The organism is Kitasatospora sp. NPDC002965 (genome assembly GCF_040611255.1).
Taxonomy (GTDB): Bacteria; Actinomycetota; Actinomycetes; order Streptomycetales; family Streptomycetaceae; genus Kitasatospora.
Window position 1 is genome coordinate 1 of record NZ_JBEXNT010000009.1, and the last position, 115,343, is coordinate 115,343.

Annotated in this window: 82 protein-coding genes, 2 rRNA genes and 2 pseudogenes (1 of these 86 running past the window's edge); 66 read left to right on the forward strand and 20 right to left on the reverse strand. The window is 73.8% G+C overall.

All coding sequences use genetic code 11. From position 1 onward, the window contains the following. The 3 genes from ABZY91_RS06145 to ABZY91_RS06155 all read left to right on the forward strand — a co-directional run. Positions 1-93, forward strand: a 23S ribosomal RNA gene (locus ABZY91_RS06145); the annotation flags it as partial. A gap of 87 nt (positions 94-180) precedes the next feature. Beyond that, positions 181-297, forward strand: a 5S ribosomal RNA gene (rrf, locus tag ABZY91_RS06150). A 95-nt stretch (positions 298-392) separates the two neighbouring features. Next, positions 393-1,229, forward strand: coding sequence for a phosphatase PAP2 family protein (locus ABZY91_RS06155; RefSeq protein ID WP_329882543.1), 837 nt, complete (start codon positions 393-395; stop codon positions 1,227-1,229). A 130-nt stretch (positions 1,230-1,359) separates the two neighbouring features. Here the strand turns inward: ABZY91_RS06155 and ABZY91_RS06160 are convergent, their stop codons facing one another. Both ABZY91_RS06160 and ABZY91_RS06165 read right to left on the reverse strand, forming a co-directional pair. Further along, positions 1,360-1,923 (reverse strand): acetate uptake transporter, encoded by a 564-nt coding sequence (locus ABZY91_RS06160; RefSeq protein ID WP_329882544.1) that lies wholly within the window; start codon positions 1,921-1,923, stop codon positions 1,360-1,362. Between the two features lie 305 nt (positions 1,924-2,228). Beyond that, positions 2,229-4,781 (reverse strand): SpoIIE family protein phosphatase, encoded by a 2,553-nt coding sequence (locus ABZY91_RS06165; RefSeq protein WP_355400161.1) that lies wholly within the window; start codon positions 4,779-4,781, stop codon positions 2,229-2,231. Positions 4,782-5,323: 542 nt separating this feature from the next. On the opposite strand from ABZY91_RS06165, the gene ABZY91_RS06170 reads away from it, so the two are divergent. The 9 genes from ABZY91_RS06170 to ABZY91_RS06210 all read left to right on the forward strand — a co-directional run bounded on the left by ABZY91_RS06170 (position 5,324) and on the right by ABZY91_RS06210 (position 19,071). Further along, positions 5,324-9,868 carry a HAMP domain-containing protein gene (locus ABZY91_RS06170; protein WP_355400274.1) on the forward strand — a complete coding sequence of 1,515 codons (4,545 nt, stop codon included), beginning with the start codon at positions 5,324-5,326 and terminating at the stop codon, positions 9,866-9,868. A 293-nt stretch (positions 9,869-10,161) separates the two neighbouring features. Then, positions 10,162-10,800, forward strand: a complete 639-nt coding sequence (locus ABZY91_RS06175) for a response regulator (protein ID WP_329882546.1) — start codon at positions 10,162-10,164, stop codon at positions 10,798-10,800. 147 nt (positions 10,801-10,947) lie between these two features. After that, positions 10,948-13,632 (forward strand): DNA translocase FtsK, encoded by a 2,685-nt coding sequence (locus tag ABZY91_RS06180; protein WP_355400163.1) that lies wholly within the window; start codon positions 10,948-10,950, stop codon positions 13,630-13,632. A 374-nt stretch (positions 13,633-14,006) separates the two neighbouring features. Next, positions 14,007-14,882, forward strand: a complete 876-nt coding sequence (locus ABZY91_RS06185) for a helix-turn-helix domain-containing protein (RefSeq protein WP_329882548.1) — start codon at positions 14,007-14,009, stop codon at positions 14,880-14,882. 96 nt (positions 14,883-14,978) lie between these two features. After that, positions 14,979-16,451 carry a 30S ribosomal protein S12 methylthiotransferase RimO gene (gene rimO / locus ABZY91_RS06190; protein ID WP_329882549.1) on the forward strand — a complete coding sequence of 491 codons (1,473 nt, stop codon included), beginning with the start codon at positions 14,979-14,981 and terminating at the stop codon, positions 16,449-16,451. Then, a complete protein-coding gene (gene pgsA, locus ABZY91_RS06195) occupies positions 16,448-17,086 on the forward strand; it encodes a CDP-diacylglycerol--glycerol-3-phosphate 3-phosphatidyltransferase (protein ID WP_329882550.1) in 639 nt (212 codons plus the stop codon). The genes rimO and pgsA overlap by 4 nt, the downstream gene beginning before the upstream one ends. Positions 17,087-17,483: 397 nt before the next feature. Further along, entirely contained in the window at positions 17,484-17,960 is a 477-nt protein-coding gene (locus tag ABZY91_RS06200) for a CinA family protein (protein ID WP_329882677.1), read from the forward strand. Positions 17,961-18,357: 397 nt separating this feature from the next. After that, on the forward strand, positions 18,358-18,726 hold the full coding sequence (locus ABZY91_RS06205) for a helix-turn-helix transcriptional regulator (RefSeq protein WP_327681118.1): 369 nt from the start codon (positions 18,358-18,360) through the stop codon (positions 18,724-18,726). Positions 18,727-18,780: 54 nt separating this feature from the next. Next, positions 18,781-19,071 carry a hypothetical protein gene (locus ABZY91_RS06210; protein ID WP_329949975.1) on the forward strand — a complete coding sequence of 97 codons (291 nt, stop codon included), beginning with the start codon at positions 18,781-18,783 and terminating at the stop codon, positions 19,069-19,071. Between the two features lie 104 nt (positions 19,072-19,175). Here ABZY91_RS06210 and ABZY91_RS06215 read toward each other — a convergent pair whose 3' ends face one another. Then, entirely contained in the window at positions 19,176-23,873 is a 4,698-nt protein-coding gene (locus ABZY91_RS06215; RefSeq protein WP_355400167.1) for an ATP-dependent helicase, read from the reverse strand. A gap of 207 nt (positions 23,874-24,080) precedes the next feature. Here ABZY91_RS06215 and ABZY91_RS06220 point away from each other — a divergent pair, with 207 nt between their 5' ends. The 7 genes from ABZY91_RS06220 (at position 24,081) to rny (ending at position 31,954) form a co-directional block, all read left to right on the forward strand. Then, positions 24,081-25,631, forward strand: a complete 1,551-nt coding sequence (locus tag ABZY91_RS06220; RefSeq protein ID WP_355400169.1) for a S8 family serine peptidase — start codon at positions 24,081-24,083, stop codon at positions 25,629-25,631. Between the two features lie 127 nt (positions 25,632-25,758). Further along, complete coding sequence (locus ABZY91_RS06225) at positions 25,759-26,310, forward strand: GNAT family N-acetyltransferase (RefSeq protein WP_329882554.1); 552 nt, start codon at positions 25,759-25,761, stop codon at positions 26,308-26,310. Between the two features lie 29 nt (positions 26,311-26,339). Beyond that, positions 26,340-26,534, forward strand: a complete 195-nt coding sequence (locus ABZY91_RS06230) for a DUF3046 domain-containing protein (protein ID WP_329949979.1) — start codon at positions 26,340-26,342, stop codon at positions 26,532-26,534. 169 nt (positions 26,535-26,703) lie between these two features. Continuing rightward, the gene (locus ABZY91_RS06235; protein WP_355400276.1) at positions 26,704-27,984 is read left to right on the forward strand and encodes an AI-2E family transporter; all 1,281 of its coding nucleotides are present in this window, start codon (positions 26,704-26,706) and stop codon (positions 27,982-27,984) included. Between the two features lie 154 nt (positions 27,985-28,138). Beyond that, positions 28,139-29,254, forward strand: a complete 1,116-nt coding sequence (gene recA, locus ABZY91_RS06240; RefSeq protein WP_329949980.1) for a recombinase RecA — start codon at positions 28,139-28,141, stop codon at positions 29,252-29,254. Between the two features lie 7 nt (positions 29,255-29,261). Continuing rightward, a complete protein-coding gene (locus ABZY91_RS06245) occupies positions 29,262-30,248 on the forward strand; it encodes a regulatory protein RecX (RefSeq protein ID WP_355400172.1) in 987 nt (328 codons plus the stop codon). Positions 30,249-30,484: 236 nt separating this feature from the next. Then, positions 30,485-31,954: a ribonuclease Y gene (rny, locus tag ABZY91_RS06250; RefSeq protein WP_355400174.1), complete on the forward strand. Its 1,470-nt coding sequence runs from the start codon at positions 30,485-30,487 to the stop codon at positions 31,952-31,954. Here rny and ABZY91_RS06255 read toward each other — a convergent pair. The 5 genes from ABZY91_RS06255 to ABZY91_RS06275 form a co-directional block, all read right to left on the reverse strand. Further along, positions 31,935-33,725 carry an FAD-dependent monooxygenase gene (locus ABZY91_RS06255; RefSeq protein ID WP_355400176.1) on the reverse strand — a complete coding sequence of 597 codons (1,791 nt, stop codon included), beginning with the start codon at positions 33,723-33,725 and terminating at the stop codon, positions 31,935-31,937. The two genes, rny and ABZY91_RS06255, sit on opposite strands and share 20 nt — an antisense overlap. A gap of 146 nt (positions 33,726-33,871) precedes the next feature. Next, complete coding sequence (locus ABZY91_RS06260) at positions 33,872-34,723, reverse strand: amino acid ABC transporter permease (protein ID WP_329882561.1); 852 nt, start codon at positions 34,721-34,723, stop codon at positions 33,872-33,874. Further along, the gene (locus ABZY91_RS06265; protein ID WP_329882562.1) at positions 34,720-35,370 is read right to left on the reverse strand and encodes an amino acid ABC transporter permease; all 651 of its coding nucleotides are present in this window, start codon (positions 35,368-35,370) and stop codon (positions 34,720-34,722) included. Before ABZY91_RS06265 ends, ABZY91_RS06260 begins: the two co-directional genes overlap by 4 nt. A gap of 87 nt (positions 35,371-35,457) precedes the next feature. After that, positions 35,458-36,366, reverse strand: a complete 909-nt coding sequence (locus tag ABZY91_RS06270; RefSeq protein ID WP_329882563.1) for a glutamate ABC transporter substrate-binding protein — start codon at positions 36,364-36,366, stop codon at positions 35,458-35,460. 122 nt (positions 36,367-36,488) lie between these two features. After that, positions 36,489-37,262, reverse strand: coding sequence for an amino acid ABC transporter ATP-binding protein (locus tag ABZY91_RS06275; RefSeq protein WP_329882564.1), 774 nt, complete (start codon positions 37,260-37,262; stop codon positions 36,489-36,491). A 441-nt stretch (positions 37,263-37,703) separates the two neighbouring features. On the opposite strand from ABZY91_RS06275, the gene ABZY91_RS06280 reads away from it, so the two are divergent. Both ABZY91_RS06280 and ABZY91_RS06285 read left to right on the forward strand, forming a co-directional pair. Continuing rightward, the gene (locus ABZY91_RS06280) at positions 37,704-38,459 is read left to right on the forward strand and encodes a response regulator transcription factor (RefSeq protein ID WP_329882565.1); all 756 of its coding nucleotides are present in this window, start codon (positions 37,704-37,706) and stop codon (positions 38,457-38,459) included. Between the two features lie 6 nt (positions 38,460-38,465). Then, entirely contained in the window at positions 38,466-39,905 is a 1,440-nt protein-coding gene (locus ABZY91_RS06285; protein ID WP_329882566.1) for a HAMP domain-containing sensor histidine kinase, read from the forward strand. A gap of 39 nt (positions 39,906-39,944) precedes the next feature. Here the strand turns inward: ABZY91_RS06285 and ABZY91_RS06290 are convergent, their stop codons facing one another. After that, the gene (locus ABZY91_RS06290; protein WP_355400179.1) at positions 39,945-40,964 is read right to left on the reverse strand and encodes a TAXI family TRAP transporter solute-binding subunit; all 1,020 of its coding nucleotides are present in this window, start codon (positions 40,962-40,964) and stop codon (positions 39,945-39,947) included. A gap of 72 nt (positions 40,965-41,036) precedes the next feature. Between ABZY91_RS06290 and miaB the strand changes: the two genes are divergently transcribed. Together miaB and ABZY91_RS06300 are read left to right on the forward strand one after the other, a co-directional pair. Beyond that, positions 41,037-42,536 carry a tRNA (N6-isopentenyl adenosine(37)-C2)-methylthiotransferase MiaB gene (gene miaB, locus ABZY91_RS06295; RefSeq protein ID WP_355400181.1) on the forward strand — a complete coding sequence of 500 codons (1,500 nt, stop codon included), beginning with the start codon at positions 41,037-41,039 and terminating at the stop codon, positions 42,534-42,536. A gap of 77 nt (positions 42,537-42,613) precedes the next feature. Continuing rightward, positions 42,614-43,312 carry a class III extradiol dioxygenase subunit B-like domain-containing protein gene (locus ABZY91_RS06300; RefSeq protein ID WP_329882569.1) on the forward strand — a complete coding sequence of 233 codons (699 nt, stop codon included), beginning with the start codon at positions 42,614-42,616 and terminating at the stop codon, positions 43,310-43,312. Positions 43,313-43,333: 21 nt separating this feature from the next. Here ABZY91_RS06300 and ABZY91_RS06305 read toward each other — a convergent pair whose 3' ends face one another. Beyond that, positions 43,334-43,597, reverse strand: a complete 264-nt coding sequence (locus tag ABZY91_RS06305; RefSeq protein WP_329882570.1) for an antitoxin — start codon at positions 43,595-43,597, stop codon at positions 43,334-43,336. Between the two features lie 170 nt (positions 43,598-43,767). On the opposite strand from ABZY91_RS06305, the gene miaA reads away from it, so the two are divergent. From miaA to hflX, 5 genes are all read left to right on the forward strand, one after another. Further along, positions 43,768-44,745, forward strand: coding sequence for a tRNA (adenosine(37)-N6)-dimethylallyltransferase MiaA (gene miaA, locus ABZY91_RS06310; protein ID WP_355400184.1), 978 nt, complete (start codon positions 43,768-43,770; stop codon positions 44,743-44,745). A gap of 227 nt (positions 44,746-44,972) precedes the next feature. Beyond that, positions 44,973-45,503, forward strand: coding sequence for a hypothetical protein (locus ABZY91_RS06315; RefSeq protein WP_329882572.1), 531 nt, complete (start codon positions 44,973-44,975; stop codon positions 45,501-45,503). A gap of 138 nt (positions 45,504-45,641) precedes the next feature. After that, on the forward strand, positions 45,642-46,550 hold the full coding sequence (gene dapF / locus ABZY91_RS06320; RefSeq protein ID WP_355400186.1) for a diaminopimelate epimerase: 909 nt from the start codon (positions 45,642-45,644) through the stop codon (positions 46,548-46,550). A gap of 197 nt (positions 46,551-46,747) precedes the next feature. Further along, a complete protein-coding gene (locus tag ABZY91_RS06325; protein ID WP_355400188.1) occupies positions 46,748-49,216 on the forward strand; it encodes an HD domain-containing protein in 2,469 nt (822 codons plus the stop codon). 107 nt (positions 49,217-49,323) lie between these two features. Beyond that, positions 49,324-50,832, forward strand: a complete 1,509-nt coding sequence (hflX, locus tag ABZY91_RS06330) for a GTPase HflX (RefSeq protein ID WP_355400190.1) — start codon at positions 49,324-49,326, stop codon at positions 50,830-50,832. Positions 50,833-50,904: 72 nt separating this feature from the next. Here hflX and ABZY91_RS06335 read toward each other — a convergent pair whose 3' ends face one another. Then, positions 50,905-52,083, reverse strand: a complete 1,179-nt coding sequence (locus ABZY91_RS06335; RefSeq protein ID WP_355400194.1) for a hypothetical protein — start codon at positions 52,081-52,083, stop codon at positions 50,905-50,907. 470 nt (positions 52,084-52,553) lie between these two features. On the opposite strand from ABZY91_RS06335, the gene ABZY91_RS06340 reads away from it, so the two are divergent. From ABZY91_RS06340 to ABZY91_RS06360, 5 genes and pseudogenes are all read left to right on the forward strand, one after another. Beyond that, positions 52,554-54,410, forward strand: coding sequence for an IucA/IucC family protein (locus tag ABZY91_RS06340; RefSeq protein ID WP_355400278.1), 1,857 nt, complete (start codon positions 52,554-52,556; stop codon positions 54,408-54,410). Further along, positions 54,407-54,958 (forward strand): annotated as a pseudogene (locus ABZY91_RS06345) (GNAT family N-acetyltransferase); the annotation flags it as partial. The gene ABZY91_RS06340 and the pseudogene ABZY91_RS06345, both read left to right, overlap by 4 nt. Before the next feature lie 177 nt (positions 54,959-55,135). Further along, positions 55,136-56,590, forward strand: coding sequence for a SidA/IucD/PvdA family monooxygenase (locus ABZY91_RS06350; protein ID WP_355400196.1), 1,455 nt, complete (start codon positions 55,136-55,138; stop codon positions 56,588-56,590). After that, positions 56,568-58,448, forward strand: coding sequence for an IucA/IucC family siderophore biosynthesis protein (locus tag ABZY91_RS06355; protein WP_355400198.1), 1,881 nt, complete (start codon positions 56,568-56,570; stop codon positions 58,446-58,448). Before ABZY91_RS06350 ends, ABZY91_RS06355 begins: the two co-directional genes overlap by 23 nt. A gap of 12 nt (positions 58,449-58,460) precedes the next feature. Beyond that, on the forward strand, positions 58,461-60,620 hold the full coding sequence (locus ABZY91_RS06360; RefSeq protein ID WP_355400200.1) for an ATP-dependent DNA helicase: 2,160 nt from the start codon (positions 58,461-58,463) through the stop codon (positions 60,618-60,620). Positions 60,621-60,805: 185 nt separating this feature from the next. On the opposite strand, the gene lexA is transcribed toward ABZY91_RS06360, so the two are convergent. After that, positions 60,806-61,468 (reverse strand): transcriptional repressor LexA, encoded by a 663-nt coding sequence (lexA, locus tag ABZY91_RS06365; protein ID WP_224281048.1) that lies wholly within the window; start codon positions 61,466-61,468, stop codon positions 60,806-60,808. Positions 61,469-62,033: 565 nt separating this feature from the next. On the opposite strand from lexA, the gene nrdR reads away from it, so the two are divergent. Further along, entirely contained in the window at positions 62,034-62,531 is a 498-nt protein-coding gene (gene nrdR, locus ABZY91_RS06370; RefSeq protein WP_355400202.1) for a transcriptional regulator NrdR, read from the forward strand. A gap of 214 nt (positions 62,532-62,745) precedes the next feature. Then, on the forward strand, positions 62,746-65,643 hold the full coding sequence (locus ABZY91_RS06375) for a vitamin B12-dependent ribonucleotide reductase (RefSeq protein WP_355400204.1): 2,898 nt from the start codon (positions 62,746-62,748) through the stop codon (positions 65,641-65,643). 221 nt (positions 65,644-65,864) lie between these two features. On the opposite strand, the gene ABZY91_RS06380 is transcribed toward ABZY91_RS06375, so the two are convergent. Next, positions 65,865-66,260 carry a helix-turn-helix domain-containing protein gene (locus ABZY91_RS06380; protein ID WP_329949997.1) on the reverse strand — a complete coding sequence of 132 codons (396 nt, stop codon included), beginning with the start codon at positions 66,258-66,260 and terminating at the stop codon, positions 65,865-65,867. A gap of 68 nt (positions 66,261-66,328) precedes the next feature. On the opposite strand from ABZY91_RS06380, the gene ABZY91_RS06385 reads away from it, so the two are divergent. From ABZY91_RS06385 to ABZY91_RS06450, 14 genes are all read left to right on the forward strand, one after another. Then, positions 66,329-67,006, forward strand: a complete 678-nt coding sequence (locus ABZY91_RS06385; RefSeq protein ID WP_355400206.1) for a nitroreductase family protein — start codon at positions 66,329-66,331, stop codon at positions 67,004-67,006. Between the two features lie 197 nt (positions 67,007-67,203). After that, positions 67,204-67,440 carry an RNA polymerase subunit sigma-70 gene (locus ABZY91_RS06390; protein WP_329882585.1) on the forward strand — a complete coding sequence of 79 codons (237 nt, stop codon included), beginning with the start codon at positions 67,204-67,206 and terminating at the stop codon, positions 67,438-67,440. Positions 67,441-67,443: 3 nt separating this feature from the next. Further along, positions 67,444-68,007: a Clp protease N-terminal domain-containing protein gene (locus tag ABZY91_RS06395; protein ID WP_355400209.1), complete on the forward strand. Its 564-nt coding sequence runs from the start codon at positions 67,444-67,446 to the stop codon at positions 68,005-68,007. Positions 68,008-68,230: 223 nt separating this feature from the next. After that, entirely contained in the window at positions 68,231-69,958 is a 1,728-nt protein-coding gene (locus tag ABZY91_RS06400) for an ATP-binding protein (RefSeq protein ID WP_355400211.1), read from the forward strand. Then, complete coding sequence (locus ABZY91_RS06405; protein ID WP_329882588.1) at positions 69,958-70,413, forward strand: roadblock/LC7 domain-containing protein; 456 nt, start codon at positions 69,958-69,960, stop codon at positions 70,411-70,413. Before ABZY91_RS06400 ends, ABZY91_RS06405 begins: the two co-directional genes overlap by 1 nt. After that, a complete protein-coding gene (locus ABZY91_RS06410; protein ID WP_355400213.1) occupies positions 70,410-70,799 on the forward strand; it encodes a DUF742 domain-containing protein in 390 nt (129 codons plus the stop codon). Before ABZY91_RS06405 ends, ABZY91_RS06410 begins: the two co-directional genes overlap by 4 nt. Beyond that, positions 70,780-71,511 (forward strand): ATP/GTP-binding protein, encoded by a 732-nt coding sequence (locus ABZY91_RS06415; RefSeq protein WP_355400215.1) that lies wholly within the window; start codon positions 70,780-70,782, stop codon positions 71,509-71,511. Before ABZY91_RS06410 ends, ABZY91_RS06415 begins: the two co-directional genes overlap by 20 nt. Next, on the forward strand, positions 71,508-72,755 hold the full coding sequence (locus ABZY91_RS06420; protein WP_355400217.1) for a cytochrome P450: 1,248 nt from the start codon (positions 71,508-71,510) through the stop codon (positions 72,753-72,755). The genes ABZY91_RS06415 and ABZY91_RS06420 overlap by 4 nt, the downstream gene beginning before the upstream one ends. A 47-nt stretch (positions 72,756-72,802) precedes the next feature. Further along, positions 72,803-74,032 carry a cytochrome P450 gene (locus ABZY91_RS06425; RefSeq protein ID WP_355400219.1) on the forward strand — a complete coding sequence of 410 codons (1,230 nt, stop codon included), beginning with the start codon at positions 72,803-72,805 and terminating at the stop codon, positions 74,030-74,032. Between the two features lie 226 nt (positions 74,033-74,258). Then, positions 74,259-75,647: an ABC transporter substrate-binding protein gene (locus tag ABZY91_RS06430; RefSeq protein WP_355400221.1), complete on the forward strand. Its 1,389-nt coding sequence runs from the start codon at positions 74,259-74,261 to the stop codon at positions 75,645-75,647. Between the two features lie 310 nt (positions 75,648-75,957). Then, the gene (locus ABZY91_RS06435) at positions 75,958-76,965 is read left to right on the forward strand and encodes a sugar ABC transporter permease (protein WP_329882594.1); all 1,008 of its coding nucleotides are present in this window, start codon (positions 75,958-75,960) and stop codon (positions 76,963-76,965) included. Further along, positions 76,962-77,879, forward strand: a complete 918-nt coding sequence (locus ABZY91_RS06440) for a carbohydrate ABC transporter permease (RefSeq protein WP_355400223.1) — start codon at positions 76,962-76,964, stop codon at positions 77,877-77,879. Before ABZY91_RS06435 ends, ABZY91_RS06440 begins: the two co-directional genes overlap by 4 nt. Before the next feature lie 118 nt (positions 77,880-77,997). Then, positions 77,998-81,171, forward strand: coding sequence for an Ig-like domain-containing protein (locus tag ABZY91_RS06445; RefSeq protein ID WP_355400225.1), 3,174 nt, complete (start codon positions 77,998-78,000; stop codon positions 81,169-81,171). Positions 81,172-81,508: 337 nt separating this feature from the next. Continuing rightward, entirely contained in the window at positions 81,509-83,248 is a 1,740-nt protein-coding gene (locus tag ABZY91_RS06450; RefSeq protein ID WP_355400227.1) for a DUF4173 domain-containing protein, read from the forward strand. A gap of 241 nt (positions 83,249-83,489) precedes the next feature. Here ABZY91_RS06450 and ABZY91_RS06455 read toward each other — a convergent pair whose 3' ends face one another. Continuing rightward, positions 83,490-85,031: an MFS transporter gene (locus ABZY91_RS06455; protein WP_329882679.1), complete on the reverse strand. Its 1,542-nt coding sequence runs from the start codon at positions 85,029-85,031 to the stop codon at positions 83,490-83,492. Positions 85,032-85,365: 334 nt separating this feature from the next. On the opposite strand from ABZY91_RS06455, the gene ABZY91_RS06460 reads away from it, so the two are divergent. The 3 genes from ABZY91_RS06460 (at position 85,366) to ABZY91_RS06470 (ending at position 87,524) form a co-directional block, all read left to right on the forward strand. Continuing rightward, a complete protein-coding gene (locus tag ABZY91_RS06460) occupies positions 85,366-85,914 on the forward strand; it encodes a TetR/AcrR family transcriptional regulator (protein ID WP_355400229.1) in 549 nt (182 codons plus the stop codon). Positions 85,915-86,022: 108 nt separating this feature from the next. Further along, positions 86,023-86,733, forward strand: a complete 711-nt coding sequence (locus ABZY91_RS06465) for a ribonuclease HII (RefSeq protein WP_355400231.1) — start codon at positions 86,023-86,025, stop codon at positions 86,731-86,733. Positions 86,734-87,128: 395 nt separating this feature from the next. After that, a complete protein-coding gene (locus ABZY91_RS06470; protein WP_329950007.1) occupies positions 87,129-87,524 on the forward strand; it encodes a hypothetical protein in 396 nt (131 codons plus the stop codon). A 158-nt stretch (positions 87,525-87,682) separates the two neighbouring features. On the opposite strand, the gene ABZY91_RS06475 is transcribed toward ABZY91_RS06470, so the two are convergent. Together ABZY91_RS06475 and ABZY91_RS06480 are read right to left on the reverse strand one after the other, a co-directional pair. After that, on the reverse strand, positions 87,683-88,402 hold the full coding sequence (locus ABZY91_RS06475) for a hypothetical protein (protein WP_355400233.1): 720 nt from the start codon (positions 88,400-88,402) through the stop codon (positions 87,683-87,685). A 368-nt stretch (positions 88,403-88,770) separates the two neighbouring features. Then, positions 88,771-90,969, reverse strand: a complete 2,199-nt coding sequence (locus ABZY91_RS06480) for a RecQ family ATP-dependent DNA helicase (protein WP_355400235.1) — start codon at positions 90,967-90,969, stop codon at positions 88,771-88,773. A gap of 230 nt (positions 90,970-91,199) precedes the next feature. Here ABZY91_RS06480 and ABZY91_RS06485 point away from each other — a divergent pair, with 230 nt between their 5' ends. Continuing rightward, positions 91,200-93,002 (forward strand): DUF4192 domain-containing protein, encoded by a 1,803-nt coding sequence (locus ABZY91_RS06485; protein WP_355400237.1) that lies wholly within the window; start codon positions 91,200-91,202, stop codon positions 93,000-93,002. Positions 93,003-93,088: 86 nt separating this feature from the next. On the opposite strand, the gene ABZY91_RS06490 is transcribed toward ABZY91_RS06485, so the two are convergent. Further along, positions 93,089-94,405 carry an alpha/beta fold hydrolase gene (locus tag ABZY91_RS06490; RefSeq protein ID WP_355400239.1) on the reverse strand — a complete coding sequence of 439 codons (1,317 nt, stop codon included), beginning with the start codon at positions 94,403-94,405 and terminating at the stop codon, positions 93,089-93,091. A 785-nt stretch (positions 94,406-95,190) separates the two neighbouring features. Between ABZY91_RS06490 and ABZY91_RS06495 the strand changes: the two genes are divergently transcribed. The 7 genes and pseudogenes from ABZY91_RS06495 to ABZY91_RS06525 all read left to right on the forward strand — a co-directional run bounded on the left by ABZY91_RS06495 (position 95,191) and on the right by ABZY91_RS06525 (position 105,928). Continuing rightward, the gene (locus tag ABZY91_RS06495; protein ID WP_355400280.1) at positions 95,191-97,311 is read left to right on the forward strand and encodes a glycogen debranching N-terminal domain-containing protein; all 2,121 of its coding nucleotides are present in this window, start codon (positions 95,191-95,193) and stop codon (positions 97,309-97,311) included. A 51-nt stretch (positions 97,312-97,362) separates the two neighbouring features. After that, positions 97,363-98,182: pseudogene (locus ABZY91_RS06500) on the forward strand (NUDIX domain-containing protein). Positions 98,183-98,524: 342 nt separating this feature from the next. Further along, a complete protein-coding gene (locus tag ABZY91_RS06505; RefSeq protein ID WP_355400241.1) occupies positions 98,525-100,657 on the forward strand; it encodes an ATP-binding cassette domain-containing protein in 2,133 nt (710 codons plus the stop codon). 3 nt (positions 100,658-100,660) lie between these two features. Next, positions 100,661-101,566 (forward strand): hypothetical protein, encoded by a 906-nt coding sequence (locus tag ABZY91_RS06510; RefSeq protein WP_355400243.1) that lies wholly within the window; start codon positions 100,661-100,663, stop codon positions 101,564-101,566. Between the two features lie 198 nt (positions 101,567-101,764). Then, positions 101,765-102,697 (forward strand): FadR/GntR family transcriptional regulator, encoded by a 933-nt coding sequence (locus ABZY91_RS06515; RefSeq protein ID WP_355400245.1) that lies wholly within the window; start codon positions 101,765-101,767, stop codon positions 102,695-102,697. 467 nt (positions 102,698-103,164) lie between these two features. Further along, complete coding sequence (locus ABZY91_RS06520) at positions 103,165-104,799, forward strand: RNA polymerase sigma factor (protein ID WP_329882608.1); 1,635 nt, start codon at positions 103,165-103,167, stop codon at positions 104,797-104,799. 205 nt (positions 104,800-105,004) lie between these two features. After that, a complete protein-coding gene (locus ABZY91_RS06525) occupies positions 105,005-105,928 on the forward strand; it encodes a serine protease (RefSeq protein ID WP_355400247.1) in 924 nt (307 codons plus the stop codon). Between the two features lie 154 nt (positions 105,929-106,082). On the opposite strand, the gene ABZY91_RS06530 is transcribed toward ABZY91_RS06525, so the two are convergent. After that, positions 106,083-106,313 carry a hypothetical protein gene (locus ABZY91_RS06530; RefSeq protein ID WP_329882610.1) on the reverse strand — a complete coding sequence of 77 codons (231 nt, stop codon included), beginning with the start codon at positions 106,311-106,313 and terminating at the stop codon, positions 106,083-106,085. 539 nt (positions 106,314-106,852) lie between these two features. On the opposite strand from ABZY91_RS06530, the gene ABZY91_RS06535 reads away from it, so the two are divergent. The 6 genes from ABZY91_RS06535 to ABZY91_RS06560 all read left to right on the forward strand — a co-directional run bounded on the left by ABZY91_RS06535 (position 106,853) and on the right by ABZY91_RS06560 (position 113,973). Further along, complete coding sequence (locus ABZY91_RS06535) at positions 106,853-108,964, forward strand: DNA topoisomerase IV subunit B (protein ID WP_329950017.1); 2,112 nt, start codon at positions 106,853-106,855, stop codon at positions 108,962-108,964. Between the two features lie 156 nt (positions 108,965-109,120). After that, positions 109,121-109,606: a DUF1453 domain-containing protein gene (locus ABZY91_RS06540; protein WP_355400250.1), complete on the forward strand. Its 486-nt coding sequence runs from the start codon at positions 109,121-109,123 to the stop codon at positions 109,604-109,606. A 96-nt stretch (positions 109,607-109,702) separates the two neighbouring features. Beyond that, on the forward strand, positions 109,703-110,863 hold the full coding sequence (locus tag ABZY91_RS06545; protein ID WP_355400252.1) for a histidine kinase: 1,161 nt from the start codon (positions 109,703-109,705) through the stop codon (positions 110,861-110,863). Continuing rightward, entirely contained in the window at positions 110,860-111,606 is a 747-nt protein-coding gene (locus ABZY91_RS06550) for a response regulator transcription factor (RefSeq protein ID WP_355400254.1), read from the forward strand. Before ABZY91_RS06545 ends, ABZY91_RS06550 begins: the two co-directional genes overlap by 4 nt. Positions 111,607-111,733: 127 nt before the next feature. Then, positions 111,734-112,240: a DUF485 domain-containing protein gene (locus ABZY91_RS06555; protein ID WP_355400256.1), complete on the forward strand. Its 507-nt coding sequence runs from the start codon at positions 111,734-111,736 to the stop codon at positions 112,238-112,240. Further along, positions 112,237-113,973 carry a cation acetate symporter gene (locus ABZY91_RS06560; protein WP_329950022.1) on the forward strand — a complete coding sequence of 579 codons (1,737 nt, stop codon included), beginning with the start codon at positions 112,237-112,239 and terminating at the stop codon, positions 113,971-113,973. The genes ABZY91_RS06555 and ABZY91_RS06560 overlap by 4 nt, the downstream gene beginning before the upstream one ends. 130 nt (positions 113,974-114,103) lie before the next feature. On the opposite strand, the gene ABZY91_RS06565 is transcribed toward ABZY91_RS06560, so the two are convergent. Further along, entirely contained in the window at positions 114,104-115,009 is a 906-nt protein-coding gene (locus ABZY91_RS06565) for a sucrase ferredoxin (RefSeq protein ID WP_355400258.1), read from the reverse strand. Positions 115,010-115,214: 205 nt separating this feature from the next. Beyond that, positions 115,215-115,343 carry the 3' portion of a DNA topoisomerase IV subunit A gene (locus ABZY91_RS06570; protein ID WP_355400260.1) on the reverse strand. The gene runs 2,322 nt beyond the window's last position, so only the last 129 of its 2,451 coding nucleotides appear in the window; the start codon falls outside the window, past its right edge — the gene reads right to left on this strand; it ends in the stop codon at positions 115,215-115,217.

Here is a 115,343-nt window from a genome sequence, read left to right on the forward strand (position 1 = left end):
GGCTCCCAGTAGACGACTGGGTTGATAGGCCGGATATGGAAGCCCTGTGAGGGGTGGAGTTGACCGGTACTAATAGGCCGAGGGCTTGTCCTCAGTTGCTCGCGTCCACTGTGTTGTTCTGAAACAACGACCCCCACACGTCTGGTCACGGTGTGGGTGCGGTTGACAGTTTCATAGTGTTTCGGTGGTCATAGCGTGAGGGAAACGCCCGGTTACATTCCGAACCCGGAAGCTAAGCCTCACAGCGCCGATGGTACTGCAGGGGGGACCCTGTGGGAGAGTAGGACGCCGCCGAACAATCATTCCAAAAAGACCCCCTCCCGTTCGGGAGGGGGTCTTTTTGCGTTAACGTCTCTCCACCACGTCCAAGCCCGGTGGAGAGGCACGAACCGTTGCAGAACCTGACCCTTACCTGGGAGTCCGCCGGGGGCGCCGCGGTCGCACTCTACGGTGGCTCGTACGCGGCCGCCCGGGTCCGTCGGGGGGCGGTCTCGGCGGTCCTGCGGGAGGCCGGCACCCTGCTCGCACTGTTCGCGCTCTGGCAGCTGGTCGGGAGCCTCTCGCTGATGAGCACCGAACACGCGCTGGACCGGGCGAGCTGGATCCACCGGACGGAGCTGGCCCTCGGGCTGCCGGACGAAGCGGCCTGGCAGGAGGCGGTGACGCCGTACCCGGTGCTGGTGAGGCTGGCCAACTACTACTACGCGGCGATGCACTTCACGGTGATGATCGCGGTGCTGGTCTGGGTGTTCCTGCGGCACCGCGAGCGGTACGCGTGGGTGCGGACCACCGTGGTCGTCACGACGGCGGTCTGCCTGGCCGTGCAGTTCATTCCGGTGGCCCCGCCCCGGATGCTGCCGCAGGAGGGCTTCGTGGACGTCGCGGCGGAGTACGGGCAGTCGGTGTACGGGGGAGCGGTCGCCGGGGTGGTCAAGGCGGCGCAGCTGTCGGCGATGCCGTCGGTGCACGTGGCCTGGTGCGTGCTGGTGGCGGTCGCCGTGATCAAGGTGTCGCCCAGCCCGCTGCGCTGGCTGATGCTGCTGCACCCGGTCCTGACGGTGACGGTCGTGGTCGTCACGGCCAACCACTTCTGGGCGGACGGCCTGGTGGCGGTGGCGATCCTGCTGCTGGCGTACGCGGCCCAGGCCGGTGTCGCCCGTCGGCGGGCCCGGCGCGAGGCTGCGGTGCGGTCCGCGGCCGAGCCGGAGCGGGTGTCCGCGGGCGGTTGAGCCGTCACCGGGCAGCAGCGTCGCCCCGGCGGCGGTGGCGGCCGGGGCGACGGCGGGCGGGGGTGAAGCGTGATGTGCCGGTGGGCCGGGCCCCGTGGGGGGTGGGTCCGGACCACCGGCACCCCTGCCGTTACTTGACGGGCAGGGCGTCCCGGCCCCACGCGCTGTTGGTCAGCGACGCGGTGGCCCAGTACCAGGCCGTCAGCCCGGAGGCTGCTGCGACCCAGCCGGCGGCCTTGGCGAGGCCTCCGGAGGTGTTGAAGACGGCGAGTGCGGAGAGCAGCAGCGAGACCGTCAGCAGGCCGTAGACGGCCCGGCTGAACAGTCCTGCGTTCCAACTGGCCGCGGTGAGGGTGAGCGCGAGCAGGGCCCACAGGAGCAGGAACAGGCCGGCCGCGTTCTTGTGGGCGCCGGAGGCCGTGGACCAGGTGGCCCAGAAGGCACCGAGGCTGGTGAAGGCGGTGCCGGTGAAGCCCTCGCCGCCGCGGAACTGCCAGAGACCGGCGATGAAGAGGGTGAGACCGCCGACGACGTGGGCGAGACGGGCCGAGTCCCCTACGGCGGTGCCACTGAAGATGCCGGTGGAGAGGAGGCCGTAGGCGAGGAGAGTCAGGCCGAGTGCGAGGTAACCGAGGTTACCCGCGTCGGCGCCGGTTGAGCGGGCGTTCAGTGCCCCGGTAGCTTCGTTGCTCACCGGAGGCTCCTTTCACTCTGGGCGCGCGCAGGGCGCAGTGAACTCGGGTGAGTTTCGATGAGGTGGATGCGCGCGATCGCGCCGAGGGCGCACGGCTGGAGCGTGCGACGGCTGCGATCAGAATGCTGGGCCAGCGGAGAACCGCTGGTCACGTCCCCGCCGGGGGATTCCCCGGTGAGATCGGTGTACCCAGGGTGAGCGGGCTTGTACCCTTGTGAATCGCACAATTTGTGACGCCGTCAGCCAGGGATCGTTCACGGTCCGACAGGACCCGAACCCGGCCCGGACCCGAGCGCGGGTGGGGCTCAGGCGGTGCGCTGGGTGGGGACCCGCAGGGTGAGGATCGCCATGTCGTCGGACGGCGGCTCGGGGGCGAACCGCTCGACCGCCCGCTGCACCCGCATCGCGACCGCGCCCGCGGTCAGCCCGGTGCAGCCGGTGAGCACCTCGGCGAGGCCGTCATCGCCCAGCATCCGCCGGCCCTCACGGCGTTCGGTGACGCCGTCGGTGACACACAGCAGGACCTCGCCGGGCAGGAGCACCAGGCGCTCGGCGGTGAGTTCGAGGTCCTCCATGACGCCGAGCAGCGGCTGCGGGGTCGCGGCGCGGTCGACCTGGCCGTCGGTGCGCAGGCGGAGCGGCAGCGGGTGGCCGGCGCAGACCAGGGAGAGCTCGGTGCTGCCGTCCGGAAGGGGCGTCAGCTCGCCGTACAGCAGGGTGAGGAAGCGGCTGCGCGAACCCTCGTCCAGGATGGCGGTGTTGAGCCGGCTGAGGACCTGCGGGGCGTCCAGGCCCTCGCGGGCGAGCAGGCGCAGCGAGTGCCGGGCGAGGCCGGTGACGGAGGCTGCCTCCGGGCCGGTGCCGCAGACGTCGCCGATGGCGAAGCCGTAGGTGCCCTCGCGGATCGGGAAGAGGTCGTAGAAGTCGCCGCCGACCTCGTTGCCCTCGCCGGCCGCCTGGTAGTAGACGTCCACCTCGACGCCCGGGATCTCCGGCAGGTCCGGTGGCAGCAGGCTGCGCTGGAGGGCCTGGCTGGTGGCGGTGCGCTCGGAGTAGAGGCGGGAGTTGTCGAGGGCGAGGGCGGCCCGGCGGGAGAGGTCCTCGGCGAGTTCGAGGACCTCCTGGCGGAACCGGACACCGGTCGGGGTGCCGAGGACGAACAGGCCGATCACGCGGTTGCGGGCGGTCAGCGGCAGGACGACCGTCTCGCCCAGGAGCCCGGACAGGTCGGGGCTGTCGGCGAGTCCGTTGCCGCGCGCGGTGTCGGTCGGCGCGGTCCAGAAGCGGGCTCCGTGGGTGGGGCCGGCGTCGGGCGCGGGGGTCTTGTCGAGCAGGGCGCGCAGCGGGTCGATGCGGTCCTCGTCCTCGTGCAGGACGAAGGCGAGCGAGGCCGCGGCGCCGTGGTCGCCGTTGGTGTAGACGGCGCACCAGGAGGAGAGGGTGGGGACGGCCATCTGCGCCATCAGGGCGAGGGTCTGCTCGTGTTCCAGGGTGCCGGCCAGCAGGTCGGAGGCCTCGACGAGGAAGGAGAGCGAGCCGCGGCGCAGCCGTTCGAGTTCGGTGAGCCGGGTGGACTCGACGGCCAGGGCGAGCCGGTCGGCGGCGAACTGCAGGCGGAGCGCGTCCTCGTTGTCGTACCGGCCGGGTGCGGCGGTGGCGATGCCGAGCGAGCCGATGAGCCGGCCCTCGACCTTGAGCGGGACGGTGAGCAGGGAGCGCATGCCGCTGCCGCCGAGGACGGGCAGGCCGGTGGGCCGGGAGGCGAGGTCCTCGTGGACGGAGGGGAGGCGGGGCGAGTCGTAGCGGTTGCCGGTGTCGACCGGGAACCGGCTGTGCCGGCGGTGGCCGGAGGTGAGTCCGGTGGCGGCGCGGACCTCGAACTCGGTCTCGTCGTCGGTGGTGAGCAGCAGGTAGGCCGCGTCGGCGTCGAGCAGGTCGCGGGCGCGTTCGACGGTGTGCTGGAGCATGGTGTCGAGGTCCTCGCCGGAGCCGAGGCCGGCCAGCAGGTCGAGGCGGGCGGCGGTCTCGGGCTTCTCGCCGGGCAGGGCCCGGGCGGGGGAGCGCAGGACGGCGCGGTCGTCGTCGAGGACGAGCAGGCAGAGCGCGGAGGGTGTGCCGTCGGTGTCGCGGAGGCGGACCTGGACGCCGTAGACGTCGACGGTGGAGCCGTCGGCGCGGCGCAGGGCGTAGCCGCCCTCCCACCGGGCGAGGCGGAGGGTGGCGGCGAGGCCGAGCCCGGGGGTCTGGGGCCAGACGGCGAGGTCGGCCCAGGGACGGCCGAGCACGGTGTCGGCGGGGTGCTGGAAGAGCGCCTCGGCGTCGGGGTTCCAGGCGAGGACGCGGCCGTCGTCGTCGAGCTGGACCACGGCGACGTGGACCGGGCCGCTGCTGCTGGGCAGTTCGCTGCCGGGGGTGGCGGGGACGGCGTAGCGGGTGCCGGCGACGTGGGCGGGAAGGGCGAGGCGGAACCAGACGGTCTTGCGGCCGGCGCCGTACTCGACGCCCCAGCGTTCGGCGAGGGCGGCGCACATCAGCAGGCCGCGGCCGCCCTCGCCGTCGGGGTCGGCGTAGTGGTCGGAGGCGGTGGCCGGGACGTCGGCGAACGTGGGCAGGCCGCGTTCGGGGTGGTGGTCGGTGACCTCGATCCGGACGGTGTCCGCCTCACGCAGGCAACAGACCTCGGCGGCGGTGCCGGCGTGGACGACGGCGTTGGTGACGAGTTCGCTGACCAGCACCACGGCGTCGTCGACGACCTCGGGCAGGCCCCAGCCCAACAGGGCGTCGCGGACGAACGAGCGGGCGGCGGAGGCCGACCGACCCACCGGTTCGAAGGTGGCGGCTGCGCGCGCGGTGACCACGTTGCCACGTCTCCTCTGCTCTGGCCCTGGCTGTCCGGTGTGCGGCGCCGGCTCGCGGTGTGCGCCGACGGGGTGGGCGGCGGCTCGGGGCGGGGCGCGGCCCGGTGCAGCGCTCCACCCTACTTTCCGCTTGGTTCCCCGTGGGGGCGGGGCGTCGAAACAGGCACCGGAGGGTGATTCTGACCACCTGTTTCGGCCGGGGCGGTACCAACCGAGCGCAACCGGCCTTATACCCGGCGCGAGTACTGCCAGACTGGGGGGTCCGCGGTGTCCGGTCCGAGCAGTACGGTCGTTGCGGGTGCCGGTGGTCCGCGTGCGGGTCACCGGGACGTCACCGGGACGGTACCCGGTGCCGGGCCCGTCCGGGGCGCGGTCGCGCGGTGCCGGACAGTTCACCATTTGGGAGGGGCCCGTTGAGTTCGGCCACCAAGGACGCAACCGGTACGACGCCGCCCGCCCAGCGTGGCGGACGCTCCGGGGCCGCGCCGCGGAGCGCGGCCGGCCGGCGTGCCAATCACAGCCGCGGTGCCGAGCCGGCCGAGCTGCGCAAGCTCCTGTCGGCGCTGACGGCGATGCGCGACGGCAACTTCCGGCGCCGGCTGACGGTGCCGGGGGACGGTCCGCTGGCGGAGATCGCCGCGGTGTTCAACGAGGTCGCCGAGCGGAACCAGCACCTGACGGGTGAACTCGCGCGGGTGCGGCGTGCGGTGGGCCGGGAGGGCCGGCTGAACGAGCGGCTGGAGACCGGTGCGGGCGAGGGCGCCTGGATGGCGGCGGTCGACAACTGCAACGCGCTGATCGACGACCTGGCGCGGCCGATGGCCGAGGTGGGCCGGGTGCTGGCGTCGATCGCCGAGGGCGACCTGGACCAGAAGATGGAGCTGCGCTCGCTGCACAGCAACGGGGTGAGTCACCCGCTGCGCGGCGAGTACCTGAAGATCGGGCGGACGGTCAACGGGCTGGTGGACCAGCTGTCGGAGTTCACCGACGAGGTGACCCGGGTGGCCCGGGAGGTCGGTACCGAGGGCAAGCTCGGCGGTCAGGCCAAGGTGCGCAGCGTGTCCGGCAGCTGGAAGGACCTCGCGGACTCGGTCAACACCATGGCCGGCCGGCTGACCGCGCAGGTGCGGAACATCGCGCAGGTGACCACGGCGGTGGCCAAGGGCGACCTCTCCCGCAAGGTGACGGTCGAGGTGGCCGGCGAGATGCTGGAGCTGAAGAACACCGTCAACACGATGGTGGACCAGCTGAACGGCTTCGCGGCGCAGGTGACCGGGGTGGCCCGGGACGTGGGGACGGAGGGCCGGCTCGGGGGCCAGGCGCAGGTGCCGGGCGTCGCCGGGGTCTGGCGCGACCTCACCGACTCGGTGAACTTCATGGCCGACAACCTGACCGGCCAGGTCCGCAGCATCGCGCAGGTGACGACGGCGGTGGCGCGCGGCGACCTCTCGCAGAAGATCGAGGTGGACGCGCGCGGCGAGATGCTGGAGCTCAAGAGCACCATCAACACGATGGTGGACCAGCTCTCCGGCTTCGCCGAGCAGGTGACCCGGGTGGCCCGTCAGGTGGGCACCGAGGGTCGGCTCGGGGGTCAGGCGCAGGTACCCGGCGCGGCCGGGGTCTGGCGGGACCTGACCGACAACGTCAACTTCATGGCGAACAACCTCACCGATCAGGTGCGGAACATCGCGCAGGTGACCACCGCGGTCGCCCGGGGCGACCTGTCGCAGAAGATCCAGGTGGACGCGCAGGGCGAGATCCTGGAGCTGAAGAACACCATCAACACGATGGTGGACCAGCTGAGCGCCTTCGCCGACGAGGTGACGCGGGTCGCCCGGGACGTCGGCACCGAGGGCATCCTCGGTGGCCAGGCGAGCGTGCCCGGGGTGTCCGGCACCTGGAAGGACCTGACCAACAGCGTCAACCTGATGGCCAACAACCTGACCAGCCAGGTCCGCAACATCGCCGAGGTGACCACGGCGGTGGCGCTCGGGGACGTCTCGAAGAAGATCACCGTCGATGCGCGCGGGGAGATCCTGGAGCTGGTCACCACCGTGAACACCATGGTGGACCAGCTGTCGGCGTTCGCCGACGAGGTCACCCGGGTGGCGCGCGAGGTGGGTACGGAGGGGATCCTGGGCGGCCAGGCCCGGGTGCGCGGGGTGTCGGGCATCTGGAAGGACCTGACCGACAACGTGAACTTCATGGCGTCGAACCTGACGGGCCAGGTGCGGAACATCGCCGAGGTGGCGTCCGCCGTGGCCCGCGGTGACCTCTCCAAGAAGATCACCATCGAGGCCCAGGGCGAGGTCGCGGCGCTGGCCGGGACGCTCAACACGATGGTCGACCAGCTGTCCGCGTTCGCGGTCGAGGTGACCAGGGTGGCGCGCGAGGTGGGCACCGACGGCACCCTGGGCGGTCAGGCGAGCGTGCCGGGGGTGGCCGGGATCTGGAAGGACCTGACCGACAACGTCAACCTGATGGCCAACAACCTGACGGGCCAGGTGCGGAACATCGCGCTGGTGATCACGGCGGTGGCCCGCGGCGACCTGTCGCAGAAGATCGACGTCGACGCGCGGGGCGAGTTCCTGGAGCTGAAGACCAGCATCAACACCATGGTCGACCAGCTGGGCTCGTTCGCCGACGAGGTCACCCGGGTCGCCCGCGAGGTGGGCACCGACGGGCGGCTCGGCGGCCAGGCCCGCGTGCCGGGCGTGGACGGCACCTGGCAGGACCTGACCGAGTCGGTCAACGAGCTGGCCAACAACCTGACCCGGCAGGTGCGCGCGATCGCGCAGGTCGCCACCGCCGTGACCAGGGGCGACCTGTCGCTGCGGATCGACGTGGACGCCGCCGGGGAGCTCGACGAGCTCAAGGACAACATCAACCAGATGATCGCCAACCTGCGCGAGACCACCCGCACCAACCAGGAGCAGGACTGGCTCAAGACCAACCTGGCCCGGATCTCCGGCCTGTTGCAGGGCCGCCGGGACCTGGAGGCGGTCGCCTCGCTGATCATGACCGAGCTCACCCCGGTGGTCTCGGCCCAGCACGGCGCCTTCTTCCTCGCCCAGCCGGCCGGGCGCACGGCGGAGCTGATCACCGAGGACGACGACGAGAACGACACCGTGCTGCGGCTGATCGGCAGCTACGGCTACCAGCGGCGGGCGATGCCGACCACCTTCCGCCCCGGCGAGTCGCTGATCGGCCAGGCGGCGGTGGAGAAGCGGGCGATCATCCTCAAGGAGGCCCCGCCCGGGTACCTGAAGATCGCCTCGGGCCTCGGCGAGGCCTCGCCGGCCCACATCGTGGTGCTGCCGGTGCTGTTCGAGGGCAGGCTGCTGGGCGTGATCGAACTGGCCACCTTCAGCTCGTTCACCACCGTCGCACTGGACTTCCTCAACCAGATCGCCGACCTGATCGGCGTCACCGTCAACACCATCAGCGTCAACACCAAGACCGAGGGCCTGCTGTTGGAGTCCCAGCGGCTGACCGCCGAACTCTCGATGCGGTCTGCCGAGTTGGAGGCGCGTCAGGAGGAGCTGGAGCGCACCAACGAGGAGTTGCAGGAGAAGGCCGAGCAACTCGCCCAGCAGAACCGGGACATCGAGATCAAGAACAGCGAGATCGAGGAGGCCCGGCAGGTGCTGGAGGAGCGGGCCGAACAGCTCGCGCTGGCCTCCCGGTACAAGAGCGAGTTCCTCGCCAACATGTCGCACGAGCTGCGCACCCCGCTCAACTCGCTGCTGATCCTCGCCAAGCTGCTCTCCGACAACAACGAGGGCAACCTCTCGCCGAAGCAGGTCGAGTTCGCCGACACCATCCACGGCGCCGGATCGGACCTGCTCCAGCTGATCAACGACATCCTCGACCTCTCCAAGGTCGAGGCCGGGAAGATGGACGTCCGGCCGGCCCGGATCGCGCTGGTCCAGCTGGTCGACTACGTGGAGGCCACCTTCCAGCCGGTCGCGCTGGACAAGAACCTGGAGTTCGGGGTCCGGGTCTCGCCGGCCCTCCCGGTCACCCTGCACACCGACGAGCAGCGGCTCCAGCAGGTGCTGCGCAACTTGATCTCCAACGCGGTGAAGTTCACCGACGCGGGCGCCGTCGACTTCTCGATCACCCCGGCCGGCCCGGACGTCCCGCAGCACGTGCGGGAGCGGCTGCTGGAGGCCGGGGCGATCCAGGGGCCGGACGACCCGCTGATCGCCTTCGCGGTCTCCGACACCGGCATCGGCATCCCGGACAACAAGCTGCGGGAGATCTTCGAGGCGTTCAAGCAGGCCGACGGCACCACCAGTCGCAAGTACGGCGGCACCGGTCTCGGACTGTCGATCAGCCGGGAGATCGCCCGGCTGCTCGGCGGCGAGATCCACGCCGAGAGCGAGCTCGGCAAGGGATCCACCTTCACGCTGTACCTGCCGCTGCGCAGCGAGGCTCCGGAGGCCGTTCCCGGGGCCGGCCAGATGCCGCGAGCCGCGGTGGGGGTGACCCCCGCCGGGACGCCGGTGCCGGTCGGCGAGAACCCGGCCGACCACTGGGCCCAGGAGGTGCGCGAGCTGGCCGAGGTCCGCCGCCGGGGCGCGGTCGAACGCCGCCGCGCCGCGGCCCTGGAGTCGCTGCCCGCCGAGGGCAGGTCCGCCGGCGGCCGTCCGGTCGAGCCCGTTCCGACGATCCGCCACTCGGCCCGGGTGGACACCCGGTTCGACGGCGAGCAGGTGCTGATCGTGGACGACGACGTCCGCAACGTCTTCGCGCTCACCAGCGTGCTGGAGCAGCACGGCCTGACGGTGCTGTACGCGGAGAACGGCCGCGAGGGCATCGAGATGCTGGAGCAGCACGAGAACGTGGCGCTGGTCCTGATGGACATCATGATGCCGGAGATGGACGGCTACGCGACCACCGAGGCGATCCGCCGGATGCCGCAGTTCGCCGGCCTGCCGATCATCGCGCTGACCGCCAAGGCCATGAAGGGCGACAAGGAGAAGTCCCTGGAGGCCGGTGCCACCGATCACATCACCAAGCCGGTGGAGACCGACCACCTGCTCGCGGTGATGCACGAGTGGCTGACCGCCCGGAGGCGGTAGGCGGCATGTCGGGGGCGTGAACTCCGTGATTCGCTCCGGGGTTCACGCCGTGGCGGCGGGCGGTTTGCTGGCGGGGAGGGGCGGGAACCGGGTAGGGTCACCGATCGTTGCGAACAGTGACCGGACGGCGACTCGCTGGTGAGCGTGCGCCGGTGCACTGTGTGCGTGCCGTTCCGGAACCAGACGCGACGGAGCGATGTGCCGGGCGAGGGGGTGCGGCTAGCATGACCGGGGTAGTGGTGGGCAGTACGCGGGTGCCTTCCCCAGGTAGGCAAGCGACAGGAGGGCGCGTCGTGATGCAGAAGGCGAAGATCCTCCTGGTCGACGACCGACCGGAGAACCTTCTCGCGCTGGAGGCGATCCTCTCGGCGCTGGACCAGACCCTGGTCCGGGCGGCCTCGGGTGAGGAGGCGCTCAAGGCGCTGCTCACCGACGACTTCGCGGTGATCCTGCTGGACGTGCAGATGCCCGGGATGGACGGCTTCGAGACGGCCGCCCACATCAAGCGGCGCGAGCGCACCCGGGACATCCCGATCATCTTCCTGACCGCGATCAACCACGGGCCGCACCACACCTTCCGCGGCTACGCGGCCGGTGCGGTCGACTACATCTCCAAGCCCTTCGACCCGTGGGTGCTGCGCGCCAAGGTCTCGGTCTTCGTCGATCTGTACATGAAGAACTGCCAGCTCAAGGAGCAGGCGGCACTGCTCCGGCTCCAGCTGGAGGCGAGCGGCGCCGAGCCGGCCCTCGGCGGTGCGCTGCTGGGCGAGCTGTCGGCGCGGTTGGCGTCCGTGGAGGAGCAGGCCGAGGCGCTGACCAAGCAGCTGGACGGCACCGAGGACAGCGGGGTGGCGGCCACGGCGGCGCACCTGGAGCGCAAGCTGGCCGGCCTGCGGCGCGCGCTGGACGCCCTGCGCCCCGGTGCCGACTAGGAAGCCCCGGGCGCGGCGTCGAGAGTGCCGCGCCGTTCCTTCTTCCGGGTGAACCGCGACCGGGGTGACGGTGTGTCTGCGACACGTTCCGCCGCCCCGGTACGACGGCATGGGCACAGGTCGCGGACCCCGGTAGGCTGCTGACCCATGGCCACACGCACGCCCGGAAGCGCGGCACGCAACCCGAGCCCGGGACCGTCCAAGAAGGCCGCGGCGAAGGCTCCGGCCAAGGCGCCGGTGAAGAAGGCGGCCGCCAAGAAGGCCGCCCCGGCGAAGAAGACGGCGGCCAAGCCGGCCGCCGCGCCGCCCCCCGCGCCCAGGCCGATACTCTTCCGCGCCGTGCGCGCCGTCTGGCTCGGCGCGGCCCACGGCATCGGCGCGGTCTTCCGCGGGTTCGGCGACGGGGCCAAGAACCTGGACCCGGCCCACCGCAAGGACGGCGTCGGCCTGCTGCTGCTCGCGCTCGCCCTGGTCACGGCGGCCGGGACCTGGTTCAGCCCGCAGGGCTGGCTGGGCGAGGCCGCCACCAACGTGGTCTCCGGCCTGTTCGGCCGGCTCGACGTGCTGGTGCCGTTCCTGCTGGCCGTGGTCGGGGTCAGGCTGATGCGCCACCCGGAGCTGCCGGAGGCCAACGGGCGGATCATGATCGGTCTGACCACCCTGCTGATCGGCGTGCTGGGACTGGTCCACATCGGCTGCGGCGCCCCCATGATGGGCAGCGGGGCGACCAGGATAAGGACGGCCGGCGGGATCGTCGGCTGGGCCGCCTCCACCCCGATGATGGCCGCCGCCGGGCCCGCGCTCGCGGTGCCGCTGCTCCTGCTGCTCGCCTTCTTCGGCCTGCTGGTCACGACCGCCACCCCGGTCAACCGGATCGGTGAGCGGGTGCGCGGCGTCGGCGTCCGGCTGGGCGTGGTCGAGCCCGGTCCGCAGGACGAAGTCTCCGGGGGGCGTACGCCGGAGCGCGAGCACTCCACCGAGCCGCCGGAGGACGCCGACCCGTCGGCGCTGCCCTTCACGGTGGACACCGAGGGTGACGGCTCCGTCGACGAGGTGGGCGCCCGCCGGCGCCGCCGACGGCGCAAGCCGGCCGAGGAACAGGCCGCGGAGCCGGACCCCTTCGCGAAGGAGGCCGTCGACCCGTACGCGACCCGGGACCTCGCCGCCGGGGCCGCCGCCGACCTGGACGGCGCACTGGTCTACGGCGTGCCCGCCTCCTCGGCGGTGGCGGACATGATGCACCAGGTGCAGGACCGTACCGCCCTGCCGGAGGAGCCCGCGGTCCCGGCAGCCCGCACCGGTGGCCTCGCCGCCGCCGAGGAGCACGGCGCCGCGCCGGTCCGGATGGAGCAGCTCCAGCTCTCCGCCGGCCTCACCTACTCGCTCCCCCCGCTCGACCTGTTGGAGCGTGGCGGCCCGGCCAAGGCCCGCAGCGCCCTCAACGACGAAGTGGTCGCCCAGCTCACCGTGGTCTTCGCCGAGTTCAAGGTGGACGCCCGGGTCACCGGCTTCACCCGGGGCCCGACGGTCACCCGCTACGAGGTCGAGCTCGGCCCGGCGGTCAAGGTCGAGCGGATCACCGCGCTCGGCAAGAACATCGCGTACGCGGTGGCCAGCCCGGACGTGCGGATCATCAGCCCGATCCCGGGCAAGTCGGCCGTCGGCATCGAGATCCCGAACCGGGACCGCGAGATGGTCAACCTCGGCGACCTGCTGCGCTCGCGCACCGCCGCCGAGGACACCCACCCGCTGGTCGTCGGCATGGGCAAGGACGTCGAGGGCCACACCGTGACGGCCAACCTCGCCAAGATGCCGCACATCCTGGTGGCCGGTGCGACCGGCGCCGGCAAGTCGTCCTGCATCAACTGCCTGATCACCTCGGTGCTGGCCCGCGCCACCCCGGACGAGGTGCGGATGGTGCTGGTCGACCCCAAGCGGGTCGAGCTCACGGCGTACGAGGGCATCCCGCACCTGATCACGCCCATCATCACCAACCCGAAGAAGGCCGCCGAGGCCCTCCAGTGGGTGGTGCGCGAGATGGACATGCGGTACGACGACCTCGCCGCGTACGGCTTCCGGCACGTGGACGACTTCAACGCGGCGGTCCGGGCCGGCACGGTCACCCCACCGCTCGGCAGCGAGCGCGAGCTGACCCCGTACCCGTACCTCCTGGTGATCGTCGACGAGCTGGCCGACCTGATGATGGTCGCCCCGCGGGACGTCGAGGACTCGGTGGTCCGGATCACCCAGCTCGCCCGAGCGGCCGGCATCCACCTGGTGCTGGCCACCCAGCGGCCGTCGGTGGACGTCGTCACCGGGCTGATCAAGGCCAACGTGCCGTCCCGGCTGGCGTTCGCCACCTCGGCGATGGCGGACTCCCGGGTCATCCTGGACCAGCCCGGCGCGGAGAAGCTGATCGGCAAGGGTGACGCGCTGTTCCTTCCGATGGGTGCGAGCAAGCCCATCCGGATGCAGGGCGCGTTCGTCACCGAGGCGGAGATCGCCGCGGTGGTGAACCACTGCAAGGACCAGCTGACCGCCGTCTACCGGGACGACGTGACGGTCGGCGGCGGGCCGAAGAAGGAGATCGACGAGGAGATCGGCGACGACCTGGACCTGCTGATCCAGGCCGCCGAGCTGGTGGTCTCCACGCAGTTCGGGTCCACCTCGATGCTCCAGCGCAAGCTGCGGGTCGGCTTCGCCAAGGCCGGGCGGCTGATGGACCTGATGGAGTCGCGGGGGATCGTCGGCCCGAGCGAGGGCTCCAAGGCCCGCGACGTGCTGGTGAAGCCGGACGAGCTGGACGGGGTCATCGTCACCATCCGGGGGTGACGGACCGCCCGGGCGGAGCAGCGGGCACCCACCGGTTCCGCGCCGCTCCGCACCCCGGGAACCCGGCCGCCGCGGGGGCCGTCGCCCCTCGCCGGTCCGGCCCGTCCCAGGGGTGTTCACCCGTTCGGAGAGGGGTAGGCGAGCGGTGCGGAACCGATCGGGTGCGTACCGCGTCCCATGAGCCACACCGGATGCGCGGCCGGGCGCGGGAGCTCCGGCGGCGATGACCCCCCGTACTGACGGGCGGTCAGTGCACGCCCGGCCCCGCGTCGGGCCGGCCGCGCGCATTCGGGCCTGTTCCGCTTGAGAAACGATCCGCCCCCGCCCCTAGACTGTTCCCCAGCAGGTGGCCCACCGCTCGAAAGGCGTGCACCGTGACCATCGGCAAGTCCCCCGACCGCGAGAACGCCCCGTCGTCCGCGCTGCCCCCCGGCGCGGCGGAACAGACGGCCGATGCGCCGAGCATCGGCCGGGTGCTGTCCGCCGCCCGGATCGAGGCCGGACTCACGGTGGATCAGGTGAGTACCGCCACCCGGGTCCGGGTGCCACTCGTGCATGCCATCGAAGAGGACGACTTCGACCGGTGCGGCGGCGACTTCTACGCCCGCGGCCACATCCGCTCGATCGCCCAGGTCGTCGGTGTGGACGGCGAGGCGCTGGTCGCCCGGTACGACGCCGACCACGGCGGCTCCCCGGCCTCCCGGCGGCCCACCCAGCTGATCGAGAGCGGCCCGATCAAGGTCCCGGGTCGCGGCCGGCCGAACTGGACGGCGGCGATGGTCGCGGCGATCGTCGCGGTCGTCGGGCTGATCGGCTTCAACCTGGTCAGCGGCAAGACCGGCGGCAGCACGACCACCGGCTCGGCCAGCGCCCCGCTGCCCGCCGGTTCCGGCACCGGTTCGGTCGCCCCGGCGGCCCCCGTGCCGACCCCGGCCGTGCAGCCGCCCGCGCCGGTGCCCAGCGCCGCCGCGATCGCCGCCGCCCCGGCCGACAAGGTCACCGTGAAGCTGGTCGCCGAGAAGGACACCAGCTGGGTCTCGGCGGTCGACGGCAACGGGAAGTCGCTGTACCAGAACAACATCGAGGAAGGTCAGGACCAGACCTTCACCGACCCCAAGCAGATCAAGTTGGTGATCGGCAACGCCGGCGCCGTGCACGTGTACGTCAACGGCAAGGACCTCGGCCCGGCGGGCAAGAACGGCCAGGTGGTGCACGTCACGTACACCCCGGGCGACCCGCAGGCGGGCTGATCGCAGGGGGCGTCCGGCCCGGTCCGGATCCCGTGAACCGAGGCGCGCGGCCTCCGGGGCGAACGGCTCCGGCGGCCGCGCGTTAATCTTGGCCCTATGCCTGAACGCCGTACTGTCGCCCTTGTCACGCTCGGATGCGCCCGCAACGAGGTGGACTCCGAGGAACTCGCCGGGCGACTGGAGGCCGACGGCTGGTTGCTCGTGGACGACGCCGCCGAAGCCGACGTCGCCGTCGTCAACACCTGTGGCTTCGTCGAGGCCGCCAAGAAGGACTCCGTCGACGCCCTGCTGGAGGCCAACGACCTCAAGGGCCACGGCCGCACCCAGGCGGTCGTCGCGGTCGGCTGCATGGCCGAGCGGTACGGCAAGGAGCTGGCCGACGCCCTGCCCGAGGCGGACGGCGTGCTCGGCTTCGACGACTACTCGGACATCTCCGACCGCCTGCAGACCATCCTCTCCGGCGGCCACCACGCCCCGCACATCCCCCGCGACCGCCGCAAGCTGCTGCCGCTGAGCCCGGTCGAGCGGCAGTCCGCCGCCGCCGAGGTCGCCCTGCCCGGCCACGGGGCCCCCGAGGACCTCCCCGAGGGCCTCGCCCCGGCCTCCGGGCCGCGCACCCTGCGCAAGCGGCTGGACGACAGCCCGGTGGCCTCCGTCAAGCTCGCCTCCGGCTGCGACCGGCGGTGCTCGTTCTGCGCGATCCCGGCCTTCCGCGGCTCGTTCATCTCGCGCCGTCCCTCCGACGTGCTGCACGAGGCCCAGTGGCTGGCCGAGCAGGGCGTCCGCGAGGTGGTCCTGGTCAGCGAGAACAACACCTCGTACGGCAAGGACCTCGGGGACATCCGGCTGCTGGAGACGCTGCTCACCGAGATCTCGGAGACCGACGGCGTCGAGCGGGTCCGGGTCTCCTACCTGCAGCCCGCCGAGATGCGCCCCGGGCTGATCGACGCGATGACCGGCACCGAGGGCGTGGTGCCCTACTTCGACCTCTCGTTCCAGCACTCGGCCCCGGCGGTGCTCCGCCGGATGCGCCGTTTCGGCTCCACCGACCAGTTCCTGGAGCTGCTCGGGACGATCCGCTCCAAGGCCCCGCAGGCCGGCGCCCGGTCGAACTTCATCGTCGGCTTCCCCGGCGAGAGCGAGGCGGACTTCGCCGAGCTGGAACGGTTCGTCACGCACGCCGGGCTGGACGCGATCGGCGTCTTCGGTTACTCCGACGAGGACGGCACCGAGGCCGCCGGCTTCGAGGACAAGCTGTCCGAGGACGTGGTCGCGGACCGGCTGGCCCGGCTCAGCAGGCTCGCCGAGGAGATGACCGCCCAGCGTGCCGAGCAGCGGATCGGCACCGAGATCGAGGTGCTGGTCGAGTCGGTCGACGGCGACCTGGTCGAGGGCCGCGCGGCCCACCAGGCGCCCGAGACGGACGGTCTCACCACGCTCACCGGCGTCGAGCACCCCGAGGTGGGCGGGTTCTACCGCGCCCGGGTGGTCGCCAGCGAGGGCGTCGACCTGGTCGCCGAGGCGCTGGAGCAGGTGCGCGTCCGCCGGGCACCCGGAGCAGGGGAATGACCCACGGGCCCGGCGCCCCGGCCGCGGCCCACCCGGGCAGACCGGAGGCCGCGGTGCCCCCGGAGCCGGGGATCTGGAACATCGCCAACATGCTCACGATGCTCCGGCTGCTGCTGGTGCCGGTCTTCGTGACGCTGCTCTTCGCCGACGGCGGCCACGACCCCAAGTGGCGCTCGGTCGCCTGGGCGTCCTTCGCCGTCGCGATGATCACCGACCTGTTCGACGGGGAGCTGGCCCGCCGCAAGGGCCTGGTCACCGACTTCGGCAAGATCGCCGACCCGATCGCCGACAAGACGATCATGGGCGCGGCGCTGATCGGCCTCTCGGTGCTGGGCGACCTGCCGTGGTGGATCACCGTGGTGATCCTGGCCCGCGAACTCGGCATCACGCTGATGCGGTTCTGGGTGATCCGCTTCGGCGTGATCCCGGCCAGCCGGGGCGGCAAGCTGAAGACGCTCACCCAGGGCATCGCGGTCGGCATGTACGTCCTGGAACTCACCGGCTGGCTGGCCACCGCCCGGGCCCTGCTGATGGGGCTCGCGGTGCTGCTGACCGTCGGTACCGCGCTGGACTACGTCGGCCAGGCGCTGCGGCTGCGCCGTGAGGGCCTCGCGGCGGCCCGTACGGAGCGCTGAGACCCCGGACGGAGTGCCGCGGCCCCGCCGGCGACGGTTCCCGTCCCGGCGGGGCCGTTCCGACTTTTGCCGGTCGAGGCGGGGGGCTGCGGGGGCTGCCGGGCGCACAATGGCGGGTACTCCGGGGCGGGCCCGGGGGGTGCGAGGGAGGGACGTCGGGATGAGTGGCAGAGCTGCGACGGACGGCAGAACCGACTCAGTGACGGCCGCCGGGGGCGGGCAGGCGGTGCCCGGGCAGTCCGGGGACGCGGGGCGGTCCGGGCAGTCGGGGCCCGGACCGGTGCCCGGTGGGCGGGCCGCGGACGGGCCGGCGGACCGGGGGCCGGCGGTCGGCGGGCCGGCGGTCGGCGGGTCTGCGGTCGGCGGGTCGGCGGACCAGGGACCGGCGGACTACGGGTTGGCGGAGCGGGCGCACGCCGCACTGCGGGCCGAGGGCGGGACGGTGGCCGTCGCCGAGTCGCTGACCGGCGGGCTGCTGGCGGCCGCGCTGGTGGACGTCCCGGGGGCGTCCACCACCTTCCGGGGCTCGGTGACCGCGTACGCGACCGAGCTGAAGGCCTCGGTGCTCGGGGTCGACGAGGGCCTGCTGGAGGTCAACGGGCCGGTCCACCCGGTGGTCGCCCGGCAGATGGCCGAGGGCGTACGGAAGTTGCTGGGTGCCACCTACGGGGTCGCGACGACCGGGGTGGCCGGTCCGGACCCGCAGGACGGACAGGCGGTGGGCACGGTGTACCTCGCGGTCGCCGGCCCCGGGGGAAGTCTGGTCACTTCGCCACGGTTGTCGGGAGAGCGTGCCACAATCCGTCACGGGGCGGTGACCGCCGCTCTGGAGCTGCTCGTCGGGCGGCTTCCGTCCGGTACGCCCACGCACTGAGTCCTCGTCCGCCGCCGCTCCCGCCGCTCGCCCGACGTCCCGCAGCGGCGGTGCCGTCGAGGTGCCGCCGCAGCGCCGCCGGTCCCGTCCGCCGAGATCTCCACCGAACCGAGATCTGCCGAACTGGCGTACGGGCATCGTGCGGCTGGAGGATCGTGTTACATCAGTGGGCCCGGATGGGCAGAAACCAGGTGGCGAACGAGTGGCGCGGCGGTAGCCGGGTGCCGCCCGGAGGGTACGACGAGGTGCCCGCAGACCCGGGTGCGACACCGAAATTGGGGAGGGGACAGCCTTGCAGCCCAGAGTGAACACGACCATGGTCCCCGCACGCGAAGCGGGCAAGGCGGTACGGTGGGGGCGTGACATCTCGATCCGCAGTCCGAGGAGGGAGGCACCGATGATCCTGCTTCGTCGCCTACTGGGCGATGTACTGCGTCGGCAGCGCCAGCGCCAGGGCCGCACACTCCGCGAGGTGTCGGCAGCCGCCAGGGTTTCGCTCGGTTACCTCTCCGAGGTCGAGCGGGGACAGAAGGAGGCCTCCTCGGAGCTGCTCTCCGCCATCTGCGACGCACTCGACGTCCGGATGTCCGAGGTCATGCGCGAGGTCAGCGACGAACTGTCGCTCGCCGAACTTGCGGCGATGGCCACCCTCTCCGAAGGTGAACTGCTGAGGCCGGTGCTCGAACCGGTACAGCTGCCCGCCCCCGGCGCCGACCGGGCGAACATGTCGCCCAAGGCCGCCGCGATGGACGTGGTCGCCGCCTGATCCGGCCTCGACACCCGGGCGCCTGGTGCCCGGGGCGAGCGAAGGAGGGCGGTCGTGCGGAGAACGGTGGTGGCGCGTACGCGTACCGGGGCCCGAATACGGCTCCGGCGGCGGTGGCCGCAGCCGGTCCGCCGTGGTCTGCCGGTCCTGGCCGGCGGACTCGGTTGGTGGCTGCTGGCCGCCCCCGGACAGCTGCCCGACGGTGCGGTGCCGGTCCTGCTGGCGGCCGGCGGCTGGGGGCTCGGGTTGATCCCGGTCCACGCCGACCGGAACGCCACGGGCCCGGCGAGGCGCCGGACGGGTGAGCCGACGGCCCGGGCGGAGGCGGAGTCTCCGGTCGGGTGAGGACGAACGCGGACGAGGGCCGCGGCACCGGGAAACCGGCGCCGCGGCCCCCGTCGTGTGTCCGGCGGGCCGTGGCCGTGGCCGGGCGGTGACGGGGACGGCGCCTAGGGCCGCAGGCGCAGGCCGCGCGGGGTGGCGTGGAAGCCGGCCTCCTCCAGGGCGGCACCGAGGTCCGAGCCGAGGGCGGGCGTGCCGTTCGCCCGTTCGACGGTGACGCTGCCGAGCGCCCCCGAGCGGACCGCGGTGGCCAGCGCGGCGGTCGCCGTGGCGAGCGTCGACGAGTCCTCCGGCCAGGCCAGCAACGACTTGCCGCCGCGTTCGACGTAGAGGCTCAGCTCGCCGTCGACCAGGACCACCAGGGCGCCCGCCTTCCGGCCCGGCCGGTGTGCCCGGGTCGCGGCGCCGTCCCCCGTGCCGCCCGCACCGGCCGGCGGCTCGGGCCAGGGCAGTGCGGCGCCGTAGGCGTTGGCCGGGTCCGCGGCGGCCAGCACCAGGGCCTGCGGCGGCTCCGCGGAGGGCGCGGCCGGCCACTCGGTGGCCCGGGTGCGCTCCAGCCGGCCGTTGACCGACCGCAGCCGGTCGGCCGCGCCCTCCATGGCGAACTGGGCACCGCCCAGCCCCTCCACGAAGTAGCCCCGGCGGGTCCGCCCGCGCTCCTCCATCGCGGCGAGCACCCGGTACACCCCGGCGAAGCCGCCCGGGACCCGTTCGGCCGCCACCGCGCCGCGGGTGAGCAGGCCGTGCCGGTCCAGCAGGCTCTGCGCCTGGGCGGTGGCCCGGACGGTCTGTTCGGTGGTGAAGGCGGGCAGCAGCGACCAGCGCCCGCCGACCGTCGGCGGACCGCTGCGCAGCGCGCCGCCGGCCCGGCCGAACGGGCGCCCCGCGCCGCCGTAGCGTCCGCGCGGGACGGCCCGGGGCGCCCGGTGCGCGGTGGACCCGGCCGTCCGGCCCGAACCGAGCAGGGCGCGCAGCGGCGCCAGGGTGTCGTTGCTGACGTAGCCCGCCCAGACGAGGTCCCAGAGCGACTCGACGAGCTCCTGCTCGGGGGTGTCCGGGAGGTGTGCGACCAACTGGCGGAAGAAGAGGCCGTAGCCGCCGGCCAGTGCCTCCATGAGCGCGGTGTGCACCGGGGTGACGGTGGGCGGGATCGGTTCTGGGCGCAGCAGCTGGGCGTTCTCGGCCAGGTGCAGGCTGATCCAGCCGTCCTTGCCCGGCAGGGCGCCGGCGCCGGTCCAGCCGATCTCGCCGGCCGCCATCAGCTCGTCCAGCAGGCCGGGGGAGTAGTCGGTGAGCCGGGCCGGGAGGACCAGCTTCTCCAGGGCCGACGCGGGCAGCGCGGCGCCCTGGAGCTGCTCGACCACCCGGAGCAGGCCGTCCGGGCCGCGCAGCCGGTGGCCGGCCAGGTGCTGCCACTGCGGCAGGAAGGCCGCCAGGGCGCGGGGCGGGACGGGTTCGACCTCCTGGCGCAGGGCGGCCAGCGAGCGACGGCGCAGCCGGCGCAGCACGTCGGTGTCGCACCACTCGACGGCGGCGGTGTGGCCCTCGACCGGTCGGAACTCGCCCTGGACCAGGCGGCCGGCGGCGGTGAGCCGGTGCAGGGTGCCGGTGACCACGGCGGTGCCGAGACCGAAGCGGTCGGCGGCCTCGGCGGCGGTGAACGGCCCGTGGGTGCGCGCGTGCCGGGCGAGCAGGTCGCCCAGCGGGTCCTTGACCGGTTCGGTGAAGGCTTCGGGGACGCCGACCGGGAGGGGGGTGCCGAGGGCGTCGCGCAGCCGCCCGGCGTCCTCGATGGCGGCCCAGCGCCGTTCGCCGGCGATCCGGACCTGGATCACCCGGCGGGCGGACTCCAGTTCCAGGGCCCAGAGCGGTTGGGCGCCGCGGGCGGTCAGCTCCGCCTCGGTGAGCGGGCCGAGCAGGCGCAGCGCGTCGGCGACGCCCTCGGCGTCCTTGATCCGGCGCTCGGGGGTGAGCCGCTGGAGCTCGGCCTCCAGCTCGGCCAGGACCTCCGGGTCGAGGAGCTCGCGCAGCTCGGCCTGGCCGAGGAGTTCGGAGAGCAGCCGGGAGTCGAGCGAGAGCGCGGCGGCCCGGCGTTCGGCGAGCGGGGAGTCCCCCTCGTACAGGAACTGGGCGACGTAGCCGAAGAGGAGCGAGCGGGCGAACGGGGAGGGCTCGGTGGTGGTGACCTCGATCAGGCGCACGGCGCGGGATTCGAGGTCCCCCATCAGCTCGACCAGGCCGGGGACGTCGAAGACGTCCTGGAGGCACTCGCGGACGGCCTCCAGGACGATCGGGAAGGAGCCGTACTCGGAGGCGACCTCCAGGAGCTGGGCGGAGCGCTGCCGCTGCTGCCACAGCGGGGTGCGGCGGCCGGGGCTGCGACGGGGGAGCAGCAGGGCGCGGCCGGCGCACTCGCGGAAGCGGGAGGCGAACAGGGCGGAGCTGCCGACCTGGTCGGTGACGAGCTGTTCGATCTCGCCGGGCTCGAACAGGGCGGCGTCCGCGCCGACCGGGGCGTCGTCGGCGGGAGGCCGCCCGGCGGGGTTGCCGAAGTCGAAGTCGACGGACAGCAGGTCGGCGTCCGGGAGGCGGAGCACGATGCCGTCGTCGGCGTGCATCACCTGCGGGTCGAGGCCGTGCTTCTCCCGCAGCCGGGCGCCGAGGGCGAGCGCCCAGGGGGCGTGCACCTGGGCGCCGAAGGGGGAGTGGATGACGATCCGCCAGTCGCCGAGTTCGTCGCGGAACCGCTCGACCACGATGGTGCGGTCGTCGGGGAGGTGGCCGCAGGCGGTGCGCTGCTCGGCGAGGTAGGCCAGCAGGTTGCCGGCGGCCCAGTCGTCCAGGCCGGCCTCGCGGAGCCGGGCGGTGGCGGCCTCGGTGTCGAGGGCGCCGAGTTCGCGGGTGAAGGCGCCGAGGGCGCGGCCGAGTTCGAGCGGGCGGCCGAGGGAGTCGCCCTTCCAGAACGGGAGGCGGCCCGGGACACCGGGGGCGGGTGTGACCAGCACCTTGTCGTGGGTGATCTCCTGGATCCGCCAGGAGGTGGTGCCGAGGGTGAAGACGTCGCCGACGCGGGACTCGTAGACCATCTCCTCGTCCAGCTCCCCCACCCGTCCGCCCCCCTTCTTGGGGTCGGCCCCGGCGATGAAGACGCCGAACAGGCCGCGGTCCGGGATGGTGCCGCCGGAGGTGACGGCGAGCCGCTGCGCGCCGGGCCGGCCGGTCACGGTGCCGGCCACCCGGTCCCAGACCAGGCGGGGCCGCAGCTCGGCGAAGGCGTCCGAGGGGTAGCGGCCGGCCAGCATGTCGAGCACGGCGTCGAAGGCGGACTGGGGCAGGGAGGCGAACGGCGCGGCGCGGCGGACCACGGCGAGCAGCTCGTCGACCTGCCAGGTCTCCATCGCCGTCATGGCGACCAGTTGCTGGGCCAGTACGTCCAGCGGGTTGCGGGGGATGCGCAGCGCCTCGATCCGGCCGGTGCGCATCCGTTCGGTGACCACGGCGGACTGGACGAGGTCCCCGCGGTACTTGGGGAAGACGACGCCGGTGGAGACGGCGCCGACCTGGTGGCCGGCCCGGCCGACGCGCTGCAGGCCGGAGGCGACCGAGGGCGGGGACTCGACCTGGACGACCAGTTCGACGGCGCCCATGTCGATCCCGAGCTCCAGGCTGGAGGTGGCGACCACGGCGGGCAGCCGGCCGGCCTTGAGCTCCTCCTCGACCAGGGCGCGCTGTTCCTTGGAGACCGAGCCGTGGTGGGCGCGGGCGATCACCGGCGGGGCGCCCTTGGCGGCGCCGGAGCCGCCCATCAGGAGGGCGGGGGCGTGGTCCTCGGGGAGGGCGGCGCCGGTGGCGCGCTCCAGGGCGATCTCGTTCAGCCGGTTGCAGAGCCGCTCGGCGAGGCGGCGGGAGTTGGCGAAGACGATGGTCGAGCGGTGCGCCTGGACGAGGTCGACGATCCGCTCCTCGACGTGCGGCCAGATCGAGTTCTGCCGGGCCGGGTCGTCGTCGGAGGCGCTGCCGGCGGTGGGGGAGGCGGGCAGGTCGTCGAGGTGGGGTACGGGCACCACCACGGAGAGGTCGAACTCCTTGGTGGACGGCGGCTGGACGACGACGGCGCCGCGCCCGGGGCTGAGGAAGCGGGCCACCTCCTCGACCGGGCGGACGGTGGCGGAGAGGCCGATCCGGCGGGCCGGGCGGTCCAGCAGCGCGTCCAGCCGCTCCAGGGAGAGCGCCAGGTGGGCGCCGCGCTTGGTGCCCGCGACGGCGTGCACCTCGTCCAGGATCACCGTGTCGACGCCCCGCAGCGCCTCGCGGGAGGCCGAGGTGAGCAGCAGGAAGAGTGATTCGGGGGTGGTGATCAGGATGTCCGGCGGGTGCGTGGCGAAGCGGCGGCGGTCGGCGGCGGGGGTGTCGCCGGAGCGGATGCCGACCTGGACGTCGGGCTCGGGCAGGCCGAGCCGGACGGCGGCCTGCCGCAGGCCGGCCAGCGGGGCGCGGAGGTTCCGTTCGACGTCGACCGCGAGGGCCTTGAGCGGCGAGATGTAGAGGACCCGGCAGCGGCGCCCGGCCTCGTCGGGCGGCGGGACGGAGCTGAGCCGGTCCAGCGCGGACAGGAAGGCGGCGAGCGTCTTGCCGGAGCCGGTGGGGGCCACGACCAGGACGTCGGTCTCCCGGCCGATGGCGCGCCAGGCCTCGGCCTGGGCGGCGGTCGGGGCGGAGAAGGCGGCGCCGAACCAGGCCCGGGTGGCCGGGGCGAAGCCGGCCAGCGGGTCGGACGGGGACGGTGTCTGGGTCTGCGGCGCCATGCCCCCATGGTGCCGGGTGCCACTGACAGAGGGGGGACCCGGAGACGGCACGGCGGGTGTGTGGCCGTTCGGTGGAGCTGATCGGGCAAAACAGACAATCCGACCATATGGTGATGGTTCAGACCTGCGATGCCCCTGTGAAGACCAGCCCTCCGGTGGCCGCCCGACCGCGTCCGGCCACCGGGACCGACGAGCGGAGACCGTGCCATGGCGCAGGTGGACCCGTCCGGCCGCGGTCCCGTCCACGTCCCCGTCCGGACCGCCCGTACCGGCCCGGCCGCCCGGCGCCGGGTGCGGGGCCCCTTCCGGGTCCTGCTCGCCATGCTGCTCACCGCGCTCGTGGTGGGCGGCGCCGTGCCGTACGTCTCCGGGCCCGGCCGGTCGTACCTCAGCTACCTGGTCCTCGCCGAGCAGGCGGACGCCGCCGGGGCCGCCCTGGCCGCGGGAGAGGCCCGGGCGGCCGGCGGAGAGGTGGTTCAGGAGTACCCGCAGATCGGCGCCGTCCTCGCGTACGCCGCCGGGGGCTTCGCCGGCAAGGTCAGGGACCGGCCCGGGGTGGCCGCGGTCGGCGCGACCAGGACCGCGCCGGTGCCGGGGCCGCCCCGGTCGCTCGACGGGGCCGGCGACTTCGGCGCGGGAACGGTGCGGGCGGGGAGCGCGGACGGCCGGGACGACACCACCGCCACGGTGGCCGACCCGGGCGAGCGCGACGCCTGGAACCTCGCCCTGCTCGGCGCCGCCGCCGGCCCGGGCGGCGACGCCACCCCCAACCTGCTGGGCGGCCCGGACGCCCCCGCCGCCGGGGCCCTCGGCAAGGTGCTCGTCGCGGTGCTGGACTCCGGCGTCGACGACACCCACCCCGACCTGCGCGCCGCCGTCGACCCGAAGGCCTCCGCCTCCTGCGCCGACGGCCGCCCGGACGCCCGCACCGGGGCCTGGCGGCCCGACGACGGGGTCGGCGAGAGCGGCCACGGCACGCACGTCGCCGGGATCGTCGGCGCCGCCCGGGACGGCCGCGGCGTGAGCGGGGTCGCGCCGGGCGTCCGGATCGCCGCGGTCCGGCTGCTCGGTCCGCTCGGCCAGTACTACGCGGAGAACATCGTCTGCGGGATGCTCTGGGCCGCCGACCACGGCGCCAGGGCGATCAACAACAGCTACTTCGCGGACCCGTGGAAGTACAACTGCCCCGACGACCGCGACCAGGCCGCGCTGACCGCCGCCGTCGGCCGGGCGGCCGACTACGCCCGCCGCCGGGGTGCGGTGGTGGTCGCCTCGGCGGGCAACGACGGCCAGGACCTCGGTGCCCCCCGCCCCGACGAGCGCAGCCCGAACGACCGCACCGCCGGCCCGGCGGAGTCACGGTTCGTCGGCCCCGAGTGCGTGCGGCTGCCCGGAGAGCTGCCCGGCGTGGTCACGGTGACCGCCGTCAACCGGGACGGGCGTCCGTCCGCGTACACCAACCACGGGCGCGGCAGGGTCTCGCTGGCCGCGCCAGGCGGCGACCCGGACGGCGGCGCCCAGGGGGCGGTCGTCTCCGACTGGCCCGGCGACCGCTACGCCGCGCTGGCCGGCACCTCGATGGCCGCCGCGCACGTCACGGGCGCCGTCGCGGTGGCCGCCGCGCTCCACCCGGACTGGGACGCCGACCGGCTCGCCGACCTGCTGGCCGCCACCGCGGCGGCCGCCTGCCCGCCCGGCCCGCACGCCTGCGGCGACCGGCAGTACTACGGGGCGGGGACGCTGACGCTGCCGCGCTGACGCGGCGGGCGGGCCGCGCGGGGGCGAGGTCGCGGGCGGGTCCCCGGCGGGTGCCGGGGGCGCGGCCGGGGGCGTGAGGTGCGGAAAACCGGGTGACGGGCGGGGCGGGGTGGGTGAGGATCGGAGCATGGAGGTCTTCCTCACCACCGAGCGGCTGGTGCTGCGCCGCTTCACCGCCGCCGACGCCGACCACTTGGAGGAGCTGGACGGCGACCCCGAGGTGATGCGCTACCTCACCGGTGGCCGGGCCACACCGCGCGAGGTCGTCGAGAGCACCCTGCTGCCGCTGTACTTCGACCACTACCGCCGGTACGGCGACCTCGGCTGGTGGGCCGCCGAGGAGCGGACGGGCGGGGCCTTCCTGGGCTGGTTCGAGTTCCGGCCGCCGGACGGCGACCGCACCGAGGTCGAGCTCGGATACCGCCTGCGGCGCGCGGCCTGGGGGCACGGCTACGCCACCGAGGGCGCCCGGGCGCTGATCCACCGGGGATTCACCGAGCTCGGGGTGGAGCGCGTGGTGGCCTACACGATGGCGGTCAACCACGGATCGCGGCGGGTGATGGAGAAGTCCGGGCTCTCCTACGTCCGGACCTTCCACGAGGATTACCCCGAGGCGATCCCGGGCAGTGAGTACGGCGAGGTCGAGTACGCACTGGTGGCGGCGGACCGGCGGGCCTGACGGCGGGCCGGTCCGGGATACTGGTGGGCATGAGGCTGACGGAGTTCTGGCGGCGGATGCACGCACACTTCGGCGAGGTGTACGCCGAGTCCTTCGCGACCGACCACGTGATGAGCGAGCTGGGCGGTCGGACGGTCCGGCAGGCGCTGGAGGCGGGCTGGGAGGCCAAGGACGTCTGGCGGGTGGTCTGCGAGACCCAGGGAGTCTCCGCGGTCCTCCGCTGATTCCGGCCCGATGCTCGAACGGGCGTCGGGCATGGGTCAGACTGTGCGGGTGAAAAGCAGTGCAGAACCGCAGAATTCGGACAGGTCGGCGCAGGTCGCCGACGAGGCCGCGGGCTCCCCGCCCGCCTCGCCGCCCCGGACCGCCGCCGACGGTCTCTGGGGTTCCGGGATGCCGCGCTGGCTGCCCCGGGCCATGGTGCTGGCACTGCTCATGGTCGGGCTGTTCCAGCTCGCCGACTGGGCGTTCCACCAGCTGATCGACCTCTTCGTGATGCTGCTGGTCTCCTTCTTCCTGTCCTTGGCCCTGGAGCCGGCGGTCGACCGGATGGCGGCCCGCGGGGTGCGCCGGGGGGTCGGCACCTTCCTGGTCTTCGTCGCGGTGGCGATCGCGGTGGGCGGTTTCCTGGCCGCGCTCGGCACCCTGCTGGTCGACCAGGTGGCGAAGATCGCGGGGGACCTGCCGCACCTGCTCGACAGCCTGATCGACTGGATCAACCGGACCTTCAACCAGGACCTCTCGCTGGACGAGCTGCAGAAGAAGCTGCTCAAGGACTCCGGCGCCATCGAGACCTACGCCCAGCAGGCCGCCGACAACGTCTGGGGCGTCTCCTCGACCCTGATCGGCGGGCTGTTCCAGGCCTTCACCGTCGGCCTCTTCACCTTCTACTTCACCGCCGACGGCCCCCGGGTGCGACGGACCGTCTGTTCGCTGCTGCCGCCCGCCAAGCAGGGCGAGGTGCTGCGGGCCTGGGAGATCGCGCTGGCCAAGACCGGCGGCTACCTCTACTCCAGGGCGCTGCTCGCCGTGGCGTCGACGTTCGCGCACTGGGTGATGTTCGCCGTGGTGGACCTGCCGTACGCGGCCGCGCTGGCGATCTGGGTCGGCGTCATGTCGCAGTTCGTGCCGACCATCGGCACCTACCTGGCGGGGGCCCTGCCGGTGCTGGTGGCGCTCACCGTGGAGCCGGTGGACGCACTCTGGGTGCTGGCGTTCGTGGTGGTCTACCAGCAGATCGAGAACTACCTCCTGCACCCGCGGATCACGGCGAAGACGGTGGACGTCCACCCGGCGGTGGCGTTCGGTTCGGTGATCGCCGGGGCCGCGCTGCTCGGCGCGGTCGGCGCGCTCATCGCCATCCCGGCGGCGGCCACCCTGCAGGGCTTCGTGGGGACGTACGTGCGCCGCTACGAGGTGGCGACCGACCCGCGGATCGACCGGGGCGAGCAGCGCCGGATGCGGCGGGCGCTGCGCCGGGAGGCGGCCCGCCGGCTGCGGCGGATGGTCGGCGGGGGGTCGGACGGCGCCGCGGGCAAGGGCGCCGGCTCGAACAAGGACACCGGGTCGAACAAGGGCGCCGGGTCGGACCGGGGCACCGGCGCGGGGCCCGGTGCCGGTCAGGGACCGAAGGGAGGGGACGGCAAGGAGGGCGGGGGGAAGCGGGGCGAGTAGGCCGAACGGCTTCGGCTTGAATCGAACACTTGTTCTTTGTACTCTCCGGCGAAGAGTTTTCCCCAGGCCGAGCCCGGTCAGGGTCGATTGTCAGTGGGACGCGCTAGCGTCGATGACGATGAAGCGCACAGCACAGAACCCGAGGGTGGAAGCCATGGCAGGCACGGACCGCGAGAAGGCTCTTGAGACCGCACTCGCCCAGATCGAGCGGCAGTTCGGCAAGGGCTCGGTGATGCGCCTGGGCGAGAAGGCCAACGAGCCGATCGACGTGATCCCCACCGGGTCCACCGCCCTGGACGTCGCCCTCGGCGTCGGCGGCATCCCGCGCGGCCGGGTGGTGGAGATCTACGGCCCCGAGTCCTCCGGCAAGACCACGCTGACCCTGCACCTGGCGGCCAACGCCCAGCGGGCCGGCGGCACGGTCGCCTTCGTCGACGCGGAGCACGCGCTCGACCCGGACTACGCCAAGAAGCTCGGCGTGGACACCGACGCCCTGCTGGTCAGCCAGCCGGACACCGGCGAGCAGGCGCTGGAGATCACCGACATGCTGATCCGCTCCGGCGCGATCGACCTGGTGATCATCGACTCGGTCGCCGCGCTGGTCCCGCGCGCGGAGATCGAGGGCGAGATGGGCGACTCGCACGTCGGCCTGCAGGCCCGGCTGATGAGCCAGGCACTGCGGAAGATCGCCGGTGCGCTGAACCAGTCGAACACCACCGCGGTGTTCATCAACCAGCTGCGCGAGAAGATCGGCGTCATGTTCGGCTCGCCGGAGACCACGACCGGTGGCCGCGCGCTGAAGTTCTACGCCTCGGTCCGTCTCGACATCCGCCGGATCGAGACCCTGAAGGACGGCACCGAGGCGGTCGGTAACCGCACCCGGGTCAAGGTCGTCAAGAACAAGGTCGCCGCGCCGTTCAAGCAGGCCGAGTTCGACATCCTCTACGGCGTGGGCATCAGCCGCGAGGGCGGTCTGATCGACATGGGCGTCGAGCACGGCTTCATCCGCAAGTCGGGTGCCTGGTACACCTACGAGGGCGACCAGCTCGGCCAGGGCAAGGAGAACGCCCGCAACTTCCTGAAGGACAACCCGCAGCTGGCCGACGAGATCGAGCGGAAGATCAAGAGCAAGCTCGGCATCGGCCCGAAGACGGCGGAGCCGGTCGAGGCCGAGGCTGCGGACACCGCCGAGGGCGGGGCCAAGCCGATCACCGCGACCGCCGCCAAGACGGCCGCGGCGAAGAAGACGGCGGCGGCCGCCAAGGCCTGATCCGTTGATGCAGCACAGTGGGCCGGCGGGCAGCGCGCCGGTGGACGGCCCGGACGACGATGACGACGGCCCGCCGGACTGGTTCGCGGCCGTGGCCGACCCCGCGCCGGCAGCACCGCCGCCGGCCCGGGCGGCGGACCGGCGGCCGTCCGGTCGAGCAGCGGCGGACGGCCCGGCGGACGCGGGCGACCTCGGGTTGGTCACGGCCTCCGAGCTGCCCGCAGGGCGGCGCCGTCGCCGTTCGGCGCTGGAGGAGGAGAGCTCCGGCCCCGGTGCCGGGGAGAGCCGGGCCGGGGCGGCCGGTCACGGGGGTGTGGCCGCCCCGGCCCGATCTGCAGCGGCCCGGACCGCAGCGCCCTCCGCCGGGCGGCCCGCGTCCGGGCGGCGGTCCCGTGGGCGGGCCGGGCGGTCGGAGCCGAGCGAGGCGCCGGGCACCGACGCGCCCCGACGCTCCCGGGCGGAGGAGTCCGTCGACCCCGCGACGCGGGCACGGGACATCTGCCTGCGGCTGCTCACCGGCGCGGCCAAGAGCCGCAAACAGCTCGCCGACGCCCTGCGCAAACGGGAGATCCCGGACGAGGTCACCGAGGAGGTGCTGACCCGGCTGGAGGAGGTCGGTCTGATCGACGACGCGGCCTTCGCCCGGGCGTGGGTGGAATCCCGGCACGCCGTCCGCGGACTCTCCCGTCGGGCGCTGGCCCAGGAGCTGCGGACCAGGGGAGTGACCGGGGAGCAGGCCGAGCAGGCCCTCGCCCAGCTCGACCACGACGACGAGACCGAGGCGGCCCGGGCCCTGGTCGACCGCCGGCTCCGGACCACCCGGGGCCTGGAGCGGCAGGCCCGGACGCGCCGGCTGGTCGGCATGCTGGCCCGGCGCGGCTACTCCGAGGGCCTGGCCTTCCGGGTGGTCCGCGCGGCGTTGGACGAGGAGGAGCCCGCGGAGTCGGTGGACGCCGGAACGGACGGGGACGGACCGTCCGACGCCTGGGACTGACGCCCGGGACTGACGCCCGGTCGGCTCCGGGCGGAACGTGGAGTCGGCCGACTACCAAGCCAGTCTTGACCGTTTCGTGACCCGCGCTTAGCCTCGCACTCAGTGCGGGAGCACATCGATCATTCCTCGGCCGCCCCCGGCCGGTCGCCCGGTCGCGTCCGTGACCAGGCAGGTCCGGGACCGGCCGCGCGGTTGGTCCCGGGCGTCGTGCCGCCACGGGACGGGGAGTGGGCAGGATGAGGATCGCGGTGAGTGCCGGATCGGCCACCTCCTCGCTGGTGGCGGTCCTGCCGGCCGTCGCCGTGGTGGCCGTCGTCGGAGTGGCGGTCCGGCTGACCGTCGGGCGTCTGCGGCACGTGCGGCGTCGGGACGCCGCCGAGACCGAGCGGACCAGGCAGCGGGCGGAGCAGCAGGCCGCCCGGCTCCGGGCCGAACTCGACCGGCGCGAGGAGCGGTTGACCGAGGAGCTCGACCGGCTCCGGACGCGCGAGGGCGAACTGGCCGAACGCTCGGCCGCGTTGGAGCAGGCCCGGGGCGAGGCGGCGGCACTGGTCCGCCGCCGGGCCGAGGAACTGGAGCGGACCGCCGGGCTGTCGGCGGACCAGGCCCGCGCCGAACTCGTCCGCGAGGCGGCGTCCGAGGCCCGCCGGGAGGCGGCGGTCACCGTCCGGGAGATCGAGCGCGAGGCCCGCGACGAGGGTGAGCAACGGGCCCGGGGGATCGTCGCCGGGGCGATCCAGCGGCTGGCGGCCGAACAGACCGCCGAGACCGCGGTGTCGTCGTTCCGGCTGCCGAACGAGGAGATGAAGGGCCGGGTGATCGGGCGTGAGGGCCGGAACATCCGGACGTTCGAGGCCGTCACGGGCGTCAACCTGATCATCGACGACACCCCGGCGGTGGTGCAGCTCTCCTGCTTCGACCCGGTCCGCCGGGAGGCGGCCCGGCTCACCCTGGAGCACCTCGTCGAGGACGGCCGGATCCACCCGTTGCGGATCGAGCACGTCCACGAGCGCAGCCGTGAGGAGGTCGAGCGGCGCTGCGTGCGGGCCGGCGAGGACGCGCTGCTGGCCGTGCGGATCGGCGGGATGCATCCGGACCTGGTCCGCACCCTCGGCACGCTGCGCTACCGCGCCTCGTACGGGCAGAACGTACTGGGCCACCTGGTGGAGTCGGCGCACCTGGCCGGGCTGATGGCCGCCGAGCTGGGGGTGGACCCGGAACCGGTGCGCCGCGCGGCGCTGCTGCACGACATCGGCAAGGCGCTCAGCCACGAGGTGGAGGGCAGCCACGCGGCGGTCGGTGCGGACCTCGCCCGGCGGCACGGCGAGTCGGCGGACGTGGTGCACGCGATAGCGGCGCACCACGGGGAGGTGGATCCGCGGACCGTCGAGGCGGTGCTCACCCAGGCGGCCGACGCCTGTTCGGGCGGTCGGCCCGGCGCGCGCAGGGAGTCGTCGGAGACGTACGTGCGCCGGCTGGAGCGGTTGGAGGAGATCGCCCGGGCGCACGACGGCGTGGCCGCGGTGTACGCGATGCAGGCCGGCCGGGAGGTCCGGGTGATGGTCCGGCCGGAGGTGGTGGACGACCTCGGGGCGCAGGTGATCGCCCGTGAGGTCGCCAGGAAGGTCTCCGATGAGCTGACCTATCCGGGTCAGATCCGGGTCACGGTGGTCCGGGAGAGCCGCGTCACCGAGGTGGCCCGCTAGGTTCGGCGGCCGGCTCGGGCTCCGACCCGGCCGCGGGCTCGGCCGCGGAACCGGCTCCTGGCCGGGGCTCGGCGTCGGGCTCGGTGACGGCCTCGGGCTCGGTCTCTCCGCCGGTCAGCGAGGCCGGACCGCCCCGGGCCCCGTCGGCCAGGGCCCGGAGGTCCTCGGCCGCTGCGCCCCGGGTGACCCCGACCAGGTGTCCGTCGGGCCGGATCAGCAGGACGGTGTGCGGTCCGGCCCCCGGGTAGGCCTCGGTGACCAGGACCTCGGCCGGCACCGGCAGCGACGCGGCGACCTCGGCCAGCCGGGGCATCAGACCGGCTCCCAGCCAGTGCTCGGCGGACCAGACGGTGGTACCGGGGGCGACCAGCAGCAGCAGGAAGTGGGTGCCGAGGCGGGCGTGCAACTGGTCCGGGGCGCCGTCGGCGGCGAGTACCGGCAGGTCCGGGACGAGCACGCCGGGGGCGGTGGCGGGCAGCAGTTCGCTGAGCGTGGTGGTGCCGCGCGCGCCGCGCTGGACCGGGACCCGGCCGGGCACGCCGGAGGGGGCCGCCGGGTAGGCGGGGACGCCGCCGAACCGGCCGGTGCCCAACTGGCCGTCGGCGAGCATCGGCGCGTGCTTGCGGAACGAGCCGGTGAAGAGCGAGCGGCGGGTGGCCTGCCAGCCGCGCAGCGGGCGCAGCAGTGGCATGGCCTGGTCGACCGCGCGCAGCCGGGCGCCGACCGCGCCGCGCCGCTCGGACTCGTACCCGTCGAGGAGGGATCCGCCGGGCTGGGGGCCGCCGGAGTGGAGGTGCCACGCGAGGGAGAGCCGCCAGGCCAGGTTGTCGGCGTCGCGCAGGCCGTCGGCGAGGTTCTGCATGCCGAGTGCGCCGTGCAGGTGGGCGGCGTCGCCGGCGAGGAAGCAGCGGCCGCTGCGGAAGCGGGCGGCCAGCCGCTGCTGGGCGGTGTGGTCGGCGGCGGCGAGCAGGTCGAAGCGGGGGAGCTCGCCGCACCAGCCGGTGAGCGTGGCGGTGACCCGGGTGAGCAGGGTGTCGCCGGTGACGATGCCGGGCCAGGTGGCGTGCGGGTCGACCGTCTCGGCGGGTGCCGGCCGGCCGGGGGGCAGCCGCCAGTCCAGCCGCCAGACGCCGTGCGGCAGCGGGCGGGCGGAGGCCTCGCGGTCGCCGCGCCACGGGGGCTCGCGGTGCAGCCGGGGCTCGGTGAACGGCAGGTCGACCCGGACGGTGGCGATGGCGCTGCGGTCGACGGCCGGGCGGCCGGGGAAGCGGATCTTCAGGAGCTTGCGGACGGTGGACCGGGCGCCGTCGCAGCCGACGAGGTGGCTGCCGCGCCACCAGGTCTCGGTGCCGTCCTGCGGGTTGCGGGTGTGGACGCTGACGCCGTCGCGGTCCTGGTCGAGCCGGGTGACCCGGCTGAGCGGGACCAGCCTGACCAGGGGGGTGCCGGTGAGGGCGTCCCGCAGGCCGCGCTGGAGCCGGTGCTGGGGCAGGTGCAGGACCGGGGTGTCGGCGAGGTCGATCCGGAGCACCTCCTGGCGGCGTCGCCAGATGGTGAAGGCGTCCCACCGGGCGGCGTCGGCGACGGCCCGGGGGTAGCCGATCCGGCTCAGGAGGGCGGCGGTGTCGGCGCCGAGGACGACGCTGCGCGGGCTCTCGGGGGAGAGCCCGGAGCCCTCGTCGAGGACGACGGTCGGCACCTCGTGCCGGGCGAGGGCGAGGGCCAGGGCCAGGCCGACCGGCCCGGCCCCGACCACGATCACCGGGTCCATGCCGGGACCTCCGGGCACGGACGGTCCGGTGCGGCGCGGCCGGGGACCTCCGGGCAGGGGCAGGTCGACGGGGTGGCGTCATATGCCGCGTGGATGCTCCCGGATGGTGTCACGAAGAGCAATGCAACAGTTCACCTGCGTGTCCGTCAAGCAGCAGCTGAAGTGCGCCGGTTCGCGCCGCGTCGGCCACGTGCCTCGATCCACCGGGCGAGCGCGGTGAGCAGCAGGCACATCGCGATGTAGATCGGCCCGATCACCAGCACCACGGGGATGTAGGGGAAGCCCGCGGCATTGAGCGGCTGGGTGGCGATGGCCTTGCCGACGAACAACAGCTCGGGGTAGGTGATGATGAAGCCGAGCGACGTGTCCTTGAGGGTGACGACCAGCTGGCCGATCATCGTGGGCAGCATCGAGCGGACCGCCTGCGGGACCAGGATGGTGGTCATCACCTGACTCTTGCGCAGGCCGAGCGCGTATCCGGCCTCTCCCTGGCCCCGCGGGACGGCGTTGACGCCGCTGCGGATGATCTCGGCCTGGACCGAGCCGTTGTAGAGGGTGAGCCCGAGCACCAGGGCCCACATCGGCTCCTTGGCGAAGAAGGCGTAGTAGAGCGCGACGATCAGGATCAGCAGCGGCATCGCCCGGAAGAACTGGACGAAGGAGACGGCCGCCCAGCGCACCGGCCGGTGGTCGGAGAGCTGTCCGGCGGCGAGCAGCGCGCCCAGGGCGAGCGAGCCCACGGCGGCCAGCGCGAAGGCCTCCACGGTGGCCAGCAGGCCGTCGACGATCCGCTGCTGGATGGTGTTGTACGCGAACGCGTCCCAGAGCTCGGCCTCGAACTGGCCGTTGTCGGCGAGCGCCGTGACGGCGTACCAGAGCAGGCCGGCGATCGCGAGCAGCGACAGGACGCCGAACGCGCGGTAGCGGGAACGGGCCCGCGGGCCGGGGGCGTCGTAGAGGACGCTGGCCGTGGAGGGGCGGGTGAAGAGGGAGATCATCGGGCCACCGCCAGTCGGGTCTCCAGGAAGCGGAACAGCAGGGCGATGGTGGCGCTGATCGCGAGATAGGCGCAGGCCACCCAGAAGAAGATCGCGAAGATCGAGTAGCCGTCCTCGGAGAACGTCTGCTGCGCGCTGTACAGCTCGCTGACGCTGAACGCGCCGGCGATCGCCGAGTTCCTCGGCAGGGCGATGAAGACGCTGCTCATCGGGGCCAGTACGGTCCGCGCCGCCTGCGGCAGGACGATCTGGGTGAGGGTCTGGCCGAAGGTCATGCCGAGGCTGCGGGCGGCCTCGGCCTGGCCGAGGGGCACGGTGTTGATGCCCGAGCGCAGCACCTCGCAGACGAACGCGGCGGTGTACCCGCCGAGGGCCAGCACCGCGAAGGTGAGGTGGTCGAAGTGCACGCCGAGCGGCGGGAGCCCGAACGTCACGGCGAAGAACAGCAGGGTGAGCGGGGTGTTGCGGAAGAGCGTCACCCAGGCCGTGCCGAAGCCGCGCAGCACCGGGACGGGGGAGACCCGGAAGGCCGCCAGCAGGGTGCCCAGCAGCAGGGCGAGCAGCGCGCTGAGCGCGCTCAGCTCGATCGTCTGCAGGAAGCCGTCGCGGAACAGCGCGAAGTTGCCGTCCTCGAACAGGAATCCCATCCGGCGGCCCTCCTCTCAGGGGGTCGGTGATTCAGGTGGTCCGGGGGAGGGTGGTCGCCGCCGGACGGGGCCGGCGGCGACCGGAGGTCAGTAGCGCTCCAGGGCCGGCGGCTGCGGGGCGGTCGAGCCGGAGAGGCCGAGGGTGGCGTCGTAGGCCTTCTTCCAGTCGCCGTTGTCCTGGTGGGCCTTGAGCGCGTCGCTGATCGCGTCGCGGAGCGCCTTGTCGTCCTTGTTCAGGCCGACGCCGTAGTTCTCCTTGGTGAACGGCTTGCCGACCACCTTGAGCTTGGGCGCGTACTTGGAGGCGTAGCCCTTGAGGATGGCGTCGTCGGTGGTGACCGCGTCGACCTCGCCGGACATCAGCTTCTCGACGCAGGCCGAGTAGGTGTCGAACTGGGTGATCTTCGGCGAGTACTGCTGGATGTTCTTGATCGAGGTGGAGCCGGTGGCGGTGCAGACGTTCTTGCCGTTGACCGACTCCGGGCCGGTGATCGTGGTGTTGTCGGACTTCACCAGCAGGTCCTGGCCGGCGATGTAGTACGGGCCGGCGAAGGAGACGGACTTCTTGCGCTCGTCGTTGATGCTGTAGGTGCCGACGTAGAAGTCGATCTGGCCCTTGGAGATCGCGGGCTCGCGCTGCGAGGAGACCAGGGTCTGCCACTTGATCTGCTGCGGCGTGAAGCCGAGGTCGGCGGCGACCATCTTGGCGATCTCGATGTCGAAGCCGCTGCGGTCGTTGGTGGCGAGGTCCTCCCAGCCGAGGAACGGCTGGTCGGACTTGGCGCCGATGATCAGCTGGCCGCGCTTCCTCGCCTCGGCCAGGGCGGGCGAGTCCACCTTGACGTCGGACTTCACGGCGTAGGTGGGCAGGGCCGGCGCGGAGCTGCTGCCGGAGCTCGCCTTGTCGGCGCCCGGCGTGCCGTCCTTTCCGCAGGCGGCGGTGGCGGTGAGCGCGACGGCACAGAGCGCGACGGCGAAGGTGCGACGAGTCCTCATGAGGGTAGCTCTCCTGGGGCTTGGCCACGGTTCAACCGGGCTCTGGCGGAGGGAAGTTCGTTTGCGGCAGGCGGGCCGGCGGCGGCGCCCGTGCCGCCGCCGGCCGGAGCCGGCCCGGCGGGTCAGTGGTGCAGGATCTTCGAGAGGAAGTCCTTGGCGCGGTCCGACCGGGGCGCCGTGAAGAAGGCCTCGGGGGTGTTCTGCTCGACGATCCGGCCGTCGGCCATGAAGAGCACCCGGTTGGCGGCGGAGCGGGCGAAGCCCATCTCGTGGGTGACGACGACCATCGTCATGCCGTCGGCGGCCAGCTGGCGCATGACCTCCAGCACCTCGTTGATCATCTCGGGGTCGAGCGCCGAGGTGGGCTCGTCGAAGAGCATCACCTTGGGGTTCATCGCCAGCGCCCGGGCGATCGCGACGCGCTGCTGCTGCCCGCCGGACAGCTGGGCCGGGAACTTGTCGGCCTGCGCGGCGACGCCGACCCGCTCCAGCAGCTCCCGGGCGGTCCGCACGGCCTGGTCCCGGGCGATGCCGCGGACCTTGACCTGCCCGATCACCACGTTCTCCAGCACGGTCTTGTGCGCGAACAGGTTGAAGCTCTGGAACACCATGCCGACCTCGGCCCGCAGCCGGGCGAGCTCCCGGCCCTCGGCGGGCAGCGGGCGGCCGTCGATGGAGATCGTGCCGGAGTCGATGGTCTCCAGCCGGTTGATCGTCCGGCAGAGCGTGGACTTGCCCGAGCCGGAGGGCCCGATCAGGACCACCACCTCGCCCTGGGCGATCTCCAGGTCGATGTCCTGGAGCACGTGCAGTGCGCCGAAGTGCTTGTTCACATTGCGCAGGACCACCAGAGGAGCGGCGTCGGCGCGGGAGTCCTTGGTGAGGCTCGTGGTCATCGCGCCTGCTCCCTCGTGTCGGCCCAGGAGAGGCGAACTCCCTTGGGCGGCAATGGTGGTAGGAATCCCGAGGGCCGCGGCCGGCGGAGCCGCAGCCCTCGGTGGGCTGACCATAGGAGCCCTGACGGTGTCACGTCAGCCGATCTGAGCGGAACTTGAGGATCACGATCCGGCCACACGACGGGTGCGGACTGTTCACCGGGGCCCTGTACGGGCACAGTGACAGCGTCCGGCGCCCCCTGTGACGGCCCCGCCGGGCCGCGGTGACAGCGGGCGCCCGCCCCGCCGCTCCCCGTCCCACCGGGTTCCGGCGGCCGGTCGAGCCTGGCGCCCGGGCCCCGGCTGGCCCATACTGCGCAGGACCGGGACCTGCCCGGGAGGGGGGCCGTGGCGACCACGAGAAGACCCCCGGGAACGTCGGGGAGAGGAGGAAGAACCGAGATGCGACTACTGCTCGTGGAGGACGACGAACGCGTGGCCGCGGCACTCGTCGCGGTGCTGGGCCGGCACGGTTTCCAGGTCAGACACGCCCGCAGCGGCCACGAGGCGCTCGACGCGCTGGTACCGGACGGCAACGAGCCCTACCGGGTGGTCCTGCTCGACCTCGGACTGCCCGACCGCGACGGTTTCGAGGTGTGCAGCCGGATCCGCGCCGGCAGCGGCGTACCGGTGATCATGGTGACCGCGCGCGCCGACATCCGCTCCCGGATCCACGGCCTCAACCTCGGCGCCGACGACTACGTCACCAAGCCCTACGACATGGGCGAGCTGCTCGCCCGGATCCACGCCGTGGCCCGCCGCGGCACCGCGCCCGCCGCCGTCGCCGCCCCCGCGCCGGACGCCGTGCCGCAGCAGCGCGGCCCGCTGGAGTCCCGCGGCATCGTGATCGACCGCGAGCGCCGCCGGGTCAGCGTGGACGGCCGGGACGTGCCGCTCACCCGCAAGGAGTTCGACCTGCTGGCGCTGCTCGCCCAGAGCCCCGGCGTGGTCTACCGCCGCGAGCAGATCTTCAGCGAGGTCTGGCGCAGCGGCTGGGAGGGCAACGGCCGCACCCTTGAGGTGCACATCGGTTCGCTGCGCACCAAGCTCGCCCTGCCCGGCCTGGTCGAGGCCGTCCGGGGCGTCGGCTACCGGCTGATCCCCGAGTCCCCGGCCGCCGTCGCCGAGACGCCGCCCCCGGCCCGCGCGGAGCACTGACCGCACGTGCGCACCCGCCTTCTCGGCATCCTGATCGCGCTGATGCTCTGCGTCCTCGCCGCGCTCGGACTGCCGCTCGCCGCCGCGGTCGCGGCCGCCGAGCAGAGCCGGGTGGTGGTCGACCGCCTGGACGACGCCGCCCGGTTCGCCCAGGACCTGCCGACCTCGGGCGTGTCCGGCCTGGAGTCCGCGCTCAAGGGCGACCCGCAGCCGGCTCCCGGCGACCTCAGCCGCCGGCACGCCCTGGGCAACGAGGTGGTCCGCTACCACGAGCTGTACGGGGTGCGGATCGGCATCTTCCAGCGCGACGGCATGCCGATCGCGGTCGCCCCGGCCGACTGGCGGGTGCCGGTCGCAGGCTGGGGCGAGCAGGCCTTCCAGGAGGCGCTCGACGGCCGGCGCAGCCACAACCCGCCCCAGGTCTGGCCGTGGACCCCGGACCGGACGCTCACCGTCGCGACCCCGGTGGTCCGGGACGGCGACGTGGTCGCGGTAGTGCTCAGCGAGTCCCCGACCGGCGCGCTGCGCACCCGCGTCCTGCACCGCTGGCTGGTGATCGGAGCCGGTGAGGCCGCCGCGATGATCGTCGCGGTGCTGCTGGCAGGCCGGCTCACCGAATGGGTGCTGCGCCCGGTCCGCACCCTGGACCGGGCCACCCACGACATCGCCACCGGCCGGATGAACGCCCGGGTGGCGCCCGGCGGCGGACCGCCCGAGCTGCAGCGGCTGGCCCGGTCGTTCAACGAGATGGCCGACCACGTGGTGCTCGCCCTCGACCAGCAGAAGGCCTTCGTCGCGGACGCCTCGCACCAGCTGCGCAACCCGCTGGCGGCGCTGCTGCTGCGGGTCGAGGTGCTGGGCCTGGAGCTGCCCGAGGGGCACGACGAGGAGCTCGGCGGGGTCCGCGAGGAGGGTGTCCGGCTGGCCCGCGTGCTGGACGACCTGCTCGGGCTGGCCACCGCCGAGCACGCCCGCCCCGAGCCGGAGCCGACCGACCTCGCCGTGCTCGCCCTCGCCAGGGCCGACGCCTGGCGGCCGGTGGCCGCGCAGCGCGGGATCGAGCTGGCCTGGGAGGGACCGGCCCTGGCGCTCGGCCTGGCGGATCCGATCGGCTTCGGGAGCGCGTTGGACGCGGTGCTCGACAACGCGATCAAGTTCGGGCCGGACGGGAGCCGGGTGCGGGTGCTGGTCGCGGTACGGCGGGACGAGGTCGCGGTGACCGTCTCGGACCGGGGGCCGGGCCTCACCGAGGAGGAACTGGCCCGGGCCGGCGACCGGTTCTGGCGCAGCGCGCGCCACCAGAACGTGGACGGCTCGGGCCTCGGGCTGTCGATCGCCCGCACCCTGCTGCAGGCGGCGGGCGGCTCGCTGACCTTCGGCGCGGTCGTGCCGACCGGTCTGGCGGTCACCCTGGCGGTGCCGCGGGCGACCAGGAAGCAGCTCTAGAGCGCCCCGCCCCGGCCCCGGCGGCAGCCGGGGCGGCCGCTACGGCTTGACCGAGCGGTAGTAGCGCATCGCGCCCTCGTGCAGCGGGAGCGGGTCGGTGTAGACGGCGGTGCGCAGGTCGACGAGCTGGGCGGCGTGCACCTGGGCGCCGATCTGGTCGCGGCTGTCTATCACCGCCCCGGTCATGCCCTGGACCAGGTCGTCGTCGACGTCGGCCCGGGTGATCAGCAGGTTGGGGACGGCCACGGTGGCCACGGCGTCCTTGGGCTCGGCGTTGGGGTAGGTGCCCTTCGGCATGGTGGCCGCGCGGTAGGCGTCGGTGCCGCCGCCCTCGACCTTGTGGACCGCCTCGGCGAGGTCGCCGAGCGGCACGATCCTGATCCGGACGTGGTCGGACAGGTCGGTCAGCGCGCTGGTCGGCAGTCCGCCGGACCAGAAGAACGCGTCCAGCTCGCCGGCCCGCAGGCCGTCGGCCGCGTCGCCGATGCCCAGGAAGGCGGGCTTGATGTCGCGGTCCGGGTCCAGGCCGGCGGCGGCCAGCAGCCGCCGGGTGACCAGGTTGACCCCGGACAGCGACTGGCCGACGCCCACCCGCAGGCCCTTGAGGTCGGCCGCCCGGCGGACCGGCGAGGAGGCCGGGACGACCAGCTGGAGGTAGTCGTCGTAGAGCCGGGCGATCGCCCGGAGCTTCTCCCGGCCGGGCCCGGAGTACTGGGCGACGGCGTCGGCGGTGGCGATCGCGAAGTCGTCGCGGCCGTTGGTCACCCGGGCCAGGTTGTCGATCGACCCCTCCGAGTTGTCCAGCCGCAGCCTGACCCCCGGCATCGCCTTGGCGACGTGGGTCTCCAGCAGCTGCCCGTACCGGTCGTACACCCCGCGCTTCACCCCGGTGGCGAAACCGGTGTCGCCCTGCGGGTAACCCGGCGAGCGGCTCTCCGAGAGCCACCAGCCGCTGAGGCCCGCCGCCACCAGGACCAGCACCATCGCCACCCGCCAGAGCGGGCGGCGGGCCGCCGTGCGGACGGCGCTGCCGAGGTGGGTGCGGGTGTCGGGGGCCATGCAGGGATAGTGCCAGGCGCATGCGGCGAACGGGAGGGGAAAGTCGTTCGCGGCTGCCCGTACCCTGGTCGGGTGAGCGGTGACAGCGGATCGAAGAGCTACAGGGTCGTCACGTACGGCTGCCAGATGAACGTCCATGACTCCGAGCGGCTCTCCGGGCTGCTCGAGGACGCCGGGTACGTGAAGGCCGGGCAGGAGGGCGACCCCGACCTGGTCGTCTTCAACACCTGCGCGGTCCGGGAGAACGCCGACAACAAGCTGTACGGCAACCTCGGGCAGCTGGCACCGGTCAAGACCCGTCACAAGGGCATGCAGATCGCCGTCGGCGGCTGCCTGGCCCAGAAGGACCGCGACACCATCGTCCGCAAGGCCCCCTGGGTCGACGTGGTCTTCGGCACCCACAACATCGGGCACCTGCCGGCGCTGCTGGAGCGGGCCGCGGTCGAGCGCAAGGCCCAGGTCGAGATCCTGGAGTCGCTGGAGACCTTCCCCTCCACCCTGCCCACCCGCCGCGAGTCCGCGTACGCCGCGTGGGTCGCGATCTCGGTCGGCTGCAACAACACCTGCACCTTCTGCATCGTCCCGGCGCTGCGCGGCAAGGAGGAGGACCGCCGCCCCGGCGACGTCCTCGCCGAGATCGAGGCGCTGGTCGACGAGGGCGTCATCGAGGTCACCCTGCTCGGCCAGAACGTCAACGCCTACGGCTCCGACCTGGGCGACCGCGAGGCGTTCTCCAAGCTGCTGCGCGCCGCCGGGCAGATCGAGGGCCTGGAGCGGATCCGCTTCACCTCGCCGCACCCGCGCGACTTCACCGACGACGTGATCGCCGCGATGGCCGAGACCCCGAACGTGATGCACCAGCTGCACATGCCGCTGCAGTCGGGCTCGGACACCGTGCTCAAGGCGATGCGCCGCTCGTACCGGCAGGAGCGCTTCCTGGGCATCATCCGCAAGGTGCGGGAGGCGATGCCGGACGCCGCCATCTCCACCGACATCATCGTGGGCTTCCCCGGCGAGACCGAGGAGGACTTCGAGCAGACCATGCACACGGTCCGCGAGGCCCGCTTCACCAACGCCTTCACCTTCCAGTACTCCAAGCGCCCCGGCACCCCGGCGGCCGACATGGCGGACCAGATCCCCAAGGCCGTCGTCCAGGCCCGCTACGACCGGCTGATCGCCCTCCAGGAGGAGATCTCCTGGGACGAGAACAAGAAGCAGGTCGGCCGCACCCTGGAGGTCCTGGTCGCCGAGGGCGAGGGCAAGAAGGACGACAAGACCGACCGGCTCTCCGGCCGCGCCCCCGACAACCGGCTGGTCCACTTCACCCGCCCCCCGGAGCCGGTCCGGCCCGGCGACATGGTCACGGTGGAGATCACCTACGCGGCCCCGCACCACCTGCTGGCCGAGGGGCCGGCCCTCGCGGTGCGCCGCACCCGGGCCGGGGACGCCTGGGAGAAGCGCCAGGCCCGGCCGGCCGCCAAGCCGGCCGGCGTGATGCTGGGCCTGCCGTCCGTCGGCGCCCCGGCGGCGCTGCCGCTCGCCGCCCCGGCGGGCGGCTGCTGCGGCGACTGAGCGAGCTCCGCGCGCGGCGGCCCGGCGGGATCACGGATCCGGCCGGGCCGCTCGCGTTGTTCGTTACAGTGATCCACATGCTGGTTGCCGCCGCCGTCTGCCCCTGCCCGCCGCTGCTCGTCCCGGAGGTCGCCGCCGGGGCGGCCGCCGAACTGGAGCCGCTCCGCGCGGCCTGCGACGAGGCGGTGGCGGCGGTGCTCGCCGCCGCTCCGGACCTGCTCGTGGTGGTCGGCACCGGCCCCGAGCCCGAGGTGTGGACCGAGGGCGGCGCCGGCTCCTTCCACCGGTACGGCGTGCCGCTGGTGGCCGCGCTGCCGGGCGGCCGGGCCGAGGGTCCGGAGCTGGCGCCCGCGCTGACCGTCGGCGCCTGGCTGCTGCAGCGGGCCGGGGTGACCGTGCCCACCCACGCCTGTGCGGTGCCCGCCGACGCGCCCGCCGACCGGATGCTCGGGCTGGGACAGGGGCTGGCCGGGCTGGCCGACCGGGTCGGGCTGCTGGTGATGGGGGACGGCAGCGCCTGCCGCTCGGTCAAGGCGCCCGGCTACCTGGACGAGCGCGCCGAGGGGTTCGACGCCGCGTCGGCGCGGGCCCTGGGGTCGGCGGACACCGCGGCGCTGGCCGCGCTGGACGCGGACCTGGCCGCCGAGCTGAAGGCCGAGGGACGGGCCCCCTGGCAGGTCCTGGCCGGCGCCGCGGAGGGCGCCGGCCTGACCGGGCGGCTGGGCTACCAGGACGCCCCGTACGGGGTGGGTTACCTGGTCGCGGCCTGGAGCTGACCCGCCGGGCGGGGGCGTCCGTCAGACGGTCGGCCCCGGGGTGCCGCCGGCGGGGGCGTCGGGGCCGGACGTCGGGGGCTTGTGGGCGAAGTCGTCCACCGCACCCTTGGCCTTGCTGGTGCCGTGCTCGATCTTCTCGGCGTACTTGCCCTTGGTGGCCTTGTCGATCGCGCCGCCGGCTTTGTCGACCGCCTGCTCGATCTGCGCGCTGTGCTTGCCGGCGAACTCGCCGGCCTTGTCCTTGAGCTCTCCGGCCTTGCCCTTGAGGTTGTCCATCAGACCCATGGCGCCTCACCCTTCCTCGTCCGTTTCCCTCACAACGTCCGTCGCGGGCGAACCGTTCGCAAGGACCCGGCGCGGCCGAAAACGGAGGTAATCGGTCATATGGTCGCCCGATCGGACGGGCCGGCCGGGGAGGGCCGTCGGCGGGTCGCCGTTTTTGGCAGACTTGACCGGTGAGCAGCTCCCCCACCGCCCCGCCCGTCCGCCCCGTCGAGCCCGGCCGGCCCCGCGTCGTCTCGGTCGTCGGCGCGACCGCCGCCGGCAAGTCCGACCTGGCCGTCGCCATCGCCCGCGCGCTCGGCGGCGAGGTGATCAACACCGACTCGATGCAGCTCTACCGGGGCATGGACATCGGCACCGCCAAACTCACGACGGACGAGCGCGGCGGGATCCCGCACCACCTGCTGGACATCTGGGACGTCACCGAGGCCGCCAGCGTCGCCGAGTACCAGCGGTCGGCCCGGGCCGTCATGGACCGGCTGCTCGCGGCCGGCCGCACCCCCGTCCTGGTCGGCGGCTCCGGGCTGTACGTCCGGGCGGCGATCGACGAGATGGAGTTCCCCGGCACCGACCCGGAGGTCCGCGCCCGGCTGGAGGCCGAACTGGCCGAAGCCGGCCCGTACGTGCTGCACCGGCGGCTGGCCGCACTGGACCCCGCCGCGGCCGAGGCGATCCTGACCGGCAACGGCCGGCGGATCGTCCGCGCGCTGGAGGTCATCGAGATCACCGGGCAGCCGTTCACCGCCAACCTGCCGACGAACACCGCCGTGTACGACGCCGTGCAGATCGGCGTCGCGGTGCCCCGGCCCGAGCTGGACGAGCGGATCACCCTGCGGGTGGACCGGATGTGGCAGGCCGGGCTGCTCGACGAGGTGCGGGAGCTGGAGAAGGTCGGCCTGCGGGAGGGGCGGACGGCCTCCCGGGCGCTCGGCTACCAGCAGGTGCTGGACCACTTCGCGGGGGAGTGCACCGAGGACGAGGCGCGCGCCGAGACCGTCCGGGCCACCAAGCGGTTCGCCCGGCGACAGGAGTCGTGGTTCCGCCGGGACGACCGGATCCACTGGCTCGCCCGCCCGGCCGGCACCGATCCGGTCGAGCTGCTCGGCCGCTCGCTGGAGCTGATCGACCGTCAGGAACCCGCCGTCCGATAGGCGGTTTCCGGCCACCCGGCGGTGCAGCTGCGCGCGCAGACGGCCGTGCAGGACGACCCGGCGGTCACGGCCGGATCACGTGATGGCCACGGATCACCCGTCTACCCCGGTCAGGCCCGGAACGCCCCCCTGGACATGCCATCATCGATGCCATAAGGGATCGGCCGGGCGGCCGATCGTGCCCGGCCGCGAGTTCGCACTCGTGTCGAACTGTCAGGGGAGGCCGCGTGTCGACGGGTACCGGCCCCGAAACCGGCCAGAGCGCCGGACAGCGGAGCGGCCGTGCCGCCACCGCGCAGGCCGACGGCCTCGACGCCTCGACGCTGCCCGATCTGCCGGTCCTGCCGGGCCTCGACGCACCCACCTCCTACGCGGTCGCCCTGCCGGCGCTGGACAGCGCCCCGGCCGGTGCCGTGCACGAGCGTGAGATCCGCCCGCGCCGCCGGCTCCGCTGGTGGCAGACCCTGCCGATCGCCCTGCTGGCCACCGCCGGTTCGCTGATGTTCGCCTTCCCGCTGGCGTTCGGCTCGGCAGGGGCCGGGTCGGCGATGATCGGGATGCTCGGCCTGCTGCTCACCGCGGCCTCGGTCGGCTGGGGTGCGATGGCCGCCCGGCACGCCGGCTACAAGTGGCCGGGTCTGCCGCGCCGCGGCACCGGCGAGCGGGCCGGGTGGAAGTCGATCGTGATCTACACGCTGATCGTGCTGGCCGCCTGCGCGCTGGCCCTGTGGCGAGTGGTCCGGCTCTCCGGTCGGTAGGGCCCGGGTGCGGCCGTCCGGTTCGTCCGCGCGGCCCGTCCGTCCCGTGCTGCCCCGCCCGGCCGTCCGCCCGGCCGACCCGTCCGCCCGGTGGAACCGGAGCGCGGCCGTCCGGCCCGGCTCGGTAGCATCGGGAGGGTGACCGCCTCCTCCGCTCAGCCCGTCGGCCTCCCCTTCCTCAAGGGGCACGGCACCCAGAACGACTTCGTCATCGTCCCCGACCCGGACGGCCGGCTGGACATCGGCCCGCGCGCCGTCGCCGCGCTCTGCGACCGCAGGGCGGGGATCGGCGGGGACGGGCTGCTGCGGGTGGTGCGCTCCGCCGCCGACCCGGCCGCGGCCGGCCTGGCCGACCGGGCCGAGTGGTTCATGGACTACCGCAACTCGGACGGCTCGATCGGCGAGATGTGCGGCAACGGGGTCCGGGTCTTCGCCCGCTACCTGGTCGAGGCCGGGCTGGCCGAGCCGGGCGAGCTGGCGGTGGCCACCCGGGCCGGGGTGCGGACGGTGCGGATCGCCGAGGACGCCGAGGACGGCACGCCCGGCGAGGTCACCGTGGACATGGGCCGCGCGGTGCTGCCCGGTCCGGACGGGATCGAGGTCGCCGTCGGCGAGCGGCGCTGGCCGGCCCTGAACGTGAACATGGGCAACCCGCACGCGGTGGCCTTCGTCGAGAGCCTGGACCACGCCGGCGACCTGCTGGCCGCGCCGGCGACGAGCCCCGAGGGGGTCTACCCGGAGGGCGTCAACGTCGAGTTCGTGGTGGACCGGGGCCCGCGCCACGTCGCCATGCGGGTGCACGAGCGCGGCTCCGGCGAGACCCGCTCCTGCGGCACCGGCGCCTGCGCCGTCGCGGTGGCCGCCGCCCGCCGGGACGGCGTCGACCCGGCGGTCACCGGCGAGGCCGTCACCTACACGGTGGACGTCCTGGGCGGCCGACTGATGATCACGGAGTACCCGGACGGCCGGGTGGAGAAGACCGGTCCGGCGGTGATCGTGGCCCGTGGCGAGCTGGAGCCGGGTCTGACGGCCGCACAGGAGGGGTGACACCCGCACGGCAGTGCGGAGCCGGTCGCGTCAGGCGGTGTGGTCGGCCGGTTTGCCCAATCCGTATGCGGCCGAATCCCCCCGTTCGGGTGATACCGATGACGGACGGGAAGCAGGGCATCGCGGAACGTGCTCTGCTCGGTAGCATGGACCACCGGGTCGGCCCAAGCTCCCGGTGACCGCTGCCGGAGGTGCCGATGACCATCGAAGCCGGGCAGCCCCTGGCGGGGCAGCCGACGACCGCACGGCAGGCCGGGCCCAGACGGCCCCTCGGAGGGCTGGGCCGGGCCGCCCTCGGCCGGGCCGGCCGGGCCGCGCTGCTGGCCACCGACCGTCCGCCGGTGCCGGACGCCCTCGAACCACTGGTCCAGGCGCACCGGCGGCACCACCCGCAGGCCGACCTCGGCCTGCTCGGGCGCGCCTACCGGCTGGCCGAGGCCAGTCACCGCGGGCAGAAGCGGAAGAGCGGCGAGCCCTACATCACCCACCCGCTCGCCGTCACCATGATCCTGGCCCAACTCGGCGCCGGGACGACCACGTTGGTCGCCTCGCTGCTCCACGACACCGTGGAGGACACCGAGTTGACGCTGGAGCAGGTGGGCGCCGGGTTCGGGCCCGAAGTCGCCTACCTGGTCGACGGGGTGACCAAACTGGAGAAGGTCGACTTCGGCGCCGCCGCCGAGGCCGAGACCTTCCGCAAGATGCTGGTCGCCACCGGGGACGACGTCCGGGTCATGGTGATCAAGCTGGCCGACCGGCTGCACAACATGCGCACCATCCGGCACATGAAGCCGGCCAGCCAGGTGCGGATCGCCAAGGTCACCCGGGACGTGCTGATCCCGCTGGCCGAACGCCTCGGGATCCAGGTGCTCAAGGCGGAGCTGGAGGACATCGTCTTCGCCACCCTGCACCCCGAGGAGCACACCCGCGCCCGCGCCCTGCTCACCCGCCACGAGGCGGGCCAGGACACCCTGTTGGAGCCGTTCGCCCGGGCCCTGGACCGCCAGCTCGCCGAGGCCGGGATCGCCGCCGAGGTCACCGTCCGCCCCCGGCACGGCGTCTCGCTGCACCGGGTCCTGCTCAAGCGGGCCGCCGCGCCCGGCCCGGACGGCAGGCCGCAGGGGCCGCAGCCGGCCGACTTCGGGCGCCTGCTGGTGGTGGTCGAGGAGAACGCCGACTGCTACGCCGTGCTCGGCGAGCTGCACACCTGCTGGACGCCGCTGCCCGGCGAGTTCAAGGACTTCGTGGCCGCCCCCAAGTTCAACCTCTACCAGTCCCTGCACACCGCGGTGGCGCTGGCCGGCGGCGAGGTCGTCGAGGTGCTGGTGCGCACCCGGCGGATGCACGAGGTCGCAGAGACCGGCGTGGTCGCGCTCGGCGACCCCGGACAGCCGGGCGGCGGCGACCAGGGCGGCGACGAACTGGACCGCACCGACCCGGCCCGGCCCGGCTGGCTCTCCCGACTGCTGGAGTGGCAGCAGGAGACCCCGGACCCGGACGCCTTCTGGTCCGCGCTCACCGCCGACCTGGCCGGGGACCGCGAGATCACCGTCGTCACCGAGCACGGCGAAACGCTTCAGCTGAGGGCCGGAGCCAGCTGCGTGGACGCCGCGTACCTGCTCGGCGAGGAGACCGGCCACCGCTGCATCGGGGCCCGGGTGAACGGCCGGCTCACCGCGCTCTCCACCGTCCTGCGGGACGGCGACCGGGTGGCCATCCTCACCGACGAGCCCGCGGCGCCCGCCGGGTCCGCGCCGCCCGACGGCGCCGGGACGCCCGGCCGGGAGGACGGCGCTCCGTCCGGGCCCGGCCGCCACCGCGCCGAACCGTCCGGCCCGGCGCCCGAGTGGCTGGCGCACGTCCGGACCCCGGCGGCCCGGCTGGCCATCGAACGCTGGCTGGCCGACCACCCGCCGCGCCGTCCGGTGGTCCGCACCGGCCCCTCGGCCGGGCAGCCGGCGCCGCCCGCGCACCGCGCCGCCCCCGACCGGCCGGCCGCCCCGGTCACCGTGGCCGGCCGCCCCGGTGCTCCGGTCCGGCTGGCGCGCTGCTGCACCCCCGTACCGCCCGACGCGATCGCGGGCTACCCGATCCGGGGCGGCGCGGTCGCCGTGCACCGGGCCGGCTGTCCGGCGGGGGAGCGGATGCGGGCCGACGGCCGCGGTGCGCTGGAGGTCGACTGGCGGCCGGGCGCGCCGCCCGCGGGTTACCGGGCCACCCTGCGCGCCGAGGCGCTGAACCGGCCCCGCCTGCTCGCCGACCTCACCGCGGCGATCTCGGAGGAGGGGGTCGGGATCGTCTCCGCCGAGGTCGAGCCGCCGCAGGAACTCCGGGTCCGGCACACCTACACCGTCGAGCTGCCCGACCCGGCCTCGCTCGCCGCCGTGCTCCGGGCCATGCTGAAGGTCTCCGGCGTGTACGACGTCAGCCGTCCGCACGCCCCGGCGGGCGGCGGCGGAGGGCGGACCCCGGCGGGCGGGGCGGCGGGGGAGGCCGTGCGGGAGGCGGCGGGGGACGGGCCGGCGGACTCGCCGGGCGACGCGCCGCCGGAAAATGGGGATGACCGGTCCGCACCGGGCGTGCGAACATCATGGGGAATTCACGGCCGGACCGCGGCGTTCACCGGGCAGAGGAGTCTCAGCCGGTCCCTCGGTCCCGAGGGGTAGCTCACACCTCGCCCGAGTGGTAGACGGGGCGGCAGCTGGGCAGACTCCGGGCACGACCGTCCGTACGGTCGCGCACAGGCCACCCGTACCAGCAGCCTAAGGACAGAATGACCTCCACGTTCGACACCCGCGACCACGCCGACGCCCCGCGCCGCACGGACGGTCTGCGGGCGGAAGCCCTCATGGACGAGGACCTCGCGGCCATCGACGAGGACCTCGGCCACCACTACGACGGCGACCAGTACGACCGCAGCGAGCGTGCCGCGCTGCGCCGCGTCGCCGGCCTCTCCACCGAACTCCAGGACGTCACCGAGGTCGAGTACCGACAGCTCCGCCTCGAGCGCGTGGTGCTCGTCGGTGTCTGGACCGACGGAACCGTCGAGGAGGCGGAGAACTCGCTCGCCGAGCTCGCCGCCCTCGCCGAGACGGCCGGCTCCGAGGTGCTGGACGGCGTCATCCAGCGCCGCGACAAGCCCGACGCCGCCACCTACATCGGCTCCGGCAAGGCCAAGGAACTGCGCGACATCGTCGCGGCGACCGGGGCCGACACCGTCGTCTGCGACGGTGAGCTCACCCCCGGCCAGCTGATCCACCTGGAAGACGTGGTCAAGGTCAAGGTCGTCGACCGGACGGCCCTGATCCTCGACATCTTCGCCCAGCACGCCAAGTCCCGCGAGGGCAAGGCGCAGGTCTCGCTCGCGCAGATGCAGTACATGCTTCCGCGCCTGCGCGGCTGGGGTCAGTCGCTCTCCCGGCAGATGGGTGGTGGCGGCGCCGGCTCGTCCGGCGGCGGCATGGCCACCCGTGGTCCCGGTGAGACGAAGATCGAGACCGACCGTCGTCGGATCCGCGAGAAGATGGCGAAGCTCCGCAGGGAGATCGCCGACATGAAGAAGGGCCGCGACACCAAGCGGCAGGAGCGCCGGCGCCACCAGGTGCCGTCGGTCGCCATCGCCGGCTACACCAACGCCGGCAAGTCCTCCCTGCTCAACCGGCTCACCGGTGCGGGCGTGCTGGTGGAGAACTCCCTGTTCGCCACCCTCGACCCGACCGTGCGCCGGGCGCAGACGCCGAGCGGCCGGGTCTACACCCTGGCCGACACCGTCGGCTTCGTGCGGCACCTGCCGCACCACCTGGTCGAGGCGTTCCGCTCCACCATGGAGGAGGTCGCCGACGCCGACCTCATCCTGCACGTGGTGGACGGCTCGCACCCCGAGCCGGAGACCCAGCTGGCCGCCGTCCGCGAGGTGGTCGTCTCGGTCGACGCGCAGAACGTGCCCGAGATCGTGGTGATCAACAAGGCCGACGCCGCCGACCCGCTGGTGCTCCAGCGGCTGCTGCGCCGCGAGCCGCACGCCATCGTGGTGTCGGCCCGCACCGGCCAGGGCATGGAGGAGCTGCTCAAGCTCATCGACGACGAGCTGCCGCGCCCGGCCGTCGAGGTGCACGCCCTCGTCCCGTACACCCAGGGCGGCCTGGTCTCCCGGGTGCACGCCGAGGGCGAGCTGATCGCCACCGAGCACACCGCGGACGGCACGCTGCTGCACGCCAAGGTGCCGGCCGAGCTGGCCGCCGAGCTGGAGCGCTACACCGTGGCGCTGACGCCGCAGGGCTGATCCGGTACGACGACGGGCCCCGGTCCGCCCTCCCGAGGGAGGGCGGACCGGGGCCCGTCGGCGTACGGCCGGCTACTTCTTCCTGGAGATCCAGTCCAGCGCCTGCTTGGCGACCGTCTCCAGGTACGGCCCGCTCAGCGAGGTGTGGTCCTGGGTGCCGATCGAGGTGTTGGAGACCAGGGCGGTCCGGCCGTCCGGCATCGGCGCGAACCAGCCGCCGCCGCTGGAGCCCTGGGTCATGTTGCAGCCGATGGTGAGCATCGACGGGCGCTTCGGGTCGAAGGAGAGCCGGGTCGGCTTCCCGCCCTCGCACTTGTAGAGCTCCTGGCCGTCGAACGGCTTGAAGAGCGGGTAGCCGACGGCCGAGACGGCGACCTTGTCGCGCGGGGCGTCGAACCAGACCGGGACGGCCGAGCCGACCGTCTCCTCCAGCGACTTGCCGGTGTCGTTCTGGTTGCTCACCCGCATGATCGCGAAGTCGTACTGGCTGGCCGCGTCGCCGGTGCCGCCGCCCTCCACCAGCCACTGCGGCGAGGTCACCACGTCCTTCGCCCACCAGGTGCCGAGCGGTGCGAGCTCGGCCAGCGGGGCCTTCTTGCCGCCGCTGGAGGCGCCGGAGTTGTTGTAGGCCGGCACGAAGACCAGGTCCTTGAAGTAGTTGCCGCCCTTGCCCGGGTGGACGCAGTGGCCGGCCGTCCAGACCAGGTTGCTCTTGCCCGGGTGCGCCGGGTCGGCGATCACGGTGGCCGAGCAGTTGCCGCGACCGCCGTCGGCGGAGAAGAAGATCTTCCCGGAGGGCTGCTTGGTGTACGGGCGCGGCACCGGCACGGCCTTGACCACCGGCGGCTCGGGGTCGGTGACCCCGGCGTCGCCGGCCGGCTTGGCGGTGGGCGGCGCCGGGTCGGCCGGCTTGGAGTCGCCCATCTTGTCCGGGTTCCAGAAGTCCTTCACGATCGGGTTGTTGAAGACGTTCTTGGACGCCCACTTGTCCCAGTCGTCGAAGGTCCACTTCGTCAGGTCGTCCCAGCTCTTCGGCAGGCCCTCCAGCAGGCCGGTCGGGAGACCCGTCGGGAGCGTGATGCCGCCGATCGCGCCGCTGCCGCCCCCCGTGGCGGTGGCACTGCCCGTGGCGGGCGGCGGCGCGGCGGTACCCCCGCCGCCGGAGGGCCCGTCCGGGCCGCAGGCGGTGACGGCGAGCAGGGTCCCCGCGGCGAGGGCCGCGGCCACGGCTGACCGGTGGATCACTGGCATGGTGTGCTTCCCCCTGGTAGTTCGGCGTACGGGCGGCGCACCGCCGCCTCGGAGTCTTTCACTGGGCATCAGGACGGCACCGGCCGACCCCCGGGTTCCGGGCGCGGCCGGCGGTCACCGATCTGTGACGTGGACCGGGCGGCCTCGGTGGGGTGGCCCCGCCCGGCTCGTCGGTACGAAGGGCCCTCCCTCCCCCTGAGTGGTGAACAACGGCCGTTCTTCACCCGGACGAGTGAGCCGTTCTTGTGATCACCCGTCAGGGATAGGTAACCCTTACCTGACGCGACGGTGCGAGCGCCCGCCAGTTCCTCTCCACCCCACGCGCGTCGGCATCCCACGCGCCCCAAGGAGCAGCATTGAGCACCGCCCTCACCGGAGCACCGCCCGACGTCCCGTCCGCCACGGCCCCGCCCCTCCCGGTCGCCGTTCCGGCGCCCGCCGCCGCGCCGGTGCCCGCCCCGGCCGCCGCCGTGCCGGCGGTCTCCGTCCCGGTGCCCGCCCCGGCGGTCGAGGGCCGGGCGGACCGGCTGCTCCACCCGGATCCGGCCGTCGCCGCCGAACAGGCGGCCCTGGAGGCCCTGCTGCGTTGCTGGGCCCGCGAGACCGGCGCCACCCCCGGCCCGGACGGGCACCTGCGGATCGCCGTCCTCGGCGGCGCCGCCCGGCTCTCCGCCCCCGTCCGCCACTGGTCGCCGGCCGGCTGGCACCGCTTCGGTCCGGCCACCCTCGCCGCGGGCCCCGGCACCGCCGACGCCCCCGTGGACGCCGTCACCGCCGCCGCCCTGCTCGCCGCGGCGGCAGCCGACCGGCCCGACCCCGGACAGATCGCCGACCTCGCCGCCCGGGTCGCCGACTCGGTGGTCCGCACCGCCGACATCCTCACCCACCACCGGACCACCCCCGCCCCGCCCGCCGGCGGGCCGGAGGGCTCCCGGTTCCTCGCCGCCGAACAGTCCCTCCTGCTCGGCCACCCGATGCACCCCACCCCGAAGAGCCGGGACGGCCTCGGCCCCGCCCAGAGCGCCGCCTACTCGCCGGAACTGCACGGCTCCTTCCAGGTGCACTGGTACGCCGTCGACCGGGAACTCCTCGCGGCCGGCTCGGCCCTCCCCGAGAGCGTCGACCGGATCACCGCCCGGCTCCTCGGCGACCCCGCCCTGTTGCCGCCCGGCACCGCGGCCCTGCCGCTGCACCCCTGGCAGGCCCGCGAACTGGCACACCGCCCGGCCGTCGCCGCCCTGCTCGCCGAAGGCCGGCTGCACGACCTCGGCCCGGTCGGCGCGGCCTGGTACCCCACCTCCTCGGTCCGCACCGTCTACCGGCCCGGCACCCCCTGGATGCTGAAGCTCTCGCTCGGCCTGCGGATCACCAACTCCCGCCGGGAGAACCTCCGCAAGGAGCTCCACCGCGGCCTGGAGATGCACCGGCTGCTGGAGAGCGGCCTCGGCGCCGAATGGCGGGCCGCCCACCCCGGCTTCGACGTGGTCCGCGACCCCGCGTGGATCGGCGTCGACCACCCGGGCCTGGGCGATCCGGGCGGCCTGGACACCGTGCTCCGCGCCCAGCCCTTCGCGCCCGCCGACCGCGCCTACTGCGTGGCCGGGCTGGTCGCCGAGCGGCCGGACGGCACCGCCGCCACGGGGATCGAGGGGATCGAGGGGATCGCGGGCGCTGCGGCGTCCGCGGCCGCCGGGGGCGCCGCCGGGACCGTGCCGTCCCGCCTCGGCGACACCCTGCGCGCCCTCGCCGCCCGCACCGGCCGCCCGCTGCGTACCGTCGCCGCCGAATGGTTCCTGCGCTACCTGGACGCCGTCGTGCTGCCCGTCCTCTGGCTGGACGGACAGGCCGGCATCGCGCTGGAGGCGCACCAGCAGAACAGCCTCGTCCTGCTCGACGCCGACGGCTGGCCGCGCGGCGGCCGCTACCGCGACAACCAGGGCTACTACTACCGGCGGAGCGCCGCCGACCGGCTCACCGCCCGGCTGCCCGGCCTCGGCGCGCAGAGCGACACCTTCCTCGACGACCAGGTGATCGACCACCACTTCGCCTACTACCTGGGCATCAACCACGTCCTCGGCCTGATCGGTGCCCTCGGCTCCCAGCAACTCGCCGACGAGGCCCTGCTGCTGGCCGCGCTGCGCCGGTTCCTCGCCGGACCGGCCGCCCGCGCCACCGGCTCCACGCTGCCCGCGCTGCTGCTGGACGCCCCCACCCTGCCCTGCAAGGCCAACCTGCTCACCCGGCTCAACGGCATGGACGAACTGGTCGGCCCGGTCGCCACCCAGTCCGTCTACGTCGACATCCCCAACCCGGTGGCCGGCGCGTGACGACGCCCGACGACCCGTCCGGCTGGGGTGCCATGCCCACCCCCGCCGGCGAGTTCCGGCTCCGCCCGGTCCGGCTCCCCGCCGACCTCGCGCTGCTCGTCCGCTGGATGAACGACCCCGAGGTCGACGCCTTCTGGGAGCTCGCCGGCCCGCAGGCGGGCACCGAACGGCACGTCCGGGCCCAGCTCGACGGCGACGGGCGCAGCGTGCCCTGCCTCGGCCTGCTCGACGACGCCCCGATGAGTTACTGGGAGGTCTACCGGGCCGACCTCGACCCGCTCGCCGCGCACTACCCCGCCCGGCCGCACGACACCGGCCTCCACCTGCTGCTCGGCCCGGCGGCCAGCCGCGGCCGGGGCCTCGGCGCCACCCTGCTGGCCGCACTGGCCGCCCGTGTCCTGCGGGAACGTCCGCGGTGCGATCGGGTGGTAGCCGAACCCGACGTCCGCAACCGGCGCTCGGTCCGGACCTTCGAACGGGCCGGGTTCCGGCTCGCCGCCGAACTCGACCTGCCCGGCAAACGCGCCGCGCTGATGGTCCGCGACCGGCTCCCGGATCCCACCCTCCGCCTCCCGGACCCCGTCACGTCCCACGGCCCGGACCTCGTCACGTCCCACGGCCCGCACCCCGTCACCTCCGGCGGCCCGGACGCCGCGGCGTCCCGCCCCGCGCCCGGACCCGCACCCCGTCAACCCACGCATCCCGCCTAGGACACCTCCCGACTCATGGACACCCCAGCAGCCCCGCCCGAGCCGTACGACCTGCTCGGCGTCGGCATCGGCCCGTTCAACCTCTCGCTCGCCGCGCTCGCCGAACCCGTGCCCGGCCTGCGCACCCTCTTCTGCGACCAGCGACCGGAGTTCCGCTGGCACCCCGGCATGCTGGTCGACGGTGCGCGGATGCAGGTGCCGTTCCTCGCCGACCTGGTCTCGCTGGCCGACCCGACCAACCCCTGGTCCTTCCTGAACTACCTGCGCGAACAGGACCGGCTCTTCCCGTTCTACTTCACCGAACGCTTCCAGCTCACCCGCCGCGAGTACGACCACTACTGCCGCTGGGCCGCCGGCCGGCTCGCCAACTGCCGCTTCGCCACCGAGGTCACCGCCCTGCACTGGGCAGGCGACCGGTACCGCGCCGAACTGCGGGAGACCGCCACCGGCCGGTCGACCACGGTCGAGGCGTACCACCTCGTGCTCGGCGTCGGCACCCGGCCGGTCCGCCCCGAGGCCTTCGCCGCGCTCGACGGCCACCCCGGAGCCTTCCACTCCGCCGACTACCTCGACCGGCGCGACGGGCTGTCCGGGGCCCGGGACATCACCGTGGTCGGCAGCGGCCAGTCCGGTGCCGAGGTCTTCCTCGACCTGCTGCGCCGCCACGACGGCGACGGGGTCCGGCTGCGCTGGCTCACCCGCACCCGGGCGCTCGCGCCGATGGAGTACTCCAAGCTCGGCCTGGAACACTTCACCCCCGACTACACGCGGTACTTCCACGGCCTGCCCGCAGCCGTGCGGGGCGCCCTGGTCGAGGCGCAGTGGCAGCTGCACAAGGCCGCCTCCGCCGAGACCCTCGCCGAGATCCACGATCACCTGTACGAGCGGACCGTGGGCCGGCCGATCGACGCCGCCCCGGTCGACATCACCCCCGGCACCGCCGTCACCGACGCCCGGCCCGGTCCCTGCGGGGGACTCGAACTCCGCTGCCGGCACACCGACTCCGGCGCCGAGCACGTCCTGCGGACCGACGCGGTGGTGCTCGCCACCGGCTACCGCGCCGCCCGCCCCGCCGCCCTCGAACCCCTCTCCCACCTGATCGACTGGGACGAGGACGGCCGCTACCGGGTCGACCTCTCCCACCGGGTGGCCACCCTCCCCGAGGTGACCGGCGGCCTCTACGTGCAGAACGCCGAACTGCACACCCACGGCGTCGGCACCCCCGACCTCGGGCTCGGCGCCCACCGGGCCGCGGTGATCCTCAACGCCGTGACCGGCCGGACCGTCCACCGGTTGCCCGCCCGCACCGCCTGGACCGGCTTCGCGCCTCCCGCCGGAGCCCGGCGCCCTCCCGCCGTTGACCCCCGCACCGGTGACCCCCGCACCGGCGCCGACCGCGCCCCCGCCGACCACGTCCCCGCCGTCCCCCGACCCCAGGAGCCGACCCGTGCCGCAACCGCCGGCCGCTGAACCGCCGCTGTACCTGCCCCCGCAGCTCACCGCCGGGCACTGGCAGCGGGCCGGCCGCGCGCTGCTGGCCAAGATGCTCGGCGAGTTCGCCTACGAGGAGCTCATCACCCCCGTCGAGACCGGAACCCCGGTCCCGACGGGAGACCGCGCCGGGACGGGGGACCGCGCCGGGACCGGCGCCGGCCGCGACCACCTGCTCAAGCTGCCCGAGGCCGAGTACCGCTTCACCGCCCGGCGCGGCGCCTACGGGAGCTGGCTCGTCGACCCCGCCTCCGTCCGCTGCACCCGGCCCGACGGCCTCGACCCGCTGCGCTTCCTGCCCTACGCCCGGCACGTCCTCGGCCTGCGCGGCGACACCACCGGCCACCTGATCCGTGAACTCACCGCCACCCTGATCGCCGACGCCCACCTCCTCGCCACCGGCCTCACCGCCGCCGAACTCGCGGACCTCGGGCACACCGACCTGGAGGGCCGGCAGGGCGGCCACCCGTGGATCGTCCCGAACAAGGGCCGGATCGGCTTCTCCGCCACCGACGCCGCCCGCTGGGCCCCGGAGGCCCGCACCCCCCGGCCACTGCCCTGGATCGCCGTCCACCGCAGGCTCGCCGAGTACCGCGGCGTCCCCGGCCTGACCGACCCCGAGCAGCTCTACCGGCGCGAGCTGGACGACCCCGCCGCGCTGCGCGCCGCGCTGGGCCCCGACGCCGACGACTACCTGTTGCTGCCGGTCCACCCCTGGCAGTGGGACGAGACCGTCGTCCCGCTCTTCGCCCCCTGGATCGCCTCCGGCGAGATCGTCCCGCTCGCCAGCGACGGCGACCTGCGGCTGCCCCAGCAGTCGATCCGCTCCTTCTTCAACCGGAGCCGTCCCGACCGCTGCACCGTCAAGCTGCCGCTCGCCGTCCTCAACACCCTGGTCTGGCGCGGCCTGCCGACCGAGCGGACCCTGGCCGCGCCCGCCGTCACCGCCTGGATCCACGGACTGCGCGACGCGGACCCGTTCCTGCGCGAGGAGTGCCGGGTGGTGCTCCTCGGCGAGATCGCCTCCGTCACGGTCGACCACCCGCTCTACCGCGAGCTGCCGGAGGCGCCGTACCAGTACAAGGAACTGCTCGGCGCGATCTGGCGCGAACCGCTCGGCCCCGCCCTGGACCCGGGCGAGCACGGCCGCACCCTGGCGGCCCTGCTGCAGACCGGCACCGACGGCCGGGCGCTCGTCGCGGAACTGGTCGCCCGCTCCGGGCTCACCCCCGCCGAGTGGACCGGCCGGCTGTTCGCCGCGATGCTGCCGCCCCTGCTGCACTTCCTCTACCGGTACGGGCTGGTCTTCTCCCCGCACGGCGAGAACGCCATCGTCGTCTTCGACGAGCACGACGTGCCGGCCCGGCTGGCGGTCAAGGACTTCGTCGACGACGTCAACCTGAGCGACCAGGACCTGCCCGAACTCCGGGGCCTGCCCGCCGAGGTGGACTCCGTACTGCTGCGCGAGGACCCTCCAGGCCTCTGCCAGTTCCTGCACTCCGGGCTCTTCATCGGCGTCTACCGGTACCTGGCGCCGCTGCTGGAGGCGCAGGCCGGACTGCCCGAGGCGGAGTTCTGGGCGCTGCTGCGCGCCGAGGTCCTCCGGTACCAGGAGCGCTTCCCCGACCTGGCGGAGCGGTTCGCGCTCTTCGACCTGTTCCTGCCGCGGATCGACCGCCTCTGTCTGAACCGCAACCGGCTGTTGCTGGACGGCTACGGAGACCGCCCGCACCGCCCGCACGCGGCCCGGCACGGCACCGTCCCGAACGCGCTCGCGGAAGGGGGAACGGTGCAGCTGCCCGGCCGACGGGGCCGGATTGTCACCCCCGCCCCGTAGGCTGGGACGGTCATGACGAACGACTCCGAATCCCAGGTCCCCGCCGAGGACGCCGCCGACGGCGTCGACTCCGCGGACACCCCGGACGCCCCGGTCGAGGCCGTCCCCCGGTCCCGCATCCCCGAGCTGCTGCACGCCGCGGTGGCCTCCGTCGGCGGCGTCGAGCGCCCCGGCCAGCTCCGGATGGCCGAGGCCGTGGCCGACGCCGTCGACAACGGCGAACACCTGCTGGTCCAGGCCGGCACCGGCACCGGCAAGTCCCTCGCCTACCTGGTGCCGGCGCTCGCCCACGGGGACCGCGTGGTGGTCGCCACCGCCACGCTGGCGCTCCAGCGCCAGCTGGTCGAACGGGACTTGCCGCGCACCGTGGAGGCCCTGCACCCGGTGCTGCGCCGCCGCCCGCTGTTCGCGATGCTCAAGGGCCGCTCCAACTACCTCTGCCTCCACCGGGCCAACGAGGGCACCCCGGGCGACGAGGGCGAGGGCCTCTTCGACCCGGTGGAGGCCCTGGGCGGCCCCACCGGCAAGCTCGGCCAGGAGGTGCTCCGGCTGCGCGACTGGGCCGACGAGACGGAGACCGGCGACCGGGACGACATGAGCCCCGGCGTCTCCGACAAGGCCTGGGCCCAGCTCGCGGTCACCTCCAAGGAGTGCCTGGGCGCCACCCGCTGCGCGTACGGGCAGGAGTGCTTCGCCGAGAAGGCCCGCGAGCGGGCCAAACTCGCGGACGTGGTGGTCACCAACCACGCGATGCTGGCGATCGACGCCATCGAGGGTGCGCCGGTGCTGCCCGAGCACGAGCTGCTGATCGTCGACGAGGCCCACGAACTGGTCAACCGGGTCACCGGCGCGGCCACCGCCGAGCTCACCGTCGGCGCGGTGAACCGCGCGGTCAAGCGGGCCGCCCGGCTGGCCAACGAGAAGGCGGTGGACGCGCTCCAGGCCGCGGCCGAGAACTACCACGGCCTGATGGAGACCGCCCAGCCCGGTCGGGTCGAGGAACTGCCCGAGTACCTGGCGTACGCGGTCACCGCGATCCGGGACGCCTCCCGGCAGGTGATCACCTCGCTCGGCGAGACCAGGGACAAGGCGCTCACCGACGAGGACGCCGTCCGCAAGCAGGCGATGGCCGCCGCCGAGACGCTGCACGAAACCGCCGACCGGCTGCTCCGGGACTCCGAGTACGACGTGGTCTGGATCGAGCGCAGCGACCGTTTCGGCCTGGGCACCGCCTCGCTGCGGGTCGCCCCGCTGAGCGTCTCCGGACTGCTGCGCGAGGGCCTGTACAAGGAGCGGTCGGTGGTGCTCACCTCGGCCACGCTCAAGCTCGGCGGGGACTTCAACGGCGTCGCCGCGTCGGTCGGCCTGCCGTCCGACGCGCGGCTGCCGGACGCGCGCACGCCGGGCGACAACCCCGGTGCGGCCGGCTCCGGCGCTGCTTCAGGTTCCGGCTCCGAGGACGAGCCGGTGCCGCACTGGCGGGGCATCGACGTCGGCTCGCCGTTCAAGTACCCCAAGCAGGGCATCCTGTACGTCGCCCGGCACCTGGCCGACCCGGGGCGGGACCCGGAACGGCCCGACATGCTGGACGAGCTGACCGAGCTGATCGGCGCTGCGGGCGGGCGGACGCTGGGCCTCTTCTCCTCGATGCGCGGCGCCCAGACGGCCGCCGAGGCGCTGCGGGAGCGGCTCGACAACCGGATCCTGCTCCAGGGGGAGAACACCCTGGGCGAGCTGATCCGCGAGTTCGCCTCGGACGCGACCACCTGCCTGTTCGGCACGCTCTCGCTCTGGCAGGGCGTGGACGTGCCCGGTTCGGCCTGCCAGCTGGTGGTGATGGACCGGATCCCGTTCCCGCGCCCGGACGACCCGCTGATGAGCGCGCGCCAGAAGGACGTCGAACAGCGGGGCGGGAACGGCTTCATGGCCGTCGCGGCCACCCACGCGGCGCTGCTGATGGCGCAGGGCGCGGGCCGGCTGGTGCGCGCTGCGGAGGACCGGGGCGTGGTGGCGGTCCTCGACCCGCGGGTGGAGACCAAGCGGTACGGCAGCTTCTTCCGGTCCTCGATGCCGGAGTTCTGGTACACCACCGACCGCAACCAGGTGCGCCGCTCGCTGGCGGCGATCGATGCCGCTGCGGCCCCGATCAGGCCGGTGGCCGAGCGGGGCTGAGGAGGTCCGCGAAGGGCTGCTCCCGGGGCGCGCCCGTTCCGGGGCGGGGCCCGCGGCTCCCCCGGGGACGACGGAGGGGCTCCGCGCGGTGTCGCGTGGAGCCCCTTCCCGTAGGCCGTTCCCCCGTCGGTTCGTTGATGCGCCGGCGCGCCGGTCCTTTCGGTCCCGTCGCTCCCGGCCGGTGGTCAGAGTCGGCGGAGGACCGCCACGACCTTGCCCAGGATGGTCGCGTTGTCGCCGTTGATCGGCTCGTACGCGGGGTTGTGCGGCATCAGCCAGATCCGGCCGTCCTCACGCTTGAGACGCTTGACGGTGGCCTCGCCGTCGATCATCGCGGCCACGATGTCGCCGTTCTCGGCGACCGGCTGGCGGCGGACCGTGACCCAGTCGCCGTCGCAGATGGCCGCCTCGATCATCGAGTCGCCGCGCACGGTCAGCGCGAACAGCTCGCCCTCGCCGACCAGCTGGCGCGGCAGCGGGAAGACGTCCTCGACCGTCTGCTCGGCCAGGATCGGCCCGCCGGCGGCGATCCGACCGACCAGCGGGACGTACGAGGTGGACGGCCGGCCGGCCGTCTCGGCGGTGTTCGGGCGGGCCACCTCCACGCCGCGGACCTCGTAGGCGCGCGGGCGGTGCGGGTCGCGCCGGAGGAATCCCTTGCGCTCCAGCGCCATCAGCTGGTGGGCGACCGAGGAGGTGCTGGACAGGCCGACGGCCTGACCGATCTCCCGCATCGACGGCGGGTAGCCCCGGCGCTGGACCGAGTCCCGGATGACCTCGATCACCCGGCGTTGGCGTTCGGTGAGTCCCGCCTCGTCGGTGCGGATCCCGGGAGGTCGGCCGGGCATCGAACGGGTCGGCGCCGGGTGGGCGTCGTCCAGCGCGGGGGAGTGTTCGACCGGCTGGTCCGGAACGCGGCCCACGCCGGAAAGGCCCGGGCCGGAGAGGCGGTGTTCTTCGCTACGGTCCATGCTGATGTCCACACTCTGCTGATTCGTGGTGCGCTGCCCCACCTTGAGCTGGGAGTGTTCCTGCACCGGGATGGTGTTGGTTTCGACGGTGTTCATGGCTGCCCCTCTCGACGGCTGTCCTCTCCCTTTTTCCAGCCCAACGCACCTCGTATCGAAAGGTTGCGCCAAACACACGTTCGAGTGAATTATTCGGGAGTTGGCTGACTCGATCAAGGCTTTGTTGTACATCGATTAAATGTTCGAGCCGAAGTCGGCTCAGGCAGTTTAGTCCGGGCCGACACGCCAGCGCCTCTGGATCCGCCTCAGACCTACATGTAGTGGCTACAGTCCTCTCCGTGACCCAGAACTTGTGGTTGAGACCTCAGGATCGGGTTGCCTCGGGTGCCCCGGGATCGCATAGACTCGACTCAGTCCGCACGTCCTGCCAAGGAGGGATCCTCAGGTGCACTGCCCCTTCTGCCGGCACTCCGACAGCCGTGTCGTCGACAGCCGGACCACCGAGGACGGCAGCTGTATCCGCCGCCGTAGGCAGTGCCCGGACTGCGGCCGCCGTTTCACCACGGTGGAGACCGCCGCCCTGATGGTCATCAAGCGCAGCGGTGTCACCGAGCCGTTCTCCCGGGAGAAGGTCATCTCCGGAGTCCGCAAGGCCTGCCAGGGCCGCCCGGTCACCGAGGACGCCCTCGCCCAGCTCGGCCAGCGGGTCGAGGAGTGCGTGCGCGCCACCGGCAACGCCGAACTCACCACCCATGACGTCGGGCTTGCCATACTCGGCCCGCTCAAGGAGCTCGACGTCGTCGCCTACCTGCGCTTCGCCAGCGTCTACCAGGCGTACGACGGGCTCGAAGACTTCGAGGCCGCCATCGCGGAACTCCGCGCCGAGCAGCCCGCCCCCGAGGCGGACGGCACCTGCGTGCCCGTCCCCGCCGCCGCGCCCTAGCGGCCCGGCCCCATCACCGGCCCCTTCCGGGGTCGGCAGCAACCCGACGGCCCCCCGGGGCCGACGTGTGCCCGAAAACGGCGCACAGACCATGACAAAACGTGCACGGCCAGTCGGGGGACCCGTCTGTCCGCGCATCGGAACAGCGAACCGGTCGTGCCCGGATTTTTCGGTGCACTCCGGGCGTTTGCCCAACCAGGAGGAGGAGCGAGAAGTGACAGACACCACGAGCGGTTCCGCACGAGGGTCGAAGTCCGACAGGACCGGGGCCAAGGGTGCCGGCAAGGCGTCCAAGGGCGGCCTTCGGATCGAGCGCATCCACACCACTCCTGGCGTGCACCCCTACGACGAGGTCCGCTGGGAGCGGCGCGACGTCGTCATGACCAACTGGCGCGACGGCTCGATCAACTTCGAGCAGCGCGACGTGGAGTTCCCCGACTCCTGGTCGGTCAACGCCGTGAACATCGTCACGTCCAAGTACTTCCGCGGCGCCGTCGGAACCCCGCAGCGCGAGTGGAGCCTCAAGCAGATCATCGACCGCGTGGTGCTCACCTACCGCGCCGCCGGTGAGAAGAACGGCTACTTCGCCGGCCCGGACGACGCCGAGGTCTTCGAGCACGAGCTGACGTACGCCCTCCTCCACCAGGTGTTCAGCTTCAACTCGCCGGTCTGGTTCAACGTCGGCACCAAGCAGCCCCAGCAGGTCTCCGCCTGCTTCATCCTGGCCGTCGACGACTCCATGGAGTCGATCCTCGACTGGTACAAGGAAGAGGGCATGATCTTCAAGGGCGGCTCCGGCGCCGGCCTCAACCTCTCCCGGATCCGGTCGTCCAAGGAACTGCTCTCCTCCGGCGGCAACGCCTCCGGCCCGGTCTCCTTCATGCGCGGCGCCGACGCCTCCGCCGGCACCATCAAGTCCGGCGGCGCCACCCGCCGCGCGGCCAAGATGGTCGTCCTCGACGTCGACCACCCGGACGTCGAGGCCTTCATCGAGACCAAGGTCAAGGAGGAGGAGAAGATCCGCGCCCTCCGCGACGCGGGCTTCGACATGGACCTCGGCGGGGACGACATCACCTCCGTCCAGTACCAGAACGCCAACAACTCCGTCCGGGTCAACGACGAATTCATGACCGCCGTCGAGAACGGCACCGAATTCGGCCTGCGCGCCCGGATGACCGGCGAGGTCATCGAGACCGTCGACGCGAAGAAGCTCTTCCGCAAGATGGCCGAGGCCGCCTGGGCCTGCGCCGACCCCGGCATCCAGTACGACTCCACCATCAACAGCTGGCACACCTGCCCGGAGTCCGGCCGGATCAACGCGTCCAACCCCTGCTCCGAGTACATGCACCTGGACAACTCCAGCTGCAACCTCGCCTCGCTGAACCTGATGAAGTTCCTCCGCGACGACGACTCCTTCGACGCCGAGCGCTTCGCCAAGGTCGTCGAGCTGGTCATCACCGCGATGGACATCTCCATCTGCTTCGCCGACTTCCCCACCGAGAAGATCGGCGAGACCACCCGCGCCTTCCGCCAGCTCGGCATCGGCTACGCCAACCTCGGCGCCCTGTTGATGGCCACCGGCCACGCGTACGACAGCGAGGGCGGTCGCGCCCTGGCCGGCGCCATCACCTCCCTGATGACCGGCACCGCCTACCGCCGCGGCGCCGAACTCGCCGGCGTCGTCGGCCCGTACGACGGCTACGCCCGCAACGCGGCCCCGCACCAGCGGGTCATGAAGCAGCACGCGGACGCCTCGCTGGCCGCCGTCTCCCGCGACGTCCTCGACGCCCCCGTCTGGGCCGCCGCGAACGAGGCCTGGCAGGACGTCCTCCGGATCGGCGCGCAGAACGGCTTCCGCAACGCCCAGGCCTCGGTGCTCGCCCCGACCGGCACCATCGGCCTGATGATGGACTGCGACACCACCGGCGTGGAGCCCGACCTCGCGCTGGTCAAGTTCAAGAAGCTGGTCGGCGGCGGCTCGATGCAGATCGTCAACGGCACCGTCCCGCGCGCCCTCAAGCGCCTCGGCTACCAGGCCGAGCGGATCGAGGCGATCGTCGCCCACATCTCCGAGCACGGCAACGTGGTCGGCGCGCCCGGCCTGAAGACCGAGCACTACGAGGTCTTCGACTGCGCCATGGGCGAGCGCGTGATCTCGGCCATGGGCCACGTGCGGATGATGGCGGCGATCCAGCCGTGGATCTCCGGTGCCATCTCCAAGACGGTCAACATGCCGGAGGCCGCGACGGTCGAGGAGATCGAGGAGATCTACTTCGAGGCGTGGAAGCTGGGCGTCAAGGCGCTCGCCATCTACCGCGACAACTGCAAGGTCGGCCAGCCGCTCTCGGCCAAGACGAAGTCCGGGGACCAGGTCAAGGCCGACCAGGCCCCGGCCGCCGCCGCGGTGGAGAGGGTCGTCGAGTACCGCCCGGTCCGCAAGCGCCTGCCCAAGGGCCGCCCGGGCATCACCACCTCCTTCACGGTCGGTGGCGCCGAGGGCTACATGACCGCCAACTCGTACCCGGACGACGGCCTCGGCGAGGTCTTCCTGAAGATGTCCAAGCAGGGCTCGACCCTCGCGGGCATGATGGACGCCTTCTCCATCGCCGTCTCGGTCGGCCTCCAGTACGGCGTGCCGCTGGAGACCTACGTCTCGAAGTTCACCAACATGCGCTTCGAGCCGGCCGGCCTGACCGACGACCCGGACGTGCGGATGGCGCAGTCGATCGTCGACTACATCTTCCGTCGCCTGGCGCTCGACTTCCTGCCGTTCGAGACCCGCTCGGCGCTCGGCATCCACTCCGTCGAGGAGCGTCAGCGCCACCTGGACACGGGCTCCTACGAGCCGCTGGAGGCCGAGGAGGAGCTGGACACCGAGTCGCTCGCCCAGTCCGCTCCGGTGCCTCCGGCCCCGGTGGCAAAGCCGGTCGCCGCCGTCGCCCCGGCCGCCAAGGCGAGCCCGGCGCAGGCCCACAACTCGACCGAGCTGATCGAGATCCAGCTGGGCCTCAACGCCGACGCGCCGCTCTGCTTCTCCTGCGGTACCAAGATGCGCCGCGCCGGCAGCTGCTACCTCTGCGAGGGCTGCGGCTCCACCAGCGGCTGCAGCTGACACCGGGCGGGGTCGCGTCGGACGCACCATCCGGCGTGACCGAACCCGAAGCGTGATCCTGTGAGGGAGGGGCGCCGGCCCAGGGCCGGCGCCCCTCCCTCACGCGTGGTCGGTGTCCGTGAACCAGGCACCCGCCGGGCGTGGTTCGTCCGGTCGGAGCGGGGAGCCGGGGGGTGCCGACTCCCCGTCCCCACCGGGCGGGTGGCACGCACCGCACCTGCTCAGAGGGCCTTCCCGGCTGCCGGAGCGGCCCGGGCCCGGGCCTGCTCGATCTCGTTGATATGGGCCTCCGTCCACCGGCGGAGCGCGGTGATCGGCTCCGCGAGGCTGCGGCCGAGCTCCGTCAGGTCGTATTCGACCCGGGGCGGCACGGTGGGGTACACGGTGCGGGCGACGAACCCGTCGGCTTCGAGGACGCGCAGGGTCTGCGTGAGCATCTTCTGCGACACGCCCTCGATGCGCCGACTCAGTTCGGTGTACCGCAGGGTGCCTTCGAGGAGGGCGTCCACGACCAGAACGGTCCACTTGCCGGAGATGTGATCGAGGACCTGACGGGTCGGGCACTTCGCGGAGTAGACGTCGGCGGGCAGCCCGGACGACTCCACAGTGGTCTTCATGCGGGGAGAGTAACGCACTAAATAGTGCCCTCTTCCCGGCGGAGAGCGACTCTCCAATAGTGAGTGACATGACGAGTCCCACGATGTCCGTCGCGGAAGCGATCCGCACCCGCCGCACCGTCCGCCACTACCGGCCCGACCCGATCCCGGAGGCGGCGCTCGACGCGCTTCTCGATCTCGCCGTCGAGGCCCCCACCAGCTGGAACCTGCAGGACCGGTCGATCGTCGCGGTGTCCGGGGGCGAGGGCCGCGCCGGACTGGCCCGGGCCACGGGGGGCCAGCCCCAGCCGCAAGAGGCTCCGGTCGTCCTGGTCTTCGTCGCCGAGCCCCAGTCCTGGCGCGAGGACCACGGCGACGTCTACGAGCAGGCGCGGCGCAGCGGAGCGTGGAGCGAGGAGTTCGCCGCGATGTTCTCCGCCGCGGCCCGGGTGTTCCAGGAGGATCTCGACCGGCGGGGGCTGCTCCGGGAGTACGCGGTCAAGGACGCCATGATCGCGGCGTCCTTCGTGATGCTCGCCGCCACGGAGCTGGGCCTGGCGACGTCGCCCATGAACGGCTGGGACGAGGCGAAGGTGAAGAAGGTGATCGGGATCGACGACCGTGATGACCTGGCCATCGCCCTGTTGGTGTCGGTCGGCTATCCGGCGGAGGAGCGGCGCCATCCGGGCCGGCGTGCCCGGGAGCGCACCGTCTTCCGCGAGGCGTACGGGGCCGACGGGGCGGGGAGCGCCGAACGCCGGAAGTAGGCCCCGCGCCGGGATCAGGCCCTGCACCGGGATCAGGCCCCGCGCCTGGAGCAGGCCCCGCGCCGGAGTGCTCGGGCGCCTCGCGGGTGAGGTCAGCGCTGAAGGCGGGGCGAGGACGTCGTGTCCTCGCCCCGCCTCTTCGGTTCTCTTTGTCAACCAGGGTTGACGCCGGGCGAGTGTCAACCTAGGTTGACATCATGAGCGAGAGCGGAGAGCTCGCCGCTGCGGCGAGCAGCAGGGATCCGGCCGTGGGGTTGCGGGCGGTCCGTGCCCTGCGGGAGCTGGCGGACCGGCTGGAGGGCCTCCAGGTGGGGAACGCGCGCGAGCGGGGGTGGTCCTGGCAGGAGATCGCGGTGTGTCTGGGGGTGACCAGGCAAGCGGTGCACAAGAAGTACGCGAAGCGCGGGACGGTCGACGTGAAGGACGGGGATTGAGCCATGTTCGAACGATTCACCGAAGGGGCCCGGCGGGTGGTCGGCCGGGCGGGGCAGGAGTCCGCGGAGCTCCGGCACGGCCACGTCGGCACGGAGCACTTGCTGCTGGCGGTCCTGACCGAGCCGGAGGACCCCGCGGCGCGCGTGCTGATCGAGGCCGGGCTGGATCACGAGGAGGCGCGGCGAGCCGTCCGACGGCTCCTGGGGGAGGGGGACGACGCGCAGGCGCTGGCCTCGATCGGGGTGGACCTGGACGCCGTCCGGGAGGCGGTGGAGTCGGTGTTCGGGGCGGGCGCCCTGGACGCGCCGCCGGAGGACGGGTCGCGCCGGCGCGGGTGGTTCCGGTCGGACGGTCGGGCGGGGCGCAGGCCGTTCGGCGCGCGGGCGCGGAAGGCGATCGAGCTGTCGTTGCGCGAGTCGCTGCGGCTGAAGTCCGGTCACATCGCGGTGGGGCACCTGCTGCTCGGGGTGGTGCGGGAGGGCGAGGGGCTCGGGGCCCGGGTGATCGCCGCCCACGGGCTCGATCCGGTGGCCGTGCGGCGGGCGGTCGAAGTGGGGTTGGAGTGAGCGCGGAGTGACGGTGCGGTGAGCCAGGTGGACGGCTCGGGTGTGGCGCGGTGTACGGAGCGTTCGTGGACGAGACGGACCGTCAACTTGTCGGTTGAGCACATCGTCTGAATGGATATGATCGGCCGACTGCGTGTACCGAATCACCCGCCCGGAGACGTTTCGCGACGTCGGCCGGGCGGTCGCGCATTCGCCCCTCCCCGCTGCCGAGGACACCGCACCGATGACAGATCGCACCAGCCCCGACGGTGGTCCGCGCCGACGACCCGCCGCGCGTACCAAGGCCCTGATGGCGGCCGCCGCCCTGCTGGCGGCGGTGGCCGGACCGGTGGGGGTGCTGCGGGCGATGGACGCCGGGCAGCCGCAGACCGCCGCCGCCGTGTGCGCGGTCGCCGCACTGTGGCTGATCGCGGTCTGGCAGGCGGGAACCGCCACCGAGCGGGCCCGCCGACTGGGCGAGGAACTGGCCGGGCACGACGACGCGGCCACGGCGGCGCTCGTGGTCGCCGATGCGGCCAGGCAGGCCAGGACGGCCGCCCTGCAGCTGGCAGCGCTCCGGGAGACCGAGCGGGACGAGGCCCTCGCCGAGCAGGCGCGCGCCGAGGCGGACGCCGCCACCGCCCGGGAGGAACTCGCCCTCGCGCGGGCCGAGGCCGAGACGGAGCGGGCCGAGCGGGCGGCCCTGGACCGGCTGGCCGACGAGGTGCTCCCCGAGGTGGCGAAGCGGCTGCGGACCGGCACGTCCGTGGACGGCGCACTGGCCGCGCACCGCGACCACCCCCAGTACCCGTTGCTGCGCGCCGTCGCGGAGGAGATCGGCCGGGGCGAGCGGCTGCGGGCCGCCGCCCTGGCGGTCTGCGCGACCGCCGCCGGCCGGGTCCAGGCACTGGCCACGAGCATGCACGCGGAGCTGCGCGAGATGCAGCACCGGCACGACGAGGAGGTCCTCGGCGACCTGCTCCGGCTGGACCACTCCACCGCGCAGGCCGGCCGGATGGCGGACGGCATCGCGGTGCTCACCGGCGCCCGTTCGGGCCGCCGCTGGGCGAAGCCGATCGCGGTGGAGTCGGTGCTGCGCGGCGCGCTCGGCCGGATCGGCGCCTACCAGCGGGTCCGGCTGCACAACGCGAGCACGGCCGCCGTGGCCGGGTTCGCCGCCGAGGGCGTGATGCACGCGCTGGCCGAGCTGATGGACAACGCCACCACCTTCTCCGCCCCGCCGGCCGAGGTGCACGTCTACGTCGAGGAGGTCCCGGCCGGTCTGGCGATCACCGTCGAGGACAGCGGCCTGGGGCTCGGCGACAGCTGGCTGCGCCGGGCCGAGCGGGCCGTCTCGGCCGAGCCGCTCGACCTCGCCACGCTGTCCGCGGGGACCAGGATCGGCCTCGCGGTCGTCGGTGTGCTGGCCCGCAAGTACGGGTTGCAGATCTCCTTCCGGCCCTCGGCGCGCGGCGGTACCGGGGTGGTGATGCTGATCCCGCAGCAGCTCGTCACGCACGCCGCGCCGGAGCCCGCCCCGGCGCCCGTCGCATCCGAGCAGATCGTGCCGGCCGGCCCGCGCCCCGCGCTCACCCCCGCGCTCACCGCTCCCGCACTGGCCGCTCCGGCACTGGCCGCTCCCGCTCCCGTTACCCAGACCCCGTCGGCCCGGGTGGCGGACCGGACTCCGGACCGGGCGCAGGCCCCGGAGTCGCGGTCGGTGCACGTCCCGGCGCCGGTCACCGACAGCGGCCTTCCGCAGCGCCGCCGCGGTCAGACGCTGACCTCGGCCGCCCCGCCGGCCGAGCCCGCCGAGCGGCCCGCCCGCACCGGCACGGCGACCGCCGCCGCCCGGTTCGGCGCGTTCCGCCGGGCCGCCCAGCAGGCCGCGGGCACCGACGTGCCGACCACGGACCCGACCCCGGACCCGACCACGTCCGACGCTTCCCCCGTCACCGAGAAGGACTCCTGATGAGCAGCGCCACCGACCGCGACCTCGACTGGCTGTTGGAAAACCTGCTGACCGCCACTCCCGGCACCCGGCACGCCCTGGTGCTCTCCGCCGACGGCCTCAAGCTCTGCCACACCTCCGGGCTGAACGCCGACCGGGCCGACCAGCTGGCCGCCATCGCCTCCGGGCTGCAGAGCCTGGCGCACGGCGCGTCCATCGAGTTCGGCGACGGCAGCGGCGGCGTGCGGCAGTCGATGACCGAGTTCCACGGCGGCATCCTCTGCATCGTGGCCGCCGGTGAGGGCGCTCACCTGGCGGTGGTCACCGACGAGGACGCGGACGTGGGCGTGGTCGGCCACAACATGCACGGCCTGATCGAGCAGATCGGCGCCCACCTCAGCGCCCCGGCCCGGGACGACGCCCGGCCGGACGGCGGGTCGGGGGACGTCGTGACCGGTGAGGGTGCCCGGGCATGAGCGAGCGCGGGGGGAGCACCGACGGGCGGCCGGTCCTGCCGGGCCGGGACGACGAACCGGACCGCCTGTACACCATCACCCGCGGTCGCAGCCGGGCCCCGGAGAACGCCTTCGACCTGGTCACCCTGATCGTCGCCGAGCGAGAGCCGGCGCCGGGCATGCAGTCGGAGCACGCGCGCATCCTGCGGATGTGCGGGGCGCCGACCGCCGTGGTGGAGGTCGCGGCCGAGCTGGCCCTCCCGGTCTCGGTGGTGAAGATCCTGCTCGGCGACCTGCTGGAGGCCGGGTCGATCACCGCCCGACACCCCCGGTTCGCGCCGAACAAGGCCCAGCTGCCCGATCTCGACACGCTGAAGCAGGTGTTGCATGGACTCCAACGGCTCTGAAGCCCCGGACACCGCCACCACCCCGGACGGTGCCCCGTCCCCGTCCCCGTCCCCGTCCCCGGAGCCGGCCACCGACACCCGGCCGGCCCACCGGACGCCGCTGCGCCGCACCGCCGACAACGCGTTCAAGATCGTCGTGGTGGGTGGCTTCGGCGTGGGCAAGACCACGCTGGTCGGCTCGGTCAGCGAGATCCGCCCGCTGAACACCGAGGAGACCATGACCAAGGCGGGCGAGGGGATCGACGACCCCTCGGGCGCCTGGGGCAAGCGGTCCACCACGGTCGCGTTCGACTTCGGCCGGATCACGCTCTCCGCCAGCCAGGTGCTGTACCTGTTCGGCGCGCCGGGCCAGGAGCGGTTCTGGTTCCTCTGGGACCGGCTGTTCAGCGGCGCCCTCGGCGCGGTCGTCCTGGTGGACACCCGGCGGCTGGCCGACTCCTGGTACGCCATCGACCGGCTGGAGCACCACGGCACGCCGTTCATCGTCGCCCGCAACAACTTCGGCGAGCCGACCCACACCCTGGAGCAGGTCCGGGAGGCGCTCGACCTGCCGCCCGAGGTGCCGCTGGTGGACTGCGACGCCCGCGACCGGGAGTCCGGCAAGCGGGTGCTGATCGAGCTGGTCCGCCACCTGGCCGCCCGGGCCGAGGCCGAGGCGGCGGGCACCCTCGTCGCCGCCACCGCCACCGTCTATGAGGAGAGCACCCCGTGACCGAGCCCGCCGTCACCCCGCCGCCGGGCTGCCCCGCGCACGCCGGCGCCGCCACGCCGCTGTACGGGCCGCGCTTCCAGACCGACCCGGCCCAGCTCTACCGTGAGCTGCGGGCCGCGCACGGCCCGGTCGCCCCGGTCGAGCTGGCCGGCGGCGTTCCGGCCTGGTTGGTGATCGGGTACCGCGAACTGCAGTTGGTGACCGGTCAGCCGCAGCTGTTCGGCCGGGACTCGACCCGCTGGACCGGCTGGGCGAGCGTTCCGGCGGACTGGCCGCTCAAGCCGATGATGGCCCCGGTGCCGTCGATCCTGTACGCCGAGGGCGAGGAGCACGTCCGCCGCTCCCGCGCGGTCACGGACGCGCTGGCCGCCGTCGACCCGTACGAGCTGCGCAAGCACTGCGAGGAGCTCGCCGACCGGCTGATCGACGGGTTCGCCGGGCGCGGCGAGGCCGATCTGGTCGCCGAGTACGCGCACCGGCTGCCGCTGCTGGTGCTCTGCCGGGTGCTCGGGCTGAGCGAGGAGCAGGCGCCCGTCCTGATCGAGGGGGTGCTGGCCATGCTGGACGGAGGCCCGGACGCGCCGGCCGGCGCGCAGCGGCTGCTCGCCACCATGCTCGACCTGGTGGAGGAGAAGGCCGGGCACCCGGGCGACGACGTCGCCTCGCGGATGCTGGCGCACCCGGCGGGCCTGGACCACGAGGAGGTCATGCGGGACCTGCGGGTGCTGTTGATCGCCGGCCACCAGCCCACCTCGTACTGGATCTCCAACGCGATGCGGCTGATGCTGACCGACGAGCGGTTCGCCGCCTCCCTCTCCGGCGGCCGGCGCAGCATCAGCCAGGCGCTGAACGAGGCGCTCTGGGAGGACAGTCCGACGCAGATCTTCGCCGGGCGCTGGGCGACCCGGGACACCCGGCTCGGCGGGCAGCGGATCGCCGCCGGGGACATGCTGCTGCTGGGCTTCGCGGGGGCCAACGCGGACCCGTCGGTGCGGCAGGCCGACGGCCGTCCGGCCGAGGGCAACCGGGCGTACCTGAGCTACTCGTACGGCGAGCACGGCTGCCCGTTCCCGGCGCAGGAGGCGGCGGAGGTGATCGCGACGACGGCGGTCGAGGTCCTGTTGGACCGGCTGCCGGACCTGCGGTTGGCGGTGGCCGAGCACGCGCTGGTGTGGCGCCCGTCGGCGTGGGTGCGGGGGCTGGTGGCCCTCCCGGTGTCGTACACCCCGGGGTACGCGGGCTGAGGCCCGCCGTCGTGAGCAGGACCAGGACCGAAGGAGAGTTGTCACCGATGACCGCAGCCCCCGCCCCGATCGTCCCCGCCCCGATCGTCCTCGATCCGCTGGCGCGCGACAACGCCGCCGAGGGCGCGTTGCTGCGGGCCGCCGGCCCGGCGGTTCCGGTGGTGCTGCCCGGTGGCGTCGCCGCCTGGGCGGTCACCCGGCACGCGGCCGCCCGTGACCTGCTGACCGACGCCCGGCTGGTCAAGGACGCCCGGCACTGGGCGGCTCTCCAGCGCGGCGAGGTGCCGAAGACCTGGCCGCTGATCGGTCTGGCCGTGCCCGGTCCGAGCATGGTGACCACCGACGGTGCCGAGCACCGGCGGCTGCGTGTGCTGGTGGCGCAGGCGTTCACGCCGCGTCGGGTGGAGCTGATGCGCCCGCAGGTCGAGGAGATCACCCGGGGCCTGCTGGACACGCTGGCGGCGGGGGACCCCGTGGTGGACCTCAAGTCGGCGTTCGCCTTCCCGCTCCCGATGACGGTGATCTGCTCGCTGCTGGGTGTGCCCGAGTCCGACCACGCCCACCTGCGGGACCTGTACGAGCGGTTCTTCGGCGCCCGGCCCGACCCGGGGGGCATCCAGGCGACCGTCGCGAGCCTCAACGCCTTCGTCAACGACCTGGTGGCGCAGCGTCGTTCGGCGCCCGGCGACGACCTGGCCAGCGCGCTTCTGCTGGCGGACACCGAGGGCGGGGCGCTGACCGACGCGGAGGCGGCGGCCACCCTGCGGGTGATCATCGCGGCCGGCCACGAGACCACGGTCAACCTCATCGGCAACGCGGTCCGGGCGCTGCTGGCGCACCCGGACCAGCTGGAGCTGGTGCGGGCGGGGCAGGTCGGGTGGGACGCGGTGGTGGAGGAGTCGCTCCGCTGGACGCCGCCGACCAGCAACTTCCTGTTCCGTTTCGCCGCCGAGGACGTTCCGGTGGGCGACGCGGTGATCCCCCAGGGGGACCCGGTGCTGATCTCGTACAACGCGATCGGCCGGGACCCGCTCCAGCACGGGGTGACGGCGGAGCTGTTCGACGTCACCCGGGACCCGATCCGGCACCTGTCCTTCGGCCACGGCCCGCACGTGTGCCCGGGTTCGCCGCTGGCCCGGCTGGAGGCGGGGATCGCGCTTCCGGCGCTGTTCGAGCGGTTCCCGGGGCTGGCGCCGGCGGTGCCGGACGAGGAGCTGCGGCCCAGCGGCTCGCTGGTGGTGAACGCGCTCAAGGAGCTTCCGGTCAGGCTTTTCTGACGCGTCGTCGGGTGCGGGGCGGCCGGGCGCGCGGACGGCGTGGCAGGGTCACAACTGGGGCACGTGGTGGTGAAGACGGTACGCGCACCTTGGCGGCACGTGGCGGCTGCGTTAACGTCATCAGATCGGCCGTCCGCCGCGTCCATGCCGAAACCGATCTCCGGTACAGCGCAATGTCGTTCTGTCGTTTTGCCGAGCGTTTCACGCCCTGGCGAGGAGGACCGCATTGACCCCCACCCCGACCGTGCCGTCCACGCGTGCCCGCCGCCGTCTGCTCGCCCTGCCGGCGCTGCTGGCCGCGGTGGCGCTGACCGCGGCCTGTTCCAACAGCTCCGGTGGTTCGGACGGCGATGCCGACGGCGGGGGCAAGACCCTGTCCGGTGACTGTGCCAAGTACCAGCCGTACGCCGGACACTCGGGCAAGACCGTGACGGTCTTCGCGTCGATCCTCAGCCCCGAGTCGGACAACCTGGAGAAGTCCTGGGCGGAGTTCGGCTCCTGTACCGGCATCCGGATCAGCTACGAGGGCACCAACGACTTCGAGTCGCAGCTGCCCGTCCGGGTGAGCGGCGGCAACGCCCCGGACTTCGCGATCATCCCGCAGCCCGGTCTGCTGGCGCAGATGGTCAAGAGCGGCAAGGTGGCCAAGCCGCCGCAGCAGACCGTGGAGAACCAGGCGAAGTGGAGCCCGGTCTGGAAGACCTACGGCTCGGTCAACGGCACCTTCTACGCCGCGCCGATGAGCGCCAACATGAAGTCCCTGGTCTGGTACTCGCCGAAGTCGTTCAAACAGGCCGGCTACGAGGTTCCGAAGACCTGGGCCGACCTGATGGCGCTCAGCGACCGGATCGCCAAGGCCGGCGGCGGCAAGCCGTGGTGCGGCGGCATCGGCTCCGGGACGGCGACCGGCTGGCCCGCCACGGACTGGCTGGAGGAGGTGGTGCTCGGCTCGTACGGCGGCGAGGTGTACGACCAGTGGGTCAACCACCAGGTGAAGTTCTCCGACCCGAAGATCGCCGCGGCCATGAAGACCGTCGCCGACTGGATGCAGAACCCGGCCTGGGTCAACGGTGGGTACGGTGACGTGAAGTCGATCGCGACCACCACCTTCCAGGACGCGGGCGCGCCGATCCTGACCGGCAAGTGCTTCCTGCTCCAGCAGGCCTCGTTCTACAAGGCGCAGTGGCCCAAGGAGGCGACGATCGGTCCGGACGGTGACATCTTCGCCTTCCGGCTGCCGGCGGTGAACCCCTCGGTGCCCAACCCGGTCGAGGGCGGCGGGGAGTTCCTCACCGCGTTCGCGAGCCGGCCCGAGGTGCAGGCGGTGCAGAACTACCTGTCCAGCGCGGAGTGGGCGAGCAGCCGGGTGAGGACGGCCACCGGCTGGGTCTCCGCCAACCAGGGCGTGGACAAGGGCCTGTACACCGACCCGATCGACCGGCTCTCCGCCGACGCGCTGACCGACCCGGCGGCGACCTTCCGCTTCGACGGCTCGGACCTGATGCCGGCCGCGGTCGGCGCCGGGCAGGAGTGGAAGTCGCTCACCGCCTGGTTCGCCGAGGGCCAGTCGATCCAGAAGACCGCCGCCGACATCGACGCCGCCTGGCCGCAGTAGCCGCCGCCCGGGCCGCGGTGCCGCCGTCCGGCGGCGGGCCGCGGTCCGGGCGCTGTCGGAGGACCGCCCGTCGAGGGCGGTGCGGGGCCACCCACCCGCACCGCCCGTCCTCCGCCGGCCGGCCGGCCGCACGCAGCGCCGTGCCCTCGCCGGCCCGCCCTCCCGTCCTCCGCCCTCCCGTCCTCCGCCCTCCCGTCCTCCGGTCCTCCGGTCTCCGGTTCTCGGGTCGCCGACCCTCCCGCCTCCCGGACTTCCGTCCCGGCCCGTCGTTTCCTCCCTTTCGCCGACCGCAAGGAAAGGACGCCCAGCCATGTCCCTCCCCGCCTCCGCACTCGCCGACGGCGCCTGGGGCGACGCGGTGGTCAAGTTCGGCAACGGCTTCGGCGCGATCGCCGGCTTCCTCGGCATCCTGTTGCTGGTCTTCCTGGTCGCCGGCCGCGCCTCCGGCCGTCTCGCCCGCCCGCTGGCGGTCGCCGTCTTCCTCGGTCCGGCGGTGGTGCTGCTGCTGGTGGGCCTGGTCGCGCCACTGGTCCGCACCGTCTGGCTGAGCCTCCACAACGACGACAGCAGCCGGTTCGTCGGTGGCGAGAACTTCGGCTGGGCGTTCACCACGGACTCGCTGCACGAGGTGCTGGTGAACACGCTGCTCTGGCTGGTGATCGCACCGCTGGCGGCCACCGGGCTCGGTCTGGTGCTGGCGCTGCTGGTGGACCGGATGCGCGGCCAGGCGGTGTACAAGTCGCTGATCTTCATGCCGATGGCGATCTCCCTGGTCGGCGCGTCGATCATCTTCAAGTTCGTCTACGAGTCCCGGGACGCCTCGCAGCGGCAGATCGGCCTGTTGAGCCAGGTCGCCGTCGCGCTGGGCTGGGAGCACCCGCCGAACTGGATGCTCGCCCAGCCGCTCAACACCTTCCTGCTGATGGCGGTGATGGTCTGGGTGCAGACGGGCTTCGCGATGGTGGTGCTGTCGGCGGCGATCAAGGCGATCCCGGACGAGGTCACCGAAGCGGCCCGGCTGGACGGCGCGGGCGGGATGCGGCTGTTCTGGTACGTCACGGTGCCGATGATCCGCACGACGGTGGTGGTGGTGCTCACCACCGTGATGATCACCACGCTCAAGGCCTTCGACATCGTCCGCACCATGACCGGCGGCAACTTCGGCACCCAGGTGCTGGCCAACGAGATGTACTCGCAGTCCTTCGTGCAGTTCAACACCGGGCGGGGCAGCGCGCTCGCGGTGGTCCTCTTCCTCGCGGTGCTCCCCCTGGTGGCCTACAACATCGTCCAGCTGCGGAAGGAGCGTGGGGTGCGATGAGCGCACGGCGTGACGGCGGTCCCGTCCGGAAGGCCTTCTCCACCCCGGCGGCCTCGGTGTTCGTGATCGTGGTGACGGTGCTCTGGACCGTTCCCACGCTGGGCCTGCTGGCCACCTCGCTGCGGCCCAAGAAGGACGTCACCGCCGACGGCTGGTGGAACGTCTTCGTCCACCCGGACCTCGGCCTGGACAACTACCACACGGTGCTGTTCGAGGGCGGCTCCGGCGTCTCGACCGGTCTGATGCCGTTCCTGGTGAACTCGCTGGCGATCAGCGTCCCGGCCACCCTGTTCCCGCTGGCGCTGGCGGCGATGGCCGCGTACGCGCTGGCCTGGGTGCGGTTCCGGGGCAGCGACACGGTGTTCTTCGTGGTCTTCGCGCTCCAGGTGGTGCCGCTCCAGATGGCGCTGATCCCGCTGCTCCAACTGTTCTCCGGGGGCGCCCACCTGGGCTCGGTGACGCTGGTCCCGGCGCTGGACCTCGGCGGCACGTACGTGCCGGTCTGGCTGGCGCACACGATGTTCGCGCTGCCGCTGGCGATCTTCCTGCTGCACAACTTCATCGCCCAGCTGCCGCGCGACCTGATGGAGGCGGCGGTGGTGGACGGCGCCTCGCACTTCAAGATCTTCCGCTCGATCGTGCTGCCGCTCTGCACCCCGGCGCTGGCCTCGTTCGCGATCTTCCAGTTCCTCTGGGTCTGGAACGACCTGCTGGTCGCGCTGACCTTCGCCGGCGGTACGCCCGACGTGGCGCCGATGACGGTCCGGCTGGCGCAGTTGTCCGGATCGTTCGGGGGGCGCTGGGAGCTGCTGACCGCCGGGGCGTTCCTGTCCATCGTGATCCCGCTGGCGGTGTTCTTCGCCCTCCAGCGGTACTTCGTCCGCGGCCTGCTGGCCGGATCGGTCAAGGGATAGCCGGATCGCCCCCGGAGACGTTTCGATTCACGCCGAACGTGTCGGTCTCGTGGACACGGTCGGCACGGAACCGGTACACCGTTAAAGGCAGTTGGCCGAGGTGACGCAGGGGGCGGTCATGGCAGACGCAGGCATACGTTCGGGCCGGCGGTGGCGGCCGTGGGGGCGGAGGGCCGGGGGGCTGCCGGCGGCCCTGGCCGTGGCGGCGGCGCTGGTCTCCGGACCGGGGGCCGCACCGGCCGCGGCCGATCCCGCGGCGGCCGTGACGCTCACGCTCGGCACCACCGAGGCCGGTACGGCCACGGACTCCGCGGACTCCGGCTACCTCAACGCCTCGCGTTACGTGACCGGTTCGGCCGGTGGCACGGTCACCGGCCTGTCGGTGTTCGTGGACGCGGTGGACGCGGCGCCCAACAACCGCTACCAGGTGGCGATCTACCGGGACAACGGCGGCAGCCCGGGCAGCCTGCTGGTGAGCAGCGCCACCGGGACCCTCACGGCCCACGGCTGGAACACCGTCCCGCTGACGGCGACCCTGGCCGCCAACACGCCGTACTGGCTGGCCTACAACACCAACGGGACCAACGCGGCGGTCAACAACCTCCGGTACGTCCCCGGCGGCACCAGCGTGTACGGCAACGGCGGCCAGCCGTTCGGCAGCTGGCCGTCCGACGTCGGCCCGGTCACCTCCAGCGGCCTGAGCTTCTCGATCCACGCGACCTACACCGCCGACCCGGAACCGCCGACCACACCGCCGGGCCCGGGTCCGGGCGGGGAGGGCCCGATCCTGCTGGTCACCAGCCAGGCCAACCCGTACACCCGGTACCTGGCCGAGATCCTCAAGGCGGAGGGCCTCAACGCCTACCACCAGGTGGACATCTCCGCCGTCACCGGCCAGCTCCTCGCCGCCACCGACGTGGTGCTGCTCGGCGAGATGCCGCTCACCGCCGCGCAGGCGGACCTGTTCACCACCTGGACCGGCGGCGGCGGGCGGCTGGTCGCCATGCGCCCGGACCGGCAGCTCGCGCCGTTGTTCGGCCTCACCCCGGTCGCCGGAACCCGCTCCGACGCCTACCTGAAGGTGAACACCGGCGCCTCGCCCGGCACCGGGATCACCGGCGACACCATGGGCTACCACGGCGCCGCCGACCTCTACACCCTGAGCGGCGCCACCGCCGTCGCCACCCTCTACAGCGACGCCGCCACCGCCACGGCCAACCCGGCGGTCACCCTGCACACCGCCGGCAGCGGCCGGGCCGCCGCGTTCAGCTACGACCTGGCCAGGTCGGTGGTGCAGACCCGCCAGGGCAACGTCGCCTGGGCCGGGCGGCAGCGCGACGGAGTCGACGGCTACGAGGCCAGCGAGATGTTCTTCGGCACCGACGGCGGGCCCGACTGGAACGACCTGGACAAGGCGTTGATCCCGATCGCCGACGAGCAGCAGCGGCTGCTCGCCAACCTGCTCACCCGGCTGCAGTCCACGGCCAAACCGCTGCCCCGGTTCTGGTACTTCCCGCGGGACGTCAAGGCCGTCGTGGTGATGACCGGCGACGACCACGGGGTCGGCGGCACGGCCGGCCGCTGGGACGGCTACCTCGCGCAGAGCCCGCCGGGCTGCTCGGTGGCCAACTGGGAGTGCATCCGCGGCTCCTCGTACATCTACACCGACGACCCGCTCACCCCGGCCCGGGCCAAGGCCTACAGCGACCAGGGCTTCGAGGTCGGCGTGCACGTCACCACCGACTGCCGGCCCTGGGGCTCCGCCGCCGCCCTGCAGGGCTTCTACCGGGACCAGTTGGCCGGGTGGCGGGCCAAGTACCCGACACTGCCGTCCCCTTCGAGCAGCCGCACGCACTGCGTCGAGTGGGACGACTGGGCCACCCAGGCGAAGACCAAGCTGGCCAACGGGATCCGGCTGGACACCGACTACTACTTCTACCCGTCCGCCTTCACCAAGGACCGGCCCGGCTACTTCAACGGCACCGCGCAGATCATGCGGTTCGCCGACACCGACGGCAGCGTGATCGACGAGTACCAGGCCACCACCCAGCTCACCGACGAGTCCGGCCAGTCCTACCCGGGCACCGTCACCACGCTGCTCGACGCCGCCTACGGCGCCAAGGGCTACTACGCGGCGCTGACCGCCAACATCCACACCGACTTCGCCGCCTCCACCGCCTCCGACACGATCGTCGCCGCCGCCAAGGCGCGCGGTGTCCCGGTGGTCTCCGGCCGGCAGATGCTCACCTGGCTGGACGGCCGCAACGGTTCGGCCTTCTCCCGGCTGGCCTGGAACGGGAGCGCGCTCACCTTCGACATCACCGGAGGAGCCACCGGGCTGCGGGCGATGCTGCCGGTCGACGCCGCCGCCGGGACGCTGACCGGCCTCAGCTCGGGCGGCCGGAGCCTCCCGTACCGGATCGAGACGGTCAAGGGCGTGCCGTACGCGTTCTTCGACGGCGCGGTGGGCTCGTACACCGCGACCTACGGTCGCGACACCACCCCGCCCGCGGTCACCGGCACCGCGCCGGCCGGCGGGGCCACCGGCGTGGCGCCCGGGGCGGCGGTCCGGTTCTCGTTCGGCGAGCCGCTGGACCCGGCGAGCGTGACCGCCTCCACCGCGACCCTGCGCACCACCGCGGGCGGCGCCGCCGTGGCGGGCACGGTGGCCTACGACGCGGCGGCCAACGGCGTCGTCCTCACCCCTGGTGCCCCGCTCGCCCTCACCACCGGGTACACCGCGACCGTCCAGGGCGTGCGGGACAGCTCGGGCAACGTCCTGGCCGCTCCGTACGCCTTCTCGTTCACCACCGGGGGAGCGGAGCCGCGGACGATCGGCAACACCGCGGTGGGCTCGCTGATCGACGACACCGACTCCAACCACCTGAACGGCAACAGGGTGACGACCGGCGTCGCCCCGGTGGCGCTGACCTCGATGAGCGTGCACGTCGGACCGGTCAGCCCGGCGCCCAACAACCGCTTCCAGCTGGCCGTCTACACGGACGTGGGCGGTTCGCCGGGCACCCTGGTCGCCGCGACCGGGAGCGGCACGCTCACCGCCGACGCGTGGAACTCGCTGGCGGTGGACATCACGCTGAGCGCGGGCACGTCCTACTGGTTCGTCTACAACAGCAACGGGACGGGCGCCACGGTGAACAACATGAACTACTCGACCGGCGCCGGCGGGCAGGGCGCCTACAGCAACACGGTCGTGCCGTTCGGGACGTGGCCGGTGAACTTCGGGCCGGCGGTGAAGGACGCCTTCCAGTACTCGCTCTACGGGACGTACTGAGGAGATCCGCCGAGGGGGCGCCGAAGGGACGCGCTGAGGGGACGCGCTGAGGGGACGCGCTGAGGGGACGCGTTGAAGGGCGCCGAGGGGCGTGCGCGGAGGGGCTCCGCGAAGTCGGACCCGGCTCTGTCACAGGCGTGCGACAGAGCCGGGTCCGGTGTTTTTGAACTTGTTCAGAATGGTCTACAGTCGGCTTCGGCCGCGGCTCCTGACGCCTTCACCGGCGTGGTTCCGCGTGCCCGTCGGCGCCGCACGCCCCGTGCTGCCGCGTCGCTCGGCGGACCGCCCCGAGGGCGGCTTCCGCGTGCCCGCCCGCCCGATCACTGAGGGGGAACCCATGTCCGGACCCACCACGCCCGCCCCGGACGGAGCACCGTCCGGGGCGGGCTCAGGACCCGCAGCCGGCGCCGGCCCCGAGGCAGTCCCGGGCGCCGGTACGGGCGGCCGTACCGGCGCGGACGTGCTCCCGGGCGCGGTCGGCGCGGCCCCGCGCGCCGCCGGTGCGTGGGGTGCGGGCCCGGTCGCCGCGGCCGCGTACGGCCCCTACCCGGCGCCCGGCGTGCCGGTGCCGCAGCCGTTCCAGTGGCTGCGGCTCAGCGACCCCGAGCGGAAGTCGCCGGCCACCGGGCGGGCCCTGCTCGCGGCGCTGCTGACCGGCCTGCTGGCGTCCTGGTCGCTGATCGACGGGCTCGGCGTCAACCTGCTCCTCTGCGCCGCGCTCGCCACCGCGGGTGCCGGGCTCGCCGCCCGCGAGGCAGGGCGGCGGGTGCGCGGCTGGACCGTCCTGTGGAGTGCCCTCGCGGTCGCCCTGCTCGCCGTCCCGGCGCTGTACGAGGCCGGCTGGCCGGTCCTGCTGTCCACCGTCTGGGCCCTGGGCCTGGCCTCGCTCGCGCTGCACGGGGGGCGCCGCTGGGCCGGTGTCCTGCTCGCGCTGCCCGGCGTGCTGTGGAACCTCGTGCCCGGCCTGCGCTGGGCCCGGAGCGGGCTGCGAGGCGGCAGGGTGCCCGGCCGGAGCCGGGTGGTGCCGGTGGTCAAGGGAGTGCTGGCGGCCGCCGTCCTGCTGGCCGTCTTCGGCGCGCTCTTCGCCGGCGCCGACGCGGCCATGGCGGACATGTTCGAGAGCCTCACCCCCAGCGTGGACCTCGGCGAACTCCCGGTCCGCTTCGTGCTCTTCACGATCGGCCTGGTGACCGCGCTGGGCTTCGCCCACATCGCGGCGGGCCCGCGGCGCTGGGACCGCACGCCGGTCCCGCCGGGCCGGGCCCGCGGCCGGCTGGAGTGGGCCCTGCCGCTGGGCGCGCTCAACCTGATGTTCGGCGCCTTCGCGGTGGTCCAGGCCGTGGTGGTGCTCGGCGGCCGGGACTCGATCATGGAGAACACCGGGATGAGCCGCTCCGAGTACGCCCGCCAGGGCTTCTGGCAGCTGCTGGTGGTCACCGTGCTCACCCTGGTCGTGGTCGCCCTCGCCAAGCGCTGGGCGCCGCGCGGCACCGAGGCCGACCGTAGGCTGGCGCGGCTGCTGCTCGGCACGCTCTGCCTGCTCACCCTGACCGTGGTGGCCTCCGCGCTCGGACGGATGTGGTTCTACGTGGACGCCTCCGGGCTGACCGCGCTCCGGCTCTGGGTGCTGGTGGTCGAGGTCTGGCTGGGCGTCGTCTTCCTGCTGCTCATCGCGGCCGGCCTGACCCGCTCGACGGCCTGGCTGCCGCGCGCCGCCGTGCTCAGTGCGGCGACGGCCGCCGCGCTGTACGGGCTGATGGGGCCGGACGCGGTCGTCGCGGAGCAGAACGTGGCCCGCTTCGAGCGGACAGGGCAGATCGATCTGCGCAACGTCCGGAGCCTCTCGCTCGACGCGGTTCCGGCCCTGGACCGGCTGCCGGGCGACCACCGGACCTGCGCGCTGGACGTCCTCGCGGCCGGGCTCGCGGACGACACGCCCTGGTACGCCACCAGCCTGGCCGAGTCCCGGGCCCGGCGGATCCTCGCCGCCCGTCCGCCGGTGGAGCGTTCGGCCGAGGACGACGGGGCGTGTGCGCGGCTGGGACTGTACGGCGGCGACTACCGCGGCGAGCGCTGAGCCCCGGGCTCGGCGCGGGGCGTTCGGCGGGGTGCCTCGCGGGGCCGCTCGGCGGGGTCGGGCAGGAACCGGCAGGGAGAAGGCGTGCGGGCCGGCCGGGAGCGAACTGCTCCCGGCCGGCCCGTCATCTCCGGCGGTCGACGCCGGATCGGTCCGCGCACACCGTCCGGCGTCCGCCGATCAGGTGCGTGGTGCGTGGTGCGTGGTGCGTGAAGTGCGGTGCGGTGCGGGTGCGCCGCGCTCAGTGCATCGCGACGCCGGAGGCCTCCGTCGGCAGGTCGGAAGCCTTGGCCTTCACCACGAAGACCGCGACCACCAGGGCGACGGCCGCCAGCGCGGCGCCCGCGATGAAGCCGTGCGATATGCCCTGGGCGAGGACCTCGTTGGCCGCGCCGGTGCCCTGCGGGAACTCCTGCTTCTCCATCAGCCAGGCCTTCTGTTCCGGCGTGGCCGTGGCCATGAAGCCGGGCAGCTGGACCTTGGCCTCGGCGGTCGCGTAGTGCGCGAACACCGTGGTCAGGATCGACAGGCCGAGCGACCCGCCGATCTGCTGCATCGAGTTGAGCAGGCCCGAGGCGGCACCGGTCTCGTCCCCGGCGACCCCCGCGACGGCGAGCAGCATCACCGGGACGAAGACCAGGCCCATCCCGAAGCCGAACACGACCGTGGGGCCGAGGACGCCGTCCAGGTAGCCGCTGTCCGCGTCCATGAAGGTCAGCCAGGTGAGCCCGATGGTGACCAGCAGCGAGCCACCGGCCATGAACGGCTTCGGGCCGTACTTGACCTGCAGGCTCGACGCGAGCTGGGCGGCCACGATGATGGACGCGCTGATCGGCAGGAAGGCGAAGCCGGACTTCAGCGGGCTGTAGCCCAGCGGGCCCTGCACGAAGAGCGTGATGTAGAAGAAGATGCCGAACATGGCCGCGGCCAGGCAGAGCATCATCACCAGGCCGCCGGTGCGGTTCCGGTCGGCGAACAGCTTCAGCGGGGTGATCGGCTGCGCGGTCCGGGTCTCGATGACCAGGAAGGCGGCCATGAGCACCACGCCGGCCGCGAACGAGCCGAGCGTCAGCGGGTCGGACCAGCCGTCCGAGGCGGCACGGATGAAGCCGTAGACCAGGCCGACCAGTCCGAGTGTCGAGGTGAGCGCGCCGGGCACGTCGAAACGGCCCGCCTGGCGCTCCGACTCGGCGATGTGGCGCGGCGCGGCGAAGGCGATCAGGACGGCGATCGGCACGTTGACGAAGAAGACCCAGCGCCAGTCCAGGTACTCGGTGAGCACGCCGCCGGCCAGCAGGCCGATCGCGGCGCCCGAACCGGCCACCGCGGAGAACACCCCGAAGGCCTTGTTGCGTTCGGGCCCTTCCTCGAAGTTGGTGGCGATCAGGGCGAAGGCCGTCGGCGAGCAGATCGCGCCGCCGATGCCCTGGAGCGCGCGGGCGGCCAACAGCATGCCGCCGTCCTGTGCGAAGCCGCCGAGCAGCGAGGCGAACCCGAACAGGAGCGTGCCGGCGATGAAGACCCGGCGCCGGCCGAGGATGTCGCCCGCACGGCCACCGAGCAGCAGCAGGCCGCCGAAGGTCAGCGTGTAGGCGTTGATCACCCACGACAGGTTGGTCGTGGAGAAGTTCAGCACGTCCCTGATCTGCGGCAGGGCGATGTTCACGATGGTGGCGTCGAGCACCACCATCAGCTGCGAGGCCGCGATGACGGTCAGGGTGAGGCCCTTGTTCCGTCCTTGGCGGCCCTGCGTTGGAGAGTTCTTGCTGAGTGTGTCGGAGATAGCCAAGTTGATGCCCCCTGCTGGCTACTGCTTCGTGTACTTCGGACCCGGGGTCCGGAACGGTCCGGCGGCGTCCCGCGGACTATGAAGGAACGGAATCGTTCACTACTGTGGACGATAGCGTGGGCGTGATTATGAACGCAACCGTTCCCTAAGGTTGGTGACAATGAATCAGTTGGTGCGACGCCAGGCGGCGGTTCGGTCGACCGGCCGGGCGGTCGAACGGCCGGTCGAGAGGCCCGTCGAGCGGTCGACCGAGGCCGCCTCGGGACCCTGTCCCGTACGGATCGCGGCCGAGGTCCTGCGTCGACCGGTCCGGCGGCGGGGGAAGGAGTTGGAGACCGCGATCTTCGATGCGACGCTCGACCAGCTCACCTCCGGCGGGTTTGCGCGGCTGACGATGGAAGGGGTCGCCCAGGCAGCCCGGACCGGAAAGGCCGCGCTGTACCGGCGCTGGGCCTCCAAGGTCGAACTGGTCATCGACGCCCTGGACTCCACTCTGCCACGCCCCTCCGACACTCCGGACCTCGGGTCCGCCCGCGAGGAACTCCTCTACCTCGTCGAGAGCTTCGCCGCCGTCGTGCACTCCCGCTCCGGTGGTGCGATGCACGCGCTGATGGCCGAGTTGGATCACGAACAGGCCGCGCTGTTCAAGGACTTCATGGCCCAGCGGGTGATCGAACCGACCAAGGGGGTCATTCTGGACATCCTCCGGCGCGGCGCCGAGCGCGGCGACGTCCGGCCCGGCGCGGTCACGTCGATGGTCGCCGACCTGGCGCCGGCGATGCTGCTGTACCGGGTCAAGATCTGCGGCGGGCAGGTGGGCCCGGAGTTCGCGACCGAGCTGGTGGACGAGGTCATGGTCCCGCTGATGCGGAACTGAGGCCTGGGGCCGGGGTGCGGGCGTTCCCGGCCCGCCCCGCCCCGGGCCTTTCCGGGCCCTGCGACGGGTGGAATACGCTGGAGTCCGCCCAGCTGAACGGATTCCGACATGCCCATCGTCCCGCCGACGCACTCCGTCGAGCGCTCGCTCCGGCGGGCCGGAGCCAAGGTCGTGGCCGGCCTCGACGAGGTCGGGCGCGGCTCCTGGGCCGGGCCGGTGACCGTCGGCGCGGCCGTCACCGGACTGCGCCGACCGCCGGAGGGGCTGACCGACTCCAAACTGCTCACCGAGCGCCGCCGCGAGGCGCTCGCCCCGGTGCTCGCCGACTGGGTCGGCGCGTACGCGCTCGGTCACGCCTCGGCCCTGGAGTGTGACGAGCTGGGGATGACGGCGGCGCTGCGACTGGCCGCAGTCCGGGCGCTGGAGGCGCTGCCGGTGGAGCCGGACGCGGTGATCCTGGACGGCAAGCACGACTACCTCAGCGGCCCCTGGCAGGTGCGCACGGTGATCAAGGGCGACCAGTCGTGCATCTGCGTGTCGGCCGCCTCGGTGCTCGCCAAGGTCCACCGCGACGGACTGTTGGCCGAACTGGGGGAGGCGCACCCCGAGTACGGGTTCGCCGACAACGCCGGCTATCCCTCCCCGGTCCACCGGGCCGCGCTGGAGGAGTTCGGGCCGACCGAACACCACCGCCTCTCCTGGTCATATCTGGACGGACTGCCCAAATGGCGCCACCTGAAGCGGAGCCGACCCCTTCCCGGGGTGGGCGGAGCGGGTGCGGCGGAGCCGGTCGGCGAACAGCTGGCACTGGGTTTCTGACGGGGCGTCGGGGAGGGTCGGGGCCCGGACCGCGAGGTTCGCGGTGACCAACAGGTGGGGCGCCCGTGCGCGTCCGACCGGCATTTGATAGATATCCGGGTATGCCTGTCTTCCCCGAGGAGCCGGAGATCAGCGAGAGCCTCCCGGGCCCCGGCGTTCCAAGCCCCCGTGAGTCGGACGCACACGCCCTCCGTACGCCTGCCACCGGCAGCGCGAACACCGCCGTACCGTCGGCCGCCACCGCGTCGGCCCCGGTACCGGGCCCGCGTCCGGCACCGCCGCGTCCGGCACCCGCGCGTGCGAACCGTCCGGGGCCGCCGCCGCGCCCGAACCAGATTCCCAAGCCCACCCCGCCGCCCCCGCCGTCGCGGACCGCGTCGATCGAGATCCAGCATGTGCCGGCCACCGGGGCGGAGGCCCTGGACCGGGCCGACGAGACGGTCGACCGGCTGCTGGACTCCGGCCGTGACCCGGGAGACATCCTGGTGCTGACGGTCGGCGCGGCGCATCCGTGGCAACAGCACGAACTCACCTTCGGCGAGGAGCGCTACTGGGCGCAGCTCGCCGAGGGCGGCGACGTGTTCTACGCGGACGCCGACCTGACCCGCCCGGCCCGCCGTGCGGTCGTCGTCCTGGCCGTCGCTGCCGGCTCGGCCGGCCGCGTCGCCGCAGCACATGCCAAGGCACTCCAGCACGCGGACTCGCTGCTGGTGGTCTGCGGTGGCACCGCTCCCGCCCCGGCCGCCCTCGCGGGCGCCGGAGCACCGACCGGCGGCCGGCTGCCCGCCTGAGACCCTTCGGATCTTCGAGGCCCGGTACCGCTGGTGCCGGGCCTCGACGTTTCCGCGTGGCCGGCGCCACTTCCGGTCGGCGTCCGGACTCCCCGGCCGCCTCGCTCGGCCGGTGGGCCGGGGTGCAGGTACCGGCCCCGGACGGGCGGGTGGTCGCGTCAGCGGGTGCCGGTGCGGCGGGTCGGCTCGATCGCCGTGACCCGGGCGGGTGTCCACGGGTGTTCGGACTGGCGGGACCGCTGTGGCCGTTCGCCGCGCCGGGGCCGCTCGGGCGCCGCCTGCCGCAGTGTCCGCTGGCCGCGCTGGCCGTCGAGGGCCGAACGCGGGGGCAGTTCCGTCACGGTGTGGACCGGTCCGTCCGCCCATGAAGCCGCGTTCGGATTGCGCCCGCTCCGTCCGTCGCCGAGGATCTGCCAGCCGACCGGGGTCAGGGCCACGTACGCGCCGCAGCGCAGCCCGTGCAGGGTGGCCGCGTCCTGGAGCGCCCACATCCAGGCGCCGTCCTGCTCGGTCCAGCCGGCCGCGCCCTCCCGGCAGCTCAGCAGCACGGCCGTCCGGGTCGGGGTGGGAAGGCGCAGGTCGTGCGGGACGACCTGGCGCAGGTGCGTGAGGATCGCGTTGCGGTGGAGCCAGCCGTCCTCGTTGTGCGGGCGGGGTGCGAACGAGGCCGACCCGGTCAGCCGGTGCAGCGCGTCCAGGACCGCGACCACGACCGTGCCGGGCTGGGGCAGGTGGCGCTGGTGCAGCTCCAGCACGAACTCGCGCGGATCGCGGAGCAGTGGGATCCCGGAGGCCGTCCAGGTCTGCAGGTCGAGCACGCGTCTGGGCGAGGAGCTCCGGGCGAGGGGATACTGACCTCGGTCGATGCCGTTGATCACAATCCTCCTTCCCGACCCACGGGCGCGCGGGTACCTGCGTACGCCGAAGACCTGGTCGACGGGACCGGGTTCCGGGTACGGTCCGATTCTCAGGGTAGCCGGGCGGGAGCGGCAACGATGAAATGATGAACGCCGCCCGAAAGCCAACGTTCTGCCGGATATATTCCACGTTCGTGCGAGTGCTACCCGACTGCTGCCGGATCGTGATCCGGGCCGCCTGGGGGATGCCGCGAAGTGTCCCGCGCAACTCCGTCCCGCCTTTCCGCCGGTGGCGGCCCCGGCGGTGTCCGCCGGGGCCGGCCGCGTTCCGGTGATCTCCTTAATTACTCCATTCGGGTGATATGAGTCGATCGGCTCCGGACCGGCCGTCAGCCCTGCACCGCCAGCACCAGCGGCAGCACCGCACCGGCACCGGCCCGCCGCAGCAACCGGGCGGCCACGGTGACCGTCCAGCCGGAGTCGACCAGGTCGTCCACCAGCAGGACCGGCCCGCCCGCGGCCGCCACCGCCGCTTCCAGCTCCGGCGGCAGGACGAGGGCACCGGCCAGGGCGTTCAGCCGCTGGGCGCTGTTGCTGCGCGACCCGTGCGGGGGCTGTCCGGTCGCGTACTCGATCTGTCCGAGCAGGGGGAGCCGCCCGATCTCGGCGATCCGGGCCCCCAGACTGCCGACCAGCCGGGGCCGGCGGGACGAGGCCATGGTCACCACGCCGACCGGCCGGTCGAGTCGGCCGCCGTCGGCCGCGGCCGGGCCGGCCCAGCCGCCCGGACCGCGCGCCCAGTCGGCCAGGACGGTCACCAGGGCGTCCACCGCCTCGCCCGGGACCGGCCCGTCGGGGGCCTGGTCGGCGAGCAGCGCCCGCAGGCGGTTGCCCCAGCCGATGTCGGAGAGCCGGCCGAGGGCCCGGCCGGTCTCGGCCTGCTCTCCGGCCGGGATGCGGCCCTTGAGCGGCACGCCCAGCGCGTCCATCCCGGTGGGCCAGAGCCGACGGGGCTCGAAACCGACCCCGGGCCGGCCGAGGGAGGCCCGGGCCGCCTCCAGGGCCTCGGTCGAGACCTCCGGACCGTGCAGCGGTCCGGCGCAGTTGTCGCACCGGCCGCAGGGGGCGGCCTGCTCGTCGTCCAGCTGCCGGCGCAGGAACTCCATCCGGCAGTCGGCGCCCGCCGCGTACTCGCGCATCGCCCGCTGCTCGGCCTCGCGGGAGGCGGCGACCTTGGCGTAGCGGGCGGTGTCGTACTCCCAGCTCTGCCCGGTGGCCGTCCAGCCGCCCTTGACCCTCCGGACGGCGCCGTCCACGTCCAGGACCTTGAGCATGGTCTCCAGCCGGGCGCGGCGCAGGTCCACCCGGGGCTCCAGGGCGGCGGTGGAGAGCGGGCGGCCGGCTTCGGCGAGTGCGTCGATGGTCCGGCGCACCTGCTCCTCGGGCGGGAACGCCAGCGAGGCGAAGTAGCGCCAGATCGCCTCGTCCTCCCGGCCGGGCAGCAGCAGGACCTCGGCCCGGTCGACCCCGCGCCCGGCACGGCCGACCTGCTGGTAGTAGGCGATCGGGGAGCTGGGCGAGCCGAGGTGCACCACGAAGCCGAGGTCCGGCTTGTCGAAGCCCATGCCCAGGGCGGAGGTGGCGACCAGCGCCTTGACCCGGTTGGCGAGCAGGTCGGCCTCGGCGGTGCGGCGTTCGGCGTCCTCGGTGCGGCCGGAGTAGGCGGCCACCGCGAAACCCCGCTCGCGCAGGAAGGCCGTCACCTCGTCCGCGGCGGCGACCGTCAGGGTGTAGACGATGCCGGAGCCGGGCAGCCGGTCGAGGTGGTCGGCGAGCCAGGCCAGCCGGTGCGCCGGGTCGGGCAGCGGGAGCACGCCGAGGGTGAGGCTCTCGCGGTCGAGCGGTCCGCGCAGCACCAGGGCGTGCGCGTCGCCGGTGCCCGTGCCGAGCTGCTCGGCGACGTCGGCGGTGACCCGGGCGTTGGCCGTGGCGGTGGTGGCCAGCACCGGGACGCCCGGCGAGAGGTCGGCGAGCATGGTGCGCAGGCGGCGGTAGTCGGGGCGGAAGTCGTGGCCCCAGTCGGAGATGCAGTGGGCCTCGTCGACCACCAGCAGGCCGGTGGAGGCGGCGAGCTTCGGGAGCACCTGGTCGCGGAAGTCCGGGTTGTTCAGCCGCTCGGGGCTGACCAGCAGTACGTCGACGGCCCCGGCGGCGACCTCGGCCTGGACGGTGTCCCACTCGTCGGTGTTGGCGGAGTTGATGGTGCGGGCGTGGATGCCGGCCCGGGCGGCCGACTCCACCTGGTTGCGCATCAGGGCGAGCAGCGGGGACACGATGACCGTCGGTCCGGCGCCCCGGGCCCTCAGCAGGGAGGTGGCGATGAAGTAGACGGCGGACTTGCCCCAGCCGGTGCGCTGGACCACGAGGGCCCTCCGGTGGTCGACGACCAGCGCCTCGATGGCCGTCCACTGGTCCTCGCGGAGCGTGGCGCCCGGGCCGGCCAGCTCGCGCAGGACGGCCTCGGCCCGGGTCCGGACCTCGGCGCGGTCGGCGGCGGTGGCGGTGGTGTGGGTCTTCGGCTGCTGCATGGCGTCCATGTAACCCCGAGGTGCCGACAAGCGGCGAACGGCGGCCGGTCACGCGTGGGTGGATCGGGGCCGCATTTCATCATCTGTACTGCTGAACGGCCGTCAAATGTCCCCCTGGAGGGTGGTGCGTGTTGAGCCGAACGAGGGAGGAGTTATGCACAGGCGGGGTTTATCCACAGGGGAAAAAGAAAAATCCGGGGGCTCCGGTGAATTGCGCCAGTCTTCCGGCCATGAACAACGAACGCATCGCGCTCCCCTTCGGCGACGGCCCCGGCGGCCGGCCGATCACCATGCGGGGCCCGGCCGACATGGCCGAGCTGCTGCCCTACCTCCTCGGGTTCTTCCCCGACGACAGCATCGTCGCGGTCGGTCTCGGATCCCCGGACCTCCGCCAGGGCGGGGTGATCCGGCTGGACATCCCCGAGTCGCCGGAGGAGTGGCCGGCCGCCGCCGAGGAGACGGCCGACCTGCTGGTCGGGCTCTCCGAGCAGCAGGGCGAGCGGCCGGTCCAGGTCCTCCTCTACCTCTGTCAGGACCCGGGCCGTGATCACGGTCCGCCGACGGACGAGCGGCTGCGGCCGCTCGCCGAGCGGTTGCGGCTGGCCTTCGAGAGCCGCGGGGTGCGGGTCAAGGAGGCGCTCTGCGTCTCGGCCGGTCGCTGGTGGTCCTTCCTCTGCCGGCGTGACGGGTGCAGTTGCGATCCGGCGGGCAACCCGATCGGCAGCGCTCCCGGGCCCGGCCCGGTCGCGGTGGCTGCCACCGTCGCGGGCCTCGCCCCGCGCGGGAGCCGCAAGGAGATCGTCGCCGGGCTGGCGCCGGTCGGCCCGCCCGCCGCCGGCCCCCAGCGGCGGGCGATCGCCCGGGCCGAGGGCGGTCCGGCGGCGGGGCGGCGGCCGTCGCTCGACCGGGAGGAGAGCGCCCGGCTGCTCGACGGGGCCGTGGCCGCGTTCATGGCGGGCGCCGTCGAGCTCGACGAGGACCGGACGGCCCGGCTGCTGCTGGTGCTCCAGGACCGGGTGATCCGGGACCGCGCCGCCGAGTACGCCAGGCCGGGCGAGCTGGCGTCCGCCCAGCGGCTCTGGCGGTTCCTCGCCACCCGCTGCGTGCCGCCCTACACGGGCTACGCGCCGCCGCCGCTCACCCTGCTGGCCTGGGTCTCCTGGGTCGCGGGAGACACCGCCACGGCGCGTGTGGTGCTCGCGCACACGCTCCGTCTCGCGCCGTCCTACCTGCTGGCCCAGCTCCTGTACGAGTCGCTCAACGGTGGCTTCACGGTCGAACCGCTGCTGGCGAGCGTGGAGACGGAGCGCTGCCGCCGCACCGAGCGGGAGCGGACGTCGGCGGTGGGGCCGACCGTCGCTCAGGCTCAGGCTCAGGCCGACGGCGGGCGGGCCGGTACCGGTCCGGGTGGCGAGGCCCCCGATGCTGCCGGGCCGGTCGCGGTCGAGCCCGTGGAGGTCGAGCATCCGGACACCGAGTCTGCGGAGGCCGAGCCCGCAGGTGGGGAGCCGACGGACACCGGGCCGGGCGGGGCAGGAGCGGGTGACCCGGCGCCACCGGACCGGGCCGACGGGTCCGACCGGCCGGGCGGTTCCGCGACGGCGAAGGCCCGCCGCCGTCGCAGGCGTGGCCGCCGGGCACGGCCCGAGGGATCGTCGCCGTCCGGAGGAGCGAGCGGCCCGGTGCCCGGCGCCGCCCCGGATTCCGGGCATCCGACGGAGACCCCGCCCGAGCCGGCCGCAGTCGTCGCTGCGACCGGTCGGTCCGGCTCGTCGGACCTCGCGGGGCCGTCGGGCGCTGCCCGAGTGCGCGGAGGTCGGACCGGTGCGGAGCCGGTGCCGCGTCTCCTGCCGGGGCTGCCGGGGCTGCCGGGGCTGCCGGGCTGCCGCCCGGCGGAGCGACCCCGCTCCACCCGGCGGGCACGGATCAGCCGCTCCTCGCCCTGGGCGGCACCGGTCTCACCGACCCCCGCCCGTCGAGGCCGGTGCCGGGGCGTTCGGAGTGCGCCGGCCGGAGCCCGGACGTCCCGGTGATCCGGGAGCCCCGCGCGGGCACCGCCCGGTCCGGTCCGGGTGCCCGCCGGGCGCCGGGACCGGCCGGGGCTCGCCGGCAGGCGCGGCTACGCCTCGCCGCGGGCCATCGCGATCAGGCGGTCGAGCACCTTGCCGTCGCTGACCCGGAGGCCGTCGTGCTCCCACTCGTTGGTGATCCAGGTCCGCAGCCCCCGGACGGCCCGGGCGGTCGCCAGGGAGTCGGCCGTGTCGACGTACATGTCGTCGTGGTAGACGGCCGCCACCACCGGCACCTCGTTGGCGGCGAGCCGCGCCGGGTCGTACAGGTCGGGCCAGTCGGTCCGGGCGGCGAGCAGGTCCGCGGTCTCCTTCAGCGGTCGCAGCGCGGGGTCGGTGTCGAACATCCAGGGGTAGATCATCTCGCCGGTGAACAGCACCGGCGCGTCGGACTCCAGAGCGGCCCGGGCGTCGAAGGCCGGGAACTCCGCGCGGACCCGCTCGGCGGACCAGGCGGTGCCGGCGGGGTCCACCGAACGCTGGCCGTAGATCGACTCGTGCAGGACGGCGTAGAGCGGGCCCTGGGCGAAGGAGAGCTGCGCCTCGGCACCGGCCAGGAAGGTGTCGGAGAGCTCGGGGCCGTCGGTGCCCTCCACCCAGGCCTCCTCCAGCAGGTAGTGCAGGGTGCCGGAGCCGCTGCCGCTGCCGAGCAGCATGCCGAGTGCCTGGAAGGCCCGGACGGTGAGCAGCCCGCCGCCGGGCAGGGTGGCGGGGGAGTCGGAGAGGTGGGCGGCGATCCGCCGCACGCCTGCCACGTCCTCGGGGAAGCGGTCGTAGTGGCCCTCGTTCTTGCGGACGACCCGGGGGTAGGCCGCCCGGTAGACGTCGTCTGCGGAGCGGCGCAGCCCGGCGAGGCCACCCGTGACGAAGGCCTGGTCCAGTCCCTCGGGCGCGATCGAGAGGTAGGTGAGGGTGCAGAAGCCGCCGAAGCTCTGGCCGAGCAGGCTCCAGCGGCGGTCCTCGCCGAGCAGCCGGCGGCGGATCAGCTCGGCGTCCCGCACGATCGAGTCGGCACGGAAGTGCGCGAGGTAGTCGGCCTGCTCCTCGGCGCCACCGCGACGGGCGAGCGTCTGCCGGGTCGCGGGCGTGGAGCGCCCGGTCCCGCGCTGGTCGAGCAGGAGCACCCGGTAGTCGTCGAGGGCGCGCGCCAGCCAGCCGTCCCGGCCGAGCGGGCGGCCGGCCTTGCCTCCCGGGCCGCCCTGGAGGAAGAGCAGCCAGGGCAGGTCGTCGTCCTTCGCACGGCCCGGGGCGACCACCTCGCGGGCGTACACCTCGATCTGCTCGCCCTGTGGGGCGCTGTGGTCGAGGGGCAGCTGGAAGACGTGGTCGGTGCTGACAATCCCGGGCAGCCGGCTGGGGGTGGACATACAACTCCTCGGTCTCTGCTGGTCACAGCGATCGCGTCGGCCCCCACCGGGGTTGCCGGTGGCGGGGCCGCGATCCCCGCACCGTATCCTGGCCGCGGCCGAGCACCGGCCCGGCGGTCACTGTCCAGGACGGCCACCCGACGGACCGGGCCTCGACGGCCCGCAGGACGGCGGGGAGGCGGCACCGGACCGGTACCGGAGCGGAGTCACAGCGAAAGCCCCGGCGGGTCCGCGAGCACCGACGGCACGCACGTCCGGAATCCCGGGCGGGTACCGCGGTCGAAGCCGGCGGGCGTGACCTGTGGACGGTCTCCGGCGTTGACCCCGGGGGCCCCGGGCCCGGCACCACGCCCCGTCCGGATCCGCCGTCGGGCCGGAGTACCGTCCGGACGGTCGGCCGACACGGCACCCGTGCAGGTGGCGGTGCCGGCCCCGAGCGGCGGGGCGCGGAACGGACCGCCGCTCCGCGGCAGCGGTCCGCGCGGGGCACCGGCCGGGCATGACGTCACCGCCGCCGCGGGACGTCGGACCCGACGGCGCGCCGCGCGGGTCCGGTGAACGACCGGGCGCGACGGGACGCCCGGGAACGACGCGGAGCCGATACCGACCCGGTATCGCGCCCCGCATGGCACGGCCCGGTACCGGGTACGGCCAGGCACGGCACACCGGCCGGCGGAGAGGTCCGTCGGCCCGAGACACCACCAGCACGCGATCGAACATGCTCGCGGCCCACCGGCCCTGAACGGCCACCGGACCGCCGAGGGGAGGAGAGTCCGGTGACCGCGATGAGGCCACCACAGGCCATGCCGGCCGAGAGTGTGGTCGGCGCGCCCAGACCGGTCGGCCGACCGGATCCGGCCCAGCCCGGAGCGCCCGGCGGCCAGGCCCGGTCGGCGCCGCCGCGCCCGCAGCCGGCCGCCGCCCACCACGCGGTGCTCTGTGTCAACGCACCGGCGATGGCCGCCTCCGGGCCGGACGGCCAGCTGCGCGGGCACGGCCTGCACGGCTTCTACCGCTCGGGTGTCCGCGTGGTCGCCCGGATGGAGCTGCGGCTCGGCGGGATCGAGCCGCTCCCGCTCCAGGGCACCCTCACCACCGCGGCGCAGGCCCGCTTCCTCGGGGCCGTCCGGCTCCCCGGCGACCTCGACCCCGATCCGGCGCTCACCGTCGAGCGGCTGCGCCACGCCGACGGCGTCGAGACCGTGACGGTGCGGAACACCGGCAGCCGCGCGGCCCGGCTCCCGCTGGAGATCGCGCTCGGCACCGACCTCGGCCCGGTCGGCGAGATCGCCGCCGGCCACCGGCCGCCGGACCTGCCCGGCCAGGTGCAGTCCTCCGGGTTGCGCTGGGCGGGGCCCACCCACAGCGCCACGGTCAGCGCCCAGCCGTCTCCGCACGCCGTCCTGGCCGGCGCCGGTGTGCTGCGCTGGGACCTGGAGGTCCAGCCCGGGGCCCGCTGGTCGGTCGAGCTGCGGGCCGAACTGGAGACCACCCTGCCCGGCCCTCGACCGCCCGGCGGTCGGGGCACCGGAGTCCCGCTGCCCTGGGCCGAGCCCGAGGTGCGCTGCGACGACCCCCGGGCCGCACTGGTGGTGGCACGCTCCCTGGACGCCCTCGGCGGGCTGCTGTTCGCCGACCCCGACCGGCCGACCGACCTCTACCCCGCCTCCGGCGCACCCTGGCGGTTCGGGCTCGCCCCGGCCGACGCGCTCTGGGCGGCCCGGCTGGCACTGCCGCTCGGCACCCGGCTCGCCGCCGGCACCCTCCGGGCCCTGGCCCGCCGTCAGCAGCCGGCGCCCGTCCCCGGTCAGGGCGGTCACCGCCCCGAGGGCCTGCTGCCGGGGGCCCTGCGGCACGGTGGCCCCGAACTGCCGCCCACCTGTACCGCCACCGAGGCGACGCTGCTGTTCGTCACCGTGCTGGCCGAGGCCTGGCGCTGGGGCCTGCCCCGGCAGGAGGTCGCCGAGCTCCTCCCGGCCGCCGAGCGCGCGCTCGCGGCGCTGCGTGAGGGCCTGGTCGACGGCTTCGTCACCGACCTCAGCCGGCCGGTCGAGGAGAGGTCGGCCCACCCGGTGCCCGCCCGGGCCGAGGTCCAGGCCCAGGCGCACCGTGCCGCCCTGCACGGGGCCGACCTGCTGGCGGCCTTCGGCCGGCCCGGCGCCGAGGAGTGGCGGAGCTGGGCGGCCGGACTGCGCGCACGGTTCCGCGACCGGTTCTGGGTGGACGACCTCTCCGGCGGCCGTCCGGCCGCCGGTCTCGCCCCGGGCGGCCAGTCGCTGCCCGCCGTCGCCTCCAGCCTGGTCCACCTCCTCGACCCGGGGCTCTCGGCCGAGGGTGGCCGGCACGAGAGCCTGCTGGACCGTGAGCAGACCAGGCTGCTCGCCCATCGGCTGGCCGCGCCGGAGCTCGACAGCGGCTGGGGGCTGCGCACGCTGAGCGCCAAGTCGCCCCGGTTCAACCCGCTGGGCCACCGCAGCGGCGCGGTACGGGTCCACGAGACCGCCCTCGCCATCGCCGGGCTCGCCGAGGCCGGCCACGAGAACGAGGCCGGCGCACTGCTGGAGGGTCTGCTCTCCGCCGCCGCCCACTTCGAGGGCCGGTTGCCCGAGATGTACGCGGGGGAGCAGCGCACGCCGGGCTGCCCGCCGGTGCCGCACCCGGGTGCCTGCCGCCCGGCGGCGGTCTCGGCCGCCGGGGCCGCGCACGCGGTGTTCGCGCTGGCCGGCGTCCGCCCCGATGTCCCGGGCGGGCGGGTACTGGTCCGCCCGGCCAGCACCGCGCCGCTCGGAGAGCTGGAGTTGACCGGTCTGCGGGTCGCGGGCGAGCCGTTCTCGGTGCGGGTCAGCCGGATCGGGGTCGCGATGGTGGAGGAGGCGTCCGCAGAGCTGCAACTTGTCGCCCGCTGACGCCGCCCCTGCCGCGCGGGGCGGGCCCGGCCGTCGGCCGGGCCCGCCCTCCTGCGGACTGTCCGTACGCGGGCCTGTGCTTATCGTCAGAGAGACGACTATGATCGTCGCCATGTCGCGTTATGACCCGTCGGCCTTCCCCCCGTTCGCTGTCACGGTCGACCTGGTGGTGCTGACGGTGCGCGAGCACGCGCTCTGTGCCCTGCTGGTCCGACGGGGTGAGCCTCCCTACCAGGGCTACTGGGCCCTCCCCGGAGGCTTCGTCCGCCCCGACGAGGGCCTCGCCGAGGCGGCCTCCCGGGAGCTCGCCGAGGAGACCGGTCTGCGCGCCCACTCCGCCCCCGGACACGACGCGGTCGGCCCCGGCACCGCCGGCGCCCACCTGGAACAGCTCGCGACCTACGGCCACCCCCAGCGCGACCCCCGGATGCGGGTGGTCAGCGTGGCGTACCTGGTCCTCGCGCCGGACCTGCCGACCCCGCGCGCCGGCGGCGACGCCAGCGGCGCACGTTGGGCACCCGTCACCGAACTGCTCGGCCCTGACCCCGTCGACGGGGTCCCGCTCGCCTTCGACCACGGGCTGATCCTGGCCGACGGAGTGGAGCGCGCTCGCTCCAAGATCGAGTACTCCTCGCTGGCGACGGCCTTCTGCGCGACCGAGTTCACCGTCGGCGAGCTGCGCCGGGTCTACGAAGCGGTCTGGGGTGTGGCGCTCGACCCGAGGAACTTCCACCGCAAGGTGACCGGCACACCCGGGTTCCTGCTTCCCTCGGGCGGCACCACGACGCGTCAGGGCGGGCGCCCGGCGCAGCTCTTCACCTCCGGCGGGGCCAACGTGCTCAACCCGCCGATGCTGCGCCCGGAGTCCTGAGCCCCCGAGCTCCCTCCGCCCCCGGCGTCGTCCGGACGCACCGCGTGCCACCGGTGCTGCGGCGATCCCGCCCTGCCCCTCCCCGTCCCTCCCGGCCCCTCCCGGCCGCGTCGCGGTCCCCTCGCGCGCCGTGGTGGTTCGCTCGCTCTCCCGGGCTACCCGGGTCTCCTCGCAGGATCGGATTGTCCCCTGATCGGGTGAGGTGCGCGGGCGTCGGGCCCGTGCCGCCCCCACAATGCCCGGAATCTCCGGACCGGCCCCCTAATGTGCTGGCGCGGAGCCGTGCGGGCACGACCCCGCGCCACGCAGACCGGGTCGGCCGAGGCATGGGAGCAGCCAGCGATGATCCAGATCACCGGACTGACCAAGGTCTACCGCCGGGGCGGTCCGCCGGCGGTACTGGATCTGACCTTCGACGCCCGCCCCGGCATGGTGACGGCGTTGCTCGGTCCCGAGGACGCGGGCAAGTCCACCGCCCTGCGGCTGATGCTCGAACTCGAACGCGGCCGTGGCGTGACCCTCTTCGACGGCCGTACCTACCGCCGGCTGCGGCGGCCCGAGCGCGAGGTCGGCGTGGTGCTGCCCGACCCCGGCCGGGCCGGCGGAGCTGCGGACGCCGCGGGGCACCCCGGCCGGAAGGCGCGCGGTCACCTCAGGATGCTGGCGGCGGCCGTCGGGGTCCCGGCGAGCCGGGCCGACGAGCTGCTGGAACAGACCCGGCTGGCGGCCGTCGCCGACCAGCGCCTGCGGACCTTCTCGCCCGGGATGCACCGGCGGCTGGCCCTCGCCGCCGCGCTGCTCGGCGACCCGGGGATCCTGCTGCTGGACGCGCCGACCGAGGGGCTCTCGCCGCGCAACGCGGAGTGGTTCCAGTCCTTCCTGCGCTCCTTCGGCGTCGCGGGCGGGACGGTCCTGGTCACCACCCGCACTCCGCAGGACGCCGCCCGGTTCGCCGACCGGGTGATCACCCTGGACCAGGGCCGGCTGGTGGCCGACCAGCCGGTGACGGAGTTCCGCCGCACGCGGCTCAGCCCGGAGGTCGCCGTCCGCGGGCCGCAGATGGCGCGGCTCGCGGACCTGCTGGTCGGCCAGGGGGCGCAGGTCCGCCGCGACGGCGGGGCCGGTCTCGCGGTGGCCGGGATCGGCCGTACCGAGATCGGTGAACTCGCCTACCGCAACGGCATCCTGTTGCACGAGCTGGCCGACCGCGTGGTCGAGCAGCCCGCGCCCCGGGCCGCCCTGCCGGTCGGGTCCGGGCGCTCCGGGCACCTTCACCTCCAGAGCCGGGCGGGACAGGACCGCCCGGCGAAGGCGCAGCGGGATCAGGGGGCGCCGGAGGAGCAGCGGGAGCCGACCGGTGGAGGCCGGAAGGCGGAGCTCGGGTCAGGGGGAGCGGACCGGACGGTCGCGCTGCCCCAGGTGTCGACGGAGCCGGCCCCGGTGCCGCAGCCGGCCGCCGCCGAGCGGGACCAGACGCCCTCGCCCACCCTCGCGCTGCCGGTCGCACCCGGGCCGGCCGTGGCCCCGGTCGCCGTCTCGGCCGCGACCGCGCTGTCGGCGATCACGGGGCGGGCCGGCCGACGTGCGGCCCGCCGGCCCGGATCCGCACCGGCACCCCGGCTCCAGCCCCCGCTCACGCCGGCGGAGACCCCGCCTCCGGCCGTGACCCCGCCTCCGGCACCGGCGCAGGTTCAGGCCCCGACGTCCGTTCAGGACCCGGCCCGGGTGCGGCTCCAGGACCGGGCTCCGGCCCAGGCCCAGGCCCAGACCCAGACCCAGACCCAGACCCGGGCCGCGCGCCCGGTCGAGGACGAGGACGCGGACACCTCCCCGACGGTCGCCGTGGACCGGCTCTTCCGGGACGGCCTGAACGACCTGGCCCGGTCCGGCGTCACGCCGGTATCCGCGTTCCCCGAACACGCGGTGCCCTCCGACGACCTGACGACCGACGACACCGTCCGTCTCGGCCGCCTCGCCCAACCCCTCGCGGAGTCGGGCGTACGGTCCCCGCGGACGCCCGTACCGCCGACCGGGGCGGGCGACGACCGCGCCGTCACGGAGCGCCGGCCGGCCGACCCCGCAGGGGCGCGCGGGCTGCCGGCCTACTCCGGGCCCGCCGGTCACGGCCGGATGCCGACCGGGTCGCGCTCGCTGTCGGCGGCTGCGGCAACGACTCCGGCTCCGGCTTCGGGCTCGCTTCGGGCGTCCGGATCCGACCCTGCTGCTGCCCCGGCGAATTCCGGGGAGGCCGGGCCGGCCCGCGGGGCTGCACCGATGACCGGGACACCCGAGCACGCCGCCGCCGCAGCCCTCCCGGCCGCGGCGCCGGCACACGCGCTGCCGGCTCTGCCCACGCCCACCCCCGCTCCCGCCCCGGTGTGGACCTCCGCCGGGTCGGCCGGGGCAGAGGCACCCGGCCACGGAGCCGCTGTCCTTCCCGTCACCCCCGCCACCATCGACCTTCGGAGCGAGTGAACCGTGCGAGTTCTGGCCTACGAGCTGCGCCGGTTGCGCGGCCTGCGTTCCACCTGGCTGCTGCTCGGTGCCGTGGTGCTCTGTGACGCGGCGGTGGCCGCCGTGCTGGCGGGGCAACTGCCCGACGGGGGGCTGGACGGCGCGGCGGCGGTGCGGCTGCTGACGGCGACGGTGCCGCTGGTGCCCCTGCCGTTCGCCGCGTTGGGGGCCGGGGTGCTGGGGGCGCTGTCGTACGGGCACGAGGTGCGGCACCCGGGGCTGGCGGCCTCGCAGGTGTCGTACCCGCGCCGGGTGCGGCTGCTGACGGCCAAGCTGCTGGTGACCGGTTCGGTGGCGGCGCTGCTGGCGCTGGTCACGCTGCTGGTCGACGCGGTGGCCGTGCACCTCGCACTGCCCGCAGGGGCGACGGTGACGTCGTGGTCCGAGCCGGCCGCGCTCTCCGGTCGGGTGGCGGAGGCGCTGGCCTCGGCCGGCCTGGGCGGGCTCGGCGACTTGCCGACCGTGCTGGCGCCCGTGGCACTGGCGGCCGGGCAGGGTGCGCCGGCCGCGTTGCTGGCCTTCGTCCTGCTGGTGGTCGTGGCGGGCTGGACCGGGGTGCTGACGGCCTCGCTCACCCGCAGCGCCGCTGCCGGGGTGCTGCTGCTCTGCGCGCTGCCGCCGCTGCTGGAGTCGGGTGTGGCGCTGCTGCTGCGGCAGACCGGGACGGCGTGGCCGACCCGGGCGGCGGAGCTGCTGCCGTTCCAGTCCGGGGTCGAGTGGGCGTACGGATGGGTGTACGGCGGGGACCGCCGGGTTGCGGAGAGCGGGTCGGCCCTGACCGACCCGGCGTTGCTGGCCGCGGTGACGGCGCCGGCCTTCGTACTGCTGCTGACCACCCTGCTGGTCCAGGCCCGGCGCCGGGCGCTCTGAGCCACCCCGCGGGCCGGGACACGGCCGCCTGGCGGACCGCGGACGGACTGCGGGTCGGCCGCCGGGGAGGTCCGTGGAGACGCGGAACGGTGGCGTCCGGCCCCTGACGGTTCGCCAAGATCGACCACCAGTGACCGCAATGAGCGTTTCTTCCTGATAAGAAGTCAATTATCCAGTCACGGTCGATCACCCTTTCGTGTGCTTTTCACGAGAATTCTCAAGCTGTGCTCCCCGATCGCCGACAAAGGACCTGTGAGTACCCTTGCGCACCCCACCATGACCCCTGCCCGTTCCGCCGACGGGGCCATCCCCGGCTCCGGCGACCTGGACCGCTTCTCGTACGCCGACCGGCCGACCCCGCCGGCGCCCCGTTGGGAGGGCGCCGAGTCGGACCTCGCCCGGGTCGGCCGCAAGACCACCAGCAGCCGCGGCCGCGGCCTGCACGGCCAGCTGGTCCAGCAGCTCGGCCAGATGATCGTCTCCGGCGACCTCGGCGCCGACCGGCCGCTCGTCCCCGAGGAGATCGGCCAGCGGTTCGAGGTGTCCCGCACCGTCGTCCGCGAGTCGCTGCGCGTGCTGGAGGCCAAGGGTCTGGTCAGCGCCAGGCCGAACGTCGGCACCCGGGTCCGCCCCGTCAGCGACTGGAACCTGCTCGACCCGGACATCATCGAGTGGCGCGCCTTCGGCCCCCAGCGGGACGAGCAGCGCCGGGAGCTGTTCGAGCTCCGCTGGGCGATCGAGCCGCTGGCGGCCCGGCTGGCCGCCGGCCACGGCCGGGAGGACGTCCAGCAGCGCATGGTCGAGCTGGTCGAGATCATGGGTCACGCCGCAGCCCAGGCCGATCACTCGACCTTCACCCGGGCCGACGCCGAGCTGCACGGGCAGCTCCTCCAGCTGGCCGGCAACCGGATGCTGGAGCACCTCTCCGGGATCGTCGCCTGCGCGCTCCAGGTGTCCGGCGGTCCGGTCATCTCCTGCGAGCGGCCGGTCGAGGCCTCCGTCAGCCTGCACGCCCGGCTGGTGGACGCGCTCGGGGCTGGCGACGGCACCGCGGCCGAGGCCGCGACGCGGGCGCTGCTCACCGTCCACCCCGAGATCGAGCCGTCGGTCCCGGCGCCCCGGGAGCACTGAGCGGTCCGTTCGGGGCCGAGTGTTCCCCCCGTTCCCCGCGACCACCGGCCCTCCGGCTGCCGCCACGGCGCAGCCGGAGGGCCTCTGCGTGTCCGGGCGGTGGGCGGCGGAACGGGCCGGGTGTCGCCCCGGTGGCCCAAGTGTCGTGTCCATGGTGACGGGCTTCGGCGCGAGTGAGGGATGATGGAAGTCGGCCCCGGGCCGCGGAGAGCGAACGGTGTGACCCGCGACACGAAGGCCATGCGTAACACTTGACGTGTAGCAGCGATGTCTCCTGAGCGGGAGCAGCTCCGGAATACCCCAACGTGTCAGAATGCTGTGTTGGTCCGCGGCGCTGCTGCCGTCCTGCAAACCCAGTCCTCAAACCCGAGTCGGTCGGAATCGACACCGCGTGCCCGACGCGCGATCTCCTTCCCCGCCCGCTCGGGCGGCCGGTACGGGTTCGAGTCCACTCATCGTCCGAGAGGTTGTTCGTGTCGGCCAGCACATCCCGTTCGCTTCCCCCCGAGATCGCCGAGTCCGCGGCTCTGCTGGCGCTCATCGAGCGGGGCAAGGCCCAGGGGCAGATCGCCGGTGACGACGTACGCCAGGCGTTCGAGGCGGACCAGATCCCGGTCACCAAGTGGAAGAACGTCATGCGCAGCCTCAACCAGGTTCTGATTGAGGAGGGGGTGGATCTCATGGTCAGCGCGGCCGAACCGGCCGGCGCCAAGCGCAAGAGCGTCGCTGCCAAGAGCCCCACCAAGCGCACGGCCACCAAGGCGGTCACCACCCGGACCCCCGCCACTCCGACCAAGCCGCCCGTGCGCATCGCGCCCGGTGCGCCCGTCTCCACCCCCGCGGTCGCGGCTGCTGCCGCGCCGGTCAGCACGGTGTCCGCCGAGATCACGGTCGAGGGGACGGGCGTCGCCGCCGACGTGAAGGCCGTCGCCAAGAAGGCCGTCGCCAAGAAGGCGGTCGCCAAGAAGACCGCCGCCCCGGCCAAGAAGACGGCCGCCAAGAAGACCACCGCCACCAAGACCGGCAAGGCCGGCGAGGAGGAGCTGCTCGGCGAGGAGGAGCTGGAGGACGCGGCGCTCCCGGGCGACAAGCCCGCCGCCGAGGGTGACGCTCCGGAGGAGGAGTCGGAGGGGTTCGTCCTCTCCGACGACGACGAGGACGACGCCCCGGCCCAGCAGGTCGCCGTGGCGGGTGCCACCGCCGACCCGGTCAAGGACTACCTGAAGCAGATCGGCAAGGTCCCGCTGCTCAACGCCGAGCAGGAGGTCGAGCTCGCCAAGCGCATCGAGGCCGGCCTGTTCGCCGAGGACAAGCTCTCGGCCGCCGACAAGCTCGCCCCCAAGCTCAAGCGCGAGCTGGAGATCATCGCCGAGGACGGCCGCCGGGCCAAGAACCACCTGCTGGAGGCCAACCTCCGTCTGGTCGTCTCGCTGGCCAAGCGCTACACCGGTCGCGGCATGCTCTTCCTGGACCTGATCCAGGAGGGCAACCTGGGCCTGATCCGTGCGGTCGAGAAGTTCGACTACACCAAGGGCTACAAGTTCTCCACCTACGCGACCTGGTGGATCCGCCAGGCGATCACCCGCGCGATGGCCGACCAGGCCCGCACCATCCGTATCCCGGTGCACATGGTCGAGGTCATCAACAAGCTGGCCCGCGTCCAGCGCCAGATGCTCCAGGACCTGGGCCGCGAGCCCACCCCGGAGGAGCTGGCCAAGGAACTCGACATGACCCCGGAGAAGGTCATCGAGGTCCAGAAGTACGGCCGCGAGCCCATTTCGCTGCACACCCCGCTGGGTGAGGACGGCGACAGCGAGTTCGGCGACCTGATCGAGGACTCCGAGGCGGTCGTCCCGGCCGACGCGGTCTCCTTCACCCTGCTCCAGGAGCAGCTGCACTCCGTGCTGGACACGCTGTCCGAGCGCGAGGCGGGCGTGGTCTCGATGCGCTTCGGCCTGACGGACGGTCAGCCGAAGACGCTCGACGAGATCGGCAAGGTGTACGGGGTCACCCGTGAGCGCATCCGCCAGATCGAGTCGAAGACCATGTCCAAGCTGCGCCACCCGTCGCGCTCGCAGGTGCTGCGCGACTACCTGGACTGATCGTCGGACCGTCGCAGGTCCAGCCCGAAGGCCCGGAGCGAACGCTCCGGGCCTTCGGGCTGTTCGGGGGCGGTCGGCGTCACCGTCCGGGTGGCCGTTGTCGCTCGTCCGGGTGGCTGTGCGGCCGCAGGGGGTCGCTCACCGTAGCCGGTCACCTACGCTGTGCCGGTTGCCTGCTGCTGCTGCCGAGCCACCTGGAGACACGGTGTCGCCCAACCCGGACCGCCCGGACCGCGCCGACCTGCCGACCGCCGCCCCGACCCCGGTGCACTCGACGACGGCGCACGCGGTGCGCCCGGTGCGCCGAGCCCGCCGGGCCGCCGTCCTGACCCTGCTGGCCGCCCTGCCCGCGCCGCTGATCGCGCTGGGGCCGGCGGTGCCCGCCGCCCAGGCGAAGGGGCGGATCGTCGGTGGTGTGGCGGCGAGCACCGCAGACCGGCCCTGGGTGGTGGCGCTGGCCAGTCGCCAGCAGTTCGGCGCCGGGCGCTCGGGGCAGTTCTGCGGCGGCGCGCTGGTCACCCCGACCAAGGTGGTGACGGCCGCGCACTGCTTCTACGACGAGTCCAGGGGGCAGCGGGTGGAGCGCCCGGGCCTCAGGGTCGTGGTGGGGCGGGACGACCTGCGGGGCGGGGCGGGGCGCGAGGTGCCGGTCCAGGCGGTCTGGGTCCACCCCGACTACGCCTTCGCCACCAACATGAACGATGTGGCGGTGCTCACTCTCGGCGAGTCCCAGGAGGCCCGGCCGGTGATCGAACTGGTCGGTCAGGGCGAGACCGGGCCGTACCTGGCGGGCACCAGGGCGCAGGTCTACGGCTGGGGTGACAGCACCGGTCACGGTGACTACTCGCCCACGCTGCGTGGGGTCGACGTGCCGATCGTCCCGGACCAGACCTGCGCGCAGGCCTACCCGGGTGGTGCGGACGGCCGCTTCGACGCCCGGGGCATGGTCTGCGCGGGCGAGGAGCAGGGCGGCAGGGACGCCTGCCAGGGCGACAGCGGCGGGCCGCTGGTGGTCGCCGGCAGGCTCGCCGGACTGGTCTCCTGGGGCACGGGCTGCGCCGAGGCCGCCCACCCGGGCGTCTACACCCGGATCGGTTCGGTCGCGGACGCGGTGCGCGCCGTCCTCTGACCGGTCCGCCGCACAGGGCCGACGGGAGTCGGGGTGTGAAAACGTCGAAGCCGGGCGGCCGGCCCCCGGAGGGGTCGGCCGCCCGGCTCACCGGTCGCGCGCCGTGCGCGACCGGACACAGCTCGACGCTCTTGCTGTTGCGTGGCGCCCGGGATCAGCGCTCGTCGGTGTCGGTCGTTGCGGCGGTGCCGCTCAGCCGGCCGCTCTCGTCCTGTATCTCCACGGCGATCTTCTTGAGCTCGGGCTCGAACTTCCGGCCGTGGTGGGCGCAGAAGAGCAGCTCTCCACCGCTTGCGAGTACGACGCGCAGGTAAGCCTGGGCGCCGCAGCGGTCGCAGCGGTCAGCCGCGGTGAGCGGGCTCGCAGGGGTCAGAACAGTAGTCACGTCGCCTCTTCTCTAGCTCGACGAGCTGTCGTACCAGGGTCAACATCCAACCAGGCCGAAAACGTTCCCGCTCGTGGCTTTTCTTCTCTGAGGATTCTGCTGTGTTGATGAGGACGTGCCCCGGGGGCCGGTGGTTCATGCGTACCGAATCCCAGGATCCGTCTCTCGCTCGAACGCCCGATCGGAACCGAGTGTCGGAGTCCGCGTAGCATAATCCTCTGCTGGGTTGGAGCATAAGCCCCGTCCCCGGCCCCGGTAGCCTGCATAACGGCAGTTCCGGAGCCTGTGCCCGGTCCCACGATCCGCCAGGACCGGTGGTACCGGGAGGAGATGGAGCCCCGGCGCGGCCAATCCGGCGCGGCGCTTGTTCGCGCAGCGCGTACAAGCTGCGCGGGACCGGCTCGTCGTGCTGTGCACCCAGCGGAGGGGTGTGCACACGCAGGGGAACGGCTGTCGGTGCGGTGTGCTGCACTGGCGGACGGTCCGGACCCGTCCGGACGTGACCGATGAGACAGAGACTTCACCGAGGAGAGTGCCGCGTGAGTGCCGAAACGACCGTGCCGTCCGCTCTGCTGGCCGGTGACGACGGTTCCAACTACACCGCTCGGCACCTGCTCGTCCTGGAGGGCCTGGAGGCGGTCCGCAAGCGCCCGGGCATGTACATCGGCTCCACCGACAGCCGCGGCCTGATGCACTGCCTCTGGGAGATCATCGACAACTCCGTCGACGAGGCGCTCGGCGGCTACTGCGACCGGATCGAGGTCGTGCTGCACGACGACGCCTCGGTCGAGGTCCGCGACAACGGACGCGGCATCCCGGTGGACGTCGAGCCCAAGACCGGGCTGTCCGGCGTCGAGGTCGTCATGACCAAGCTGCACGCCGGCGGCAAGTTCGGCGGCGGCTCCTACGCGGCCTCCGGCGGTCTGCACGGCGTCGGCGCCTCGGTCGTCAACGCGCTCTCCGCCCGGCTGGACGTGGAGGTCGACCGCAGCGGTCACACCCACGCGATCAGCTTCCGCCGCGGCACCCCCGGCATCTTCACCGAGACCAGCCCGGACGCCCCGTTCGAGCCGGCGAACGGCCTGACCAGGGTCCGCAAGGTGCCCAAGACCCGCACCGGGACCAGGATCCGCTACTGGGCCGACCGGCAGATCTTCCTCAAGGACGCCAAGCTCGCCCTGGAGAGCCTGCACAGCCGGGCCCGGCAGACCGCCTTCCTCGTCCCGGGGCTGACCATCGTCGTCCGTGACGAGAGACTGACCGAGAGCGACAAGGTCGAGGAGACGACCTTCCGCTTCGACGGCGGCATCACCGAGTTCTGCGAGTTCCTGGCGCCCGACAAGCCGATCAGCGACGTGCTGCGGCTCAACGGCGAGGGCACCTTCAAGGAGACCGTGCCCGTCCTCGACGACCTCGGGCACATGACGCCCACCGAGGTCACCCGCCAGCTGGAGGTGGGCATCGCGCTGCGCTGGGGCACCGGTTACGACACCACCCTGCGCTCCTTCGTCAACATCATCGCCACCCCCAAGGGCGGCACCCACGTCACCGGCTTCGAGCGCTCGCTGGCCAAGACCGTCAACGAGGTGCTGCGGGCCAGCAAGCTGCTGCGCGTCGCCGAGGACGACGTCACCAAGGACGACGCGACCGAGGGCCTCACCGCGGTGGTCACCGTCCGGCTCGCCGAGCCGCAGTTCGAGGGCCAGACGAAGGAGGTGCTCGGCACCTCGGCGGCCAACCGGATCGTCGCGGCCGTCGTCGCCAAGGAGCTCAAGGCGTTCCTCACCTCGGGCAAGCGCGACGAGAAGGTCCAGGCCCGGGCCGTGCTGGAGAAGGTGGTCGCGGCCGCCCGGACGCGCGTCGCCGCCCGCCAGCACAAGGAGGCCCAGCGCCGGAAGACCGCGCTGGAGACCAGCTCGCTGCCGGCGAAGCTGGCCGACTGCCGCAGCGACGACGTCGACCGCAGCGAACTCTTCATCGTCGAGGGGGACTCCGCGCTCGGCACCGCGAAGCTGGCCCGCAACTCCGAGTTCCAGGCCCTGCTGCCGATCCGCGGCAAGATCCTCAACGTGCAGAAGGCGTCCGTGAGCGACATGCTCAAGAACACCGAGTGCGCGGCGATCATCCAGGTGATAGGGGCCGGCTCGGGCCGCACCTTCGACATCGACCAGGCGCGCTACGGCCGGGTCATCTTCATGGCCGACGCCGACGTCGACGGGTCGCACATCCGCTGCCTGCTGCTGACGCTCTTCCAGCGCTACATGCGGCCGATGGTCGAGCAGGGGCGGGTCTTCGCGGCCGTGCCGCCGCTCCACCGGATCGAGCTCACCAACCCCAAGCGCGGGCAGGAGAAGTACCACTACACCTACTCCGACGCCGAGCTGCGTTCCACCCTGCTGGAGTTCCAGCGCAAGAACCTGCGGTGGAAGGACCCGGTCCAGCGCTACAAGGGCCTCGGCGAGATGGACGCGGACCAGCTGGCGGAGACCACCATGGACCCGCGCCACCGCACGCTGCGCCGGATCAACCTGGGCGACCTGGACCAGGCCGAGAAGGTCTTCGACCTGCTGATGGGCAACGACGTCGCGCCGCGCAAGGAGTTCATCGTGGACTCGGCGGCCACCCTGGACCGCTCGCGCATCGACGCCTGAGCACCGCCGCGGACCGCAGGGCCCTCCACCCGTGGGTGGAGGGCCCTCGTGCTGCCGGGTCCACCCGGTGTCCACCCCGGCTCCGATCAGCGGGGGCGGCCGGATCCGTAGCGTCGGAGAGGTCAGCCCGCCCCTCCCGCCCGTACGGAGAACCCGATGCCCGACCTCGTCAACATCGTCGTGATCGTCGCGGTGACGGTCCTGGTGGTCGGACGCCAGATGCGCGCCCGGCGCCTCGACACCGAGCGACGCTCCTGGCTGCTCCCGCTGGTCCTCGGCGGGCTCGCGCTGCGTGATCCCCGGCTGGTCGACGCCGGGCACCCGGTGGCCTCCGTCGTGCTGCTGGTCGGCGGGCTGCTGGCGGTGCTCGCGGCGGGCTGCGCGTGGGGCTGGACCGTCCGGCTCTGGAAGGCGGAGGACGGCACGCTGTGGGCCCGCGGCACCCGGGCCACGGTGGCGGCCTGGTCGGGCATGGTCGTCGTCCGGCTCGGCCTGTTCGGTGTCGCCTCGGCGCTCCACGTGCACCAGGGCGGCAGCGTGCTGCTGCTCGGGCTCGCGGTCCTGCTGCTGGTGAGGTCGCTCGTGGTGAACTGGAGGGCGCGGGACCTGGCGGGCACCGGCGGCGGCGCCGTGACCGGCTGAGCGCTCGCCCGGGCGCTCGGCCGCGGCAGGGCGCGCAGGGCTCTCCGTCCGGTCGTCCGCCCCGATCGTGACCCCGTCGACCTCCGGAGAAGAACCGTGCCCGAGTGGAGCTGGACCCGCTGGCCGTCCCGTGAGGCGCTGGAGCGGGAGGCCGGGAGCCCGGCCCGCCGGACCCTCACGATGCTCGGCCGGGCCGCCCTGCTCGCCGCCGTGACCTGGGGGACGTTCTCCCGCGGGGAGTACGGGGGCTGGGCTGTCGTGGCCGCCGCGGCGGGGCTGGCGGCGGCCCTCGGGGTGTGCGCGGCCTACCTGCGCGTCAGCCGGGAGCAGCGGCTGGCGCCCTCGCTGGTCCTCGCCGCGGTGCTGGTCGGCGGTGCCTGGTCGGCCGAGGGCCTCCAGGCCCACCTGCTGGCCGGCGTGCTCTGGGTGGGGCTCGCCGTCACCGCCGTGGTGCGGCTGCCGGCCGGTCCCGCGGTCGTGGTCGCGGCGGTCGCGCTCGCCTCGTACGCGGCGGCGGGCTGGGAGGACCGGTTGAGCGTCACGGTCACCGTCTGCGGCCTCGCTGTGCTCGGCTACCTGCTCCGGCTGGACGCCGAGGCGCGGGGGACCGCCCGGCGGCTGCTCGCCCAGGAACGGGCGGCGCGGGCCGCCGAGGCGGAGAGCGCGGCACTCGCCGAACGGGCCAGGATCGCCCGGGAGATCCACGACGTGCTGGCCCACAGCCTCTCCGCCCAGCTGGTCCACCTGGAGGCGGCCCGGCTGATGCTGGACGCCGGCACCGACCGGGAGCAGATCCGGGAACGGGTGGTGGCCGCCCGGCGGATGGCGCAGGACGGCCTGGTCGAGACCAGGCAGGCGCTCTCCGCGCTGCGCGGCGAGCTGACGCCGGTCGGTGAGTTCCTGGTCGAGCTGACCGGCCGGGAGCGGGCGGTGCTCACCGTCACCGGGACACCGCGCCCACTGCCCGCGGAGGCGGGGCTCGCGGTACGGCGCACGGCTCAGGAGACGCTGACCAACGTGCGCAAACACGCCCCCGGCGCACGCTGCACCGTCGAACTGCGCTACCTGCCGGGAGAAGTGGAACTGGAGGTGCGCAACGGGCGGCCCGCGCGTGGCGACGTGCCGCCGGAGCTGGCCGGTAGCGGCGGCGGGTACGGTCTGCTCGGGATGCGCGAACGCGCGGAACTGCTCGGCGGCACCCTGCTGGCGGGCCGTCACGAGGGAGGATGGCGCGTGCTGCTGCGGGTGCCGGCGTGAGGACGGATGCGGGACCGGGCGCGGAACCGGGTGCGGAGCCGGGGGCGGGGTCGGTCCGGGTGGTGGTCGCGGACGACCAGACGGTGGTGCGCGAGGGCATCGTGATGCTGCTCGGGCTGCTGCCCGGTATCGAGGTGGTCGGCGCGGCGGCGGACGGCGAGGAGGTCGTCGCCCTGGTCGAACGGCACCGTCCGGACGTGGTGCTGATGGACCTGCGGATGCCGCGCTGCGACGGCGTCGAGGCGACCCGGCGGATCCGTGCGGCCCACCCGGGGACCGAGGTGGTGGTGCTCACCACGTACGCCGACGACGACTCGCTGTTCCCGGCGCTCCGGGCCGGTGCGCGCGGCTACCTGACCAAGGACGCCGGCGCGGAGGAGATCGCCCGGGCGATCTCGAACGTCCGCGCCGGGGCTGCCGGGCTCTCCCCGCAGGTGCAACTGCGCCTGCTGGACCGGCTGGCGGCCGGAGGCGAGGACCCGGCCCCGGGCGGTGGAGCGGCGCGCGACGGCGCGGCGGCCGAGCGGCAGGCGGACCCGCCGGACGGGCTGACCGCGCGGGAGGCCGAGGTGCTGGGACTGATCGCCGAGGGGTTCTCCAACACCGAGATCGCCCGGCGGCTGTTCGTCAGCCCGGCCACCGTGAAGACGCACATCAACAACCTGTTCGCCAAGACCGGCGTGCGGGACCGGGCGCAAGCGGTCGCGTACGCCTTCCGAAAAGGAATCACCGGGACGCCCTAGTAGTCCGATGAGCGTCTGTCGGATGATCGCTCACCTTATCGAGTGAACGTATCTGCGTTGGCGGTTTGGCGGGTTCGGGCGCCGCCATCATGGTTCGGGACACAACCCCCCGGGTCCAGGAGCAGCGGTGCCACAACAGCAGACGAGCAGTCCCGAACAGGGACGGCAATCCGAGCAGGGGCAGCGATTCGACTGGTGGGCCGAGCCCGCAGCCGTCCCCGGACAAGCGCCGCGACCGACGCACCGGGCCCCGGCGGACGGACCGGGGACGGACGGACCGGGGGCGGAGGATCCGGAGACCGGCAGACCGGAGCCGGACGGCAGTACCGAGGTCTACCGCTCGGTCCAGCACAGCGAGGCCTTCCAGCAGATCCGCCACAGCTACCGCGCCTTCGTCTTCCCGGTCAGCGGCGTCTTCCTCGCCTGGTACCTGATGTACGTGGCCGCCCAGGCGGTCGCGCCCGGCCTGATGCGGAGCCCGGTCGCGGGACCGGTCAACGTGGCCTGGCTGCTCGGCCTGCTGCAGTTCGCCTCGACCTTCCTGCTGACCTGGCTCTACGCCCGCAACGCCCGCACCAAGCGCGACCGGGCCGCCCTGTCGCTCCGCTGGGACACCCAGGACCAGCTGCGATGACGACCGCGACCCCGCCGCCCGTCGCCCCCGCCGGCGACCACCACGACCTGGCCGTCGTCCTGTTCGCCGTCATCGTCCTGGTCACCCTGGCGATCACCCTCTGGGCCGGTCGCCGAGGCAGCGCCGCCGAGGACTTCTACGCCGGTGGCCGCGACTTCACACCGTTGCAGAACGGCTTCGCGCTCTCCGGGGACTACCTCTCCGCCGCCTCCTTCCTCGGCGTCGCCGGGCTGATCGCGCTGTACGGGTACGACGGCGTGCTCTACAGCATCGGCTTCCTGGTCGCCTGGCTGGTCGTGCTGATGCTGGTCGCCGAGCTGGTCCGGAACGCCGGCCGGTACACCCTCGCCGACGTGCTGGCCCTGCGGCTGCGCCGGCGCAAGGTCCGCGCGGCGGCCGGTGGCGCCAGCGTGGTCGTCACGCTGTTCTACCTGGTCGCCCAGATGGTCGGCGCGGGCAGCCTGGTCGCCCTGCTGCTCGGGACGAACAGCGCCCAGGCCCGGACCTGGACCATCGTGGCCGTCGGCGGTCTGATGATCGTCTACGTCACGGTGGGCGGGATGCGGGCCACCACCTGGATCCAGATCGTCAAGGCGGTCCTGCTCGTCGCCGGGTCGGTGCTGCTGACCGTGCTGCTGATGGTCCGGTTCCACGGTGACGTCGCCGAGTTGATGCGGCAGGCCGCCCAGCACAGCGGCGCCGGCCAGCGCTACCTGGAACCCGGGCTCAAGTACGGACACAGTTTCACCAGCCGACTGGACTTCTTCAGTCTCGGGCTGGCCCTGGTGTTGGGCACCGCCGGGCTGCCGCACATCCTCTCCCGCTTCTACACGGTGCCGACCGCGCGGGCCGCCCGGCGCTCCACGATGTGGGCGATCGGGCTGGTCGGCGGGTTCTACCTGATGGCCATCGCGCTCGGCCTGGGGGCCACCGCGCTCGTCGGCTCGGCCGAGGTGCGGCACGCCAACCCGGCGGGCAACACGGCCGTTCCGCTCCTGGCCCTGGTGCTCGGCGGCGGCAACGGCTCGACCGGCGGGGTGCTGCTGTTCGCGGTGATCTCGGCGATCGCCTTCGCCACCATCCTCGCCGTGGTCGCCGGGCTCACCCTGGCCTCCTCGGCGGCGTTCGCCCACGACATCTGGGCGGGGGCCTGGCGGGGCCGTCCGCGCCGTTCGCGCGGCCTCCGCGCCCGGCGGGCCGCCGTCCCAGCCTCCCGACGGGCGCGGGGCGAGCCGGCGAACGGGGCGTCGGCGGCCGTGGAGTCCTCGGGCACGATCGCGGTCGCGGAGCGGAAGGAGGTCGGCGTCGCGCGGGTCGCGGCGGTGGGGATCGGCGCGGTCGCCATCGCGCTCAGTCTCTTCGCGCAGCAGTTGAACGTGGCCTTCCTGGTCGGACTGGCCTTCGCCGTCGCCGCCTCGGCCAACCTCCCGGTGCTGCTCTACAGCCTGTTCTGGCGGCGGTTCACCCCCCGCGGCGCGGTCTGGTCGGTGTACGGCGGGCTGATCCCGGCGGTGGTGCTGGTGATCTTCTCGCCGGTCGTCTCGGGGACCAAGGTGGCGTTGTTCTCCGGGGTCGACTTCCACTGGTTCCCGCTGGAGAACCCGGGCATCGTCTCCATCCCGCTCGGGTTCCTGGCCGGGTGGATCGGCACCCTCACCTCGCCGGAGCCGGCCGATCCGGACCGGTACGCGGAGCTGGAGGTCCGGGCCCTGACCGGGGCGGGGGCCGCGTAACGGGCACCGGCCGCGCAGGCGGGCGCGACCCCGGCGGGTCCTGGTGGACCCGCCGGGGTCCTTCCGTGCCCGGCTCCCGTCGCGTCGCTACCGCCGGCGTTTCCGTTGGCGCTACCGCCGGCGCCAGCGCTCAGCGCTGCCGCACCGCCGCGACGTCCATCCGGGACGGTGTGGCCGCCGCCTTGCCGCAGCTCTCCGCGCGGGCCGGCTCGCTCACACCCTCGACCACCTCGACCTCCCAGGACCGGCCGTCCTCGTGCCGGACCTCGACCAGCCAGCGGCCCTCACCGTCCGGCCGCCGGGCCGCCACGGTCAGCGCGTCCACCCTGGTCTCGCCCGTCGACACCCGTACCGCGTGGTCGGCCGCCTGGCCCGGACGGTCCCAGCCCGAGCAGCCCCGCGACCACTCCGGGACCATGTGGCCGACGGCCGTCGCCGACAGCACCTCCTTGGCCGCCTCCGGCGTCAGCCGCCCGTACGCGTACCCGTACGGGAGCACCAGCATGGTCGGGGAGAACCGGTGCCCGCCCAGGTGCGTCACCTCCCACACCTCGCTGTGCCCGGCGACGGCCAGCTCGGCCGCCAGCGGGCGGCCCAGCAGCGCGCAGCACCGGTCCCGGCGGCCGTTGGTGCACACCAGGGCGATCGGTCCGCCGACGTGCGGCACCCCGAAACCGCCGTGGTCGCCCGCGCCCAGCGCCGCGAAGTCCAGTCCCAGCAGCTCGGCGGGGTCGCTCACCGCGGACCGGCGCACCCACCCGCGTCCCGGCACGGCGTGCGCGATCAGCACCTCCTGCCGCAGGGTCGGCAGGCAGTCGGCGTGGCGTCCCGGCCGCCGGATCAGGGCCACCCGCACCCCGGTCCCGGCGGTCGCCGCCTCCAGGGCCCGCCCCGTCGCGGCGTCCAGATGGCTCTCGGCGAGCGCCTTCGCCCCCCACGGGCCGGTCTGCTCGACCAGCAGCCAGGTGGTGGCGGTGGCCGCCGTGGCGGCCAGCGGCTCCGACAGTTCACGCGACAACGTCGCACAGGTGCTCACGCCGGTAAGGCTACCCTCGCCCGTCGTGCGGAGGCGGATCGGATCTTCGCGCCGGCGCCGGGTTCGGGGAGGCCGGGAGCCGGTTTCGGCGGGAGGCCTGCGACGCCGGGGAAGCCCCCCGACGGGGATCCGGAGGAGCCGGAAGAGCCCGGAGGGGCCCGGACCCCTCGGTCCGGGCCCCTCCGGGCTCTTGGCGGGGCGCGCGTCAGGCGGGTCCGGCGACGGTGTCGATCGGAGTGGTGACGGGGGTCCCGGAGCCGTCGCGGCGCGGGTCGCGCTCGGGCAGGTCGACCGGGGCGCCCTTGGCGGTGGTGGCGCGGGCCGGGGCGGGGCC

What these genes read in the sequence shown, in the direction of transcription:
- ABZY91_RS06485 (WP_355400237.1), top strand. Translation starts at nt 91,200, where the DNA reads ATGAACAACGAACGCATCGCGCTCCCCTTCGGCGACGGCCCCGGCGGC.
- ABZY91_RS06465 (WP_355400231.1), top strand. Translation starts at nt 86,023, where the DNA reads ATGCCCATCGTCCCGCCGACGCACTCCGTCGAGCGCTCGCTCCGGCGG.
- ABZY91_RS06220 (WP_355400169.1), top strand. Translation starts at nt 24,081, where the DNA reads ATGGCGCAGGTGGACCCGTCCGGCCGCGGTCCCGTCCACGTCCCCGTC.
- ABZY91_RS06440 (WP_355400223.1), top strand. Translation starts at nt 76,962, where the DNA reads ATGAGCGCACGGCGTGACGGCGGTCCCGTCCGGAAGGCCTTCTCCACC.
- ABZY91_RS06300 (WP_329882569.1), top strand. Translation starts at nt 42,614, where the DNA reads ATGCTGGTTGCCGCCGCCGTCTGCCCCTGCCCGCCGCTGCTCGTCCCG.
- ABZY91_RS06560 (WP_329950022.1), top strand. Translation starts at nt 112,237, where the DNA reads ATGACGACCGCGACCCCGCCGCCCGTCGCCCCCGCCGGCGACCACCAC.
- ABZY91_RS06380 (WP_329949997.1), bottom strand. Translation starts at nt 66,260, where the DNA reads ATGAAGACCACTGTGGAGTCGTCCGGGCTGCCCGCCGACGTCTACTCC.
- rny (WP_355400174.1), top strand. Translation starts at nt 30,485, where the DNA reads ATGAGGATCGCGGTGAGTGCCGGATCGGCCACCTCCTCGCTGGTGGCG.
- ABZY91_RS06490 (WP_355400239.1), bottom strand. Translation starts at nt 94,405, where the DNA reads ATGTCCACCCCCAGCCGGCTGCCCGGGATTGTCAGCACCGACCACGTC.
- ABZY91_RS06360 (WP_355400200.1), top strand. Translation starts at nt 58,461, where the DNA reads ATGACGAACGACTCCGAATCCCAGGTCCCCGCCGAGGACGCCGCCGAC.
- ABZY91_RS06225 (WP_329882554.1), top strand. Translation starts at nt 25,759, where the DNA reads ATGGAGGTCTTCCTCACCACCGAGCGGCTGGTGCTGCGCCGCTTCACC.
- ABZY91_RS06415 (WP_355400215.1), top strand. Translation starts at nt 70,780, where the DNA reads ATGGACTCCAACGGCTCTGAAGCCCCGGACACCGCCACCACCCCGGAC.
- ABZY91_RS06265 (WP_329882562.1), bottom strand. Translation starts at nt 35,370, where the DNA reads ATGGGATTCCTGTTCGAGGACGGCAACTTCGCGCTGTTCCGCGACGGC.
- ABZY91_RS06350 (WP_355400196.1), top strand. Translation starts at nt 55,136, where the DNA reads ATGGACACCCCAGCAGCCCCGCCCGAGCCGTACGACCTGCTCGGCGTC.
- ABZY91_RS06435 (WP_329882594.1), top strand. Translation starts at nt 75,958, where the DNA reads ATGTCCCTCCCCGCCTCCGCACTCGCCGACGGCGCCTGGGGCGACGCG.
- ABZY91_RS06335 (WP_355400194.1), bottom strand. Translation starts at nt 52,083, where the DNA reads ATGCCAGTGATCCACCGGTCAGCCGTGGCCGCGGCCCTCGCCGCGGGG.
- ABZY91_RS06395 (WP_355400209.1), top strand. Translation starts at nt 67,444, where the DNA reads ATGTTCGAACGATTCACCGAAGGGGCCCGGCGGGTGGTCGGCCGGGCG.
- recA (WP_329949980.1), top strand. Translation starts at nt 28,139, where the DNA reads ATGGCAGGCACGGACCGCGAGAAGGCTCTTGAGACCGCACTCGCCCAG.
- ABZY91_RS06235 (WP_355400276.1), top strand. Translation starts at nt 26,704, where the DNA reads ATGCCGCGCTGGCTGCCCCGGGCCATGGTGCTGGCACTGCTCATGGTC.
- rimO (WP_329882549.1), top strand. Translation starts at nt 14,979, where the DNA reads ATGCCTGAACGCCGTACTGTCGCCCTTGTCACGCTCGGATGCGCCCGC.
- ABZY91_RS06290 (WP_355400179.1), bottom strand. Translation starts at nt 40,964, where the DNA reads ATGGCCCCCGACACCCGCACCCACCTCGGCAGCGCCGTCCGCACGGCG.
- ABZY91_RS06205 (WP_327681118.1), top strand. Translation starts at nt 18,358, where the DNA reads ATGATCCTGCTTCGTCGCCTACTGGGCGATGTACTGCGTCGGCAGCGC.
- ABZY91_RS06425 (WP_355400219.1), top strand. Translation starts at nt 72,803, where the DNA reads ATGACCGCAGCCCCCGCCCCGATCGTCCCCGCCCCGATCGTCCTCGAT.
- ABZY91_RS06180 (WP_355400163.1), top strand. Translation starts at nt 10,948, where the DNA reads ATGGCCACACGCACGCCCGGAAGCGCGGCACGCAACCCGAGCCCGGGA.
- ABZY91_RS06385 (WP_355400206.1), top strand. Translation starts at nt 66,329, where the DNA reads ATGACGAGTCCCACGATGTCCGTCGCGGAAGCGATCCGCACCCGCCGC.
- ABZY91_RS06505 (WP_355400241.1), top strand. Translation starts at nt 98,525, where the DNA reads ATGATCCAGATCACCGGACTGACCAAGGTCTACCGCCGGGGCGGTCCG.
- ABZY91_RS06390 (WP_329882585.1), top strand. Translation starts at nt 67,204, where the DNA reads ATGAGCGAGAGCGGAGAGCTCGCCGCTGCGGCGAGCAGCAGGGATCCG.
- ABZY91_RS06445 (WP_355400225.1), top strand. Translation starts at nt 77,998, where the DNA reads ATGGCAGACGCAGGCATACGTTCGGGCCGGCGGTGGCGGCCGTGGGGG.
- ABZY91_RS06280 (WP_329882565.1), top strand. Translation starts at nt 37,704, where the DNA reads ATGCGACTACTGCTCGTGGAGGACGACGAACGCGTGGCCGCGGCACTC.
- ABZY91_RS06405 (WP_329882588.1), top strand. Translation starts at nt 69,958, where the DNA reads ATGAGCAGCGCCACCGACCGCGACCTCGACTGGCTGTTGGAAAACCTG.
- ABZY91_RS06215 (WP_355400167.1), bottom strand. Translation starts at nt 23,873, where the DNA reads ATGGCGCCGCAGACCCAGACACCGTCCCCGTCCGACCCGCTGGCCGGC.
- ABZY91_RS06245 (WP_355400172.1), top strand. Translation starts at nt 29,262, where the DNA reads ATGCAGCACAGTGGGCCGGCGGGCAGCGCGCCGGTGGACGGCCCGGAC.
- ABZY91_RS06495 (WP_355400280.1), top strand. Translation starts at nt 95,191, where the DNA reads ATGAGGCCACCACAGGCCATGCCGGCCGAGAGTGTGGTCGGCGCGCCC.
- lexA (WP_224281048.1), bottom strand. Translation starts at nt 61,468, where the DNA reads ATGCCCGGCCGACCTCCCGGGATCCGCACCGACGAGGCGGGACTCACC.
- ABZY91_RS06230 (WP_329949979.1), top strand. Translation starts at nt 26,340, where the DNA reads ATGAGGCTGACGGAGTTCTGGCGGCGGATGCACGCACACTTCGGCGAG.
- hflX (WP_355400190.1), top strand. Translation starts at nt 49,324, where the DNA reads ATGACCTCCACGTTCGACACCCGCGACCACGCCGACGCCCCGCGCCGC.
- ABZY91_RS06480 (WP_355400235.1), bottom strand. Translation starts at nt 90,969, where the DNA reads ATGCAGCAGCCGAAGACCCACACCACCGCCACCGCCGCCGACCGCGCC.
- ABZY91_RS06275 (WP_329882564.1), bottom strand. Translation starts at nt 37,262, where the DNA reads ATGACCACGAGCCTCACCAAGGACTCCCGCGCCGACGCCGCTCCTCTG.
- ABZY91_RS06410 (WP_355400213.1), top strand. Translation starts at nt 70,410, where the DNA reads ATGAGCGAGCGCGGGGGGAGCACCGACGGGCGGCCGGTCCTGCCGGGC.
- ABZY91_RS06270 (WP_329882563.1), bottom strand. Translation starts at nt 36,366, where the DNA reads ATGAGGACTCGTCGCACCTTCGCCGTCGCGCTCTGTGCCGTCGCGCTC.
- ABZY91_RS06255 (WP_355400176.1), bottom strand. Translation starts at nt 33,725, where the DNA reads ATGGACCCGGTGATCGTGGTCGGGGCCGGGCCGGTCGGCCTGGCCCTG.
- pgsA (WP_329882550.1), top strand. Translation starts at nt 16,448, where the DNA reads ATGACCCACGGGCCCGGCGCCCCGGCCGCGGCCCACCCGGGCAGACCG.
- ABZY91_RS06260 (WP_329882561.1), bottom strand. Translation starts at nt 34,723, where the DNA reads ATGATCTCCCTCTTCACCCGCCCCTCCACGGCCAGCGTCCTCTACGAC.
- ABZY91_RS06400 (WP_355400211.1), top strand. Translation starts at nt 68,231, where the DNA reads ATGACAGATCGCACCAGCCCCGACGGTGGTCCGCGCCGACGACCCGCC.
- ABZY91_RS06325 (WP_355400188.1), top strand. Translation starts at nt 46,748, where the DNA reads ATGACCATCGAAGCCGGGCAGCCCCTGGCGGGGCAGCCGACGACCGCA.
- ABZY91_RS06305 (WP_329882570.1), bottom strand. Translation starts at nt 43,597, where the DNA reads ATGGGTCTGATGGACAACCTCAAGGGCAAGGCCGGAGAGCTCAAGGAC.
- ABZY91_RS06450 (WP_355400227.1), top strand. Translation starts at nt 81,509, where the DNA reads ATGTCCGGACCCACCACGCCCGCCCCGGACGGAGCACCGTCCGGGGCG.
- ABZY91_RS06540 (WP_355400250.1), top strand. Translation starts at nt 109,121, where the DNA reads ATGCCCGACCTCGTCAACATCGTCGTGATCGTCGCGGTGACGGTCCTG.